Source organism: Nocardioides sp. Soil_C_8, assembly GCF_057656315.1.
In genome coordinates this window covers 443221-556608 of the sequence record NZ_JBDGKQ010000001.1, presented here as the reverse complement: position 1 = coordinate 556608, position 113388 = coordinate 443221, and the positions used below count along the sequence as shown (strand labels likewise).

General features: G+C 72.3%; 103 protein-coding genes (2 of these 103 cut by a window edge). 44 read left to right on the top strand and 59 right to left on the bottom strand.

All coding sequences use genetic code 11. The features are described from left to right. Positions 1-613, bottom strand: partial view of an HDOD domain-containing protein gene (locus AC3A3L_RS02770; RefSeq protein WP_487638511.1) — the 5' portion only. Its footprint begins 263 nt before the window's first position; only the first 613 of its 876 coding nucleotides appear in the window; its start codon is at positions 611-613; its stop codon lies off the left edge, out of view. A gap of 48 nt (positions 614-661) precedes the next feature. After that, positions 662-1309 (bottom strand): FadR/GntR family transcriptional regulator, encoded by a 648-nt coding sequence (locus AC3A3L_RS02765; protein ID WP_487638510.1) that lies wholly within the window; start codon positions 1307-1309, stop codon positions 662-664. A gap of 72 nt (positions 1310-1381) precedes the next feature. Here AC3A3L_RS02765 and AC3A3L_RS02760 point away from each other — a divergent pair, with 72 nt between their 5' ends. Further along, on the top strand, positions 1382-2629 hold the full coding sequence (locus AC3A3L_RS02760) for an MFS transporter (protein WP_487638509.1): 1248 nt from the start codon (positions 1382-1384) through the stop codon (positions 2627-2629). A gap of 47 nt (positions 2630-2676) precedes the next feature. Here the strand turns inward: AC3A3L_RS02760 and AC3A3L_RS02755 are convergent, their stop codons facing one another. The 4 genes from AC3A3L_RS02755 to AC3A3L_RS02740 form a co-directional block, all read right to left on the bottom strand. Continuing rightward, a complete protein-coding gene (locus tag AC3A3L_RS02755) occupies positions 2677-3981 on the bottom strand; it encodes an ABC transporter permease (RefSeq protein WP_487638508.1) in 1305 nt (434 codons plus the stop codon). Then, positions 3978-5273, bottom strand: coding sequence for an ABC transporter permease (locus AC3A3L_RS02750; protein WP_487638507.1), 1296 nt, complete (start codon positions 5271-5273; stop codon positions 3978-3980). The genes AC3A3L_RS02755 and AC3A3L_RS02750 overlap by 4 nt, the downstream gene beginning before the upstream one ends. Beyond that, a complete protein-coding gene (locus AC3A3L_RS02745; RefSeq protein WP_487638506.1) occupies positions 5270-6793 on the bottom strand; it encodes an ABC transporter ATP-binding protein in 1524 nt (507 codons plus the stop codon). The genes AC3A3L_RS02750 and AC3A3L_RS02745 overlap by 4 nt, the downstream gene beginning before the upstream one ends. Before the next feature lie 161 nt (positions 6794-6954). After that, a complete protein-coding gene (locus AC3A3L_RS02740) occupies positions 6955-8073 on the bottom strand; it encodes a BMP family lipoprotein (RefSeq protein ID WP_487638505.1) in 1119 nt (372 codons plus the stop codon). Between the two features lie 185 nt (positions 8074-8258). Between AC3A3L_RS02740 and AC3A3L_RS02735 the strand changes: the two genes are divergently transcribed. The 3 genes from AC3A3L_RS02735 to AC3A3L_RS02725 all read left to right on the top strand — a co-directional run bounded on the left by AC3A3L_RS02735 (position 8259) and on the right by AC3A3L_RS02725 (position 11677). Beyond that, on the top strand, positions 8259-8693 hold the full coding sequence (locus AC3A3L_RS02735; RefSeq protein WP_487638504.1) for a cytidine deaminase: 435 nt from the start codon (positions 8259-8261) through the stop codon (positions 8691-8693). Then, positions 8693-9979: a thymidine phosphorylase gene (locus AC3A3L_RS02730; RefSeq protein WP_487638503.1), complete on the top strand. Its 1287-nt coding sequence runs from the start codon at positions 8693-8695 to the stop codon at positions 9977-9979. The genes AC3A3L_RS02735 and AC3A3L_RS02730 overlap by 1 nt, the downstream gene beginning before the upstream one ends. Before the next feature lie 105 nt (positions 9980-10084). Then, complete coding sequence (locus tag AC3A3L_RS02725; protein ID WP_487638502.1) at positions 10085-11677, top strand: VWA domain-containing protein; 1593 nt, start codon at positions 10085-10087, stop codon at positions 11675-11677. A gap of 4 nt (positions 11678-11681) precedes the next feature. On the opposite strand, the gene AC3A3L_RS02720 is transcribed toward AC3A3L_RS02725, so the two are convergent. After that, positions 11682-12134, bottom strand: a complete 453-nt coding sequence (locus AC3A3L_RS02720) for a MaoC family dehydratase (RefSeq protein WP_487638501.1) — start codon at positions 12132-12134, stop codon at positions 11682-11684. Positions 12135-12183: 49 nt separating this feature from the next. Between AC3A3L_RS02720 and AC3A3L_RS02715 the strand changes: the two genes are divergently transcribed. After that, the gene (locus tag AC3A3L_RS02715; RefSeq protein ID WP_487638500.1) at positions 12184-13275 is read left to right on the top strand and encodes an adenosine deaminase; all 1092 of its coding nucleotides are present in this window, start codon (positions 12184-12186) and stop codon (positions 13273-13275) included. Here AC3A3L_RS02715 and AC3A3L_RS02710 read toward each other — a convergent pair. After that, complete coding sequence (locus AC3A3L_RS02710) at positions 13262-13876, bottom strand: ATP-binding protein (RefSeq protein WP_487638499.1); 615 nt, start codon at positions 13874-13876, stop codon at positions 13262-13264. The two genes, AC3A3L_RS02715 and AC3A3L_RS02710, sit on opposite strands and share 14 nt — an antisense overlap. Positions 13877-13974: 98 nt before the next feature. Here AC3A3L_RS02710 and AC3A3L_RS02705 point away from each other — a divergent pair, with 98 nt between their 5' ends. Next, positions 13975-15651, top strand: a complete 1677-nt coding sequence (locus AC3A3L_RS02705) for a substrate-binding domain-containing protein (RefSeq protein ID WP_487638498.1) — start codon at positions 13975-13977, stop codon at positions 15649-15651. A 78-nt stretch (positions 15652-15729) separates the two neighbouring features. On the opposite strand, the gene AC3A3L_RS02700 is transcribed toward AC3A3L_RS02705, so the two are convergent. The 3 genes from AC3A3L_RS02700 to deoC are packed head-to-tail and all read right to left on the bottom strand — an operon-like array spanning position 15730 to position 19024. After that, on the bottom strand, positions 15730-16590 hold the full coding sequence (locus tag AC3A3L_RS02700) for an aldehyde dehydrogenase family protein (protein ID WP_487638497.1): 861 nt from the start codon (positions 16588-16590) through the stop codon (positions 15730-15732). Then, positions 16587-18038 (bottom strand): aldehyde dehydrogenase family protein, encoded by a 1452-nt coding sequence (locus AC3A3L_RS02695; protein ID WP_487638496.1) that lies wholly within the window; start codon positions 18036-18038, stop codon positions 16587-16589. The genes AC3A3L_RS02700 and AC3A3L_RS02695 overlap by 4 nt, the downstream gene beginning before the upstream one ends. An 8-nt stretch (positions 18039-18046) precedes the next feature. Beyond that, a complete protein-coding gene (gene deoC, locus AC3A3L_RS02690) occupies positions 18047-19024 on the bottom strand; it encodes a deoxyribose-phosphate aldolase (RefSeq protein ID WP_487638495.1) in 978 nt (325 codons plus the stop codon). Positions 19025-19102: 78 nt separating this feature from the next. Here deoC and AC3A3L_RS02685 point away from each other — a divergent pair, with 78 nt between their 5' ends. Further along, positions 19103-19723: a hypothetical protein gene (locus tag AC3A3L_RS02685; protein WP_487638494.1), complete on the top strand. Its 621-nt coding sequence runs from the start codon at positions 19103-19105 to the stop codon at positions 19721-19723. Here the strand turns inward: AC3A3L_RS02685 and AC3A3L_RS02680 are convergent. After that, a complete protein-coding gene (locus AC3A3L_RS02680) occupies positions 19707-20363 on the bottom strand; it encodes a TetR/AcrR family transcriptional regulator C-terminal domain-containing protein (protein WP_487638493.1) in 657 nt (218 codons plus the stop codon). The genes AC3A3L_RS02685 and AC3A3L_RS02680 overlap by 17 nt on opposite strands. 81 nt (positions 20364-20444) lie before the next feature. Here AC3A3L_RS02680 and AC3A3L_RS02675 point away from each other — a divergent pair, with 81 nt between their 5' ends. Continuing rightward, positions 20445-21386 carry an NAD(P)-dependent alcohol dehydrogenase gene (locus AC3A3L_RS02675; RefSeq protein WP_487638492.1) on the top strand — a complete coding sequence of 314 codons (942 nt, stop codon included), beginning with the start codon at positions 20445-20447 and terminating at the stop codon, positions 21384-21386. Here the strand turns inward: AC3A3L_RS02675 and yidC are convergent. The 5 genes from yidC to AC3A3L_RS02650 all read right to left on the bottom strand — a co-directional run bounded on the left by yidC (position 21376) and on the right by AC3A3L_RS02650 (position 25997). Further along, positions 21376-22173: a membrane protein insertase YidC gene (gene yidC, locus AC3A3L_RS02670; protein WP_487638491.1), complete on the bottom strand. Its 798-nt coding sequence runs from the start codon at positions 22171-22173 to the stop codon at positions 21376-21378. The two genes, AC3A3L_RS02675 and yidC, sit on opposite strands and share 11 nt — an antisense overlap. A gap of 55 nt (positions 22174-22228) precedes the next feature. Further along, the gene (locus tag AC3A3L_RS02665; protein ID WP_487638490.1) at positions 22229-22504 is read right to left on the bottom strand and encodes a hypothetical protein; all 276 of its coding nucleotides are present in this window, start codon (positions 22502-22504) and stop codon (positions 22229-22231) included. Between the two features lie 86 nt (positions 22505-22590). Continuing rightward, positions 22591-23034, bottom strand: coding sequence for a hypothetical protein (locus tag AC3A3L_RS02660; protein WP_487638489.1), 444 nt, complete (start codon positions 23032-23034; stop codon positions 22591-22593). Between the two features lie 160 nt (positions 23035-23194). Then, on the bottom strand, positions 23195-24334 hold the full coding sequence (locus AC3A3L_RS02655; protein WP_487638488.1) for a right-handed parallel beta-helix repeat-containing protein: 1140 nt from the start codon (positions 24332-24334) through the stop codon (positions 23195-23197). A gap of 1 nt (position 24335) precedes the next feature. Further along, positions 24336-25997 (bottom strand): phospho-sugar mutase, encoded by a 1662-nt coding sequence (locus AC3A3L_RS02650; RefSeq protein WP_487638487.1) that lies wholly within the window; start codon positions 25995-25997, stop codon positions 24336-24338. A 59-nt stretch (positions 25998-26056) separates the two neighbouring features. Here AC3A3L_RS02650 and AC3A3L_RS02645 point away from each other — a divergent pair, with 59 nt between their 5' ends. After that, positions 26057-26428 (top strand): VOC family protein, encoded by a 372-nt coding sequence (locus AC3A3L_RS02645; RefSeq protein WP_487638486.1) that lies wholly within the window; start codon positions 26057-26059, stop codon positions 26426-26428. A 3-nt stretch (positions 26429-26431) separates the two neighbouring features. Here AC3A3L_RS02645 and AC3A3L_RS02640 read toward each other — a convergent pair whose 3' ends face one another. Continuing rightward, the gene (locus tag AC3A3L_RS02640; protein WP_487638485.1) at positions 26432-26554 is read right to left on the bottom strand and encodes a hypothetical protein; all 123 of its coding nucleotides are present in this window, start codon (positions 26552-26554) and stop codon (positions 26432-26434) included. A gap of 174 nt (positions 26555-26728) precedes the next feature. Here AC3A3L_RS02640 and AC3A3L_RS02635 point away from each other — a divergent pair, with 174 nt between their 5' ends. Beyond that, entirely contained in the window at positions 26729-27373 is a 645-nt protein-coding gene (locus tag AC3A3L_RS02635; protein WP_487638484.1) for an MOSC domain-containing protein, read from the top strand. 53 nt (positions 27374-27426) lie between these two features. Here the strand turns inward: AC3A3L_RS02635 and AC3A3L_RS02630 are convergent, their stop codons facing one another. From AC3A3L_RS02630 to AC3A3L_RS02600, 7 genes are read right to left on the bottom strand one after another with little or no spacing between them, the layout of a single operon-like run. Continuing rightward, complete coding sequence (locus AC3A3L_RS02630; RefSeq protein WP_487638483.1) at positions 27427-28104, bottom strand: biliverdin-producing heme oxygenase; 678 nt, start codon at positions 28102-28104, stop codon at positions 27427-27429. A gap of 10 nt (positions 28105-28114) precedes the next feature. Beyond that, positions 28115-30316, bottom strand: coding sequence for an Ig-like domain-containing protein (locus AC3A3L_RS02625; protein ID WP_487638482.1), 2202 nt, complete (start codon positions 30314-30316; stop codon positions 28115-28117). After that, complete coding sequence (locus AC3A3L_RS02620; RefSeq protein WP_487638481.1) at positions 30313-31656, bottom strand: hypothetical protein; 1344 nt, start codon at positions 31654-31656, stop codon at positions 30313-30315. Before AC3A3L_RS02620 ends, AC3A3L_RS02625 begins: the two co-directional genes overlap by 4 nt. Further along, positions 31653-32837: a hypothetical protein gene (locus tag AC3A3L_RS02615; protein ID WP_487638480.1), complete on the bottom strand. Its 1185-nt coding sequence runs from the start codon at positions 32835-32837 to the stop codon at positions 31653-31655. The genes AC3A3L_RS02620 and AC3A3L_RS02615 overlap by 4 nt, the downstream gene beginning before the upstream one ends. After that, on the bottom strand, positions 32831-33736 hold the full coding sequence (locus AC3A3L_RS02610; protein WP_487638479.1) for a heme ABC transporter ATP-binding protein: 906 nt from the start codon (positions 33734-33736) through the stop codon (positions 32831-32833). The genes AC3A3L_RS02615 and AC3A3L_RS02610 overlap by 7 nt, the downstream gene beginning before the upstream one ends. After that, positions 33733-34857, bottom strand: a complete 1125-nt coding sequence (locus AC3A3L_RS02605) for a FecCD family ABC transporter permease (RefSeq protein ID WP_487638478.1) — start codon at positions 34855-34857, stop codon at positions 33733-33735. Before AC3A3L_RS02605 ends, AC3A3L_RS02610 begins: the two co-directional genes overlap by 4 nt. Next, positions 34854-35954, bottom strand: a complete 1101-nt coding sequence (locus AC3A3L_RS02600) for a heme/hemin ABC transporter substrate-binding protein (protein ID WP_487638477.1) — start codon at positions 35952-35954, stop codon at positions 34854-34856. The genes AC3A3L_RS02605 and AC3A3L_RS02600 overlap by 4 nt, the downstream gene beginning before the upstream one ends. A gap of 243 nt (positions 35955-36197) precedes the next feature. Here AC3A3L_RS02600 and AC3A3L_RS02595 point away from each other — a divergent pair, with 243 nt between their 5' ends. Then, positions 36198-39383, top strand: coding sequence for an amidohydrolase family protein (locus AC3A3L_RS02595; RefSeq protein WP_487638476.1), 3186 nt, complete (start codon positions 36198-36200; stop codon positions 39381-39383). 77 nt (positions 39384-39460) lie between these two features. Here AC3A3L_RS02595 and tpx read toward each other — a convergent pair whose 3' ends face one another. Continuing rightward, a complete protein-coding gene (tpx, locus tag AC3A3L_RS02590) occupies positions 39461-39958 on the bottom strand; it encodes a thiol peroxidase (RefSeq protein WP_487638475.1) in 498 nt (165 codons plus the stop codon). A 38-nt stretch (positions 39959-39996) separates the two neighbouring features. Here tpx and AC3A3L_RS02585 point away from each other — a divergent pair, with 38 nt between their 5' ends. Beyond that, entirely contained in the window at positions 39997-41316 is a 1320-nt protein-coding gene (locus AC3A3L_RS02585) for a DUF2252 domain-containing protein (RefSeq protein ID WP_487638474.1), read from the top strand. 30 nt (positions 41317-41346) lie between these two features. On the opposite strand, the gene AC3A3L_RS02580 is transcribed toward AC3A3L_RS02585, so the two are convergent. The 5 genes from AC3A3L_RS02580 to AC3A3L_RS02560 form a co-directional block, all read right to left on the bottom strand. Next, positions 41347-42357, bottom strand: coding sequence for an aldo/keto reductase (locus tag AC3A3L_RS02580; protein ID WP_487638473.1), 1011 nt, complete (start codon positions 42355-42357; stop codon positions 41347-41349). A 44-nt stretch (positions 42358-42401) separates the two neighbouring features. Next, a complete protein-coding gene (locus tag AC3A3L_RS02575) occupies positions 42402-42776 on the bottom strand; it encodes a MerR family transcriptional regulator (RefSeq protein WP_487638472.1) in 375 nt (124 codons plus the stop codon). A gap of 325 nt (positions 42777-43101) precedes the next feature. Further along, positions 43102-43911: an NAD-dependent epimerase/dehydratase family protein gene (locus tag AC3A3L_RS02570; RefSeq protein WP_487638471.1), complete on the bottom strand. Its 810-nt coding sequence runs from the start codon at positions 43909-43911 to the stop codon at positions 43102-43104. Between the two features lie 8 nt (positions 43912-43919). Continuing rightward, positions 43920-44732 carry a purine-nucleoside phosphorylase gene (locus AC3A3L_RS02565; RefSeq protein WP_487638470.1) on the bottom strand — a complete coding sequence of 271 codons (813 nt, stop codon included), beginning with the start codon at positions 44730-44732 and terminating at the stop codon, positions 43920-43922. Between the two features lie 17 nt (positions 44733-44749). Beyond that, positions 44750-45202, bottom strand: a complete 453-nt coding sequence (locus AC3A3L_RS02560; RefSeq protein WP_487638469.1) for a gamma-glutamylcyclotransferase family protein — start codon at positions 45200-45202, stop codon at positions 44750-44752. 111 nt (positions 45203-45313) lie between these two features. Between AC3A3L_RS02560 and lpdA the strand changes: the two genes are divergently transcribed. Continuing rightward, a complete protein-coding gene (gene lpdA, locus AC3A3L_RS02555; protein WP_487638468.1) occupies positions 45314-46717 on the top strand; it encodes a dihydrolipoyl dehydrogenase in 1404 nt (467 codons plus the stop codon). Between the two features lie 14 nt (positions 46718-46731). Beyond that, positions 46732-48123: an NAD(P)H-quinone dehydrogenase gene (locus AC3A3L_RS02550; RefSeq protein ID WP_487638467.1), complete on the top strand. Its 1392-nt coding sequence runs from the start codon at positions 46732-46734 to the stop codon at positions 48121-48123. Here the strand turns inward: AC3A3L_RS02550 and AC3A3L_RS02545 are convergent. Continuing rightward, positions 48059-48967 (bottom strand): DNA-formamidopyrimidine glycosylase family protein, encoded by a 909-nt coding sequence (locus AC3A3L_RS02545; protein WP_487638466.1) that lies wholly within the window; start codon positions 48965-48967, stop codon positions 48059-48061. The genes AC3A3L_RS02550 and AC3A3L_RS02545 overlap by 65 nt on opposite strands. A 116-nt stretch (positions 48968-49083) precedes the next feature. On the opposite strand from AC3A3L_RS02545, the gene AC3A3L_RS02540 reads away from it, so the two are divergent. Both AC3A3L_RS02540 and AC3A3L_RS02535 read left to right on the top strand, forming a co-directional pair. Beyond that, a complete protein-coding gene (locus AC3A3L_RS02540; RefSeq protein ID WP_487638465.1) occupies positions 49084-50325 on the top strand; it encodes a SpoIID/LytB domain-containing protein in 1242 nt (413 codons plus the stop codon). Then, on the top strand, positions 50322-51263 hold the full coding sequence (locus tag AC3A3L_RS02535) for an SGNH/GDSL hydrolase family protein (RefSeq protein WP_487638464.1): 942 nt from the start codon (positions 50322-50324) through the stop codon (positions 51261-51263). Before AC3A3L_RS02540 ends, AC3A3L_RS02535 begins: the two co-directional genes overlap by 4 nt. Here AC3A3L_RS02535 and AC3A3L_RS02530 read toward each other — a convergent pair. Then, entirely contained in the window at positions 51250-54648 is a 3399-nt protein-coding gene (locus tag AC3A3L_RS02530) for a pyruvate carboxylase (RefSeq protein ID WP_487638463.1), read from the bottom strand. The two genes, AC3A3L_RS02535 and AC3A3L_RS02530, sit on opposite strands and share 14 nt — an antisense overlap. 35 nt (positions 54649-54683) lie before the next feature. Then, positions 54684-55625 carry an NAD-dependent epimerase/dehydratase family protein gene (locus tag AC3A3L_RS02525; protein ID WP_487638462.1) on the bottom strand — a complete coding sequence of 314 codons (942 nt, stop codon included), beginning with the start codon at positions 55623-55625 and terminating at the stop codon, positions 54684-54686. A 131-nt stretch (positions 55626-55756) separates the two neighbouring features. Here AC3A3L_RS02525 and AC3A3L_RS02520 point away from each other — a divergent pair, with 131 nt between their 5' ends. After that, the gene (locus tag AC3A3L_RS02520; RefSeq protein WP_487638461.1) at positions 55757-56461 is read left to right on the top strand and encodes a TetR/AcrR family transcriptional regulator; all 705 of its coding nucleotides are present in this window, start codon (positions 55757-55759) and stop codon (positions 56459-56461) included. 1 nt (position 56462) lies between these two features. Here AC3A3L_RS02520 and AC3A3L_RS02515 read toward each other — a convergent pair whose 3' ends face one another. The 9 genes from AC3A3L_RS02515 to AC3A3L_RS02475 form a co-directional block, all read right to left on the bottom strand. Further along, complete coding sequence (locus AC3A3L_RS02515; protein WP_487638460.1) at positions 56463-58166, bottom strand: FAD-binding dehydrogenase; 1704 nt, start codon at positions 58164-58166, stop codon at positions 56463-56465. Next, positions 58163-58795, bottom strand: coding sequence for a TetR/AcrR family transcriptional regulator (locus tag AC3A3L_RS02510; RefSeq protein WP_487638459.1), 633 nt, complete (start codon positions 58793-58795; stop codon positions 58163-58165). Before AC3A3L_RS02510 ends, AC3A3L_RS02515 begins: the two co-directional genes overlap by 4 nt. 37 nt (positions 58796-58832) lie before the next feature. Then, entirely contained in the window at positions 58833-60767 is a 1935-nt protein-coding gene (locus AC3A3L_RS02505) for a hypothetical protein (RefSeq protein WP_487638458.1), read from the bottom strand. A gap of 95 nt (positions 60768-60862) precedes the next feature. Continuing rightward, on the bottom strand, positions 60863-62644 hold the full coding sequence (locus AC3A3L_RS02500) for an acetyl/propionyl/methylcrotonyl-CoA carboxylase subunit alpha (RefSeq protein WP_487638457.1): 1782 nt from the start codon (positions 62642-62644) through the stop codon (positions 60863-60865). A 67-nt stretch (positions 62645-62711) separates the two neighbouring features. Next, positions 62712-65312 carry an AMP-binding protein gene (locus AC3A3L_RS02495; protein ID WP_487638456.1) on the bottom strand — a complete coding sequence of 867 codons (2601 nt, stop codon included), beginning with the start codon at positions 65310-65312 and terminating at the stop codon, positions 62712-62714. Beyond that, positions 65309-66388 (bottom strand): ABC transporter ATP-binding protein, encoded by a 1080-nt coding sequence (locus tag AC3A3L_RS02490; protein WP_487638455.1) that lies wholly within the window; start codon positions 66386-66388, stop codon positions 65309-65311. Before AC3A3L_RS02490 ends, AC3A3L_RS02495 begins: the two co-directional genes overlap by 4 nt. Then, positions 66385-67860 carry an ABC transporter permease gene (locus AC3A3L_RS02485; protein WP_487638454.1) on the bottom strand — a complete coding sequence of 492 codons (1476 nt, stop codon included), beginning with the start codon at positions 67858-67860 and terminating at the stop codon, positions 66385-66387. The genes AC3A3L_RS02490 and AC3A3L_RS02485 overlap by 4 nt, the downstream gene beginning before the upstream one ends. Before the next feature lie 80 nt (positions 67861-67940). Further along, a complete protein-coding gene (locus AC3A3L_RS02480) occupies positions 67941-68969 on the bottom strand; it encodes an iron ABC transporter substrate-binding protein (protein ID WP_487638453.1) in 1029 nt (342 codons plus the stop codon). Between the two features lie 73 nt (positions 68970-69042). Then, entirely contained in the window at positions 69043-70179 is a 1137-nt protein-coding gene (locus AC3A3L_RS02475; protein WP_487638452.1) for a class I SAM-dependent methyltransferase, read from the bottom strand. 81 nt (positions 70180-70260) lie between these two features. Between AC3A3L_RS02475 and AC3A3L_RS02470 the strand changes: the two genes are divergently transcribed. After that, on the top strand, positions 70261-71175 hold the full coding sequence (locus tag AC3A3L_RS02470; RefSeq protein WP_487638451.1) for a LysR family transcriptional regulator: 915 nt from the start codon (positions 70261-70263) through the stop codon (positions 71173-71175). A 50-nt stretch (positions 71176-71225) separates the two neighbouring features. Here the strand turns inward: AC3A3L_RS02470 and AC3A3L_RS02465 are convergent, their stop codons facing one another. After that, entirely contained in the window at positions 71226-72140 is a 915-nt protein-coding gene (locus AC3A3L_RS02465) for an LLM class flavin-dependent oxidoreductase (protein WP_487638450.1), read from the bottom strand. 71 nt (positions 72141-72211) lie between these two features. Here AC3A3L_RS02465 and AC3A3L_RS02460 point away from each other — a divergent pair, with 71 nt between their 5' ends. Then, positions 72212-73411, top strand: coding sequence for an acyl-CoA dehydrogenase family protein (locus AC3A3L_RS02460; protein ID WP_487638449.1), 1200 nt, complete (start codon positions 72212-72214; stop codon positions 73409-73411). A gap of 6 nt (positions 73412-73417) precedes the next feature. On the opposite strand, the gene AC3A3L_RS02455 is transcribed toward AC3A3L_RS02460, so the two are convergent. Both AC3A3L_RS02455 and AC3A3L_RS02450 read right to left on the bottom strand, forming a co-directional pair. Beyond that, positions 73418-73753 (bottom strand): YnfA family protein, encoded by a 336-nt coding sequence (locus AC3A3L_RS02455; protein WP_487638448.1) that lies wholly within the window; start codon positions 73751-73753, stop codon positions 73418-73420. 26 nt (positions 73754-73779) lie between these two features. Beyond that, a complete protein-coding gene (locus tag AC3A3L_RS02450; RefSeq protein WP_487638447.1) occupies positions 73780-75111 on the bottom strand; it encodes an HNH endonuclease in 1332 nt (443 codons plus the stop codon). Positions 75112-75265: 154 nt separating this feature from the next. Between AC3A3L_RS02450 and AC3A3L_RS02445 the strand changes: the two genes are divergently transcribed. The 4 genes from AC3A3L_RS02445 to AC3A3L_RS02430 all read left to right on the top strand — a co-directional run bounded on the left by AC3A3L_RS02445 (position 75266) and on the right by AC3A3L_RS02430 (position 79496). Next, a complete protein-coding gene (locus tag AC3A3L_RS02445; RefSeq protein WP_487638446.1) occupies positions 75266-76606 on the top strand; it encodes a sensor histidine kinase in 1341 nt (446 codons plus the stop codon). Then, positions 76606-77298 (top strand): response regulator, encoded by a 693-nt coding sequence (locus AC3A3L_RS02440; RefSeq protein ID WP_487638445.1) that lies wholly within the window; start codon positions 76606-76608, stop codon positions 77296-77298. The genes AC3A3L_RS02445 and AC3A3L_RS02440 overlap by 1 nt, the downstream gene beginning before the upstream one ends. A gap of 81 nt (positions 77299-77379) precedes the next feature. Beyond that, on the top strand, positions 77380-78261 hold the full coding sequence (locus AC3A3L_RS02435) for an ABC transporter ATP-binding protein (protein ID WP_487638444.1): 882 nt from the start codon (positions 77380-77382) through the stop codon (positions 78259-78261). Next, entirely contained in the window at positions 78258-79496 is a 1239-nt protein-coding gene (locus AC3A3L_RS02430; protein ID WP_487638443.1) for an ABC transporter permease, read from the top strand. The genes AC3A3L_RS02435 and AC3A3L_RS02430 overlap by 4 nt, the downstream gene beginning before the upstream one ends. A gap of 39 nt (positions 79497-79535) precedes the next feature. Here the strand turns inward: AC3A3L_RS02430 and AC3A3L_RS02425 are convergent, their stop codons facing one another. From AC3A3L_RS02425 to AC3A3L_RS02400, 6 genes are read right to left on the bottom strand one after another with little or no spacing between them, the layout of a single operon-like run. Continuing rightward, complete coding sequence (locus AC3A3L_RS02425; RefSeq protein WP_487638442.1) at positions 79536-79994, bottom strand: VTT domain-containing protein; 459 nt, start codon at positions 79992-79994, stop codon at positions 79536-79538. Further along, positions 79994-80632 carry a CDP-alcohol phosphatidyltransferase family protein gene (locus AC3A3L_RS02420; RefSeq protein WP_487638441.1) on the bottom strand — a complete coding sequence of 213 codons (639 nt, stop codon included), beginning with the start codon at positions 80630-80632 and terminating at the stop codon, positions 79994-79996. The genes AC3A3L_RS02425 and AC3A3L_RS02420 overlap by 1 nt, the downstream gene beginning before the upstream one ends. An 18-nt stretch (positions 80633-80650) precedes the next feature. Beyond that, positions 80651-81268 (bottom strand): Maf family protein, encoded by a 618-nt coding sequence (locus tag AC3A3L_RS02415; RefSeq protein WP_487638440.1) that lies wholly within the window; start codon positions 81266-81268, stop codon positions 80651-80653. A gap of 11 nt (positions 81269-81279) precedes the next feature. Further along, a complete protein-coding gene (locus tag AC3A3L_RS02410; RefSeq protein WP_487638439.1) occupies positions 81280-82983 on the bottom strand; it encodes a DUF885 domain-containing protein in 1704 nt (567 codons plus the stop codon). Positions 82984-83039: 56 nt separating this feature from the next. Beyond that, complete coding sequence (locus AC3A3L_RS02405; RefSeq protein WP_487638438.1) at positions 83040-83261, bottom strand: acyl-CoA carboxylase subunit epsilon; 222 nt, start codon at positions 83259-83261, stop codon at positions 83040-83042. After that, positions 83258-84883: an acyl-CoA carboxylase subunit beta gene (locus AC3A3L_RS02400; RefSeq protein ID WP_487638437.1), complete on the bottom strand. Its 1626-nt coding sequence runs from the start codon at positions 84881-84883 to the stop codon at positions 83258-83260. Before AC3A3L_RS02400 ends, AC3A3L_RS02405 begins: the two co-directional genes overlap by 4 nt. A 19-nt stretch (positions 84884-84902) precedes the next feature. Between AC3A3L_RS02400 and AC3A3L_RS02395 the strand changes: the two genes are divergently transcribed. The 6 genes from AC3A3L_RS02395 to purE all read left to right on the top strand — a co-directional run bounded on the left by AC3A3L_RS02395 (position 84903) and on the right by purE (position 89443). After that, positions 84903-85700: a biotin--[acetyl-CoA-carboxylase] ligase gene (locus tag AC3A3L_RS02395; RefSeq protein WP_487638436.1), complete on the top strand. Its 798-nt coding sequence runs from the start codon at positions 84903-84905 to the stop codon at positions 85698-85700. A 32-nt stretch (positions 85701-85732) separates the two neighbouring features. Next, complete coding sequence (locus AC3A3L_RS02390; RefSeq protein WP_487638435.1) at positions 85733-86236, top strand: PH domain-containing protein; 504 nt, start codon at positions 85733-85735, stop codon at positions 86234-86236. Then, on the top strand, positions 86226-87245 hold the full coding sequence (locus AC3A3L_RS02385) for an adenylate/guanylate cyclase domain-containing protein (protein ID WP_487638434.1): 1020 nt from the start codon (positions 86226-86228) through the stop codon (positions 87243-87245). The genes AC3A3L_RS02390 and AC3A3L_RS02385 overlap by 11 nt, the downstream gene beginning before the upstream one ends. 96 nt (positions 87246-87341) lie before the next feature. Next, complete coding sequence (locus AC3A3L_RS02380; protein ID WP_487638433.1) at positions 87342-87659, top strand: winged helix-turn-helix domain-containing protein; 318 nt, start codon at positions 87342-87344, stop codon at positions 87657-87659. Positions 87660-87733: 74 nt separating this feature from the next. Then, positions 87734-88903, top strand: a complete 1170-nt coding sequence (locus tag AC3A3L_RS02375; RefSeq protein WP_487638432.1) for a 5-(carboxyamino)imidazole ribonucleotide synthase — start codon at positions 87734-87736, stop codon at positions 88901-88903. Positions 88904-88906: 3 nt separating this feature from the next. Continuing rightward, the gene (gene purE, locus AC3A3L_RS02370; protein ID WP_487638431.1) at positions 88907-89443 is read left to right on the top strand and encodes a 5-(carboxyamino)imidazole ribonucleotide mutase; all 537 of its coding nucleotides are present in this window, start codon (positions 88907-88909) and stop codon (positions 89441-89443) included. A gap of 3 nt (positions 89444-89446) precedes the next feature. Here purE and arfB read toward each other — a convergent pair whose 3' ends face one another. After that, a complete protein-coding gene (gene arfB, locus AC3A3L_RS02365) occupies positions 89447-89875 on the bottom strand; it encodes an alternative ribosome rescue aminoacyl-tRNA hydrolase ArfB (protein WP_487638430.1) in 429 nt (142 codons plus the stop codon). 58 nt (positions 89876-89933) lie between these two features. Between arfB and AC3A3L_RS02360 the strand changes: the two genes are divergently transcribed. Next, positions 89934-90929, top strand: coding sequence for a Gfo/Idh/MocA family protein (locus AC3A3L_RS02360; RefSeq protein WP_487638429.1), 996 nt, complete (start codon positions 89934-89936; stop codon positions 90927-90929). A 15-nt stretch (positions 90930-90944) separates the two neighbouring features. On the opposite strand, the gene AC3A3L_RS02355 is transcribed toward AC3A3L_RS02360, so the two are convergent. After that, entirely contained in the window at positions 90945-91397 is a 453-nt protein-coding gene (locus tag AC3A3L_RS02355) for a CoA-binding protein (RefSeq protein WP_487638428.1), read from the bottom strand. Positions 91398-91452: 55 nt separating this feature from the next. Here AC3A3L_RS02355 and AC3A3L_RS02350 point away from each other — a divergent pair, with 55 nt between their 5' ends. The 6 genes from AC3A3L_RS02350 to AC3A3L_RS02325 all read left to right on the top strand — a co-directional run bounded on the left by AC3A3L_RS02350 (position 91453) and on the right by AC3A3L_RS02325 (position 100827). After that, positions 91453-92625: an acyl-CoA dehydrogenase family protein gene (locus AC3A3L_RS02350; RefSeq protein ID WP_487638427.1), complete on the top strand. Its 1173-nt coding sequence runs from the start codon at positions 91453-91455 to the stop codon at positions 92623-92625. A gap of 226 nt (positions 92626-92851) precedes the next feature. Further along, positions 92852-96511 (top strand): nitrate reductase subunit alpha, encoded by a 3660-nt coding sequence (locus AC3A3L_RS02345; protein WP_487638426.1) that lies wholly within the window; start codon positions 92852-92854, stop codon positions 96509-96511. Then, positions 96511-98193, top strand: coding sequence for a nitrate reductase subunit beta (gene narH, locus AC3A3L_RS02340; RefSeq protein WP_487638425.1), 1683 nt, complete (start codon positions 96511-96513; stop codon positions 98191-98193). Before AC3A3L_RS02345 ends, narH begins: the two co-directional genes overlap by 1 nt. Then, positions 98190-98867 carry a nitrate reductase molybdenum cofactor assembly chaperone gene (narJ, locus tag AC3A3L_RS02335; RefSeq protein WP_487638424.1) on the top strand — a complete coding sequence of 226 codons (678 nt, stop codon included), beginning with the start codon at positions 98190-98192 and terminating at the stop codon, positions 98865-98867. Before narH ends, narJ begins: the two co-directional genes overlap by 4 nt. Then, positions 98867-99622 carry a respiratory nitrate reductase subunit gamma gene (gene narI, locus AC3A3L_RS02330; protein WP_487638423.1) on the top strand — a complete coding sequence of 252 codons (756 nt, stop codon included), beginning with the start codon at positions 98867-98869 and terminating at the stop codon, positions 99620-99622. The genes narJ and narI overlap by 1 nt, the downstream gene beginning before the upstream one ends. Further along, entirely contained in the window at positions 99619-100827 is a 1209-nt protein-coding gene (locus AC3A3L_RS02325; protein WP_487638422.1) for an MFS transporter, read from the top strand. The genes narI and AC3A3L_RS02325 overlap by 4 nt, the downstream gene beginning before the upstream one ends. A 27-nt stretch (positions 100828-100854) precedes the next feature. Here the strand turns inward: AC3A3L_RS02325 and AC3A3L_RS02320 are convergent, their stop codons facing one another. After that, positions 100855-101430, bottom strand: coding sequence for a TetR/AcrR family transcriptional regulator (locus AC3A3L_RS02320; protein ID WP_487638421.1), 576 nt, complete (start codon positions 101428-101430; stop codon positions 100855-100857). Between the two features lie 71 nt (positions 101431-101501). Here AC3A3L_RS02320 and AC3A3L_RS02315 point away from each other — a divergent pair, with 71 nt between their 5' ends. The 5 genes from AC3A3L_RS02315 (at position 101502) to AC3A3L_RS02295 (ending at position 107259) form a co-directional block, all read left to right on the top strand. Beyond that, positions 101502-102644 (top strand): aromatic ring-hydroxylating oxygenase subunit alpha, encoded by a 1143-nt coding sequence (locus tag AC3A3L_RS02315; RefSeq protein WP_487638420.1) that lies wholly within the window; start codon positions 101502-101504, stop codon positions 102642-102644. After that, positions 102641-103570: a 3,5-dioxohexanoate:acetyl-CoA acetone transferase gene (gene kce, locus AC3A3L_RS02310; RefSeq protein WP_487638419.1), complete on the top strand. Its 930-nt coding sequence runs from the start codon at positions 102641-102643 to the stop codon at positions 103568-103570. The genes AC3A3L_RS02315 and kce overlap by 4 nt, the downstream gene beginning before the upstream one ends. After that, entirely contained in the window at positions 103557-104504 is a 948-nt protein-coding gene (locus AC3A3L_RS02305; protein WP_487638418.1) for a 3-hydroxyacyl-CoA dehydrogenase NAD-binding domain-containing protein, read from the top strand. The genes kce and AC3A3L_RS02305 overlap by 14 nt, the downstream gene beginning before the upstream one ends. Before the next feature lie 115 nt (positions 104505-104619). Continuing rightward, entirely contained in the window at positions 104620-105996 is a 1377-nt protein-coding gene (locus tag AC3A3L_RS02300) for an L-serine ammonia-lyase (RefSeq protein ID WP_487638417.1), read from the top strand. 96 nt (positions 105997-106092) lie between these two features. Beyond that, on the top strand, positions 106093-107259 hold the full coding sequence (locus AC3A3L_RS02295; RefSeq protein WP_487638416.1) for a MarP family serine protease: 1167 nt from the start codon (positions 106093-106095) through the stop codon (positions 107257-107259). A gap of 22 nt (positions 107260-107281) precedes the next feature. Here the strand turns inward: AC3A3L_RS02295 and AC3A3L_RS02290 are convergent, their stop codons facing one another. After that, complete coding sequence (locus tag AC3A3L_RS02290) at positions 107282-107719, bottom strand: pyridoxamine 5'-phosphate oxidase family protein (protein WP_487638415.1); 438 nt, start codon at positions 107717-107719, stop codon at positions 107282-107284. A gap of 108 nt (positions 107720-107827) precedes the next feature. Between AC3A3L_RS02290 and AC3A3L_RS02285 the strand changes: the two genes are divergently transcribed. Together AC3A3L_RS02285 and AC3A3L_RS02280 are read left to right on the top strand one after the other, a co-directional pair. After that, a complete protein-coding gene (locus tag AC3A3L_RS02285; RefSeq protein ID WP_487638414.1) occupies positions 107828-108661 on the top strand; it encodes a universal stress protein in 834 nt (277 codons plus the stop codon). Between the two features lie 17 nt (positions 108662-108678). Beyond that, on the top strand, positions 108679-109419 hold the full coding sequence (locus tag AC3A3L_RS02280) for a dienelactone hydrolase family protein (protein WP_487638413.1): 741 nt from the start codon (positions 108679-108681) through the stop codon (positions 109417-109419). On the opposite strand, the gene AC3A3L_RS02275 is transcribed toward AC3A3L_RS02280, so the two are convergent. Then, entirely contained in the window at positions 109416-110540 is a 1125-nt protein-coding gene (locus AC3A3L_RS02275) for a hypothetical protein (protein WP_487638412.1), read from the bottom strand. The two genes, AC3A3L_RS02280 and AC3A3L_RS02275, sit on opposite strands and share 4 nt — an antisense overlap. Position 110541: 1 nt before the next feature. Further along, positions 110542-110904, bottom strand: a complete 363-nt coding sequence (locus tag AC3A3L_RS02270; RefSeq protein ID WP_300050539.1) for a hypothetical protein — start codon at positions 110902-110904, stop codon at positions 110542-110544. A 94-nt stretch (positions 110905-110998) separates the two neighbouring features. Here AC3A3L_RS02270 and AC3A3L_RS02265 point away from each other — a divergent pair, with 94 nt between their 5' ends. Further along, complete coding sequence (locus tag AC3A3L_RS02265) at positions 110999-111850, top strand: hypothetical protein (RefSeq protein WP_487638411.1); 852 nt, start codon at positions 110999-111001, stop codon at positions 111848-111850. On the opposite strand, the gene AC3A3L_RS02260 is transcribed toward AC3A3L_RS02265, so the two are convergent. Continuing rightward, positions 111828-113388, bottom strand: partial view of a copper resistance CopC/CopD family protein gene (locus tag AC3A3L_RS02260; RefSeq protein WP_487638410.1) — the 3' portion only. The gene runs 131 nt beyond the window's last position; only the last 1561 of its 1692 coding nucleotides appear in the window; its start codon lies off the right edge, out of view; the stop codon is at positions 111828-111830. The genes AC3A3L_RS02265 and AC3A3L_RS02260 overlap by 23 nt on opposite strands.

Here is a 113388-nt window from a genome sequence, read left to right as displayed (position 1 = left end):
TCAGCGGGAGTCCCCACGACTCGGCCACCATGCCGCCGATGTCGGCGTGGGTGAGGCCGAAGACCACCCGCTCGGTCTCGAGCAGGTCCAGGCCGTCGTTGGCGGCGGCCAGGGCCAGCGTCTCCAGGATCTGCTTCCCGAAGTGGCGGGCCAGCACGATCTTGCCGAAGTCGTGCAGCAGCGCCGCGGTCCCTGCCTCCGCCGGGACCGGGACTCGGGCACGGGAGCGGATCACCTCGGCTGCGATCGACGCCGCCACGGAGCGCTCCCAGAGCGCGCCCGGCTGGAGGCCGTACGCCGGTAGCGCGTGCAACATCCTGCCGCCGACACGCGAAGCCAGGGTCAGCGAGAGCAGGGTGCTGGTGCCCAGCCGGACTGCGGCGTCACGCACCGACGTGATGTTGGCGCGGTGGCCGAGCGCGGCGGAGTTGGCCAGGCGCAGCACGTCGGCAGTCAGCGCGACGTCGAGCGACACCACCTCGCTGATCTCTCGGATGTCGGAGTCCGGGTCCGCGACCAGCGTGGCCAGCCGGGCGACGGTGTGGGGGAGGGGTTCGACGGACTCGGCGGCGGCCAGCAGGTCCGCGGGGTCGACGAGCGGCGCGGTGGTCACGTCCGGGTGATCGGCACGCCCGGGCCAGACCTGAGGAAGACCCGGGGATCAGTCCATGAAGGGCTCGAAGATGGACCTGACGAGGGCGGAGGCACGGTCCGCGTCCCCCGCGGCGATCGCCTCGACGAGGTCGTGGTGGTGGCGGTGGGCCGTGTCGTCGTCCCCCGACTCGTCGTGGCGCATGTGGCTCGCGAAGACGTCGGTCACGCTCGAGTAGAGCTGCAGGTAGAGGGGGTTGTGCGTCGCCGCCACGATCGCGTGGTGGAGCTCGAGGTCCGCGGCCGCCCTGACGTCGGGGTCGGCGGACGACCAGCTCGCCTCGCGCCGGTCCCGCAGGTCGCGCAGCCGGTCGACGTCGGCGTCCGTCCGCCGGAGCGCGGCGAGCGACGCCGCCGCGCTGTCGAGCGCCAGCCGCAGCTCGAGGTAGTGGTGGCGGCTCCCGCCGGCGAGCTGTCGGGCAAGTGACCCGCTGAGCTCGGAGGTCGAGATGACGAAGGTGCCGCGGCCCTGCTCCCGGCTGAGGAGCCCGGCGTGCACGAGGGACTGCAGCGCCTCGCGGACGGTGTTGCGCCCGACCCCGGAGGCGGCCACCAGGTCGGCCTCGACGGGGATCCGCTCACCGACCGGCCACCGGCCGGAGGCGATCTCCTCTTGGAAGCGCGCGGCGACCTGGTCGATCAGCCCCACTCGACGCACCGGTGGGGCTGTGCCAGACTCGCCGTGATTCATCCCATGATCCCATCATTCGTCGCGACCTCGGAGCAAGTGTTGACCATCCCCGCCGCCACCGCACCCGGCCCCCAGCGATCCGGCCCGACCTCACGGGCGTCCCTGGCTGTCTGGGCCGGGCTCGCAATCGCCCTGACCGCACTGAACCTGCGCACCGCGGTCACGGGCTTCACCCCGTTGCTGGAGATCATCGGGTCGGACCTGGGCTTCGGACTGGCACTCGCCGGACTGCTGGGCACGGTGCCGGCGGCGACGTTCGGCGTCTTCGGCTTCCTGGCGCCGGTCGTGACACGGAGGTACGGCCTCGAGCGCACCGCCACGGCCGCCCTCGGCCTCTCCGCGATCGCGCTCGTGCTGCGCGCGCTCTCGCCGACGCCCGCCGCGCTGGTGGGGTCGACGGTGCTGGCGCTGGCGGGCATCGGCGCCGCCAACGTGGTGCTCGTGCCGCTCATCAAGGCCTGGTTCGCCGACCGGATCGCCGTGTGGACCTCGTCGTACCTGCTGCTGATGCAGACGGGTCAGTTCGTCGCACCTCTCCTCGCCGTGCCGGTGGCCGACGCGGCGGGCTGGCGGGTCTCGGTCGGGATCTGGGCGGTGCCCGCCGCTGTGGCCGCGGTGGTCTGGTGCGTGCTCGCGGTCAGGCTGCCGGCCGACCACCACGCGCCGGTCGCGGCCGCAACGCCGACCGGGAGGCTCCGGGTCGGTCGGTCGTCGACCGTCTGGGGCCTCGTGGTCCTGTTCGCGATGATGTCGCTGTCCAACTACAGCATCATCACGTGGGTGCCGGCGGTGCTCACCGACGCCGGAGCCAGCGCGACGTACGGCGGGACGATGGTCGGCCTGTACTCGGCCTGGGGCGTCCTCGCGGCCTTGGTGGTCCCGCACCTCGCCACCCGCATGCGCAACCCCTTCGTGGTCGTCGTGGCGTGCTCGGTCGTCCTGGTGCTCGGCTACCTCGGCCTCGCCGTCTCGCCCGTGGACGGCACCGTGCTGTGGGTGTGTGCCCTGGGGGTCGGCGTCAGCACGTTCCCGCTCTGCATGACGCTCATCAACCATCGGACGCGCACGCCGCAGTCCGCCTCGACCGTGTCGGGCTTCGTGCAGGGCATCGGCTACGGGCTGGCCTGCCTCGGGCCGATCGGCCTCGGCCTGCTCCGCGAGGCGACGGGGTCGTGGACGACGCCGCTGGTCGTGCTCGCCGCCACCGCCGTCCCTGGCGTGGTCGCCGGCTGGTTCGCCTGCCGGCCGCGGTACGTCGAGGACGACGCGGCCCGCGTCGCCGGCTGAAATGGGAGAGGGCCCGGCGCATCGCGCCGGGCCCTCCTCGAGCTGACCTACTGTGGTCGGTAGGGCACACCGTCCGCGGCCGGCGGCCGGGAGCGGCCGACCAGTCCCGCCACCGCGAAGATGGTGACGAGGTAGGGAAGCATCAGCATGAACTGGCTCGGCACGGGCGATCCGATGGCCGAGAGCACGCCCTGCAGGTTGCTCGCGAAGCCGAAGAGCAGGGCCGCCAGGGTGGCGCGGATCGGGTCCCACTTGCCGAAGATGACGGCCGCCAGCGCGATGTAGCCGGCGCCGCCGGTCATCTCGCGGTTGAAGCCGGCCACGGAGACGAGGCTGAAGTAGGCGCCACCCATGCCGGCGATCGCACCCGCGAGCAGGATCGTGCGGTAGCGGGTGCGGTTGACCTTGATGCCGACGGTGTCGGCTGCCTTCGGGTGCTCACCGACCGCGCGGAGCCGCAGGCCCCACCGGGTGCGGTAGAGGGCGTAGGCCACGACCGCGACGACGATGTAGAGCAGGTAGACGAGCGGCGTCTGGCGGAAGAAGATCGGGCCGATGAGCGGGATGTCGCCCAGGACCGGGATCGGCACCGCGCGCAGGCGCTCGGGGGAGTTGAGCGACTCGGCGTTGGGCGTGAGCACCTGGCGGAAGAGGAAGTTGGTCAGGCCGACCACGAGCACGTTGAGGACGACGCCGACGATGACCTGGTCGACGAAGTAGGTGATCGCGAACAGGCCCAGGACCAGGGCGACGAGGGCGCCGGCCACCGCAGCGGCCGCGACACCGGCCCACGCCGAGCCCGTCAGCGACGCGGTGATGGCGGCGGCGAACGCGCCGAAGAGCAGCTGGCCCTCGATGGCGATGTTGACCACGCCCGCGCGCTCACCGAGCACGCCGCCCAGGGCACCGAAGACGAGCGGGATGGCGAGCGCCACGGCCCCGCCGAGCAGGCTGACCACCCGGATCCGCTCGTCGGCGGCGGCCCAGCTGAGGAAGCCGACCATCCAGACGATCGCGAAGGCGATGGGGATCCACATCGGCTGGCGCGCGTGGGTGAGCATGCGGCGCACGGCCTCGGCGGTCAGCGCGAGGCAGACCACCACCATCAGCCAGGCAGTGGGGCCGGACGGCACCACGATGTCGGGCAGGGTCACGAAGTCGGTCGCGGTCGAGAGCTGGAACGTCGTGTCGCCCGACGGCTCCGAGCGCAGCAGGATGCCGGCAAGGAGCAGGGTCAGCACGCCGAGCGCGACGGGGAGCTTGCGGGCGCCGGAGCCGCGACTGTGCGTCACGGCGCCGTCGGGGGCCAGGCCGCCGCTCTCGGGGGTGGGCAGGTCGGTGGCGATGCTCACTTGGCCTCCTGGGCGGGGAGCCGGAAGATCGCGCGCACCAGGGGCGGGGCGGCGAGGAAGAGGACGATCAGCGACTGCACCACGAGCACCAGGTCGACCGAGATGTTCTCGGAGGTCTGCATGGTGAAGCCACCGGCCTTGAAGGCGCCGAAGAGCAGCCCGGCGGCCAGGATCCCGAGCGGGCGGGAGCGGCCGAGCAACGCCACGGTGATGGCGTCGAAGCCGATCGCGGCGTCGAGGTCGAGCGAGACGCCGCTGGTCACGGTGCCGAGCACCTGGTTGACGCCGGCGAGGCCGAGCAGGGAGCCGGCGACCATCATCACGACGACGTAGGTCTTGCCGACGTTGATGCCAGAGGCGCGGGCCGCGTGCGGGTTCTCGCCGACGGCGCGGATGCGGTAGCCGAGGGTGGAGCGGTTGAGCAGCCACCACGCGACAGCGACGGCGAGGAGCGCGATCACGAAGCCGAGGTGGAGGTTGAACTGGTCACCCAGGACCTTCGGCAGGGTCGCGGACTCCTTCATCGGCGGCGACTTCGGGTTCACCGAGCCGGGCGTCTTGAGCAGCCACTCCTTGGTGAGCGCCCAGAAGACCAGGTAGTAGGCGACGTAGTTGAGCATGATCGTGACGATCACCTCGTGCGCGCCCGTGCGGGCCTTCAGCACGCCCGCGATGCCGCCCCACAGCGCGCCGAACGCCATGCCGGCGAGGATCGCGAAGGGCAGGTGGATGGCGAGCGGCAGGTCGAACTGGAAGCCGACGTAGCCGGCCGCGGCACCGGCGACGAGCATCTGGCCACGGCCACCGATGTTGAACAGCCCCGCCCGGAAGGCCAGGCCGACGCCGAGGCCGCCGAGGATGAGCGGGCCGGCGAACTTGAACGTCTCGGTCAGCGGGCGCCACTGCTGGGCCGGCTCGGTGAGGTTGTAGTTGAAGACCGCGCCGCGGAACATCGCGCTGTAGGCGCCGGAGATGGCGTCCCACACGGCGTTGAAGAAGTCGGAGGGCCGGGCGGTGACGTAGCCGGCGGTCTCGCGCACGGCGTCGTCGGTCGCGGCGATCATCACCGAGCCGACGAAGACCGCGAGGACCACGGCCAGCACCCCGGCGAGGATGTCGCCCGAGGCGATCTCGCGCAGGAGCGACCGCGAGCGGTCACCGCGCGCGTCGTGGGGGTCGGTCCCGGGCTCGTCGGTCGCCGCCGTGTCCGTGGCGGTCGTGCCCCGGGTCGCCTCGTCGTCCGTCACCGGCGCGTCGGGCTTGTCGGGCTGGGGCTTGGGGGTGTCGGTCACGCGACCACGTCCTTCAGGTCCTTCGGGCGTTCGCCGGTCATCATGAGGCCGAGGGTCTCGCGCGGGGTGTCGGCCGGGACGATGCCGACGACCTTGCCGCGGTAGAGCACCATGATGCGGTCGGCGAGCGCGACCACCTCGTCGAGCTCGGTGGAGACCACCAGGACCGGGATGCCGCTGTCGCGGGTCGCGACGATCTGCTTGTGGATGAACTCGATCGAGCCGACGTCGACACCGCGGGTGGGCTGGGCCGCGACGAGCAGCCGCAGGTCGCGGGACAGCTCACGGGCCACGACGACCTTCTGCTGGTTGCCGCCGGAGAGGTTGGCGGCCAGCGAGTCGATGTCGCGGGCGCGGACGTCGTACTCCTTGAGCTTCGTCTGGGCGAACTCGCGGAGGGCGCCGAGGCGCAGCGAGCCGTTCCTGACGAACGGCGACTTGAAGCTGCGGTTGAGCATGAGGTTCTCGGCGATCGTGAAGCCGGGCACGAGGCCGTCGACCTGACGGTCCTCGGGGATGAAGCCGACGCCGGCGTCGAGGATCTTGCGCGTCGAGCGGCCCACCAGCTCGACCCCGTCGAGCTTGATCGAGCCGCTGACGTCGTCCTGGAGGCCGAGGAGGGCCTCGGTGAGCTCGGTCTGGCCGTTGCCCTGGACACCGGCCACGGCGAGGACCTCGCCGGCGCGGATGGTGAAGCTGAGGCCGTCGCACTGCTTGTGACCGGCGGCGTCGACCACGTGGAGGTCCTTGACCACCAGCGCGTCGTCACCGAGATTCGGCTCGTCCTTGTGGACGACCAGCTCGACGGGGCGGCCGACCATCATCGAGGCGAGCTCGACGTTGCTGGCCGTGGGCTCGGCCTCGCCGACGACCTTGCCGTGACGGATGACGGTGATCCGGTCGGCGACCTCGCGCACCTCGCGGAGCTTGTGGGTGATGAAGACGATGGCCTTCCCGGCCTCCTTGAGCTGGCGCATGATGTCCATCAGCTCGTCGGTCTCCTGCGGGGTGAGCACCGCGGTGGGCTCGTCGAAGACGAGCAGCTCGGCGTCGCGGGAGAGGGCCTTGATGATCTCCACGCGCTGCTGCACGCCGACGGGGAGCTCCTCGACCACGGCGTCGGGGTCCACGTGGAAGCCGAAGCGCTCGGAGATCTCGGTGACGCGCTTGCTGGCCTCGGCGAGGTCGAGCGTGCCGGCGAAGCCCGTGGTCTCGTTGCCGAGCATGACGTTCTCGGCCACCGTGAAGACGGGGATGAGCATGAAGTGCTGGTGGACCATGCCGATGCCGGCCGCCATCGCGTCGCCGGGACCGGTGAAGTGCTGAACCTCGCCGTCGAGCTCGATCTCGCCCTCGTCGGCCTTGTAGAGGCCGTAGAGCACGTTCATCAGCGTCGACTTGCCGGCGCCGTTCTCGCCGAGGAGGCAGTGGATCTCACCGGGCTCCACCGTGAGGGAGATCGAGTCGTTGGCCACCACGCTTCCGAAGCGTTTGGTGATGCCTCGCAGGACGAGTCTCATGGCATCGCATCCTAGGGGTCGGGATGGTCCGGAGGTCTGGACCGGGGGTCTGGTACGGGGCGGCCGGAAAGCCGGCCGGGAGTCTGCCCGAAGGGCCTCGACACGGAGAAGGGAGGCCGACGACACCGTCGGCCTCCCTCCGTCGTGGAGCGTGCTGGTGATCAGCCCAGGTAGGACTGGACCTTGATCGAGCCGTCGATGATGCCGGCCTTCACCTCGTCGAGCTCACCCTGCAGCTCGGGGTTGACCTTGTCCTCGAAGTTGTGGAACGGGGCGATGCCCACGCCCTCGTTCTCGAGGGTGCCGATGTAGGGCTCGAAGTCGAACTCGTCGTTGCCCGCGGCCATGATCGCCTCGTAGGTGGAGACCTTCATGCCCTTGAGGATCGACGTCATGACGTAGTCCTGGGTGCTCGGGTCCGTCTCGAAGAGGTCGGCGTCGACGCCCACCATCGCGACGTCGTTGCCCGAGTCCTCGATCGCGGTGATCGCGCCCTGGTAGATCGGGCCGCCGACCGGCAGGATCACGTCGACGTCCTGGTCGAGGATCTGCTTGGCGGTGCTGGTCGCGGCCTCGTTGGCCTCGAAGCCACCGGTGAAGGAGCCGTTCTTGCCGTCCCAGCCGACGACCTCGACGTCCTTCTTCTTCTCCTTGGCGTAGTACTCGGCGCCCTGCTTGAAGCCGTCCATGAAGATGGTGACGGTCGGGAAGGGCATGCCGCCGTAGGTGCCGACCTTGCCGGTCTTGGTGTAGTCGGCAGCTGCGTAGCCGGCGAGGAACGCGGCCTCGGCGGTGTTGTAGAGGAGCGGCTTGATGTTCTCCACGTCGGCCTTGCCGTCGAAGGTCGCACCGTCGTCGCCGCCGTCGGCGGAGTCGTCGATCAGGACGTACTCGATGTCGGGGTTGGCCGCAGCCGACTCCTTGGTCGCCGCGGCCAGGGCGAAGCCGACGGTCACGATGACGTCGCAGCCCTCGCCGACCAGGCTCTCCAGGTTGGGGCCGTAGTCGTTCTCGCTGTTGGACTCGACGTCGATCAGCTCGACACCGAGCTCGTCGGCGGCCTGCTTGGCGCCCTCGTAGCCGAGCTGGTTGAACGACTTGTCGTCGAAACCGCCGGCGTCGGACACGATGCACGGCGTGAAGTCGCTGGCAGCCGCGCTGCTGTCGTTCCCACTCCCGGTGTTGGTGTCTTCCTCGGGCGCGTCACCACACGCAGCCAGGGTCGCGGCGGCGAGCAGCGCCACGAGGCCGCTCGAGACGACCTTCCTCGTCTTCAACACAAATGCCTCCAAGTTCGTGCACCCCGGGGTGGGGTCAGCTTTCCGGGAGCATGATGCCTGCCGTGGCGCACCCCGTCACGCGGTTCGGGACTTCTGAAATGCGTTTGAGACCTAAAAGTCGCCGGACGACTTTCGGCGGAACCTGCCAAAGACCGCGGCTTCGCCGCATGCGCCATAGTGACCGCGTGACCGACAGCTGGCAGCAGGATGACTGGGACGGGCTCCGCGAACGGGCGGTGCAGGTGATGGAACGGGCCTACGCGCCCTACTCCCGATACAAGGTCGGCGCCGCCGCGCGCACCGACGACGGCCGCACCGTGGTGGGCTGCAACGTCGAGAACGCTGCGTACGGCGTCGTGCTGTGCGCCGAGTGCGGCCTGGTCTCCCACCTGCACGCCACCGGAGGCGGTCGGCTGACGCACTTCGTCTGCGTCAACAGCGAGGGTGAGATCATCATGCCGTGCGGCCGGTGCCGCCAGCTCCTGTTCGAGCACGGCGGTCGTGACCTGCTGGTCTGGACCGTTTCGGGCGTCAAGCCCATGTCCGAGGTGCTCCCCGACGCCTTCGGACCCGACGACCTGGCCCACGTGGCCGACACCGCAGTGGAAGGAACCGAGTAGTGGCCGCCCACGACGCCGTCGAGGTGATCCTCGCCAAGCGCGACAAGCACGAGCTGTCCGACAGCCAGATCGACTGGGTGATCGACGCCTACACGCGCGGCGACGTCGCCGACGAGCAGATGTCGTCGCTCGCGATGGCGATCCTGCTCAACGGGATGAACCGCCGGGAGATCTCGCGCTGGACCGGCGCCATGATCGCCTCGGGGGAGCGGATGGACTTCTCCTCCCTGTCGCGCCCGACCGCCGACAAGCACTCCACCGGCGGCGTCGGCGACAAGATCACCCTGCCGCTGGCCCCGCTGGTCGCCGCGTGCGGCGTCGCCGTACCGCAGCTGTCGGGCCGCGGCCTGGGCCACACGGGCGGCACCCTCGACAAGCTCGAGTCGATCCCCGGGTGGCGAGCGGCGCTGAGCAACGAGGAGATGTTCGGGATCCTCGAGGACGTCGGTGCCGTGATCTGCGCCGCCGGTGACGGCCTCGCCCCGGCCGACAAGAAGCTCTACGCCCTGCGCGACGTCACGGGCACGGTGGAGGCGATCCCGCTGATCGCCAGCTCGATCATGAGCAAGAAGATCGCGGAGGGCACCGGCGCCCTGGTGCTGGACGTCAAGGTCGGCAGCGGTGCCTTCATGAAGGACCTCGACTCCGCGCGCGAGCTCGCCGAGACGATGGTCGCGCTCGGCACCGACGCCGGGGTGCACACCGTCGCGCTGCTCACCGACATGGCCACCCCGCTGGGGCTGACCGCCGGCAACGCGGTCGAGGTGCAGGAGTCCGTCGACGTCCTGGCGGGCGGCGGCCCGGCCGACGTCGTGGAGCTGACCCTCGCCCTGGCCCGCGAGATGCTCGCCGGCGCGGGGCGCGGCGACGTCGACCCGGCCGACAAGCTGGCCGACGGTTCGGCGATGGACGTGTGGAAGGCGATGATCCGCGCGCAGGGCGGCGACCCGGACGCCGCCCTCCCCGTGGCGAAGGAGTCGCACGTCGTCACGGCGCCGTCGAGCGGCACCCTCACCCGGCTCGACGCGATGGCGGTCGGGATGGCCGCCTGGCGCCTCGGTGCCGGGCGGGCCCGCAAGGAGGACCCGGTGCAGGCCGGAGCCGGCGTCGTCTGGCACGCACGCCCCGGCGACGAGGTCACCGAGGGCGAGCCGCTCTTCACGCTGCTCACCGACGAGCCCGAGCGCTTCGAGCGGGCGCTGGCCTCGCTCGAGGGCGGGTACGACATCGGCAGCAGCGATGCCGGGCGCGCCGGCACGCAGATCGTGCTCGACCGCATCGGCTGACACCGATCGGGCTCTCCCCAACTCTGGCGATGACCGGCCAGTAGCAACCGGCTCGCACGGGTCCCTTCTTAGCGTTTCTTTACCTTAGGGATCTTGGGGGACCCGATGCAGAGCAACGAGCAGCGCGGCCCCGGTCGCGCCACGATGATGACGACCGCGGTGCTGGCCGTGGTGGTGCTGGTGACTGGCCTGGCGGTCGGCGCAGGTGCGACGTGGTTCGCCCTGTCCCGCTCCGACGGCGGGACCGCCGCGTCCGACGACGGGTGCGCGGAGTTCCGCCGCGTCGACGTCGCCGTCGCCCCGGAGATGTACGGCGTCGTGGTGGCCGCGCTCGCGAAGGTGACGCCCGACTGCGTGCAGGTCGATCCCTCCATGCGGTCGGGGATCGAGGTCGCCCGGGGCGTCTCGATGGGCGGCGACCTCCCGGACGTCTGGGTGCCCGAGGCCCACTACCTCACCACCGACGCGTACCTCGGCCGCGCGACCCGACCCCGCCTGCTCGTCCAGAGCCTGGCGCGCACGCCCGTGCTCCTCGTGGGCGGCAGGGCGGCCCAGCGGTTCCCCTCCTGGGGCGACGCCGAGGCGTCCGGCCTGGTCACCGTGCCCAACCCGGAGTCGTCGGTCGCCGGCGCCCTCGCCGTCACCGCGCCGGAGGCGGAGGCGAGAGCGGTCGGTCGCACCAGGGAGGCGGCCCGACAGCTCATGGTCCCGTTCGCGCAGGCGCAGGGCGCGCGCACCGTCGAGGGGGAGGACGCCACGGTCCAGCCCGCCATGTTCCCCCGCCGCTCGCCGCGCCTCGTGGTCGTGACCGAGCAGCAGCTGCGGTCCGAGACCGGCCGCCCCGACCTCAGCGACCTGACACCGACCGTGGGGGCGCCGGTCCTCGACTTCCCGCTCCTGGTGGGCGACGACGCGGCGCAGGGCTCGCGCGCGCTGGCCCGCGCGCTCGCCGACCACCTCGCGACCCCGGAGGGACGCTCGCTCGTCACCGACGAGGGACTCCGCGCTCCCGAGGAGGGTGCCGGCCTGCGGCCGGTGTCGGCGAAGGCGATCGCCGACGCCGTTCGCTCGTGGAGCGTGCTCAGCGTGCCGTCGGCCATGCTCGCCGTCGTCGACGCCTCCGGCTCGATGGACGCCGAGACCGGCACGGGGTCGCGGATGGACCTGCTGGCCGACGCGGCCGGGATCGCGCTCGGGTTCCTCCCCGACCACGCCCGCGTGGGCCTGTGGGTGTTCTCGATCGACAAGGGCGGTCCCGGCCAGGACTGGCGCGAGCTCGAACCGATCCGCCGCCTCGACGACCTCCGCTTCGGCCGTACCCAGCGCTACGCCCTGCGTGAGCGCGCCGCCGAGATGCCGAGCCTCACCGACGGCGGGACCGGGTTGTACGACACCGCGCTGGCCGCGTACCGCACGGCATTGAAGAACTACCGACCGCACTACTCGAACTCCGTGGTCCTCATGACCGACGGCCAGAACGAGGACCCCGGCTCGATCAGCCTCGAGCAGCTGCTGCAGCGCCTCGAGGTGCTGCGCGACCCCGACAAGCCGGTGCGGCTGGTGGGCATCGCGATCAGCGGGGACGCCGACCTCGCAGCGCTGCGCAGGATGGCCCGGGTGACCGGCGGTGAGGCCTACCTCGCCGCGGAGCCCGGCGACATCCTGGGCGTGTTCGCCCAGGCCGTGCTGTCGCGGTGACGCCTCAGGCGAGGAGCAGGACCACGTGTGCGGCGACGCACGCCGGCTTGTCGTGGCCCTCGATCTCGACGGTGTGCTCCACGACGAGCTGCTTGCCGGCCGCGAGGTCGCGGACCTCGCCGAACCGCACGTGCGAGCGCAGCCGGCTGTCGACCTGGACCGGGCTCGGGAAGCGCACCTTGTCGAGCCCGTAGTTGAGCCGGGCACCCGGCGTCTCGAGCCGGAAGACCTGCGAGGCGAAGTGGGGGAGCAGGCTCAGGGTGAGGAAGCCGTGGGCGATGGTGGTGCCGAACGGCCCCGTGCGGGCCGCGTCGGTGTCGACGTGGATCCACTGGTGGTCGAGCGTGGCGTCCGCGAACGCGTCGATACGGGCCTGGTCGACGTCCAGCCACTCGCTGGTGCCGATCTCGGACCCGGACGCGGCCGCGACCTCGTCGAGCGTGGTGAAGGTGCGCATGCGCACGACGATAGTGCTCGACCGTGGGGCGCCCTGCTTGGATGTGCCGATGAGCACTCCCACCCGCGACCAGGTGCAGGCCGCCCCGAAGGTCCTGCTGCACGACCACCTCGACGGCGGGCTGCGTCCGCAGACGATCGTCGAGCTCGCCGCGGAGATCGGCCACGAGCTGCCGGCCCAGGACGCCGAGTCGCTCGGTCGCTGGTTCTCCGAGGCGGCCGACTCGGGCTCGCTCGTGCGCTACCTGGAGACCTTCGACCACACCGTCGCGGTGATGCAGAACGGTCCCGCGATCGCCCGCGTCGCCCGTGAGTGCGTCGAGGACCTCGCCGAGGACGGCGTCGTCTACGCCGAGGTGCGCTACGCGCCCGAGCAGCACGTGACCGGTGGCCTGACGCTCGACGAGGTCGTCGCAGCCGTGCAGGAGGGCTTCGACGCCGGGATGGCCGCCAGCGGCGGCAGGATCGTCGTACGACAGTTGCTGACCGCGATGCGGCACCAGGCCCGGTCGATGGAGATCGCCGAGCTGGCGATCGCGTGGCGCGACCGCGGCGTCGCGGGGTTCGACATCGCCGGCGCCGAGGCGGGATTCCCTCCCACCCGACATCTCGACGCCTTCGAGTACCTCCAGCGCGAGAACGCCCACTTCACCATCCACGCCGGCGAGGCCTTCGGGCTGCCGTCCATCTGGCAGGCGATCCAGTGGTGCGGCGCCGACCGGCTCGGCCACGGGGTGCGGATCATCGACGACATCACTGTGAGCGACGACCCCGACACCGGACGACCGGTGGTCGAGCTCGGCCGGCTCGCGGCCTACGTCCGCGACAAGCGGATCCCCTTGGAGATGTGCCCGAGCTCCAACATCCAGACCGGGGCCGCGGAGTCCTTCGCCGAGCACCCGATCGGGCTGCTGACCGACCTGCGCTTCCGCGTCACCGTCAACACCGACAACCGCCTGATGAGCGGCACGTCGATGACGCAGGAGATGTTCGGCCTGGTGGAGGCGTTCGGCTACTCGCTGGCGGACCTCCGCTGGTTCACGATCAACGCGATGAAGTCGGCGTTCCTGCCCTTCGACGAGCGGCTCGCGATCATCGACGGGGTCGTCAAGCCGGGCTACGCCGCGCTCATCGACGGCTAGCGGCGCTGCCGCCGGCCGTGAGCTCGGCGTAGGCCTGGTCGCCCGTCGCTCGCCGGCACCCCTGCCGGAGGGCGTGGGCGACGACGCGCTGCTGGTCGCGCATCAGCGCCAGCCCGCGGCGGACGAGCACGAGGGGTGGCTTGCGGTGCTCGCGCAGGTCGCGGGTGAGGCGCCGCCAGAACGTGACGAGCGGGTGCTGGGTGATGCAGTAGGCCGCGGCGAGGATGCCCTCGTCGCGGCACGTGGCGACGACCTCCGGGGCGAAGATGCCCTCGGCGACGAAGCGGCTGCTGCCGCCGAGGTCGACGACGCGGGACCCGCAGCGACCGTTCTGGGCGATCTCGTAGATCGGCACCTCGCACCGTCCGGTGGCGCAGAGCTCGCGCAGCGCGGCGAGGGCATCGGCCTCGTGCCAGGAGTCCGGGTGGTCCCAGTCGACCAGGCCGGCGTTGGCGCCGGTGGTGATACGGGGGAGCGAGGGGTCGTCGCCGTCCTTGTAGAAGTCGTCGAGGCGCAGGACGGGCAGGCCGAGGCGCTCCGCGAGCCGGGACTTGCCGGCGCCGCTGGGGCCGGCCAGGACGACCACCTGGGCAGTGCTCATTTTGTTACGGACTCATTTCGTCGTTCGGCCACGGGGGGTAAAGGCTGGACCTTAGTCTCGCCCAGACCCTCGATCGACACCCCTCTGGGAGGACCCTCATGAGTCTCGACGACTCGACCGCGCCCGAGGCCGCGCCCGACACCACGGGTGGCTCCGGCAGCGCCGGACGCCCCGCCAAGACCTTCGTGCTGGGCGGGCTCGCGCTCGCAGTCGTGGTGGGCGTCGGCGGCTTCTTCGCGGTGCGCGGCGCCAACGGCGAGCCCGAGGGTGCCGACTGCGTCTCCGAGGTGGTCACGCTGACCACGGCCCCCGTCATGGAGGACCTGGTCGCGCAGGCGGTCAAGGACGTCAACGAGGACGAGCCCTGCATCGACATCCAGGTCACCGCTGGCACCGTGAAGGACGTCGTCGCCCTGCTGAGCGACCCCAACGCCGAGCTCCCCGAGATCTGGATCCCGGACAGCCCGACCTGGAAGGGCCAGCTCACGAGTGCCGGCTGGACCGGTACGCCGATCACGGAGGTCCTCGCCCAGACGCCCGTCGGCCTCATCGGTGGCCCGGCCGCCAAGGCCCCGGCCTCCTGGTCGTCCGTGCTCGACGGCGGCAGCCTGGCGATGGCCGACCCGAGCGCCGAGGGTGCCTCCGCGCTCGCCCTGCTCGCGCCCTACGCCGAGATGAAGAAGACCGGCGAGACCGCGCTGACGATCGAGCAGAAGACCGTCCCGGTCGCCCAGACCTACGGCGAGCGTGCCGTGGCCGGCAGCGCCAACGAGACCGACCTGTCGACGATCACCGCGTCCAGCACCCAGCTGGTGCCCGCGACCGAGCAGGCCTACCTCGCCGCGCGCCGCAGCAACGACCAGCTCAGCCTCGTGGCGCCGAAGACCGGCGTGCCGATGCTGCAGTACCCCCTGATCGACGTGAACCGTGGGAGCAAGGACATCCTCGCCTCGGGTGGCGACCTCTCGGCCCGCGTCGCCCGCGCCCTGGGCCGCTGGTTCGCCTCCGGGGCCGGCGTGGAGGCCATCGCGGCCGCCGAGCTCCGCGGTCCCGACGGCGCCCCGCTGCCCAACGACATCGGTCTCGGCGGCGCCCCGGTGCTCAACAAGGTCGCCCAGAAGACCACCGACGACACGCTGCGCCAGTGGCGCGTGCTGTCGGTGCCCTCCAGCATCCTCGCGGTCGTCGACCTCTCCGGCTCGATGAAGGTGGGCATCGGCGACACCACCCGCATCGGGCTCGCGGTCACCGCCTCCCAGGTCGCGCTCGACGCGTTCCCGGCGCAGGCCCGCATCGGGATCTGGGGCTTCTCGAAGAACCGAGGCGAGAACGGCGCGTCGTACGTCGAGTACTCCCCGCTCGAGCGGCTCGACGCCCCGGCGGCCGACGGCATGACCCACGGCGACGAGGTCCGCGCCGAGGCCGACGCCCTGCCCGGCAAGGTCAAGGGCGGCACCGGCGTCATGGACACCACCCTCGCGGCCTACAAGCACGCGCAGGAGATGTGGGACCCGGCGTGGTTCAACTCCGTGGTGATCATGACCGACGGTGCCAGCGACGACTCCAGCTCGCTGTCCCTGGAGTCCCTCGTCAACCAGCTGAAGTCGCTGCGTGACCCGGCCAAGCCGGTCAAGGTGATCATCATCGGCATCTCGCAGGACGCCGACACCGGCGAGCTCGAGCAGATCGCCGCGGCGACCGGTGGCCAGAACTACCTGGTGAACAACCCGAACGAGATCCTCGGCGTGCTGGCCCAGGCCCTGCTCAACCGCTGATCGATCGTCAAGTCCGCCCCGAGCACACAGCGAAGGCCCCCGGAGGATCTCCGGGGGCCTTCGTCGTGCTGGGTCGCCTCAGACGCCGATCGGGTGCCAGACGGTCTTGGTCTCGAGGAACTGCGTCATCCGGTCGAGCCCGGGCTCGGCGAGCCAGTCGGTGTCGGGCGCGGGACGGCGTACGCGCTTGAGGTTGTCGGCAGCCGCCACCTCGAGCTCCGAGGCGAGCTGGTCGTCCTCGATGCCGGTGAGGTCGATGCCGTTGACGTCCATGTGCGAGGCCAGCCACGGGGCGAGTTCGGCCTGCGAGCCCGTCAGCACGTTGACCACGCCGCCGGGGAGGTCGCTGGTGGCCATCACCTCGCCGAGCGTGATCGCGGTCAGCGGGTTGTCCTGGCTGGCGATCACGACGACGGTGTTGCCGGTGATGATGAGCGGCGCGACGACGCTGACGAGGCCGAGGAGCGGGCCGCGTGGGGCGACCACGGCGATGACGCCGCTGGGCTCGGGGGTCGACAGGTTGAAGTAGGGGCCGGCGACCGGGTTGGCGTTGCCGACGACCTGGGTGATCTTGTCGGCCCAGCCGGCGTACCAGACGAGCCGGTCGATCGCGGCGTCGACGTAGGTGCGGGCACGGGCCGGCGTGATGCCCTCCGCGGCGCGGAGCTCGGCCTCGAACTGCTCGCGGCGACCCTCCAGCACCTCGGCGATCCGGTAGACGACCTGGGCGCGGTTGTATGCCGTCCTGCCCGACCAGCCGCCGAAGGCAGCCCGGGCGGCCACGACGGCGTCGCGGGCGTCCTTGCGGGAGGCCTGGGCGGCGTTGGCGAGCAGGCGGCCCTTGGCGTCGTTGACGACGTAGGAGCGGCCCGACTCCGAGCGCGGGAACTGGCCGCCGATGTAGAGCTTGTACGTCTTGCGTACGTCGATGCGGCTCACGCGTCCGCTCCCTTCGCGAGGCTGTCCGTGTTCTTGAGGTAGCCCTCGAGTCCGTGGCGACCGCCCTCGCGGCCGTAGCCAGACTCCTTGTAGCCGCCGAACGGCGAGGTCGGGTCGAACTTGTTGAACGTGTTGGCCCAGACCACGCCCGCGCGCAGGCGGTTGGCCATGGACAGGATGCGCGAGCCCTTGTCGGTCCACACGCCGGCAGAGAGGCCGAACGGGGTGTTGTTGGCCTTCTCGACCGCCTCGGACGGCGTGCGGAAGGTCAGCACCGACAGGACCGGGCCGAAGATCTCCTCACGGGCGATCCGGTGGGCCTGGGAGACGCCGGTGAACACGGTCGGGGCGAACCAGTAGCCGTTGGCCGGGAGGTCGCAGGGGGCCGACCAGCGCTCGGCGCCCTCGGACTCGCCGATCGCGGAGAGCTCGCGGATCTTGGCGAGCTGCTCGGCGGAGTTGATCGCGCCGACGTCGGTGTTCTTGTCGAGCGGGTCGCCGACGCGCAGGGTCGCCATGCGGCGCTTGAGGCGGCTCATCACCTCGTCGGCCACCGACTCCTGCACCAGCAGGCGCGAGCCCGCGCAGCAGACGTGGCCCTGGTTGAAGAAGATGCCGTTGACGATGCCCTCGACGGCCTGGTCGAGCGGGGCGTCGTCGAAGACGATGTTGGCGGCCTTGCCGCCGAGCTCGAGCGTGACCTTCTTGTCGCTGCCGGCGACGGCGCGGGCGATGGCCTTGCCCACCTCGGTGGATCCGGTGAAGGCCACCTTGTCGACGTCGGGGTGCGACACGATGGCGCGGCCGGTGTCGCCGGCGCCCGTGACGATGTTGACGACGCCCGGCGGCAGGTCGGCCTGCTGGCAGATCTCGGCGAAGAGAAGCGCCGTCAGCGGGGTGGTCTCGGCCGGCTTCAGCACGACGGTGTTGCCGCAGGCCAGTGCCGGGGCGATCTTCCACGCGAGCATCAGCAGCGGGAAGTTCCACGGGATGACCTGGCCGGCGACGCCGAGCGGGGTGGAGCCGTAGCCGGAGTATTTCAGCTTGTCGGCCCAGCCGGCGTAGTAGAAGAAGTGGGCGGCGACGATCGGCACGTCGACGTCGCGCGACTCCTTGATCGGCTTGCCGTTGTCGATCGACTCCAGGACGGCGAGCTCGCGGCCGCGCTCCTGGATGATCCGGGCGATCCGGTAGAGGTACTTGGCGCGCTCGGCGCCGGACATCCGCGACCACACGCGGGTGTAGGCGCGGCGGGCGGCCTTGACGGCCTCGTCGACGTCGGCGTCGCTGGCCTCGGCGACCTCGGCCAGCACCTCCTCGGTGGCGGGGTTGACCGTCTTGAACGACGTGCCGTTGCCGTCCACGAACTCGCCGTTGATGAACAGGCCGTAGGACGGCTTGATGTCGACGATCGCTCGCGACTCGGGTGCGGGGGCGTACTCGAACATGGTGTGCCTCAGTCCAGCGTGAAGTAGTCGGGACCGGAGTAGCGGCCGGTCGTCATCTTGGTGCGCTGCATGAGCAGGTCGTTGAGCAGCGTGGAGGCGCCGAAGCGGAACCAGTCGGGGTCGAGCCAGTCGTCGCCGCAGATCTCGTTGACCATGACCAGGTACTTGATGGCGTCCTTGGTGGTCTTGATGCCGCCGGCGGGCTTGACGCCGATCATCTGCCCGGTCTGCTCGCGGAAGTCGCGGACCGCCTCGAGCATGATGAGGGTGACCGGGAGGGTCGCGGCGGGCTGCACCTTGCCGGTGGAGGTCTTGATGAAGTGGCCACCGGCCATCATCGCGAGCCAGCTGGCGCGGCGGACGTTGTCGTAGGTCTGCAGCTCGCCGGTCTCGAAGATGACCTTGAGGTGGGCATCTCCGCAGGCCTCGCGGACCTGGGCGATCTCCTCGTAGACCTCGAGGTAGCGCCCGGAGAGGAACGCACCCCGGTCGATGACCATGTCGATCTCGTCGGCGCCGGCCTCGACCGCGTCGCGGGTGTCGGCGAGCTTGATGTCCATCGCCGCGCGACCGCTCGGGAACGCCGTTGCGACCGCCGCGACGTGGACGCCGCTGTCGCCGAGCGTCTGCTTGGCGGTGGCCACCATGTCGGGGTAGACGCAGACGGCCGCGGTGGGCGGGCAGGTCGGGTCGGCGGGGTCGGGACGCATCGCCTTGGACGCGAGCGCGCGGACCTTGCCGTGGGTGTCCTGGCCCTCGAGCGTGGTCAGGTCGACCATCCGGATGGCCAGGTCGATGGCGTACGCCTTCGAGGTGGTCTTGATCGACCGGGTGGCCAGACCGGCGGCGCGGGCCTCGCACCCGACCTGGTCGACGCCCGGAAGACCGTGGAGGAATCGGCGGAGCGAGGAGTCCGAGCGCACGACGTCGTCGAAGACGGCGTGCGAGGAGGTCGTGCTCGCCGTGGAGCTGGCAGTGGGTGTCACCGACCCAGCATAGAGTTGGGCCGGACGCCCCCGGCAATCCGCAGGGGGCCAATGTCTGCCCAAAACGATGAGGACAACATGGCACGCCTGCAGGACGACGGCGAGGCCGTCGTGGAGCGGTTCCAGCCCACCAGCGGGCGGGTCACCGGGTGGATGGCCGTGCTCCTGAGCGTCGCGCTCGTGGTCGCCATGGTCGCCTACCTGGACGACGGCTTCCCGGGCTGGGTGGGAGGTGTGGCACTGGTGGTCGGCGTGCTGGCGTGGGCGGCGATGCTGCGCCCGGCGCTGTGGGCCACCGAGGAGCACCTGGTGATGCGCAACCTCGGCGAGACGGTCCACATCCGGCTGGCGGCCGTCGAGGAGCTGGCCGTGCGACAGGTGCTCGCGGTCCGCGCCGGCGACCGGCGCTTCGTCAGCACCGTGCTGGGCCGCACCTGGCGCAAGTCCATGATGTCGCGCCGGGCCACGTCCGCCGCGGCCTCGTCCGAGGACGGACCGCGGGAGGGGATGCCCTACGTCGACTGGGCCGAGCACCGGCTCCGCGAGCTCGTCGACGCCGCCCGTGAGCGCGCCGGCGTGACCGCCGGCTCGCAGGAGCAGCGGGCGCTGCCCGACGCCGTACGCCGCGAGCCCGCGCTGGTGCCCCTCGGGCTCATCGCAGCGGCCGCCCTCGTGCTGGTGGTCAGCCTCTTCCTCTGAGCTCGTCAGTCGCCCACTGCTCGAGGCCGTCGAGGACGAGCGCGAGCCCGTGGTCGAACTCGTCGCCGTAGGCGTAGTCCCGGCCGGACACACGCTCGGTGACCATCTCGGCGAGGTGCGGATAGGCCTCGAGCACGCCTCCGAGCGAGCTCACGAAGTCCTCGGTGGACTCCCCGGGCTCGAAGGGCAGGTTCACCTCGGTGAGGACGAACCCGTAGGTGTAGGCGTCGAGCACCGAGAAGGCGTGCGCGGCGAGCGCGACGGAGAAGCCCGCCGATCGCAGGCAGCCGAGCACCGCGTCGTGGTGGCCCAGGGTGGCCGGGCCGGGGGAGCGTCGCGACTCGAGGAGCCCGAGTCCCCACGGGTGGGCGGCCAGCACCTGGCGCGCCGAGTGCGCGCGGGCCTCCATCTCGGTCCGCCACGGGGCGCCTGCCACCGGCAGTGCCACCTGCTCGAAGACCCAGTCGGCGAGGCCGTCGAGGAGGGCCTCCTTCCCGGCCACGTGGTGGTAGAGCGACATCGCCTCGACGCCGACCTCGCGCCCGACGGTGCGCATGCTCACCCCGGCCAGGCCCGAGATGTCGGCGACACGGGCGGCGGCCTCGACGACGCGCTGCCGCGACAGCGGTGGTCTGGACAAGTGGCCTCCTCGGGTGCCGGTCTTACGGGTGTAAGGCTACTCTCGACGCATCAGGCTTACAGCCGTAAGGCAGGAGTGGTCGTGAAGGCAGCAGTCGTGGAGCGGTACGGACCGCCGGAGGTCGTCTCGGTGCAGGACCTCCCCGATCCGACCGCCGGGAAGGGCCAGGTCGTCGTGCGCGTCCGGGCGACGACCGTCAACTCCGGCGACGCCCGGATCCGCGGGTGCCGGTTCCCGCGCGGCTTCGCGGTGCCGGGCAGGCTGGCCCTCGGGTGGCGCGGCCCGCGCCGGCAGGTGCTCGGCGTCGCCTACTCCGGGACGGTCGAGTCGCTGGGCCCCGGCGTCACGGGCGTGACGATCGGCGACGAGGTGGCGGGCATGACCGGCATGGCGATGGGTGCGCACGCCGAGCTCGCGGCCGTCCGCGCCGACCGGCTCACGTCCGTGCCCGCCGGCGTCTCGCACGACGACGCGGCAGCGGTCCTCTTCGGCGGCAGCACGGCGCGCCACTTCCTGGGCGACGTGGTGGCGCCCGGCCGGCGCGTCCTGGTCAACGGTGCGTCCGGCGCGGTCGGAACGGCTGCCGTGCAGGTCGCGCACCTGGCCGGCGCGCGCGTGACCGCGGTCTGCAGCGGGCGCAATGCCGAGCTCGTGCGCTCGCTCGGGGCGGACGAGGTGGTCGACCACACCGGGACGTCGGTCCACGACCTGTCGACGACGTACGACGTCGTGCTCGACGCTGTCGGCAACCTCGACCGGCGCTCGGGCCGTCGCCTGCTCACGCCGTCAGGTGTGCTGGTGCTCGCCGTCGCGGGCCTCGTCGACACCGTCCTCGCCCGTGGGAACGTCCGCGCCGGGGGTTCCCCGGAGGACCCCGCCCACTTCGCCTGGCTGCTCGAACGCCTCGCGGTGGGGGAGCTGCGACCGGTGGTCGGGCAGACGTTGCCGCTGGCCGACATCGTCGAGGCTCACCGTGTCGTCGACTCCGGGCGCAAGGTCGGCAACCTCGTCGTCACGCCATGACGCGGCGCGCGGCGGCGGCCGTCCCCGGCGTGGGCCACCAGCGCGCGATCACCGCGGACTGGCCGAGCGTCCACGTCGAGCTGCACACCCAGTAGACGAGCAGTGCGACCGGCACCACCCCTCCTGCCAGCAGCATCCCGCCGGCGGACATCGCGGGCATGATCCGCTGCGCGGCGACCATCGCCTCCGGCATGCCCTCGACGGAGGTGTTGGGCGCGACCACGAAGCGCTGGGTGACGTACGACACCACGGCCGCGGTCATCGCCAGTCCGGCCACGACGGCGAGGTGGACGCCACCGGAGCCGAGGTAGCCGTGGCCGGCGAGCGAGACCCCGACGACCGAGGCGGCGCCGAACGACGACACCAGCTCCGGTCCCATCGCACCGACGGCCGTGCCGTGGGCCACCTCGGAGACGAGGTGGTAGAGCGCGAGCCACACCGGCAGCTGCACCAGCACCGGCAGGCAGCCCAGCCGGCTCACGCCGTGCTCCGCCGACACGGCTCGGCGCTCGTCCATCAGGGCGCGCAGGCTCTCGGCGTCGGTGCGCCCGCGGTAGCGCTCCGAGATGCCCTTGAGATGAGGACGGGCCCGGGCGCCGGCGTGGGCCTGGCGCACGCCGTGGACGACGAACGGCAGCAGCAGGAGCCGCACGAGGACGACCAGCGAGGCGATGCCGACCACCCAGGTGACGGCGGAGTCGGGGGAGGCGCCGAGGGCGGTGAGGGCGTCGTGGGTGGTGGCGAGGACGGCGGACAGGGCGTGCTTGAGCGGGGCGAGCGGTGACATGGGTGTCTCCTGGATCGAGTGGTCGGGTCTGTACGACGTCGCGCGGGGCGACGGGTCAGACGCGTCCAGGAGCGCGCGGGCGCACCGGGTGGACCACGTCGGTGGTCCGTCCGGCGAGCACGAGCGGGATGTCGACGGCGCGGCGGCGTGGCAGGAGCAGGCGCAGCGTCGCGTCGGGGACCACGGCGGGGCCGTGGACCCCCATGACGGTGGTGGCGGCGGCGACCGTGGCCAGCACGACGAGCGCCTCGGCCGACATGGTCGACACCGTCGGCGCGAGCGCGACGGCGGCGACGAAGGACGCCAGCGCGACGACCACGGACCGGACCATGGTCACCAGCGTAGCCGGGTCAGGATGAGCGCGTGCCGGAGTGCGGCCCCTGGTCGCGGTGCAGCGAGAGCAGATCCAGGAGGCGGTCAGGGGTGGAGACCGAAGACCGCACGCTCGATGATGTCGAACGCGTCGGCTGCCGAGACGTCGTCGTCGTCCTCGGGGTATCCCGCGATCCGGAGGCCCTCGAGCACCGAGCGGGCGGCAGCAGCCGGACCGAGACCGTGGGACTCGACCAGGATTGCCACCATCTCGGACGTCCGCACCGGACCGATCGTCGGCATGGGGTCGTCGCGCGGCAGTTGGGCGGCTATCTCGAGGGTCGCACACCTCGAGACCTCGTCCCACGACCGGCGCAGCTCTGCGGTCTGGAGCCGCCGGGCCCGGGCGTTGCGTCGCGTGCTCTGGCTCCAGCCCCGGAGCCCGGCCGACCAGGCGCGCAGCGATCGACTCGCCCGCAGCACGTCGCCCGCCAGTCGGCGGCGGGGGCCGTTGCCGCCGTTCGTGCCTGATCCTGTGCTTGCGTCCATCGCTCCGCTCACCACTGTCCTGCTCCGCGTCGTCGCCAGCGCCTACTCGTACCCGAGCCTCCGTCCATCATGCGCCTCCTCCCCGCAAGTCCGACAGCGGTCCCGGCACCGGCCAGAGGCTGCGCACGCGCCCACGCTGGGGCACGGCCCGCGGCCGGGATCAGGGGAGCTCGTAGGCGCCGAGGTCGGTGCGACCGACCACCGGCCGGCGGCCGTCGCGTGCCGGGTGCACGTAGTGCAGGCGCGCCCGCCAGCGAGGCGGCACGCGGGTCCCGCGGTCGACGGCCGGTGACGATGCCGTGAGCCGGAAGTCCTCCCTCGAGGGGTCCACGAAGCCGCCGAGCCCGACGCGACGGTTGGCGCGGGCGTCGGCCGTGCTCGACGTGAGGTCGCCCGGTCCGACGAGCAGGTTGTTGCGCAGGTGGGCGCGGCTCCCCTCGGCGAGCGCGACGAAGGTGCCGGAGGTGCGTCGGTTGACGAAGGTGTTGTTGACCACCCAGAGCGTGCGGCTGCGGTTGGTGAGCCCCTCGGCGCCGTACGACACGAGGGCAGGGTTCTCCGAGCGCGGGCCCTGGACGACGACGTTGCCGGCGACGAGCGACAGCCCGCCGTCGGGCAGGTCGATCGAGTAGCTCGCAGTCGCGTCTCCGTCACTGATGAGGTTGGCGACGATCGTGTTGCGGGCCGCGCGGGACTTGAGCTCGTGACCGGTGTCGGCGCGCGAGAGCCAGCTGCCGGTGACGGTCAGCGAGCGGACGGTGCCCACGTAGAGGTTGTGGGAGTACCCGTCACCGAAGCCGTTGCGGAAGAAGCGCGACCGTCGGACCACGATGTCGCTGTCCGGATCGGCGCCGGTGAGGATGCCGTTCTCGTTGTCGTGGAACCAGCTGCGGGTCACGGTGAGGTCGGTGCCCTCCTGCCGGATGCCCGCGCCGTTGCGGTCGGCCACGGCAGCGCCGCTGAGCTCGATGCGGTCGACCCGCGTGCGGTCGCCGGCGATCACCCAGATCGCCTTGTTTTGGGCGTCGGCGCCGTCCGCGCGCAGGTGGGCGCGCCCACCGTCACCGGCCAGGGTGAGGTCGTCCTGCGTCCAGGTCGCGACGTCACCCGAGTACGTGCCCGGGTCGATCAGCACCGTGTCGCCGTCGCGGGCGACCGCCGCGGCCGCGCTGGGCGTCGTCAGCTCGCGATCGGGCCCGACGCGCCAGGTGCGCGGAGCCGTGTCGGCGTACGACGTCGTGGCGGGCGCAGCGCTGAGCAGGCCGGCGGCGAGGGCGAGGACAAGCGCGGTCGAGCGCACGTCAACCCCCGAAGGCGGCGCCCCGCAGGTCGGCCTTGATCGCGTCGAGCCGGCCAGCGGCGGAGATGCGCGCCGCGTCGGCCCCACCGCCGTCCCCGGTCTCGACCGGGATGACGACCTCGAGGTAGCACTTGACCTTGGGCTCGGTGCCGCTGGGCCGCACGATCACCCGGGCGCCCTCGGCCAGCGTGTAGCGCAGCCCGTCGGTGGGCGGCAGGGCGGCCGAGCCCTGGGAGAGGTCTTCCACCTGCTCGACCGCGAGGCCGCCGAGCGTCGTGGGCGGAGTGGCACGCAGCCGGTCCATGGTGGCCGGGATGGCGGCGAGGTCGTCGAAGCGCACCGACAGCTGGTCGGTCGCGTGCAGGCCGTGCTCGTGGGCGATGTCGTCGAGGATGTCGGTCAGGCCGCGTCCCTCCGCCTTGGCCTGCGCCGCGAGCTCGCACACGAGCAGCAGCGCCGAGACGCCGTCCTTGTCCTTGACGTGCTCGGGGTCGCAGCAGTAGCCCAGCGCCTCCTCGTAGCCGAACGCGAGGCCCTCGACGCGGCCGATCCACTTGAACCCGGTGAGCGTCTCCTCGTGCGGCTGCCCGGCCGCGGCGGCCATCTTGCCGAGCAGGCTGGAGGAGACGATGGAGTTGGCGTAGGTGCCCTGTCGCCCGCGGGCGATCAGGTGGTGGGCCAGCAGGGCGCCCACCTCGTCGCCGCGCAGCATCCGCCACCCGTGGACGTCCGGGACCGCGACGGCGCACCGGTCGGCGTCGGGGTCGTTGGCGACCACGAGGTCGGCCCTCTGCTCCGCGGCGAGCGCCATCGCGAGGTCCATCGCGCCCGGCTCCTCCGGGTTGGGGAACGACACGGTCGGGAAGTCCGGGTCGGGGTGCTCCTGCTGCTCGACGACGTGCGGGGCGTCGAAGCCTGCGGTCTCCAGCACCTGCGCGACGGTCGTGCCGCCGACGCCGTGGAGCGGGGTGTAGACGATCCGCAGGTCGCGCGGGCCGTCCTCGGCCAGGCCGGCGACCGTGTCGAGGTAGCGGTCGACGATCTCCTCGCCGACGACCCGGCCGGCGTCGCCACGGGGGAGGTCCGCCAGCGGGCCGACGGCGGCGATCCGGGCGGCGATCTCGACGTCGGCGGGCGGGACGATCTGGCTGCCGTCGCCGAGGTAGACCTTGTAGCCGTTGTCCTGCGGCGGGTTGTGGCTGGCGGTGACCATCACGCCGGCGGCGCAGCCGAGCTCGCGGATCGCGAACGCGAGCACGGGGGTGGGCAGGGTGCGGGGCATGACGAGGGCCTTCAACCCGGCACCGGTCATCACCTCCGCGGTGTCGCGGGCGAAGACGTCGGAGTTGTAGCGGGCGTCGAAGCCGATCACGACCGTCCCACCGCTGTGCCCGGTGTCCTTCAGGTACGCCGCCAGGCCGGCCGCCGCGCGCGTGACCACGACCCGGTTCATCCGGTTGGGGCCGGCGCCCAGCGCGCCGCGCAGGCCCGCGGTGCCGAACTCGAGGGTGCCGGCGAACCGGTCGGCGAGGTCCGTCTCCTCGCCCCGCTCGGCCGCGGCGACGAGCGCCTCGAGCTCGGCGCGGGTCTGCTCGTCCGGGTCCTCGGCGGCCCAGGCGCGGGCCGCGTCGAGCAGTGTGGTCTGGTCGGTCGGCGCGGTCATGGACGCACGCTATCCCCACGGGAGGTGACGGCGTCGGTGGGCGGTGCCACGATCGGCGCATGATCGATCACCTGGGCATCAACTGCACCGACCTGACGCGCGCGGCGGCGTTCTACGACCGCGTCCTCGGGGTCCTCGGCCACCGACGGGTCATGGACTTCGACGTGGCCATCGGCTACGGCACGGAGGGGCCCGACTTCTGGCTCAGCACCTTCGAGGGCGTCGGTCCGAACCGCGAGGTCCACGTGGCCTTCCGGGCCCCCGACGCCGCCACCGTGCGCGCCTTCCACGCCGAGGCGCTGGCCGCCGGTGCCGAGTCGCTCCACGAGCCGCGCCTGTGGCCGGAGTACCACGAGGCCTACTACGGCGCCTTCGTCCGCGACACCGAGGGCAACAACATCGAGGCCGTCTGCCACACCGGCGACTCCTGAGGGTCAGGCCAAGCGGAGCAGTTGGCCGTTGCCGTCCGCCTTGGACTCGACGTAGGCGGACCTCGACTCGACGAACGTCTTGAATGACGGGAAGCCGAGTAGCTTCTCCGTGAAGGCCGGGTTCATCCCTGATGGCGCCTGAGGTTCTCAACGGCGTCCTCAACGGCGTCCACCAGGAGATCGTGGAACATCGAGGTCGCCCAGTGACATCGATCTTCCAGGATCCTTGCGCGCCCGAGCCCCGCGAACCTCGACCCCCGCGGTTCGGGTCCAACGATTCCTGACGGCTAGCCTCTCCGCGTGCCTGCCGTCGTCCGCTCCGTCAACTCCGGCACGGCGGAGCCGGTCCCGGGGCTGAAGCGGCCCAGCGGCATCCACAAGCGCCCGGTCGACGTGATCGAGGTGCGCGACCCGGGGCCCAAGCGCGGTGGGCTCGGCAGCGGAGTCGTCGGCGACGCCGTCATCAGCCGCAAGCACCACGGCGGGACGACCCAGGCGGTCTACGCCGTCGCTCGCGAGGAGCTCGACTGGTGGGGCGAGCACCTGGGCCGCGACCTGCCCGACGGCATGTTCGGGGAGAACCTCACGACCGTCGGGGTCGAGGTCGACACGGCCGAGGTGGGGGAGCAGTGGCGGGTCGGCGACACCCTCCTCGAGGTGACCGGACCGCGCATCCCGTGCGCCACGTTCGCCAAGCACATGGCCGAGCGGGCGTGGGTACGCCGCTTCGCCGAGCGCGGCCTGACCGGCGCCTACCTCGCCGTGCTCGAGCCCGGGGCGGTCCGGGCGGGCGACCCGGTCGAGGTGGTCCACCGGCCGGGCCACGGGCTCACCCTGCCGATGTACTTCCGCGCCCTGATGGGCGACAGGGACCTCGCCGCGACCTTCCTGGCCTCGGGGCTGCTGCCGCAGGTCGAGCACGACTGGCTCGCGCGACGCCAGTGAGCCCGGCCGGCGCTCGAGGCGCCGACCGGACCCCGGCCGATCCACCGGAATGCTCAGCGGCGATAGCGCGCCAGGTCGTCACCGAGCTCGGTGAAGATCGCCTGGTTCAGCTCGAAGGCGACGCTCACCTCGTCGACCACCCGCGCCCGTTCCGCGGCCGACAGGTCGAGCCCGTCGAGGCGGGAACGGTAGCCGTCCTTGTAGGGCTTGGGCTTCGGGATGCCCGGGAACGCGTAGAACGCCGTACCGCGGCCGTGCAGCCCGAGCTCGCGGTCGAGCACCCGGCCGATGACCTGACCGCCCGAGAGGTCACCGAGGTAGCGCGTGTAGTGGTGCGCCACGAAGAGCGGCGCCCATCCACGGACCTCCAGCAGGCGGGCGACGTAGGCGTCGGTCGCCGGGCTGTCGAACACCGCCGGCGCCGGAGCGCCTGCCACGTCGGCCCAGTAGGCGAGGTCCTCCTCGATCGCGGGCAACCGGTCGAGCGCCGGGTCGACGACCGCGGCCACTGCCGGCGAGGAGGCGAGCTCGGCGCCCAGCACCTCCATCGTGCGGTAGACCTCGCGGAACCTGAGGAGGTAGTCCCGCACCCCGAGCGCGTTGACGCGAGCCGAGGTGAGCTCGGACATGAACGCCGAGCCCTCCGCGCGGGTGTGGGCCTCCTGGGAGCCCTCCCGCATCGCGGTGGACAGCGGCGCCGCGACGGGTGCGGCGTGGTCGAGCATCGTCATGGCGGTGTCCTCACTTGACCCGGAAGGTGCGGGTCACCTTCGCGCTGCGGACGGCGTCGTTTCCCGGGACCTTCACGACGAGCGTGTAGCGGCCCCTCACGAGCCTGGGCAGCCTGACCGTGACCCTGCCGCCCGCGATCCGCTTGCTGATCGCCTTCACCTTCTTGCCCGAGGCGGTGCGCACGACGACCTCGGCCTTGCCGGACGCGAGCTCGCTCGCCTTCACGACGACCGTGCCGCGCTTGCCGGCGGTGGGCTTCGTGCCCCATGTGGCCTTGGCGACGCCCTTCACCGGCTCGTGGACCGCGGGTGCGGTGGTGACGGTGGTCCGGACGGTGCCCGAGGCCGCCTCGTGGTTCTCGTCGCCGGCGTACGACGCCACCAGGGCGTGCTCGCCTGCGGGCAGGCCGGGGACGGAGAACACGGCGGTCCCTCCGGCGACAGCGGCGGTCCCGAGGGTGCTCGTGCCTTCCTTGAGCGCCACGGTGCCGGTCGCGTCGGCCGGGACGGTGACCCGGACGCTGACGGCCGCGCCGCCCTGACCGCCCGCCGCGGTCACGCCGACGCTCGGGACGACCTTGGCGACGGAGAGGGACCTCGTGGTCCCGCCCGCCTCCGTGTTGGCGTCACCGGCGTAGGCGACCCCGAGCTCGTGCGTGCCAGCGGTGGGCCTGGTCAGGGTGAAGGAGGCCTTGCCGTCGACGAGGGTGGCGGTGCCGACGGTGGCAGGTCCGTCGGTCAGCGTGACGGCACCGGTCGGGCTCGAGTCGCCGGTCACGGACACGCTCACCGGCACGTCGGCGCCGTACGTCGCGTTGCCGGCGGTGATGGACACCGTCGGGGAGACCTTGGCGAAGGTGATCGGCGTGTAGGTCTCGTAGGCGGCCTGGACGGCGCCGGACCCGGGGTAGGTGTAGATGCCGTAGTTGCCGGTGCTCGTCTTCGCGTCGACCACGGCCTTGTCGACGGTCAGCGTCGCTGTGAACGTGCCGTCCGGACGCAGCTCGACGGCCCCCGCAGCTGCACCACCGACCGTCTCCATCTCGGCGGCAGGCACCGCCCACCTGAGGCCGGCTCCACCGGCGTTGACCCGTGCCGAGGACGGGGCCCCGACGGACTGCTTCCACACGTCGGCATAGCGGCCGAAGGCGATGTAGGCGCCGCTGGGCCGACCGGCGAGCGGCGGGCGGACGCCGGTGGCCAGGGCGGGGTCGAACCCGGTGCCCTCGACCGTGACCTGCTGGGCGCCGTTCGGCAGTAGGGTGGTGTCGGAGACGGACACGCTGGCCGCGCCGGGCTCGCTCCACGAGACGGTGAGCGGGGTGGTCGGCTTCCGGGAGTCGGCCCCGCCACCGCTCGAGTACCAGTACGACGCCGTGCCGACCCGGCCCTGGAAGTCGACGAACGACTGCGGGAACGAGCCGGCGGTCGGGGTGCCGGTCGCCTGCGCCGGGCTGCCGGCCGGCGGCGTGACGGTGACGCCGAGGTAGGTCGGGGTCACCGTGAGGCCGGTGGGGGTGAGGTCGACGCCGGTGAGGTCGCCGAGCGTCACCTCGGTCGCGGGCAGCTCGACCCACTGGGACGGGTCGTCCATGTCGGAGCCGTAGCCGCTCAGGGTCGCGGTGAGCTCCCCGGTGCCGTTCGTGACGCTCAGCTCCGGGTCGGAGACGTGGAAGAACGACATCCCGGAGTAGTAGACGACCGTGAAGTCGCCGTCCCACTGCACGGTGCCGGTGTCGGTGACGGGGTCGACCGAACCGGTCCCGTTGCGCAGGGACAGCAGGTTTTCCGAGGTGGTGCCGGCGGTGTTGGAGCTCTGGCCGGCGGCGTTCTGGCGGGCGCCCGCCCACGTGGTGGGCGCGTAGCTGCCGTCGGCCTGCTTGTCCAGCACCGTGACGTTGCCCTCGGTGTTGCGCCAGCCGGCGGCCGCGCCGTTGGACCACGTGGCGCCTTGGTCGCTGCTGGTGAGGGTCTGCGATCCCGCTCCCGGGTTGCCGAGCCTGCCCGCGGAGAACAGGTTCCAGGTGCCCGGCGCGTAGGCGCCGGAGATGCTCTCCTTGTTGAGCTCCCAGCGGAGCTCGGCGTTCGTCACCGTGGTGACGGCTGCCCGGGCGGGCGCCGGGCTCGTGAGGACGGCGGTCGTCCCGGCCATCAGGGCCAGTGTGGCGACGGTGCCCACCGAGCGGCGTGTGCCGCTGTGCGCGTGCTTCATCTCTTTCCTTCCAACGAGGTGCTGACCAGGGAGGTGCTGATCAGGGTGGTCGCGAGCGCTCCGAGCAGCAGCACGCAGCCGAGCCACCACAGGGCGTGGGACCCGGTGTCGGCGGCCGCGGGCGCGGCCGTCGTGGGGGGACTGGTGGTGGCCGAGACCAGCACGGGCTGGACGGCCGGGGCGACGGACGCCGCGGGGTCGGTGCCGTCCGGGGACTCGCCCGCGCCCGTCGGGACCGAGCCGTCCGAGCCGTCGAGGTCGGTCGACGTGCTCGCGCCCGGCGCCTGCGTGGATCCCGCGGAGGGACTCCCGTCGGACGTCGAGGACGGCGTCGGTGACGTCGAGGGTGCGGGGGACGGCTTCGGGGTCGGCTTCGTCGTCGGCTTCGTGGTGGGCCTGGTGGTCGCCGTCGGTCGCACCGGTGCGGACGCGGTCGGGGTGGCGACGGGAGCGCCGGCCCAGCTGACGGTCAACGGCAGGGGCGGCTTGTAGGGGTCGGTGGCGCCGCCCGTGGAGTACCAGTAGCCCGCGGTCCCGGCGCTGGAGACGAAGTCGAGGAAGCTCGCGGGGAAGGCCCCCTTCCACTGGCCGCCGACCTGCGCGGCCTCGTCGGTGGGCGGCTGCCAGCCGACGCCGAGGTACGCCGGGGTGCTGGCGAAGCCGTCGGCCGAGGCCAGGTCGACCTGGCCGCGCGGCAGGTCGGCGAGCACGACCTGGGTGGGCGGCAGTGGGTTCCACTGGGTCTGGTCGTCCATGTCGGAGGCGAAGCCACTGAGCGTCGCGGTGAGCTGGGCCCGCTCGGGCGTGACGGCGAGCGTCGGATCGGTGACCGTGAGATAGCTCATCCCGGAGTAGTAGAGGACCGTGAACGAGCCCTGCCACGTGATGTCGGCGAAGCCGGTGACCGGGTCGACCGAGCCGGTGCCGTTGCCCACCTCGACCTGGTGGTTCGTGAAGCGGCCGCTGGTGGGGGACGCGATCCCTGTGCCGTCGGGGGCGGTGGTCAGCCCGGCCCAGGTGGCGGTGGCGTAGGTGCCGTCCGCCTGCTGCTTCTCGATGCGGACGTTGCCGGACTCGGCGAGCCAGTCCTTCTGGGCGAGCGTGGTGCCGCCCTTGCCCGGGTCTGGCACGACGCCGGCGGAGAAGAAGTTGTAGGTGCCAGGGGCGAAGGCGCGGTTGTTGGACTCGTTGTTGATGCCCCAGCGGAGCTGGGCACCGGTCACGGTGAACGGCTCGGTGCCGGCCTGCGCCGGTCCGGCGAGCAGGACGAACGGGGCGACCGCGGCGAGGAGCACGACCAGCACCCCGGTGAGGGCGCCGGCGGCGAAGCGTGCCCTCATGCCGTCACCTCCCGCCGGGTCGCTGCCGGGGCGGTACGCCGGGCCCGCCGCCGCAGGCGCAGCAGCAGGTGTGCGACCGCGGCCACCAGCGCGAGCGAAGCCACGCCGACGAACGCCATCGCCGCGACGTCGCGCTCCTGGGTCGCGGCGGACGGCTCGGTGTCGAGGGCCGCGGTCGTCCCCGCGGCTCGGACCGGGAACCGTTCGCTCGGGCGGGCGCCCGAGGCCGCGCCGATGAGCCGCAGCTGGTGGGTGCCCGTCCCGAGCTCGACGGGGAGTGCCATCACGCCCGCGACCTCCCCGGCGCTGCCGGCGACGAGCGGGCCGAGGGCGACCTCGCCGTCGTCGAGGAGGGCGAGCACCTGCTCGCCGGGCTCGAAGCCGCTGCCGGTGAAGGCGAGCGCGCGCCCGGCCCGGGCCGTGGTCCGCTCGGTCCTGACCGACGGCTTGCCCCGCCGGACGGTCGTGCTGCCCTTCGTGGTGGTGCCGGACGAGCCCGTCGGGGGCGCCTGCGTCGTGGTGCTCGCGCCGCCGTCGGACGGCTTCTCCCCGGTCGTCGCACCCTCGTCGGAGCCGCCGGTCGAGCTGTCGTCGTACGGCTCCTCGAAGCGGATGGGGGTGAACGTCTCGTTGCTGGCGTTCTTCACCCCGTGGGCGCCGAAGGTGATCACGCCGCAGGTGACCCTGCGGCAGTCGACCTCGAGGGCGGCGCCGTTGCGGTCGACCGCGCTGAAGGTCGGCCCCGGCACCGTGAGCGAGACCGAGAACGAGCCGCTGCCCGACATCACGGCCTGCGCCTCCCCGGCTGTGGAGCTGCCCGGGAACGCGACGAAGCGGAGGTAGCCGGCGTTGTCCTCGCTCTCGGAGTCGGGGACGTAGCGGTAGTCGCGGCCGGTGATGCCGCCCTTCGAGGGCCGCCAGCCGCCGCCCGCAGGGTCGCGGACCCAGCCGAAGGCGACGTAGACGCCACCGAAGCCGCCCTTGATCGACTGGAACCCCGAGCCGCGCAGGGTGAACGTCGTCGCGCGACCGGTGGCGGCCACCGAGGTTCCCTCGTCGTTGGTCGCGCTGACGCGCGCCGCGGCCGTCGCGGGCGGGGCGACCGCCACGGCCGCGGTGAGGACGAGGGCGGCGGCCAGGGTGGCGGAGAGGGTGGCGGCGAGGCGGGAAAGGGTCAGCACGGGGCCTCCTGGTTCGGTACGTCGACGGGTCGGGCGACCGCGCTGCGGTCGGCCAGGACGACCGGGTCGCCGGTGCGCGGGTGGGCGACCACCTCGACCGGGTGGCGGTAGACGCGGCTGAGCAGTGCAGCGTCGAGCACCTCGCCGGGAGTGCCGCGGGCGGCGACCCGGCCCTCCTCCAGCAGCACCATCCGGTCGGCGTGGGCGGCCGCCAGGGTCAGGTCGTGGAGCACGACGAGGACCGCCGCACCCGCGTCGGCGCGCCGGCGGGCAGTGGTCAGCAGCGTCTCCTGGTGGCCGATGTCGAGCGCGGCCGTCGGCTCGTCGAGCAGCAGCACACCGGTCTGCTGGGCGAGGACGCGGGCGAAGGCCGCGCGGCCCTTCTCACCACCGGACAGCGAGCCGAAGGCCCGCAGGGCGAGGTGCCCCACCTCGGCGGTCTCCATGGCTGCGGTGACCTCGAGGTCGTCGAGGTCCTCCTCGGGACGACCCCGCCACGGCGCACGGCCCATCTCGACCACGTCTCGCACCGGGAGGGGGAAGGAGACCCGCTGCTCCTGGGTCAGCACCGCGCGCTCGCGAGCCAGCGCCTGCAGCCGCCACTCCCGGACCGGGCGGCCCTGCACCGTCACCGTGCCTGCCTCAGGCTCGACGTCGCCGGCGACGACCGCCAGCAGGGTCGACTTGCCCGTGCCGTTGGGCCCCACCAGGGCGAGCACCTCTCCGGCATGCAGCTCGAGGTCGACGCCGTCGAGCACGCGACGCGAACCGAAGGAGACGGTGATGCCCCTGGCCTGCACGGTGGGCAGGTGGCTCGCGGCGGACTCGGGGTCCCCGCGGCGTTGTTCGACGGAGGAGCGAAGCGGGGGAGGAGAAGAACGTCGTGGGGTGAGTTTCATGCCCAGCCCCCGGAGGTGCGACGGGTGCGCCAGATGAGCCAGAAGAAGAAGGGGCCCCCGACGAGCGAGGTGAGCATGCCGAGCGGCAGGTCGGAGTAGGCGACGAGCGTGCGCGCGGCGAGGTCGGCGACGACGAGCACGAGGCTGCCGGTGACCAGGCAGGCCGGGAGCACCAGCCGGTGGCTGGGCCCGGTGACCATCCGGACGAGGTGGGGGACGACGAGGCCGACGAAGGCGACGATCCCGCAGAACGACACCGCGGCGGCGGTGAGGAGCGCCACGACCACGATGAGCCCGATCCGCAGCCGCTCGACGTGTACGCCGAGGTGGCGGGCTGGGCGCTCGCCGAGGGCCAGCAGGTCGAGGCTGCGGGCGCTGGCCAGGGCAAGCACGACGCCCACTGCGACGAACGGGGCGACGACGGCGACGTAGGGCCAGCGGCTGCCGTTGAGGCTGCCGAGCTGCCAGAACACGATCTGCTCGCGTGCCTGGGTGTCGCCGAGGAACATCAGCATGGCCAGCAGTGCGCCCGCCACCGCGTTGACCGCGATGCCGGTGAGGACGAGGGTGACGACCTCGGTGCGGCCGTCGGAGCGGGCGAGTGCGTAGACCAGCAGCGTGGTGAGGAGGCCGCCCGCGAACGCGGCCACCGCGACGGTCCAGCTGCCCGCGAAGGTCAGGCCGTGGACGATGACCGCGGCTGCGGCGACCGCCGCGCCGGAGGAGACGCCCACGATGCTCGGCTCGGCCAACGGGTTGCCGAACACGCCCTGCATGAGCGCGCCGGCGACGGCGAGCGAGGCGCCGACCAGCGCGGCCATCGCGACGCGCGGGAAGCGGACCGTCCAGAGGGTGTCGTCGCCGCGCGGGTGGGTGGGCATCGGCAGCCAGTCGAGGCCGAGGCGGTGCAGGACGGAGCCGGCGACCTCGTGGACCGGGATCGGCAGCTGTCCCGACCCCGCGGAGACCGCGAGCGCCACGACGAGCGCGGCGGTGAGGACGACCAGGAAGGCAGTGAGGCCGACCGAGCGGCGACGCACACGTGGGAGACGGGCGGCACCGTCGCGAGCAGGGGGCCTGCTCGCGCTCGCCTGCGCGGCCGGCACGACCGGGGCGGTCACAGCGAGTCCGGCGCGTAGAGCGCCACGGCGAGGGCGTTGAGCACCTCGTCGGTCCGCGGGCCGTAGCTGAGGACCTGGTCGTCGTCCATCGCGACGACCCGCTCGTTCTCGCCGGCCGGGGTCTGGGCGAGCGCGGGGAACCGCTCGAGGAGGCCGTCGACTCCGCCCACGGACTCCAGGCCCTTGCTCATCATCAGCACGACCTCTGGCTGCGCCGCGACGAGGCCCTCGTCGGTGAGCGGCCGCATGCCCTTCCAGCCGATCTCGCGGCTCACGTCGTAGCCGCCGACCGCCTCGATGAGGGAGTCGGCGCCGGAGTCCTGGCCGAACATGTAGTAGACGCCCGAGCTGCCGCGGACGTAGAGGAAGACCGTTCGCAGACGGTCGTCGATGTCCTTCGGCACCACTCCGGAGATCGCGTCCTCCATCGCCTCGGCGTCACCGGTGATCCGCTTGCCCAACCTCCTGCCGTCCGCCGGCACGCCGAGGGCGTCGGCGACCTGGCTGGTCAGGGAGGCGAGGTTGTCGAGGCCGCGGTGCGAGTCGGTGACGACGACGGGGATGCCGGCGTCGCGGAGCTGGAGCACCACGTCCCACGGGCCGAGCGAGGTGTCGGTGAGCACGACGGTCGGGTCGAGCGCGAGGATCGACTCGGCGTTGAGCTCGTGACCGTCGGAGGTCACCAGCGGCCGGTCGGCGATCTCGTCGAACTGCGAGGAGATGTCGCGACCGACGACCCGGTCGCCGAGGCCGAGCTCGAAGACGGTCTGCGACAACGTGCCGTAGATGTCCAGCGCGAGGATCCGCGAGGCGTCCTCGACGGTCACCTCGGTGCCCTGCGCGTCGGTGACCGTGACGGGGAGCTGCGGCTGCGGGTCGTCGGCGACCGGCTCGATCTCGATGTCGGGCAGCGCGATGTCGACCACGCCGTGCCAGGAGCGGGGGTCGGCCAGTGGTTCGACGTCGGAGACGGGAGGCACGTCGCCGGCGATGCCGCGATCGGACGACGCCGGGGACCCGACGGGGGCGCACCCGGCGAGCAGCACGACGGTGCCGACGCACGTCGCGAGCACGGTGCGACAGGAGGAGCGGAGCACGACAACCTCTTTACCTTTGGTTAGGCTTACCTAAGTAAGCGAAGCCTAACCTTGGTCGTCGAGGCATGCATCGCCGGGTGTCGGGCTGTGAGACGTCGTGTCGCTGGGAGGTGCGCCGGACCGCTCGACGCAGATCTCCGACCGTTGGGCCCCTCGCGCGCCTGACGGCTGGCGCGCCCTCGCAGCCGGTGCGCACAGTGACGGGAGTCACACCTGTGACCACCACTCACTCTCGGGAGCACCATGACAACCACATCTGCGACCCTGCGTCGCCGCGTCCGCCGGGTGACGGCGACCGGCACCACCGTGGTCCTCGCCGCTGCGGCGATGGCATCAGCACCACCGTCGGGGGCGGCCCCCGACGGCGCGACCCAGCCCCGTGCGGTCACCGTGACCCTCACCGAGGGCACGAACATCGCGGCCGCGCTCGCACCGGACGGGTCGGTGGTGATGGACCTCCACGGACTCCTCCACCGCGTCCCGGCCGGGGGCGGGACGACCCGACGGCTCACCACTGCCGCCGACGAGGCGGCTCGCCCGGACGTCGGTCCGGACGGGCGCATCGTCTTCCAGGCCTACCGCGACGGTGGGTTCCACATCTGGACGGCAGCCCCCGACGGCAGCGACCTGACCCGGTTGACCAGCGGCGGCTTCGACGACCGCGAGCCACGGTGGTCCCCGGACGGCGCCCACGTGGCGTTCTCCTCCGACCGTGGTGGCAGCTACGACATCTGGAGCATCGAGATCGCCACCGGCGCACTCACGCAGTGGACCAAGGACCCCGGCCAGGAGTTCACCCCCTCCTGGTCGCCCGACGGCACCCGGGTGGTGCACATCGCCGACAACCAGGTGGTCGCCACCGACCGCGCCGGCACCTCGACGGTGCTGGTGCCCCGGCCGGCGGTAGGGGTGACCCTCAACGTCCCGGTGATGGCCCCCGACGGCCAGCGGGTGGCGTACGTCGAGCAGCAGGGGACGCGCGCCGACCTGAAGGTCGACGGTCGTGCCGTCACCACGGGACAGGACGTCTTCCTCTTCACCCCGGAGTGGACCGGCCCGGACGGCATCCTCTACACCGCCGACGGCGGCATCCGCACGGTCGTGCCGTCCACCGGCGCGACCTCGGAGGTGCCGTTCCGTGCGGACGTCCGGCTGACCGGACGCACCTACCCCAAGAAGGAGCACGACTTCGACGCACGCTCGCAGCGCCGCCTGTCGGGGGTGCTCACCCCGCAGCTCTCGCCCGACGGCAGGCGCGTCCTCTTCGTCGCCCTCAACGACCTCTGGGTGATGCGCATCGGCGGCGAGCCGCGGCGGCTGACGCGTGACTCCTACCAGGAGGTCAATCCCGTCTGGTCGCCGGACGGCAAGCAGGTCGCCTACAGCTCCGACCGCGCCGGCACCGAGGACATCTACGTCCGCGACCTGCGCTCGGGGAAGCAGCGGCGGGTGACCGCGCTGCCCTCCGCCGAGGTCTCGGCCTCCTTCTCGCCCGACGGGGCCTCGATGGCCTTCCAGGACGAGAAGGGTGCGACGTACGTCCTCGACCTCGCGAGCGGCGACGTGCGCGAGCTGGTCACCCCGTTGTTCGGGCCCGGCCGCCCCACGTGGTCGAAGGACTCGAGGACGCTGGCGTTCGCCTCCGTGCGGCCCTACTCCCAGCGGTTCCGCGAGGGTGTCAGCCAGATCCTCGTGGTCGACGTCGCCACCGGCGCCCAGCGCTACGTGGAGCCGGGGGACCGTCACGCGTCGCTGTCGACCCGCGGAGACGACGGCCCGGTCTGGTCGCCCGACGGCAAGGCGCTGGCGTTCGTGATGGGCTCCCAGCTGCACGTGATGCCCGTCGACGCGACCGGTACGCCGACCGGCTCCCCGCGACGGGTCAACAGCGAGGTCGCCGACGCTCCGTCGTGGAGCGGCGACTCACGCAAGCTGCTCTACCTGTCGCAGGGCCGTCTCCGGCTCGCGAACGCCCGCACCGGCAGGGCCCGGACCGTGGACGTCCCGCTGCGCTACCGGCCGGAGGTCCACTCCGGACGCCAGGTCGTCCACGCCGGGCGGTTCTGGGACGGCCAGGCGAAGGAGCTGCGCCGCAACGTCGACATCACCGTGGTCGACAACCGGATCCGGAGCATCACCCCGCACCGTCCGCACCGTTCCGGCAAGGTCGTCGACGCCTCAGGGCTGACGGTCATGCCGGGCCTGATGGACTCCCACGTGCACCAGGCCTACGAGTCGCGCTTCTTCGGAGACCGCCAGGGCCGCGTCAGCCTGGCCTGGGGCATCACGTCGACGTTGTCGGTCGGCGACCAGGTCTACCGGGCGATGGAGGACCGCGACTCGCTGCGCGCCGGCGCCCGCGTGGGACCCCGCTTCTACGCCACCGGCGAGCCGGTCGACGGTTCGCGGGTCTACTACAACTTCATGCGTCCGACGACGAGCGACGCCCAGGTCCGGCGCGAGCTGACCCGCGCCCGGCGGCTCGACTACGACTTCGTGAAGTCCTACGTGCGGCTGCAGGCGACGCGGATGGCGATGGTGGTCTCGGCCGCCCACGCCCTCGGCGTCCCTTCCTCGTCGCACTACCTCACCCCGGGTGCGCTCGTCGGGCAGGACGGCACCACGCACCTCGCCGCGACCCAGCGCCTCGGCTACGCCCACACGCTGACGCCGACTGGGCACAGCTACGACGACGTGCCGGCGCTCTACGGCCGGGGCAACCGCACGGTGACCACGACGCTGTTCACCACCGACTTCCTCACCTCCGGGGAGCTGGAGGGTGACCGCCGCCTGCGGCTGCTGCCGCCGTGGAAGCGGGAGTCGCTGCTCGCGTCGACCGCCGACAACGCCTCGGAGCCGGAGGACCCGGACTGCACGAGCGCCGAGTGCATGGAGGTGCGGAGCCTGCTGCGCATCCACCGTGCGGGCGGCCAGGTGCTGGTCGGCACCGACAGCCCGCTCGACAACGTCGCCATCGGGGTACACGCCAACCTGCAGGAGATGGTCGGCTACGGATGGACGCCGCGTGCTGCCCTGCGGGCCGCGATCGTCACGCCGGCGCGCTACCTCGGCGTCAGCGACGACGTCGGCACGTTGCGGCCCGGCAAGGTGGCCGACCTGATCGCCGTCGAGGGCAATCCGCTGCGTGACATCGATGCGGCGGCCCGCGTGCGGATGACGATGGTCGGTGGGAAGCGCTACACCCCGCGCCAGCTGCTGAAGCCCTTCCGCACGGTCCGCAACTCCGGCCGCGGAGCCGTGCTGCCCGGGCCGGAGCCGGCGACCTCGGTGCGTGGTCGCGTCCCGGCGTCGGCCGGCAGCAGGTTCTGGTGGCACGACCCCGAGGTCGTCGCCGAGCAGTACGCCCACGCCTGCGACGCCTACGAGGCGCTCGTGCACCAGGGAAGGGCCGGGCACGACGAGCACTGAGGACGGCAGCAACGACCGTGGCCGCGGACCCGACGAGGGGTCCGCGGCCACGGTCGCTCAGCGGGAGGCGGCTCGGCTCAGCCGAGCGCGGCCACCGCGGCGTCGTAGTCGGGCTCGACGCCGATCGCGTCGGTGAGCTGGGTGTGGAGGACCGTGCCGTCGGCGTCGAGGACGACGACCGCCCGGGCAAGCAGGCCCTTCCAGCCGCCGTCGGCCATCGCGACGCCGTAGTCCTCACCGAAGGACGACCGGAACGCCGAGCCGACCAGGACGTCCTCGATGCCCTCGGCGCCGCAGAAGCGGGCCTGCGCGAGCGGCAGGTCGACCGACACGTTGACGACGGCGGTGTTGTCGAGGCCGGCCGCGAGCTCGTTGAACTTCTTGACGCTCGCCTGGCACACGCCGGTGTCGATGCTCGGGAAGATGTTGAGCACGACCCGCTTGCCGGAGACGTCGGCGTCGGTGAGCGCCTGGAACTTCGAGTCGACGAGGTCGAAGCCGGGAGCCTTCGAGCCGACCGCGGGGAGCTCGCCCACGGTGCTGACGGTGTTGGGGCCGAGTTGTGTGGTTGCCATGGCCCCAACCTACTGGCCGCCGGTCCTAGAGTGCCCGCATGGCCACTGCGCGAACCGCTGCTCGCACCGACGTGATCGTCGAGGTGCTGCGCGACGCGTTCGCGCCGCTCATGCGGGCCGACCCGGCAGCGTTCCGCGCCAAGTACCGCAAGATGGCCAAGGACCCGCACGCGTTCTACCGCGGCAGCGCGTGCCTGTTCTTCAACGACGTGACGGGTGAGCCCGACGAGTGGGCGGCGCACGGCGCGGAGCGCATCTGGATCCACGGCGACCTGCACGTGGAGAACTTCGGCACCTACCTCAATTCCGACGGCCGGCTGGTCTTCGACATCAACGACTTCGACGAGGCCTACGTCGGCCGCTTCACGTGGGACCTCCAGCGGTTCGCGGCCAGCCTCGCGCTCATCGGCTGGCAGAAGGCGCTGCCCGACGACGCGATCCGCAAGCTGATCGGCCGCTACGCCCGGTCGTACCTCTCCCAGGTGAACCACTACGTCGCCTCCGACACCGACGACGACTTCGAGATCCGGCTGGACAAGGCCGAGGGGCCGGTGCTGACCGCGCTGGTGGCGGCGCGGGCGATGCGGCGGGCCGACCTCCTCGACGAGATGACGTACCTGACGCAGGGGCGCCGGCGCTTCACCGAGGACGGCAGCACCCGACGGCTCAAGCGCGACGAGCGGGCCAAGGTGGTCGCGGCGTTCCGTGCCTACCTCGACACGATCCCGGAGTCGAAGCGGTTCGACCGCACGCTCTTCTACGAGCTGCGCGACGTCGTGGGCAAGTCGGGCTTCGGCATCGGCAGCGCCGGCCTGCCGGCGTACAACGTGCTCGTCGAGGGCTACAGCCAAGCGCTCGACAACGACGTCGTGCTGAGCATGAAGCAGGCCAACGTCCCGGCGCTGAGCCGGTTCGTCGACACCAGCGAGGTCGACGCCTACTTCGAGCACGAGGGCCACCGCACCGTGGTCAGCCAGCGCGCGCTGCAGGTGCACACCGACCCGCTGCTCGGGCACACCAGCGTCGACGGCGTCGGCTACGTCGTCTCCGAGGTCTCGCCCTACGAGGTCGACCTCGACTGGTCGGAGATCAACGAGCCCGAGGACATGCGCTCCGTGGTCGACCTGCTCGGCCGCGCCACCGCCAAGATCCACTGCGCCTCCGACGAGGACAGCCAGCAGGACCTGGTCGACTTCCAGGTCGAGGCGGCCATCGCCCGGTCGCTCGAGGGTCGGCGCAACGAGTTCGTCGAGTGGCTGTGCGACTGGGGGATCGCGTACGCCGTCCGCGTGCGCGAGGACCATGCGATGTTCGTCGACGCCTTCCGCGAGGGCCGGGTGGGCATTGCGGCAACCTGAGCCGCGACCTGACCCCCGCGGGGGCACCGGTCAGGCGTCGATCGACGCCATGTTGCCGTAGCGGTCTCCCTGGACGGCGTCGCGCGGCACGGCCTGCTCGAGGGTGGCGAGGTCGTCGGCGGTGAGCTCGACGTCGGCAGCGCCGACGTTCTCCTCGAGGTACTTCACGCGCTTGGTGCCGGGGATCGGCGCGACCCCGAGCTGGTCGTCGCCCTGCGCGAGCACCCACGCCAGCGCGAGCTGGCCGGGCGTGCAGCCCTTCTCCTCGGCGATCTCGCGGACCTTGTCGACGAGCACGAGGTTGGCGTCCAGCGCCTCGCCCTGGAAGCGCGGGAAGTACTCGGACCGGCGCCGGTCGGCCTCGCCGTCGGCACCGCCGGTGGCGCTGATCGCGCCGGTCAGCAGTCCGCGGCCGAGCGGCGAGTAGGGCACCAGCCCGATGCCGAGCTCGCGCAGGACGGGGAGGATCTCGTCCTCGAGGTCGCGGGTGAAGAGGGAGTACTCGGTCTGGAGCGCGGTGATCGGGTGGACGGCGTGGGCCCGGCGGATGGTGGACGCCGAGGCCTCGGAGAGCCCGAGGTGGCGGACCTTGCCGGCCTCCACGAGCTCGGCCATCGCGCCGACGGTGTCCTCGATCGGGACGGTCTTGTCGACGCGGTGCTGGTAGTAGAGGTCGATGTGGTCGACGCCGAGCCGCTGGAGCGAGGCGTCGCAGGCCGCCCGGACGTAGTCCGGGGATCCGTTGATGCCGACCATGGTGCCGTCCGGGAGCCGCTCGTTGCCGAACTTCGTGGCGAGCTGGACCTCGTCGCGCCGGCCGGCGATCGCCTTGCCGACGAGCAGCTCGTTGGTGAACGGGCCGTACATGTCGGCGGTGTCGAGGAAGGTCACGCCGAGGTCGAGGGCCCGGTGGATGGTGTCGGTGCCGCCCTGCTCATCGGGGGTGCCGTAGAACTCCGACATCCCCATGCAGCCGAGGCCGAGTGCGGAGACGGTGAGGGAGGAGGTGGTGCCGAGCGTGCGGTGCTGGATCTGTGTCATGTCGTCCACCAAACTCCTTGGAGTGCGCTCGAAGTCAACCCTCGTCACTCGGCAGGCGCGACCTTGCCCTCGTAGAGCGCGATCTTGTGGTCGATCGCCCGCAGGTGGCCCGTCACCTCGGCCAGCTGCCGCTCGACGACCTCGCGGTGCGCGAGCAGCAGGCCCAAGCGCTCGGCCTCGTTGCCGTCGCCCTCGCGCACCAGGGCGGCATAGCGGCGTACGTCGCGGATGGGCATGCCCGTGGCACGCAGCCGGGTGACCATCTGGATCCACCGCAGGTCCTCGGCGGTGTAGCGGCGGTGGCCGGACGGCGCGCGGTCGACCGAGTGCAGGAGCAGGCCGTCACGCTCGTAGTAGCGCAGCGTGTGGGCGGTGAGCCCGGTCCGCTCGGCCGCCTCGGCGATGCTCAGGCTGGTCATCGGCCCAGTGTCCGACTTGGAGCGTGCTCGAAGTCAAGGGCTGGCCGACACCATGAATGCAGTTCGGTTGTCCGGGTGTGCCAGCCACGCTCGCAAGGGTCAGTCCGCCGGCGAACTGCCTTCATGGTGCATGCCGATCGTCCCGTGACAGGCCGAGTGGCGAGAAGCTCAGCTCGACACCGCCGTGTTCTGGCATGCAGCCAGCCGCCATCGACCCCCGTTCTTGGTCACGTGCTAGAGGTCAAGATCAGGAGCAGTCGTCTTCGTAGCGGGATGTCGATCCCTGACGGGGCGCCACGACACGCTTCGTCCGTGCTGACGACGGTCAGCTGCCCAGGGCGGGGCGGTGGAACTGCGCCGTCGCGAACGGGCCGCCGACGAACTCGGCCTCCGCGTCGTCATGGGGGCCGGGCTCGACCCGGTCGGCGTACGCCTCGGCGTCGTCCTGCGGCTCGTAGCCCAGGCGGCGGCCCGGCTCGAGGTCCCACCACGCGCGGGTGTTGGCGCTGATGCCGTAGAGGACGGCGTAGCCGGGGGCCGGGGTGGTCAGCGCCGCCTCGACCATCCGGACGCAGTCGTCGTGGGAGAGCCACGTGGAGAGGCCGCGCACGCTGGCCGGCTCCTCGAGGAACGAGCCGATCCGACACGCCACGGCATCGATGCCGTGGCGGTCGGCGAAGAGGTGGAGCAGCGCCTCCGCGGCGACCTTGGCGACGCCGTAGTAGGTGTCGGCCCGGGGCAGGGCGTCCTCGGTCAGTGCGCCGTCGGCGCGGGGCGTGCGGCCCACCGCGTGGTTGGAGGAGGCGTAGACGATGCGCGGGACGTCGTGGGCGACCATCGCGTCGAGCAGGGCGGCCGTCGTCACGACGTGGGAGGTGAGCTCGTCGGGCAGCGACGCCTCGTCGGGAATGCCCGCGAGGTGCACGACGGCGTCGAGCCTGCCCCCGGTCGACAGGGCGGCGAGGACCGCCTCGACGGCGTCGCCGTCGGCGCAGTCGGCCTCGTGCCAGGCGAAGGGCGTGCCGTCGGGCGGCGGGACGAGGTCGAGGCCGACGACCTCGTGGCCCAGGGCGTCGAGCCCGGTGGTGACCACCCGGCCGATGCTGCCGGCGGCGCCGGTGACCAGCACGCGCATCGCGGGCCTCAGATCCTCGCCACGACCTGGCTCAGCAGGCCGCCCATCCGGCTGGCCGCGGAACGCCCCGCCTCCAGGACCTCCTCGTGGTTGAGCGGCTCGCCGCTCAGGCCGGCGGCGAGGTTGGTGACCAGGCTGATGCCGAGCACCTCCATGCCGGCCTCACGGGCGGCGATCGCCTCCAGGGTGGTGCTCATGCCGACGAGGTGACCGCCCATGATGCCGGCCATCCGGACCTCCGCGGGCGTCTCGTAGTGGGGGCCGGGGAACTGCACGTAGACGCCCTCGTCGAGGGAGTCGTCGACCTCCTTGCACATCGCGCGCAGGCGCGGGCTGTAGAGGTCGGTCAGGTCCACGAAGTTCGCGCCGACGATCGGGCTCGTGCCGGTGAGGTTGATGTGGTCGGAGATCAGCACCGGCTGGCCGGGCTGCCACCCCTCCTTGAGGCCGCCGCACCCGTTGGTGAGGACGATGGCCGAGCAGCCGGCCGCGGCCGCCGTACGCACCGGGTGCACGACCGCGGCGACGCCCTTGCCCTCGTAGAAGTGGGTGCGGGAGAGGAAGACGAGCAGGTTCTTGTCGCCGCTGCGGATCGAGCGGATCTTGCCGCTGTGACCGGCCACCGCGGCGGCGCTGAAGCCGGGGAGGTCGGTGGTGTCGATCTCGGCGGTCGCCTCGCCGAGCGCGTCGACGGCCGGCAGCCAGCCCGAGCCCAGCACCAGGGCGATGTCGTGGCGCTCGACGCCGGTCAGCTCGGCGAGCCGGGCGGCTGCCTCGGCGGCGCTCTCGTAGGGCGTGGGGACGGCGGCTGCGTGGGTCACGCCGGGAACTCTAGTGCTCAGAGGCCGGTGGACCGGCAGGCCCGGCGACGCAGCGCCGCGACGTAGTCCTCCGGGGCGCCGGCTGCCTCGGCCGAGTCGGCCAGGACCCCGAGGTACGACGCCGACGGCAGGCCGCCCTCGTAGGCGTCGAGGACGTAGGCCCACACCACGAGCTCCCCGGTGAGCGTCTGCACCCGCACCTTGGTCTTGCGGTAGAGGCCGGTGTCGGCGGCCTCCCACCCGTCGAGGGAGCGCTCGTCCTCCGGGGTGACGTCGTAGACCGCGACGAAGACCTGCTCGAACGGGTCCTGGACGATCGTCGAGAGCGAGCCGTCCCAGCCGTGCTCCTCACCGCCGAACGTCAGCCGCCAGCCGGTGAGCCAGCCGGTGGAGTGGAGGATCGAGTGGGGGCAGCGCTCGCTCATGCGGGCGGGATCGAGGTTCGTCCCGTAGGCGGCGTACAGCGTCACGGGTCACACGATATCGAGCCGCGACCCTTCGTGACGCACGCCAGGGCGTGCTCCTCAGGACAAGCCTCGGGCGGGTGTTCCCCCTCTGTGGCGGACAACTAGGGTGGAGGCGTGACCGACACGCACTTCGACACCCTCGTCCTCGGCGCCGGCCCCGGTGGCTACGTCGCCGCGATCCGCGCCTCCCAGCTCGGCCAGAAGGTGGCCGTGGTGGAGGAGAAGTACTGGGGAGGTGTCTGCCTCAACGTCGGCTGCATCCCGTCGAAGGCCCTGCTCAAGAACGCCGAGCTGGCGCACACGCTCCAGCACGAGAAGGCGAAGTTCGGCATCGAGGGTGACGTCACGATGTCCTTCGGCCCGACCCACAAGCGCAGCCGCGACGTGAGCGCCGGCATCGTCAAGGGCGTCCACTTCCTGATGAAGAAGAACAAGATCACCGAGATCGACGGGTGGGGCACCCTCACCAGCGCGACCGGGATCGACGTCAAGGACAATGACGGCCAGACCACCGGCTACACCTTCGACAACCTGATCCTCGCCACCGGCGCCACCGTGCGCCTGGTGCCCGGCGTCGAGCTGAGCGACAACGTCGTCACCTACGAGGAGCAGATCCTCACCGACCAGCTGCCGGGCTCGATCGTCATCGGTGGCTCCGGCGCGATCGGCGTCGAGTTCGCCTACGTGATGGCCAACTTCGGCGTGGACGTCACGATCGTGGAGTTCCTCGACCGGATGGTCCCCACCGAGGACGCCGACATCTCGAAGGAGCTCCTCAAGCACTACAAGAAGCTCGGCGTGAAGGTCCTCACCTCGACCGCGGTGAAGAAGGTCGAGGACACCGGCTCGGGCGTCAAGGTCACCATCGCCCCCGCCGCGGGCGGCGACGATCAGGTCATCGAGGCCGACAAGTTCCTCGCCGCGTTCGGCTTCGCCCCGCGGGTCGAGGGCTTCGGCCTCGAGAACATCGGCGTCGCGGTCTCCGAGCGCGGCGCGATCGAGATCGACGACTACTGCCGCACCAACGTCGACAACGTCTACGCCATCGGCGACTGCACCGGGAAGATGATGCTCGCCCACGTCGCCGAGGCGATGGGCATCGTGGCCGCCGAGACGATCAACGGCGCCGAGACGATGCCGGTCGAGTACGACTTCGTGCCCCGCGCCACCTACTGCATGCCCCAGATCGGGTCGTTCGGCTACAGCGAGGCCCAGGCGAAGGAGAAGGGCTACGACGTCAAGACCGCGACGTTCCCCTTCACGGCCAACGGCAAGGCGATGGGCCTCGGCGAGGCCGTCGGCTTCGTCAAGGTCGTCGCCGACGCGGAGCACAACGAGATCATCGGCACCCACATGATCGGCCCCGACGTCACCGAGCTGCTGCCGGTGATGACGCTGGCCCAGAAGTGGGACCTGACCGCCGACGAGGTGGCCCGCAACGTCTTCGCGCACCCGACGCTCGGCGAGGCCGTCAAGGAGGCCGTCCACGGCATCGCCGGTCACATGATCAACCTGTGACGGGCCGGTCCCACATGCCTGATCACATCGTCATCATCGGCGGCGGCCCCGGCGGCTACGAGGCCGCCCACGTGGCGGCGCAGCTCGGGGCGCAGGTCACCATCGTCGACACCGACGGCGTCGGCGGCTCGGCGGTGCTCACCGACTGCGTGCCGAGCAAGACGCTGATCGCGACCGCCGAGCTGATGACCGACATGGCCACGGCGCGAGAGCTCGGGGTCAACTTCCACGACCACCAGGGCGACGCGGCGACGACGATCAGCGTCGACCTGGCGCGGGTCAACACCCGCGTCAAGCAGCTCGCGGCCGACCAGTCGACCGACATCGCGGCCCGCCTCGACCGCGACGGCGTACGCGTCCTCACCGGCCGCGGCCGCCTCGGGCCCGACCTCACCGTCGTCGCCACCACCGCCGAGGGCGAGGAGACCCTGCAGGCCGACGCGATCATCGTCGCGACGGGCGCGGCGCCCCGCACGCTGCCGAGCGCCCAGCCCGACGGCGAGCGGATCCTCACCTGGGAGCAGGTCTACGACCTCACCGAGGTGCCGGAGAAGCTCATCGTCGTCGGCTCGGGCGTCACCGGCGCGGAGTTCGCCAGCGCCTACCTCGCGCTCGGCATCGACGTGACGCTGGTCAGCAGCCGCGACCGGGTGCTGCCCGGCGAGGACGCCGACGCGTCGGCGGTGCTGGAGGACGTGGCCACCCGTCGCGGCATGAAGGTGCTCAGCCGGTCGCGCATGCAGTCGGTCACCCGCGAGGGCGACGAGGTGACGGTGACCCTCACCGACGGGCGCACCGTCACCGGCAGCCACTGCATCCTGGCGCTCGGTTCGGTGCCCAACACCACCGACCTCGGCCTCGAGGAGGCGGGCGTGGCCGTCGACGACGGCGGCTTCATCGCCGTCGACCGCGTCTCGCGCACCTCGGCCCGCGGGATCTACGCCGCGGGCGACTGCACGGGCGTGCTGATGCTGGCGTCGGTGGCCGCGATGCAGGGTCGGATCGCCATGTGGCACTTCCTCGGTGACGCGGTCGCCCCGCTGGACCTGAAGAAGGTCTCGTCCAACGTCTTCACCTCGCCCGAGATCGCCACCGTCGGGTGGTCGCAGCAGGCGGTCGACGCGGGCGACATCGTGGCCGAGGTCGTCACCCTCCCGCTGGCGGGCAACGCGCGCGCCAAGATGCAGGGCGTGCGTGACGGCTTCGTGAAGCTCTTCTGCCGCCCGGGCACCGGCATCGTGGTCGGGGGAGTGGTCGTCGGACCGCGCGCCTCCGAGCTGATCCACCCGGTGTCGGTCGCGGTCGCGGAGTCACTGACCGCGGACCAGCTCGCCCACGCGTTCACCGTCTACCCGTCGATGAGCGGCTCGGTCGCCGAGGCCGCGCGCCGCCTGCACCACGTCTGACCCCGGGTCCGCTGCCCACCCGCGCCTCGGGGCCCGGGCCGGGCTGGCACGCCCGGCACCACCACGTGCGGCGGTTGGCGGCGTCGCCCGCAACCTCCGCCTGGACGCTCACCGGTCCGCCGCAGCGGCGGCAGCCCTGCCGCTGGCGGCCGGTGACCCAGTGGTCGTCGCCCCTGGCCGGCGAGCCGGTGGTCACCTGGTAGGCGCCGGGCACGGTCGCCGAGTGCCGCAGCATCGTGGCGGCGCGCTCGACGAGGTGGGGCACGTCGACCTCGCCGATCGGCGTCCAGGGGCTCACACCGGTGAGGAAGGCGATCTCGTTGGCCCAGAGGTTGCCCAGGCCGGCCATCGACCGCTGGTCGAGCAGGGCGGTCACCAGCGGAACCGTCGGCGCTGCCAGCAGCCGGCGCACCGCCTCGTCGGCGTCCCAGTCGTCGCGGAGCGGGTCGGGACCGAGGTGGCCGACCAGGTCGGCCTCGCGGTCGGTGGGCACGAGGGCGAGGTCGTGCAGCCGGATGCCGTGGACCGTGCGGCCGTCGTCGAGCGCCCAGACGAGCCGCACGTGGGCCTGCAGGTGGGCGGGCAGCCGCTTGCCCGGCGCGAGGGTCGACCACGACCCGTCCATCCGCAGGTGGCTGTGGAGCGTGGCCGGCGGGGACTCCGTCGTGCCGGACAGCCGGGTGAGCAGGTGCTTGCCGTGGGTGTCGTGCCCGACGACCTCGCGGCCGGAGACGTCGCGGGTCGCCAACGTCGGCGTGCGGAAGTCGGAGCGCTCGACCGTGTGGCCGACGAGCTGGCGGTCCAGCCGGCGGGCGAGCTTCCACACGCTGTCTCCCTCGGGCACCCCTCCAGTGTCACAGGCGGGTGCGACAGTCCACCGGATCCGGCGGTCCGTGCCCGGGACGCCCGGGACGCCTGTAACCTCGTGAGCTCGTCGTTCGTTCTCGGGGGAGAGACCACATGATGACCCGTTCCCGCCTGCTGCCGGTCGCGCTCGCCGCGAGCGCGCTGCTGCTTCCTGTGCTGCCGACGTCCGCGGACGCCGCGTCGGCGGCCGAGCCGCGCCTGAAGGTAGAGACGTGGGCCGTCGCCGGCAGCAGCGCGATCACCATCACCGGTCACGGCTTCGGGCACGGGCACGGGATGTCCCAGTACGGCGCCCTGGGTGCCGCCCAGCAGGGCCTCACCTGGCAGCAGATCAACGAGTTCTACTACCCCGGCACCACCTGGGGAGCGGTCCGCGGCAAGGTCCGCGTGCTCATCACCGCCGACACCGGTCGCGACGTCCAGGTCAGGGCCGAGCGCGGCCTCAAGGTCAACCGGGTGGGACGCTCGCGCACCTGGCGGCTGCCGCTCAACGCGGCGCGGAAGTGGCGCCTCGTCGCCAAGGGCCGCGACACCGCCGTCCAGTGGACGCGGGGCGGCTCGTGGCGCACCTGGAAGAAGGTCACGGGCGAGGCCGAGCTCAGTGCTGCCGACGGCCGCCTGACCCTGGTGCTCCCCGGTGCCCGCCGCGACTACCGCGGCACCCTGCAGTCCGTCGCCGCGCGCCCGGGCGGCAAGCGCGAGACGGTCAACAAGGTCAGCATGGAGGCCTACCTGCGCGGAGTGGTGCCCCAGGAGGTCCCCGCGTTGTGGACCCCCGCGGCGGTCAGTGCCCAGTCCGTGGCGGCGCGCACCTACGCGGCGTTCGAGCGCTCACAGCCCGCTGCCGCGCACTACGACCTGTGCGACACCACGCAGTGCCAGGTCTACGGCGGTGCGGACGTCGAGCACCCCGCGGCCACGGCAGCCATCCGGGCCACCGCCGGGCAGGGCCTCTACTACGACGGGCGCCCGGCGTTCACCCAGTTCTCCGCCAGCAACGGCGGCTGGTCCTCGGCCGGGTCCATGCCCTACCTCGTCGCTCAGGCCGACCCCTACGACGGCCTGGCCAACCCGAGCTACTCCACCTGGACCACCACCATCGACGACACCCAGGTCGAGAAGCAGTGGCCCGGCATGGGCGACCTCACCGGCATCGAGGTCGTCACGCGCGACGGCAACGGCGAGTGGGGCGGACGCGTCACCGACATGGCGTTCGTGTTCACCGGTGGCCGGGTGCCCGTGAGCGGTGACGACGTCCGCTCCTTCCTCGGCCTCCGCTCCGACTGGTTCACGTTCAGCGTCATCCCGCGACAGAAGGGCCCCGCACGCCTGTGACCCGACGACTCCGGCTGGCGGCAGTGGTCGCCGCCCTCGTGCTCGCCGCGTCCGCGTGCGACTCCGGCCAGGCGGCCGGCGACCGCGACGTCGACCTGCCCGACCCCGTGGTCGACACCGAGGTGACCAGCCAGGTCGACTACGTCGCGATGGGCGACTCGTTCTCGGCGGGGCCGTTCATCGGCACCATGCGCACCGACCCGCAGGGCTGCGCGCGGTCCAAGGACAACTACCCGGCCTTCCTGGCCGACTGGCTCGACGTCGCCAGCTACACCGACGTGACCTGCTCGGCCGCCACGACGCGAGACCTCTACGCGCCCATGGTGATGTTCGACGGCAACACCACCGGGCCGCAGGTCGACGCGCTGTCCCGCGAGACCGACCTCGTCACCCTCGGCATCGGCGGCAACGACTTCGGCATCTACGACTCGCTCATCCAGTGCCAGCGCGGGCCGACGGCCGTCTGCCCGGTCGACCAGCTGCGCGCCGACACCGGCAAGGTCGCCGGCCGGGTCGAGGAAGCCGTGCGGCGCATCGCGAGGGCCGCGCCAGACGCCGACGTCTACGTCGTCGGCTACCCCGACATCCTCCCCACCGAGGGCACCTGCCGTGCCGTGGGCGTGCCCGCCGAGGTGCTCGCCCCGGTGGCCGATGTCGCCGGCCTGCTCAACGCCTCGATCCGCCGCGGCGCGCGGGCGGCAGGGGCGTCGTACGTCGACATGGCGGCGGTCTCCGATGGCCACGACGTCTGCGCCAAGGGCCGGGCGTGGGTCAACGGCCCGCGGTTCCGCGCGGGTGTCGCGGCGCCGTTCCACCCGAAGATCAACGGCATGCGAGCCGTGGCCACCGAGGTGTTCCGGCAGGTGACGGGGGAGGACCCCGACGTCACGGAGTACGCCGAGCCCGACCCGGACGTGGTCGTGCTCAACGAGGGCTGATCACCAGCACCAGGTCGCCACCCTCGACGGCCTGCGTGGCGGGCACCGCGAGCCGGTCGACCGTTCCCGCGACCGGCGCGGTGATGGAGGCCTCCATCTTCATCGCCTCGATCGTCGCGACGGTCTGGCCGGCCTCGACGCTGTCGCCGGCGGCGACGGTGACCGTCACCGCGCCGTCGTACGGCGCCGCGACGTGGCCGTTGTTGGCCGGGTCGGCCTTCTCGGCCGACGCCACCTCGGCGGAGACGTTGCGGTCGCGCACCTGCACGGGTCGCAGCTGGCCGTCGACGGTGGCCATCACGGTCCGGATGCCGCGCTCGTCGGGGTCGCTGATCGCCTCGAGGCCGAAGAGCATCTCCCTGCCCTCGCGGACGCGGACGCGGTGCTCCTCACCACGGCGGAGGCCGTAGAGGTAGTCGATCGTCGAGACGCCCGCGAGGTCGCCGTACGTGTCGCGCGACTCGTGGAAGGCCTTGGTCGGGCCGGGGAAGAGCAGCTCGTTGAGCGTCGCCCTGCGGTCGGTCTCGAGCGCGGACTGCTGGTCGGTGGTGAGGGTCTCGACCGGTCGCTTCCAGGTGCGGCCGGCCAGCGCCTTGGTGCGGAACGGCTCGGGCCAGCCGCCCGGAGGGTCGCCGAGCTCGCCGTTGAGGAAGCCGATGACGGAGTCCGGGACGTCGTACGACGCCGGGTCGGCCTCGAAGTCGGCCGGGTCGGCGCCGGCCGCGACCAGCGCGAGGGCGAGGTCGCCGACGACCTTGGACGACGGGGTCACCTTGACGACGTTGCCGAGGATGTCGTTGGCGGCGGCGTACATGTCCTCGACCTGCTCGAACTTCTCGCCGAGGCCGAGCGCGATCGCCTGCTGGCGCAGGTTGGAGAGCTGGCCGCCGGGGATCTCGTGGCGGTAGACGCGGCCGGTCGGCGCGGGCAGGCCGGACTCGAACGGCGCGTAGACGCGGCGCACGGCCTCCCAGTAGGGCTCCATGGCGTTGACCGCGGCCAGCGAGAGCCCGGTCTCGCGCTCGGAGTGGTCGGTCGCCGACACGAGCGCGGACAGCGCCGGCTGCGAGGTGCCGCCGGCCATCGAGGCCGAGGCGGCGTCGACGGCGTCGACGCCTGCGTCGATGGCCGCGAGCAGCGTGGCGAGCTGGCCGCCCGGGGTGTCGTGGGTGTGGAGGTGGACGGGCACGTCGAAGCGCTCGCGCAGCGCCGTCACGAGCGTGCGTGCGGCCGGGGCGCGGAGCAGGCCGGCCATGTCCTTGATCGCCAGCACGTGGGCGCCGGCCTCGACGATCTGGTCCGCGAGGCGCAGGTAGTAGTCGAGGGTGTAGAGCCGCTCCTCCGGCGAGGACAGGTCGCCGGTGTAGCAGAGCGCGACCTCGGCGACCGAGCTGCCCGTGGCGCGGACGGCATCGATCGCGGGACGCATCTGCGAGACGTCGTTGAGGGCGTCGAAGATGCGGAAGACGTCGATGCCGGTCTCGGCCGCCTCCTGGACGAAGGCCTCGGTGACCTCGGTCGGGTACGGCGTGTAGCCCACCGTGTTGCGCCCGCGCAGCAGCATCTGCAGCCCGATGTTGGGGATCGCCTCGCGCAGGGCGGCGAGCCGCTCCCACGGGTCCTCGTTGAGGAAGCGGAGCGCGACGTCGTACGTCGCCCCGCCCCAGCACTCGACCGACCACAGCTGCGGCGTGGTGCGGGCGACGTGGTCGGCCACCGCGAGGAGGTCACGGGTGCGGACCCGGGTGGCGAGCAGTGACTGGTGGGCGTCGCGGAACGTCGTGTCGGTGACGGCGACGTCCTTCTGGGCGCGCAGGCGGCGGGCGAACTCCTCGGGGCCGACCTGGCGCAGCAGCTGGCGGGTGCCGGCGGGCACGGGCTGCGCGCGGTCGAGCTGGGGGAGCTTGCTGACCGGGGCGACGGTGACCGGGGCGGCACCGTGGGGCTGGTTGACGGTCACGTCGGCGAGGAACTCGAGCAGGCGGGTGGCGCGGTCGCCGCCGACCTGGGCCTTGAGCAGCTGCGGGTGGTCCTCGATGAAGGACGTCGTGACGCCGCCCGCGACGAAGTCGGGGTCGGCCAGCACGGCCTGCAGGAAGCCGACGTTGGTCGAGAGGCCGCGGATGCGGAACTCCAGCAGCGCGCGGCGGGCCTTCTGCACGGCGGCCTCGAAGGTGCGGCCGCGACAGGTGAGCTTGGCGAGCATCGAGTCGAAGTGGGGGCTGATCTCGGCGCCGGTGTAGGTGGTGCCGCCGTCGAGGCGTACGCCGGGACCACCGGGCGAGCGGTACATCGTGATCTTGCCGGTGTCGGGCCGGAAGCCGTTGGCCGGGTCTTCGGTGGTGATCCGGCACTGGAGCGCGAAGCCGCGCGGACGCACCGCGTCCTGGGTGAGCTCGAGGTCGGCCAGCGTGGCGCCGGCCGCGATGAGCATCTGCGACTGCACGAGGTCGACGCCGGTGACCTCCTCGGTCACGGTGTGCTCGACCTGGATGCGGGGGTTCATCTCGATGAACACGTACTTGCCGCTCGGGTCGAGGAGGAACTCGACCGTGCCGGCGTTCTTGTAGCCGATCTCGCGGGCGAAGCGGACGGCGTCCGCGCAGATGCGGTCGCGCAGCTCGGGGTCGAGGTTCGGCGCGGGGGCGATCTCGACGACCTTCTGGTGGCGGCGCTGGACCGAGCAGTCGCGCTCGTAGAGGTGGATCACGCCGGCATCGGGCCCACCGGCTGTGCCGTCGGAGAGGATCTGCACCTCGATGTGGCGCGGGTCGACGACGGCCTGCTCGATGAAGACGGTCGGGTCGCCGAAGGCGCCCTCGGCCTCGCGCATGCAGGTCTCGATCGCCTCGCGGAGGTCCGCACGGTCGTCGACGCGGCGCATGCCGCGGCCGCCGCCGCCGGCGACCGCTTTCACGAACAGCGGTGCCTCGATCTCCTCGGCGGCCGCGAGGAGCTCCTCCACGTCGGTCGAGGGAGGCACGGACTCCAGCACGGGCACGCCGGCTGCCTTGGCCGCCGCGATCGCGCGCGCCTTGTTGCCGGTGAGGGTGAGCACCTCGGCGCTCGGGCCGATGAAGGTGATGCCGTTGGCGGCGCACGCCTCGGCGAGCGCGGGGTTCTCCGAGAGGAAGCCGTAGCCGGGGTAGATCGCGTCGGCGCCGCACTCGACCGCGACCTTCACGATCGCCTCCGGGTCGAGGTAGGCGCGGACCGGGTGGCCCTCCTCGCCGATCTGGTAGGCCTCCTCGGCCTTCATCCGGTGCTCGGACCCGCGGTCCTCGTGGGGGAACACGGCGACCGTGCGCGCGCCGATCTCACGCGCGGCACGGAAGGCCCGGACTGCGATCTCGCCACGGTTGGCGACGAGCACCTTGGAGAACATGGGCGCACGCTATCGAGTGACGGGTGTGACCTGGGTTACCCGTCCGTACCCCGGGCGGTCCGCCACCACGCCACCGTCCGGGCCAGGCCGTCGACGAGGTGGGTCGCCGCGAGGCCCAGCCGCTCCTCGCTGGCGGCCGAGTCCATCACGAAGGGCTCCGCGAACATGTAGCCGGTCTCGGCCATCTCCTTCACCTGCCGGGAGACCAGGCCGAGCGCGCTGAGCACGGGCACCGGGATCGACGACACCTTCGGTGCAGGTACGCCGCCCGCGTCCGCGACCATCGCGACGAGCTGGCGCTGGGTGACCGGCGGCGCGGTGGGCGCGTGCAGGAACGAGTTCCACAGCTCCGGGCGGCCCGCGGCCGTGACCATCGCGGCCGCCAGGTCGGGGACGTAGGTGAAGGAGTGCGGCTGGTCGGGGCTGCCGACCACGCGCATGGTGCGCCCGGCCAGGACCGTCGGCACCATCCGCTCGCCGGCGTGGGCGTTGCGCACCAGCGGGCCGTAGAAGTCAGAGGCGGCCACGCTGACCGTCGGCGTGGGCGAGGCGTCGCGCTGGGCGAGGAGCTCGGTGCGGACGCCCAGCTTGCCGGTGCTCGCGGTCCGCGGCGTCGACTCGGTCATCACGCCGTCGACCGGGCCGTAGGAGTACAGGCTCTCGGGGAAGACGACGACGGCGCCGACCCGGCCGGCGGCCTCGAGCACCACGCGCTCGGCCTGCGGCAGCTCGGCGCGCCAGGCGCGGACGTCGTACGCCGACCCGTGGACGCAGTGGTGGACGGCGACGGCGCCGTCGAGGGCGGCCTCGAGCGCGTCCGGGCGGGAGACGTCGACGCGACGGCGGTCGATGAGCGGGTGCTCCGGGCCGCTGCCCGAGCGGGTCAGCAGGCGGACCTGCCCGCCCGACTCGGCGAGCTGCTGGGCGACGGTCGTGCCGACGGGACCGGCTCCGGTGACGACGTGGACGGTGCTCATGGTGGCGCTCCTGGCTTCCGTAAAGAGAGAGCGGTGCTCTCGTTTCGACCATCATGGCTCGCGCGCGACCTCAATGCAAGAGCACTGCTCTCTTTCGCCACACATGCTCGCCGACGTGGCATGCTGGGCGGATGCCGAAGACCTCTCCCCGTGCCCGGGCCCGCGAGCAGACGATGCGAGACATCGTCCGGATCGGCCGCGAGCACCTCGCGTCGGAGGGTGCGGCGGCCCTGTCGTTGCGCGCGGTGGCGCGCGAGCTCGGCCTGGTCTCGTCGGCGGTCTACCGCTACGTCGCCAGTCGCGACGAGCTGCTCACCCTGCTGGTGGTCGACGGCTACGACGAGCTCGGCGACGCCGTGGACGCGGCGCTGGCGAAGGTGGACCGGTCCGACCACGTCGGGCGGATGGTGGCCATCGGCCGCGCCGTCCGGGCCTGGGGACTCGCCGAGCCGGCGACGTACGCCCTGCTCTTCGGCAGCCCCGTCCCCGGCTACGAGGCGCCTGCCGAGCAGACCACCGGGCCGGGCACCCGCGTCGTCGTACGCCTCGTCGAGGTCTGGGAGGACGCGTGGCAGGCGGGGGAGATCACGGTCGCCGAGGAGTCCGTCTCCCCGCGACGGCTGTCCCGCGACCTGGCCCGGATCCGCAAGCAGATGGGGCTCGCCGTGCCCGAGCGGCTGGTCGCCCGAGGGCTGTTCGCCTGGGCCGCGCTCTTCGGGTGCGTCACGTGGGAGGTCTTCGGGCAGTACGGCTCGGCGACCTTCGCCGACCCCGGTGACCTCTTCGAGCACCACCTCGACGCGTTGGTCGAGGCGGTCGGGCTCGCGCCGTCCTGAGTCAGCGCGCGAGCGCCCGACCGACGGCGCGGCCGGAGAAGATGCAGCCGCCGAGGAACGTCCCTTCCAGCGCGTTGTAGCCGTGCACCCCGCCGCCGCCGAAGCCGGCGACCTCACCAGCGGCGTAGAGGCCCGGGACCCGGGTGCCGTCGGCGGCCACGCACTGGCCGTCGAGGTCGGTCTCGAGGCCGCCGAGCGTCTTGCGGGAGAGGATGTTGAGGCGTACGGCGATCAGCGGGCCGTTCGCGGGGTCGAGGATCTTGTGCGGCTTCGCGACGCGGATCAGCTTGTCGGTGCGGCTGCGGCGGGCGTTGTGGATCGCCATCACCTGGACGTCCTTGGAGAACGTGTTGTCCATCTCGCGGTCGCGGGCGGCGATCTGGCGCTCGAGGTCGTCGACGTCGAGCTGCGGGCCGCGGGCGAGTCCGTTCATCCCCTCGACCAGCGCGGCCAGGTCGTCGGCCACGACGAAGTCGACGCCGTGCTCCTTGAACGCCTCGACGGGTCCCGGCGCGCCCTTCGCGAGGCGGCTCTGGGCGAGGAACCTGAGGTCCTTGCCGGTGATGTCGGGGTTCTGCTCCGAGCCGGAGAGGGCGAACTCCTTCTCGATGATCGACTGGGTGAGGACGAACCACGAGTAGTCGTGGCCCGCGGCGAGGATCTGCTTCATCGCGCCGATCGAGTCGGCGCCGGGCACGCCCGACATGCCCTCGAGCCGCCTGCCGGTCGCGTCGAACCACATCGACGACGGGCCGGGCAGGATCCGGATGGCGTGGTCGGGCCAGACCGGGTCCCAGTTGTGGATCCCCTCGACGTAGGCCCACATCCGGTCCTTGTTGACCATCGTGGCGCCGGCGGTCTCGGCGATGCCCTGCATCCGTCCGTCGACGTGGGCTGGCACGCCCGAGATGAGGTGCTCGGGCGCCGCGCCGACGCGCTCGGTGGGCCAGTTGCGTCGCATCAGCTCGTGGTTGTGGCCGATGCCGCCGGAGGTGACGACGACGGCGGCGGCCCGGTGCTCGAAGGTCCCCGCCGCGTCGCGGCTGGACCGCACGCCGCGCGCGCTGTCGTCGTCGACGAGCACGGTGCCGCGCACGCCCACGACGGCGCCGTCCTCGACGACGAGCTCGTCCACCTGGTGACGGAACGCGAGGCGTACGCGCCCGTCCGCCTCCGCACGCTCCACCGGCTCGGCGAAGATCCGCACCACCTCGGGGCCGGTGCCCCACGTCAGGTGGAAGCGCGGCACCGAGTTGCCGTGACCGGTGGCGCGGCCGTCGCCACGCTCGGCCCACCCGACGAAGGGGAGCGAGCGGAGGCCGAGGGCGCGCAGGTAGTCGCGCTTCTCGCGGTGCGCGAAGTCGACGTACGCCCGGGCCCACTGCTGCGGCCAGTGGTCCTCGCCGCGTCCGGGGCCGTCGGTGCCGTCGCCGAGGCGGTCGAACTGGGCCGAGCCCTGCCAGTCCTGCCACGCCAGCTCGGGGGAGTCCTTGATGCCCATCCGCCGCTGCTCGGGGCTGTCGACGAACAGCAGGCCACCGAGCGACCACCAGGCCTGGCCGCCCAGGTTGTGGCGGTTCTCCTGGTCGAGCACGAGCACGCGCTTGCCGGCGAGGGCCAGCTCGTGGGTCGCGACCAGTCCGGCGAGGCCGGCGCCGACCACGATGACGTCGGGGATGAAGTCGGTGCTCGACTCGGTGCTCATGGTGATTCCTCGGGGTAGTGGCTGACGATCATCCCGGCGAGCAGGCGCAGGGCGCGCTCGACGGTGCGGCCGGGGGCGGCGGCGGGGTCGGGGTCGAGGGCCGAGAAGGCGAGGCCGTCGAGCATGTTGACCACGATGCTGAGCACGGCCGGGAGGTCGTCGGGCGAGAGCCGGTCGCGCCACAGGTCGGCGGCGACGTCGAGCATCTGCGCGTGCAGCAGCTCGCGCGCCGGCAGCAGGGCCTCGCGCAGGCCGGCGTCGGCGCGGGCGGCGACGAGGAGCTCGCGCCAGGTCTGGTTGGTGGGGGAGAGCACCGCCGCGCGCAGGTGGGTCAGCACGTCGGCGACGTCGTCGACGGTGCCGACCGCTGCCCCGTCGGTCGTGTCGCGGAACGCCGCGACGTTGCGCGTCGCGACGAGCTCTGCTGTCGCGACCAGCAGCGCCTGCCGGGTCGGGAAGTGACGGAAGAGCGCGCCCTGGCTGACGCCTGCCTCCGCGCAGACCGCGGCGGTCGAGGTGGCGGCGTACCCCCGCTCGGTCAGGCACGTCACCGTCGCCTCGAGCAGCGCGCCGATGGTGCCCTCACGGCGCTGCGCCTGCGTACGGCGCTGGACGGGGGTGGCGGTCATGACCGCCAGTGTGACATAAAAAGTGGGTGCTTGCTATCTAACTACGTGGCCGCACCCGGATAGCCGGGGACACCACGGCAGGTCCGTCGGTCCGCGCGACCAGGCGGTAGCGGACCGGCGCCCGCTGGGGGGCGTCGACGAGGAAACGCACCCGGCCCGACGGCGAGAAGCGTTTGGTGGCCACGGTGCGCCACCCACGGTCGGTACGCCGCTGGAGGAGCGCCCGCGCACCCGCCGCCCACGCCCCGGAGCGGCCCGACAGTCGGACGTCGCGCCGGTCGACAGGCGTCGCCTGCAGCGAGACAGCGCGCGCGGTCGTGGACGACGTCGGGCCGGGCTGTGTCGTGGGACCGGGTGTCGGAGCGGGAGCGGTCGGCGTGGCCGTCGGCGAGGGGGTGGTGGTCGGGCTCGTCGTCGGCGGGGGCGTGGTCGGCGGCGGTGCTGGCGTGGTGGCCGGGATGGTGACCGTCCGGACGGGGCTGAGGTTGCCCGACGTGTCCTCGCTGAAGACCGTCAGCGTGTAGGGCAACCACGTCGGGAAGCCGGTCACGACGGTCGAGGTGCGCCGGCCGTCGTACACGAGCCGGCCCTCGGTCACAGCGGAGGTGCCGCTGGCGCCCAGGATGACGGTGTCGACCCAGTCGGCATCGGTGGGGTTGGTCCACGACAGCGCCACGGAGGCACCCGCCGGTCCGGCGGTCAGGTTCGTCACCGGGCCGGGCGCGGTGGTGTCCGGGACGGGAGCGTTCGGGTCCACGGCGCGCCACGACAGCTCCCCGCGAAGCGCGGGTGTCGCGAACTCGCAGTGCTGCTCGAAAGAGATCCGGAACGACGTGAGCGAACCGTTGTCGTACGCCGCCTCGTGGACGGTGAACTGCCCCCCGAGCTCGTTGCACCCGCGTCCGTTGCCGCTGATGTCGAGACCGGCGTTGCCGGAGTTGAAGGGGTACCGCGTGGCGCCGGTGTACGTCTTGCCGGGAAGCAGGATCTGCCCCTGCGGTGCCTGGAAGTTGGCGTACCACCAGTCACCTGCGTGGGTGACGCGCATGAACGCGTAGGTCTCCGTCCCGTACCCGCTGAGGCGGGCGCCGGACTGCGGGGTGTAGTCGTAGCTGCGGTTGCCCCCGACCCAGTCGCCGGTCTCGCCCTTCATGTGCCACTCGGTCCGTCCGCTGGTGCCGATCGCGGACAGGCTGATCTCGCGGAAGCTCCCCCGGCTGTCGGAGATCTCGATCAGGCCGAGGCGCATGCCGGGCCTGCTGGCCGTCCACCCGACGTGGACCGTGCAGCTCGCGCCGGGCGCGAGCGAGGCCGAGCAGCCGTTGCTGATGATGCTGTAGTCGGCGGCACCCGCCTTGATCGTGCTGGTGACCGTGGTGGCCGCGACGCCGTTGTTGGTCACGCGGATCGGGACGGGACGCACAGGGACGCCCGGGTACTCGGACGGGAAGGCGAGGATGCCGGCCTCGACGCCGAGCGGCTCGGAGGCCTCTCCGTAACCGAGCCGGATCTCCCCGAAGACCGCCGGGTCGCCGCCCTCGCAGTGCTGCTCGTAGACGAGCCAGAGCCGGCCGGGCGCGAGGTCGAGGAGGGTGAAGAAGCCCGTCGACGTGTTGCAGCCGCGGCCGTCGCCGGACACGTCGATCCCCGGCTCGCCGGGATCCTGGAACGGGTACCGGGTGGCGCCCGGGTAGCGGGCAGGCGTGAGGGCGTGTCCGGCGGGGGCCGCGAAGTCGAAGGTGAAGGGGCCGGCCGAGACGTGCGCGGTGGTCTCGCTGACCCAGTACGAGATGTTGCTGCGGTAGGTGCGCGCGATGCCCTGCCCGATGTAGTCGCCGGACTCGCTGACCATCGTGACGTAGCCGCTGGCCGTGTCGGCGGCCGCGGGGGTGGAGCCGCCGGTGACCAGCACCGGGAGCGCTGCCCCCACGAGCGCGAGGATGGCCAGCTGGATGCTGCGACGTACCGACATGGTGGCCCCACCCGTCTGTCGGCGCCGGCCGCCGACCGTGGCGTCAGGCTAGGCCTGACGCGAGGGCGTGTCACCAGTCCCCAGGGGTGGGGCGATCAGTCCTTGATCTCGCAGATCACGGCGCCGTTGGTGACGGTGGCGCCGACCTCGGCCTGGAGGCCGGTGACGGTGCCCGCGCGGTGGGCCTTGAGGGGCTGCTCCATCTTCATCGCCTCCATGACGACGATGGTGTCGCCCTCGGCGACCTGCTGCCCCTCCTCGACGACGACCTTGACGATCGTGCCCTGCATGGGGGAGGTGACGGCGTCGCCGGAGGCGGCCGCGCCGGCCTTCTTCGCCGAGCGCTTGGCCTTCTTCGCGCCACCTGCGCCACCCGCGCCGCCTGCGGACAGCCCGCCGAGCCCGGCGGGCAGCACAACCTCGAGCCGGCGGCCGCCGACCTCGACGGTGACCTTCTGGCGCTCGCCCTGCTCCTCGGCCTCGCCGGCCTCACCGGCGTACGGCTGGATCTGGTTGTCGAACTCGGTCTCGATCCACTGCGTGTAGACGGTGAACTCGCCCTCGCCGGACGGCGTGGAGGAGCCGACGTAGGCCGGGTCGGAGACGACCGCGCGGTGGAACGGGATGACGGTGGGCATGCCGTCGACGACGAACTCGTCGAGGGCACGCCGCGAGCGCTCGAGCGCCTGGGTGCGGTCGCGGCCGGTGACGATGAGCTTGGCGATGAGGGAGTCGAACGAGCCGGGGATCGTCTCGCCCTGGTCGTAGCCGCCATCCACGCGCACACCGGGGCCGGCCGGCGGGTGCCAGCGGGTGAGGGTGCCGGGAGCGGGCATGAAGTTGCGGCCGCCGTCCTCGGCGTTGATGCGGTACTCGATGGAGTGGCCGCGGATCTCGGGGTCGTCGTAGCCGAGCTCCTCGCCGGCGGCGATGCGGAACATCTCGCGGACGAGATCGATGCCGGTGACTTCCTCGGAGACGCAGTGCTCGACCTGCAGGCGGGTGTTGACCTCGAGGAACGAGATGGTGCCGTCCTGGGCGACGAGGAACTCGCAGGTGCCGGCACCGTAGTAGCCGGCCTCCTTGAGGATCCGCTTGGACGACTCGTAGAGCTCGTCGAGCTGCTCCTGGCTCAGGAACGGTGCGGGGGCCTCCTCGACGAGCTTCTGGTTGCGGCGCTGCAGCGAGCAGTCGCGCGTCGAGACGACGACGACGTTGCCGTGCTGGTCGGCGAGGCACTGGGTCTCGACGTGGCGCGGCTTGTCGAGGAACTTCTCGACCAGGCACTCGCCGCGACCGAAGGCGGTGACCGCCTCGCGGACCGCGGAGTCGTAGGCGTCGGGGATCTCCTCGAGGGTGCGGGCGACCTTGAGGCCGCGGCCGCCGCCGCCGAAGACGGCCTTGATCGCGACCGGCAGGCCGTTGGCCTTGGCGAACTCGACGACCTCGTCGGCGTCGGCGACCGGGTCCTTGGTGCCGGGCGCGAGCGGGGCGTTGGCACGGTCGGCGATGTGCTTGGCCTTGGCCTTGTCGCCGAGGGCCTCGATCGCGGCGGGCGGGGGGCCGATCCAGATCAGCCCGGCGTCGATGACGGCCTGGGCGAAGTCGGCGTTCTCGGCGAGGAAGCCGTAGCCGGGGTGGACCGAGTCCGCGCCGGTCTTCTCGGCGACCGCGATGATCTTGGCGATGTCGAGGTACGACTCGGCCGGGGTGGCGCCGCCCAGGGAGTGGGCCTCGTCGGCGAGGCGGACGAAGAGCGCGTCGCGGTCCGGGTCGGCGTACACCGCGACCGACCCGATGCCGGCGTCCTTGCAGGCGCGGATGACGCGGACGGCGATCTCGCCGCGGTTGGCGATGAGGACCTTCTTCAAGCTCACGCGAGGACTCCTGACGGTGACTCTGGTCGGGGCGGTACGGCGGCCGGGCGGCGTACCGCTCGGCAGGCTACCGCGACCCGAGCACCGCGCGACCGACCGCTTGGTGCACGGGTCGCACGACGTGCGCGTAGGCGATGCCCACTGTGAGCGACGCCACAAGCGCGAGCCACTGGTGACCTGCGTCCTCGAGCGCCGGGTAGACCTGCCAGTGCGTCAGGTAGATGAACAGGCTCGCCGTCGCCAGCACCCCCGCGACGCGCGCGACGAGTGGCGGGAGCGGCACGTGCGGACGCCACAGGAGCAGGAGGAAGCCGCTCACGACGATGACCTCCCGGTGCACCTCGCCGAAGAAGCCGACGACCAGCAGGAGGGCCAGGGCGGAGACGAGCAGGCGCTGCCGGGTGGTCGTGGCGCCGGCGCCGGCCCAGCCGAGGGCGAAGAAGAACGCCACCACGAGCGTGGTGTAGCGCTCGGTCGGTCCCGCGCGCAGGCCGACCTCGGCGACGCGGGCCACGGTCGCCAGGGCCAGCACGCCGAGCGCGAAGCGGAACGGCGTACGACGCTCGAGCCGGTGCAGCACCGGCAGCGTGGTCGCGGCGAGCGCGGCGGCTGTGAGCCACACGAGCGACTCGAGGAACCACAGCTGCCACTGGTCGTCCCACTCCGAGCCGTTGACCACCTCGCGGACGAACAGGACGGTGGTGAGGTCGTAGCTGCCAAGCACGAGCGCGACACCGCCGACCCACAGCACCGCCGGGACGGCGAGCTGCGCCAGGCCGGCGAGGCCGTGCCGCAGCCGGTCGCGGGCGCCGCCGGGTGCGGAGAGCTGGAAGCGGGCGAAGTTGAAGCCGGCCACCGCCAGGAGCAGGTGGGCGCCACCCTCGAGGGCGACGAGGTCCACGTGACTGGCGACGATGAAGACGATCGCGAGCGCCCGCAGTGCGACGGACGTGTCGAGGTACGTCGTGCGGCGCGGCGGGCGGCCGGACCTCGCGGCGTCGGCCGACCCACCTGGGACCGGCTCGGCGCCGGCGGCTGCCGCGAGGCGCTCGAGGTCGCCGATGCTGCGCACGTGCCACCCGGTGGGCAGCCCCTGCGGGAAGTGGTCGGCGAGCCGGGTCGCGAGCTCGACGTAGGACAGCGAGTCGCCGCCGAGCGAGACGAACGAGTCGGTGTCGGTGGCGTCGGGGCGGCCGAGCACGCGGACGACGTCGGTGCGGACGGTGCGGGCGCGGCGGTCGGACGGGGCTGTCGTGCCCTCTTCCTGCTCGACCTGCTTGGCCAGCTCGCCGAGTGCGGCGTAGTCGGGCTTGCCGCTGCTCGTGAGCGGCACCTGCGGCACGACGGTGACCCGCACCGCGTGCGGGGGTACGCCGCAGCGGTCGGCGAGGAGGGTGCGCGCAGCGGCGCTGCGGCGCCCGTTGGTGACGAAGGCGTGGACGGCGCGGCCGGTGGCGACGACCCGGGCGTGGCGGTCGACGTCGGCGCGCAGGCTCCGCTCGACAGTATCGAGGTCGATGCGCAGGCCGAAGACCTTGCCCCAGCGGTTGCGTCGCCCGACCACCTCGAAGAGACCGTCGCGCTCGCGGGCGAGGTCGCCGGTGCGCAGCTCGGTCGTCACGCGCGGGAGGGCGAGGTCGGCCGGTTCCTCGGCATAGCCGAGCATGACGTTGGGGCCGCTGTAGACGAGCTCGCCTACGCCGGGGCGCTCGTCCACCGACTCGTCGAGGCGGAGGTGGCCGCCGGGGATCGCGAGGCCGATGGTGTCGGGGTGCTGCTCGGCGAGGCCCGGCGGCAGCCACGCCATCCGGGCCGTGGCCTCGGTGGCGCCGTACATCACCACGAGGTCCCAGCCGCGGCTCCGGCCGAAGCGGCTCCAGCGACGTACGTCCTCGGGCGCGAGCCGGCCGCCGGCCTGGGTGACCGTCCGCAGCGTCGGCAGGTCGCGGTCCTCGAAGCCGCTCGCGGCGAGCAGGTCGAAGGTGTGCGGCACGCCGGCGAGGCCCGTGACGCCGGTGCGCTCGAAGAGGTCCCAGAAGCACGTGTCGACGACGCTCAGGTCGGTCAGCACCACGCTCGCCCCCGCCGCGAGGTGGGAGTGCAGCACGGACAGGCCGTAGCAGTAGTGCAGCGGCAGGGTCGTCACCGCGCGGTCGGTGGGGGTGAGCGCGAGGTAGTCGGCGATGGCCGCCGCGTTGCTGGCGACGTTGTCGCGCGAGAGCCGGACGAGCTTGGGCGAGCCGGTGGTGCCGGACGTGCTGAGGAGGAGCGCGAGGTCGGGGTGCAGGTCGTGCGCGCTCGTGCGGCGGCGTACGACGTCGCCGGCTCCGGCCGTGCAGACCAGGTCCGGGTCGTAGGCGGCGATGGTCGCGTCGCGCTGGGCGGGCCGGCCGTCCGGGACGACGAGGGCGACGTGGCCGTGCTGGAGGGCGGCGAGGTAGGCGACGAGCGAGTCGAGGTCGTTGGCGCCCTCGACCAGCACGAGGCGGCGGGCGGGTCCCCAGGTGGCCGCACGGTCCGCGACCCTCCTGGCCAGGTCGGCGTGGGTGAGGACCTCGTCGCCGGCCAGCACGGCGGGCGCGGCGCCGAAGCGGGCGTGGTCGAGGACCGGGCCCGGCGCCCGCTGCAGGCCCGGGTCGAGCGCGGGCTGGGGCGAGATGAGGGTCACGGCGTGCCCGCCGGGTGGTAGGCCCGGACCAGTCCGGTGACGCGCAGGTGGACCGTGTCACCGGCGACGGGGTGCCGCACGCCGGCCATCCGCGCGAGCACCGACGTGCCGTCGTCGAGGCTGACCTGCACGGCGCAGTCGTGGCCGTAGTAGCTGACCTCCTCGACGGTGCCCCGGACCCCGATGACGTTGTCGCCCTCGTCGTGGGCGAGGTCGACGAACACCTGCTCGGGGCGGATCATCAGCGCGACCGGGCCGGTGGCCGGCTCGGTCAGCACGACCTCGCCCAGCGCGCACGTCGCGCGGGCGTTGGTGGCGGTGCCGGGCAGCACGACGGCGCGGCCGACGAACTCGGCGACCTGCGGGTCGGTGGGGGAGAGGTAGACCTCGCTCGGCGTCGCCGACTGCACGAGCCGGCCGGCGCGCATCACGGCGACCTGGTCGGCGAGCGAGAGCGCCTCGTTCTGGTCGTGCGTGACGAGCAGGGCGGTGGTGTTCGTCGCCTCGAGCGCGCGGCGCACGGCCCGCGCCGTGCTGCCGCGCAGGCTGGCGTCGAGGGAGGAGAACGGCTCGTCGAGGAGCACGACCGCGGGCTGGGGCGCGAGCGAGCGGGCCAGCGCGACGCGCTGCTGCTGGCCGCCCGACAGCTCGTCGGGACGGCGCTCGCGGAAGTCGGCAGGCAGCTCGACGAGGTCGAGCATCTCGGCCACGCGGTCGCGACCCTCCTGGCTCCCGCGGGCGTCGCGCGGCAGGCCGAACGAGATGTTGGCGGCGACGTCGAGGTGGGGGAAGAGCGCGCCCTCCTGGGGGACGTAGCCGACCCGCCGCGCCTGCGGGGCCACGGGTCGTACGCCCTCGCCCGCGACGGTGGTGTCGCCGAAGGCGATGCGGCCCGCCTCGGGGACCAGGAAGCCGGCGATGAGCCGCAGCAGGGTCGTCTTGCCGCAGCCAGACGGGCCGAGGACGGTGGTGAACGAGCCGTGCGGCACGTGGAGGGTCACGTCGTCGACGGCGCGGGTCGCGGTCGGTCCGGAGCCGAAGGACTTCGTGACGCCGGTGATGGTGAGCGAGCTCATGCCGGGACCCTCTCTGTCCGGGTGGCGGGGCTGTCGGAGCGCATCAGCAGCACGGTGGCGGGGATCGAGACGAGCACCAGCAGCAGCGCGTAGGGGGCGGCGGCGCCGTAGCGGAGCTCGGAGGAGGCGGACCAGAACTCGGTGGCCAGCGTGTGGGTGCCGATGGGGGAGAGCATGAGGGTCGCGGTGAGCTCGGTGGAGATCGCGAGGAAGACCAGGGCGGCGCCCGCGCCGAGGCTCGGCGCGATGAGCGGCAGGGTCACCCGGCGCGCGGTCTCGAGCGGGCCGGTGCCGAGGCTGTGGGCGACGTCGTCGAGGACGGTGGGCGCCTGCTCCAGCCCCGCGCGGACGGTGACCACGGCCCGCGGCAGGAAGAGGATGACGTACGCCGCCACGAGCAGCGCGGCGGTCTGGTAGATCGCGGGCACGAGGCGCAGCGACGCGACGACGAGGGCGAGGCCGACGACGATGCCGGGCAGCGCGTTGGCGATGTAGGTGCTGCGCTCGATGACGGTGCTCGCCCAGCCGCGGTGGCGAACGGCCAGCCACACGACCGGGATCGCGGCGAGCGTCGTGGCGACGGCGCCGGCGACGGCGAGGGCGACCGTCGCGACGAGCGCCTCGACCAGCTCGGCCACCGGGAACTCGGTCGACGTGCCGACAGCCAGCCAGCGCACCAGCGAGAACGCGGGGATGCCGAGCGCGAGCACCACCACGGTGCCGACGACGCCGAGGAGCGGCCAGCGCCACCGCCCGAGGGCGAGGGGTACGGCGCTGCGGGCGGCGCCGCGGCCCAGCCGGGCGTACCTCCGGTTGCCCCGCAGCCGCAGCTCGGCGAGCAGCAGCACCAGGCAGAGCATCACCAGCACGACGGCCATCGCGGTGGCGGCGGCGCCGTTGAAGGTGGAGCCGTACTGGTCGTAGATGGCGGTCGTGAAGGTCGGGAAGCGCAGCAGCGACAGCGCGCCGAACTCGGCCAGCAGGTGCAGCCCGACGAGCAGCGCACCGCCGAGGAGGGCGGGGCGCAGCTGCGGGAGGACGACCGTGCGAAAGGTGCGCGCGCGGGAGTGGCCGAGCGACCAGGCCGACTCCTCCAGTGCCGGGTCGAGGCGGCGCAGCATCGCGACGACCGGGAGGTAGACCAGCGGGTAGTAGGACAGCGTGACGACGGTGAAGGCGCCGGTGAACCCGTGGATGCTGCGGTCGAGCGAGACCCAGGCGTAGCCGTTGACGAACGCGGGGACGGCGAGCGGCGCGACGAGCAGGCCGTGCCACAGCCGACGTCCCGGCAGGTCCGTGCGCTCGACGAGGAAGCCGAGCGAGACGCCGAGCGCGGCGGTCGCGACCATGCACGCGATCGCCAGCGTGACGGTGTTGCTCAGCAGCTCGGCGATGCGCGGGCGGGCCAGCAGGTGCCACAGGTCGACGGGGCCGATGATGACGACGTACGACGCCACGTAGACGAGCGGCACCAGCGCGAGGAGCGCGACCGCCGCCCCCGCGACGAGCAGCGGCCGCGGTGCACGACGCCCGGTCCGGGCGGCGTACGTGGTCAGAGGAGGCCTGCCGCGGTCATCAGCTCGGTCACCTTCGGGCCGTTGAGGTTGGCGACGTCGACGGTGGGCGGCTCGAGCTCGTCGAACGGCTTGACGTCCGGGTTGAGCTCGGCGTCGGGGTTGAGCGGGTACTCCAGGGCGTACGACTCGGCCATCGCCTGCTGCGCGTCGGTGCTGGTCAGCCAGGTGACGAACTCCTCGGCGGCGTCCTGGTGCTCGCTGCTGGCGAGGATGCCGGCGCCGGAGATGCTGAGGAACGCGCCCGGGTCCTGGTTGCCGAAGAAGTGGAGTGCCGAGTTGTCGGAGTCGGTGCCGTTCTCCTGGCGGTCGCGGTACCAGTAGTAGTGGTAGGCGATGCCGGCGTCGACCTCGCCCGAGTCGACGGACTGCATCACGACGAGGTTGTTCTGCACGATCACGCCGTTCTCCTCGAGCCCGGCGAGCCAGTCGGCGGTGGCCTGCTCACCCTCGAGCTCGAGGACGGCCGAGACGATCGCCTGGAAGTCGGCGCCCGTCGGGGAGAAGGCCACGCGGCCCTTCCACTCCGGGTCGGCGAAGTCGAGGATCGAGGCGGGCATGTCGGCCTCGGTCATCGTGTCGGTGTTGTACATCGCGACGGTGGAACGGGCCAGGAAACCGGTCCACATGCGGTCGGCCGGGACGTACTCGTCGGGGATCGACGCCGTCGCGGCCTCGGGCAGCTCGGCGAACAGGCCGGCGTTGTCGACGATGCTCATCGCGGGGGAGTTCTCGGTGAGGAACACGTCGGCGGGCGAGTCCTCGCCCTCCTCGACGATCTGGTTGGCCATCTCGAGGTCCTTGCCGCTGCGCAGCTCGACGTCGAGGCCGGACTGCTCCTCGAACATCGGCACGATCTCGTCGAGCAGCTCCTCGTGCTGGGCGTTGTAGACGACCAGGTCGGGCGACCCGAAGACGCCGCACCCGGACAGGGTGGAGGCGGTCAGGAGGGTCGCGGCCAGGGCCACACTGGCGCGCGCGGTCGCGCGGCGCGGGGAAGTCGTCACGGGGGGCGTCCTTACTTTGCTTAGGCTGCCCTAACACTAGACCCGGACGACGGGGGTCGCGGAATTGCGTCCGTCACACCGCCGCGCGCACCTCCATCACCCGGTGGAACGGCGTCTCGGCGGCGCTGCGCAGCGAGCCGAACCCCGCCTCCTCGACCACTGCCCGGATCCGCGCCGGCCCGGCCTGCGTGCCGAGCGCCAGTCCGACGTCCTGGGAGAGCGACGCGGGTGTGCACAGCAGGGTCGAGAAGCCGTAGTAGGCGCGGCCCACCGGCGTGAGGTTGTCCTCGACGTGGTCGCCCGCCATCGGCTCGACGACCATCCACACACCGTCGTCGGCGAGCGCCGAGCGCACGTGTCGCGCGGCGCCGACCGGGTCGCCCATGTCGTGGAGCGCGTCGAACGTCGTCACCAGGTCGAAGCCGGTGCCGCTGAACTCGGCCGCGCCGGCGACCTCGAAGCTCACGCGGTCGGCGACGCCGGCTTCCTCGGCCCTCCTGCGCGCGACGTCGATCGACGGGGCGTGCGGGTCCGAGCCGACGAAGCGCGACGCGGGGAAGGCGGTCGCCATCAGGACGGTCGACGCGCCGTGCCCGCAGCCGACGTCGGCGATCCGGGCGCCCGCCTGCAGCCGGTCCGCGACCCCTGCGGCCGGGAGCCACGAGTCGACGAGGTGGGCACGGTAGGACGGCCGGAAGAACCGTTCGCAGCCCTCGTGCACGTCGGTGGTGTGCTCCGGCCAGCCGACCCCGCCCCCGCGGCGTACGACGTCGACGAGGCGCTGGCTGTCGGCCACGGTGCCGAGGGCGATCTGGAAGAGGCCCGGCAGGTACGCCGGGCTGTCGGGCTCGGTGAGGGCGACGGCGTGCTCGGCCGGGAGGGTGTAGCGGCCAGTGGCGGGGTCGTAGTCGACGAACGCTCCGGCGGCCTGCGCATTGAGCCACTCGCGCGTGTAGGGGAGGGCGGTGCCGGCGGCCTCGGCGAGCGCGTCGGCCGTCATCGGGCCGTGCTCGGCGAGGGCGTCGTACCAGCCGAGCTTGTCGCCCAGCACGACGAGCGCCGCGTTGAGGGTCGCGCCGACCTCGTCGACGGCGCGGAGGACGAAGGACATCAGGCGCTCCTCGTCGAGCGGCTCCTCGAGCGGTCGCTGGTCTGTCTGGTCTGTCTGGCCTTGCTGGCCTTGCTGGCCGGCCCGGTCGGTGGTGGTCATGGCTGCCTCCTCGGTCGATGTGGACCCCACGCTCGCGTGTATGGGGTATCAGCGGACAGCCGAGTTGCTACGGTGCGATAAGTGACACTGATAGCCGCGGTACCCCGCCTGCACGCCCTGGTCGCCCTGGAGGCAGCCGGGTCGTTCTCGGGCGCCGCCGCGGCGCTCGGTGTCAGCCAGTCGGCCGTGAGCCAGCACGTCTCCGCGCTGGAGCGCCAGGTCGGCGCGACCCTCGTGGACCGCGGGGCGCGGCCGGTGCAGCTGACCCCCGCCGGTCACGTCCTCGCCGAGCACGCCCGGGCAGTCGTCGCGCGACTCGACGCCGCCGAGCGCGACCTCCTCGACGTGCTCGGCCGGCAGGAACGACGGCTCCGCCTCGGCAGCGTGCCGACCGCGCTGGCGTCGTTCGTGCCGGGGGCGATCGCCCGACTGAGGACCGAGCTCCCGGACGTCGTGCTGACCGTCGTCGACGACCACGTGCAGGGCCTGCTTCCGCGGCTGCGCGAGCGCGAGCTCGACCTGGCCGTCGTCTTCACCTCGCCGTCCGCGCCTGACCAGACGCAAGACCTCGAGGTCGTCCCCCTCTTCGACGACGCCTACCGGGTGCTGGTCCCCAACGGCCACCGGCTCGCGAGGGCCGACCGCGACCCGAGCCTGCGCGACCTGCGCGACGAGTCCTGGGTGGGCGGCGCCGGTGGCAGTACGTGGTTCCGCGTGGTTCGCGACTCCTGCCGACGTCAGGGCTTCGAGCCCCGGGTGGGGGTGGTGTCGGACGACCACGTTGCCGTGCAGGCGCTGGTGGCCGCCGGACTGGGCGTGGCCGTCGTACCCGGCCTCGCGGCCGCGGCGCGGGTGCGCGGGGTGACGGCGCGCGACCTCCGGGGGCCGGGGCCGGTTCGGCAGCTCGCGGTCGCCCTGCCGTCGGGCGACTACCGCACGCACGCGACGACCCGGATGACCGAGCTGCTGCTGCGCGCGACGCGCGGGCGACGCTGAGGGCTCGGGGGCCTAAGGCTCCGACCCTCCTGCGCGGCTGACAGGCCGGCTCAGGCGTGCACGTGCGGGAGGACGTCCTCGACGAGGCGCTCGAGCTGGGCCACCTCGTCGCCGAGTGGCCAGACGTGGACCCGCGTGCAGCCCGCGGCGGCGTACTGCCCCAGCAGCTCGGCGCACTGCTCGGGGGGCCCGACGCACACGCGGTCGCGGAGCTCGGCGGGATCGCGCCTGACCAGTGGGGCCAGCACGTCGACGAGCACGCGCTCGGCGTCGGCGGGGTCGTCGGTGACCCACGTCCACATCGTCGCCACGGCCGCTGGGAGGTCCGGACGGCCGAGCCGGGCACACTCCTGCGCGAGTCGCCGGCGTCCCTCCGTGAACGCCTCCGGCGTGGTGTTGTACGCCGACGCGAGCCAGCCGTCGCCCCAGCGGGCGACCCGCCGCAGCCCGGCCGCCGAACCCCAGCTGGCGACCCAGAGCGGCACCGGTTCTTGCGGCCGGACCGCGTCAGCGTCGCCGAGGATCTCGACCCACCTGGCCGGGATCCGTCCGTCGCCGATGAGCCCGCGCAGGACGCCGAGGGACTCCTCGAACTGCCGCCAGCGGTCGTCGAACGGCACCCCGGCGACGGCGTGGTCCGCCGCCGACGAGCCGGCCCCGACGCCCGCGACCACCCGGCCCGGAGCCAGCGTGGCCAGCGTGGCGAGCGCGGCGGCGAGCTGGGCGGGGCCGCGCAGGGTGGGTAGCGCGACCGTCGTGGCGAGGTCCATCCCGCCGGCGCGGTCCGCGACCGCGGCGAGGAGGGTCGGGCCGTCCAGCCACGGGCGGTGGAAGACCAGGTGGTCGTTGGCGCAGACAGCCGCCAGGCCGAGGTCGCGCGCGGTGTCGACCACGTCCCGTGCACGTCCCGCGTCGGGACCATCGCCGCTCGTCGCGACCTGCGGCAGGTGCGCTGCCACCTCCATCCCGCGAGCGTCCCACAGGAGGCGCTCGCGGGGGTTAGCGATCGCTAACCTCCGGCGCTAGGGTGCGAGGCATGACCTTCGAGCTGTCCACCGAGCACGAGCAGTTCCGCCGCAGCGTCCGTGACTTCGCCGAGGCCGAGATCGCGCCGCACGCGGCGCAGTGGGACCGCGAGCACCACTTCCCGACCGACGTGGTCCAGAAGATGGGCGCGCTCGGTCTGATGGGGCTGACGGCCCCGGAGGAGTTCGGCGGCGCGGGGATGGCCGGCGAGGACGGCGGGTTCACGTCGCTGTGCCTGGCGATCGAGGAGATCGGCCGCGTCGACCAGTCGATGGGCATCACGCTCGAGGCGGCGGTCGGCCTGGGGATCAACCCGATCCTGACCTACGGCACGGACGAGCAGAAGAAGACCTGGCTGCCCGAGCTGGTGGCCGGCGAGAAGATCGCGGGCTTCGGGCTCACCGAGCCCGGTGCGGGCTCCGACGCCGGGGCGACGAAGACCAAGGCGGTGCTCGACGGCGGCGAGTGGGTCGTCAACGGCTCGAAGCAGTTCATCACCAACTCCGGCTCGGACATCACCTCGCTGGTCACGGTCACCGCACGGACCGGGGAGCGGGCCGACGGGCGTCCGGAGATCTCCACGATCATCATCCCGTCCGACACCCCTGGCTTCACCGCGGAGAAGGCATACGACAAGCTCGGCTGGCACGCCTCCGACACCCACCCGCTGTCGTTCAGCGACGCGCGGGTGCCCGAGGCCAACCTGCTCGGCGAGCGCGGCCGCGGCTACGCGCAGTTCCTCGCGACGCTGGACGACGGTCGCGTCGCGATCGCCGCGCTGGCGGTGGGATGCATCCAGGCGTGCCTGGACATGTCGCTGCAGTACGCCGGCGAGCGACAGACCTTCGGCGGTCCGATCGGGCGCAAGCAGGGCCTGGCGTTCCAGGTCTCGGACCTGCAGGTGATGCTCGACGCCTCGCGGCTGCTGACCTACAAGGCGGCGGCGATGAAGGACGCGATGGACGCCGGCTCGTCGTCGGTCACCACCGCGTCGTTCAAGCAGGCGGCCGCGGTGGCCAAGCTCTACGCCACCGAGTCGGCGGTCACCGCGACCCGGATCGCGACCCAGGTGTTCGGCGGCTACGGCTTCATGGAGGAGTACCCGGTCGTCCGGTTCTACCGCGACGCGAAGGTGCTCGAGATCGGCGAGGGCACCTCCGAGGTGCAGCGGATGCTCATCGCCCGCGGCCTCGGCCTCCCGGTCGAGTAGCCGTCGTCAGGTGGGTCGCGGGGCGTACATGATCACCGCGACCCCGACCAGGCACACGAGCGCGCCCACCACGTCGTACCGGTCGGGCCGGAAGCCGTCGACGACCATCCCCCAGGCCAGGGAGCCGGCGACGAACACGCCGCCGTACGCCGCCAGGATGCGTCCGAAGTTGGCGTCGGGCTGGAGCGTCGCCACCAGGCCGTAGAGGCCGAGCGCGATGAAACCGGCGCCGGCCCAGACCCATCCGCGGCCCTCGCGGACGCCCTGCCAGACCAGCCAGGCGCCGCCGATCTCGGCGAGCGCGGCGAGGACGAAGAGGACGAGCGAGGCGACGACCGACATGGCCGGAGTCTGTCAGTCGGCCGGGATCACCCCGTGAGGACGTAGTCGATGTGCAGCGGCGGCAGCGCCCGGCGGTGGATCGTCGCGACCGGCGGAGGCCTGGTGGTGAGGCGGTGGCCGGTCGGGAGGGTGGTGGTCACGCTGCCGTCCGGCTCGACCCTGGATCGCCATCGGTGGGCGGTCTTGGCGTAGTTGCATGCCTCGCACAGGCCCTGCCCGTTGACGCCCGACGTGGGGCCGCCGTCCTCGGCGGACTCGACGTGGTCGACGTGCCGCACCGGCGCGTCGCACCACGGCGTGCGGCAGGTCCTGTCACGCAGGCGGATGAACCGGGCGAGGCTGCCACGGAAGGTGCGCGTGCGTGCGTCCATGCTCACCAGCTCGCCGGTGGTGGGGGAGGTGTAGAGACGGCGGATGGACACCTCCTCCTGCGCGGTCACGGCGCCGCACACGATCTCGCGCGCCAGCTCGGCCGGGATCGGGCCGAACCCGTCGAGATGCGCCTCGTCGTCGGCCCCGCCGAACAAAGCGGCATCAGTCATCACGACCCCCAGGGCGACGGGTGTGGCGGGAGCGGCCGGGACGGCGTCGGACGCGGGGACCCCGAGCATCGTGGCCACCAACGCGTCGGCCATCACCTGGCCGCGTCCGCGCTCCTCGCCGGATGCACGGGCCCGGTCGGCCACTCGCGTGAGCGTGGAGTAGACCGCCACACCGTCCTTGACGGGCAGCAGCGCGGTCAGCCAGGTCATCGCATCGGGTGCCGGGCGCAGGGTCACGCGGCGCTCGGACTCGGCGTGGCGTCGGCGTGCGACGCAGGCCGCCGGGTCGAGCCGCTCGGCCTCCGTGCGCAGCCGGGCGAGCAGCCGGCGGGGGCTGAGCTGCTCGAGCGCGTCGGGGTCGCTCGCGACGATCTCGTCCACGGCCAGGCGGTGGGCGAGCGGCAGGCAGGCGGTCTCCCGTGCGATCACGGTCGTGGTCCACTCGTCGATGCGCCCGTCCTGCCAGGCCGCCCACGTGTGGGGGAGCTCGGTCTGGACGACCCTGGCCAGGCCGAGGTGCCGCCGGCCGCGGTGCGGCGACTCCCGACGAGCCGCGGCGACGACGTTGGCCACGCCCTTGCCGAGCTCGTCGGGCCTTGCTCCGGCATCGGCCTGCTCCTGCGTGAGCAGCGCGTCGAGGCGAGCCGTCAGCTCGGCCTGGGCGGCAGACACGGCGCGGCCGAGCGTCTCGAGCTCGGCGACGAGGTCGACCAGGACGGGGGCATCCAGCTCGAGCGCGGCGACGACGATGCCCCGCAGCTCCGCGCGCGTCGACGCGACGGCGGCGGGGGCGCTGGGCAGCGGGCTCGTGGTCATCGCACCACGGAAGCATCGGGGGCGGACAGCCGCGGCGACGACGGCGTACGCCTGTGGACGACGAGGCCGTGGAGCGACCTGTGGACGGTTGGTGGTCCGCGATCTCCGTCGCCCGGCGGAGCCGGACGTGGCAGCAGCCCCCTACGCTCGCCCCATGCCCAGCACGAGCCAGCGCGCCCTCACGTGGTTCGGCGTGGACGACGAGTGGGAGCGCCCGCGGCCGCGGGTCGGGCGCCAGGACGTCGTCCTGGCCGCCAGCGTCGAGGCCGTCAGCCTGCTGGCGCTCGAGCTGGTGCGCAGCGCGGGCGGCCTGGAGCACACCGACGTACCGCTCTGGACCCAGTGGCTCGCCGTGTCGACGGGAGCGGCCCTCCTCCTGGGCCGCCGACGCTGGCCGCTCGTGGTCGCGAGCCTCGCCGCGCTGCACATGTTCGTCGCCGGCGTGACCATGCCGGAGGTGATGGGGCAGGTGTCGCTGCAGATCGTGTACTTCGTCGCCCTGCTGTCCGGCGTCGCGTACGCCCGCGACCGGCGCGCCATGGTGATCGTGATCGGGACGATCGTGCTCTTCATGTTCGCGTGGATCACGTGGCAGTTCGCCGTGGGCTCGGCCGCGCAGGACATGATCGACCAGCTGGACGAGGCCGACCGTGTGGGGATCTTCCCGCCCATCCCGTCGGCCGTGGCGATGACGCTCCTGATCAACGTCATCTACTTCGGCGGGGCGATCGTCGGCGGTGGCGTGTCGTGGCGCGCCGCTCGACAGCGGATGCGGCTGCAGGAGCAGGCGGCGACCATCGCCGCCCAGGCGGGTCGCCTGCGCGAGCAGGCCGTGCTCGACGAGCGGTTGCGCATCGCCCGCGAGCTGCACGACGTGGTCGCCCACGGTGTGTCCGCCATGGGCATCCAGGCCGGAGCCGCCCGACGCGTCCTCGACCGCGACCCCGACGCGGCACGGACGGCCCTGTCGCACGTAGAGGACGCGTCCCGGGACGCGCTCGCGCAGATGCGGCGCCTGCTCGGCACGCTGCGGGAGGGGCCCGCCGACGGAGGTGACGACGGGACCGACCCGGGCGGCGCGACGCGTACGTCCGAGGCGGGCGTCGGTGACCTGCCCGCGCTGGTCGCCCAGGCGACCCAGGAGGGTCTCGCGGTCCGCCTCGACGTCGTCGAGGATCCGGCCTGCGCTGCGACCCGGGTGCCTCGTGGAATCGGGCTCGCGATCTACCGCACGGTGCAGGAGGCGCTGACCAACGTGCGTCGCCACAGCACCGCCGACACCGTCTCGGTCGTGGTGCGCGTCGACGAGTCCTCGTCGTACGCCGAGGTCGAGGTCGTCGACAACGGGCGCCCGCGGCACGGCACGTCCGGCAGCGGTCTCGGCCAGCTCGGCATCCGCGAGCGGGCGGCCACCCACGACGGCCAGGTCGACATCGGGCCGCGCGTGACGGGTGGCTACCGGGTCCGCGTGCGCTACCCCCTCGGGGCGTCGTGATGGAGCGTCCGCTGACCGTCCTGCTGGTGGACGACCACGCCATGGTGCGCTCGGGCTTCGCCATGGTCCTCTCGGTCGAGGACGACATCGAGGTCGTGGGCGAGGCCGCCGACGGCCTCGAGGCGATCGACCGGGCCCGCGCGACGCGTCCCGACGTGGTGCTCATGGACGTCCAGATGCCCCGGATGGACGGCATCGAGGCCACCCGCCACCTCGTCGCCGACGACCTCGGGCGGGTCGTCATCGTGACGACCTTCGACCGCGACGACTACCTCTTCGACGCCCTCCAGGCCGGGGCGAGCGGCTTCCTGCTGAAGAACGCTGGCCCGGAGCAGCTCCTCGACGCCGTACGCGCCGCAGGTCGCGGGCACGCGCTGCTCGCTCCGGAGGTGACCCGCCGCGTCATCGGCAAGATGGCAGGGTCAGCGAACGGGGATCCCGGGGCGGGGGCCGCGGCGTCCGAGCGAGCCGAGCCGAAGGAGCTGGCGCTGCTCACCGCCCGCGAGCGGGAGGTGCTGGTGCTGCTCGGCCGCGGCCTGTCGAACGGCGAGATCGCCGGCACGCTCGTCCTCGGCGAGGCGACGGTCAAGACCCACGTGTCCAACGTGCTGGCCAAGCTGCACCTGCGCGACCGCGTGCAGGCGGTCATCTACGCCTACGAGGCCGGCCTCATCCTCCCGACGGAGGAGTGACGCAGGAGGGTCGCGCGTCCACCCCGTAGATCCGTCCGGTGGGGGATCCCGGACCGGCCGCGCGTCACTAGCGTCGTCGGCATGCTGGAGATCAAGGAGCTGACCAGACGGTTCGGTGAGAACACCGCCGTGGACCACGTGTCGTTCGACGTGCCGGCCGGGCTGATGACCGGCTTCGTCGGCGGCAACGGCGCGGGCAAGACCACGACCATGCGGATGGTCATGGGGGTGCTCGGCATCGACGAGGGGGAGGTGCTGTGGCAGGGCCGGCCGATCACCCGGCTGGACCGCCGCCGGATCGGCTACATGCCCGAGGAGCGCGGGCTCTACCCCAAGCAGCCGATCCTCGACCAGCTCGTCTACATCGCCCAGCTCAAGGGCATGGACCGGGTCGCGGCGCGCACCCAGGTGACCGAGCTGCTGGAGCGGTTCGGGCTGGGGGAGCGGACCAAGGACCACCTGGAGAAGCTCTCGCTGGGCAACCAGCAGCGCGTGCAGATCATCGCCTCGGTGCTGCCCCGCCCGGCTGCGCTGGTCCTCGACGAGCCGTTCTCGGGCCTCGACCCGCGGGCCGTCGACTCGATGGTCGACCTGCTGCGCGAGTACACCCGCGACGGCGTACCGGTCCTCTTCTCCAGCCACCAGCTCGACCTCGTCGAGCGACTGTGCGACCGGCTGGTCGTGCTGTCCCAAGGACGCCGGGTCGCCGCCGGGACGGTTGCGGAGCTGCGCGACGCGGGGGTGCCGCGCTTCCGCCTCGTCCTCGGCGGCGACGCCGGTTGGGTCCGTGACCTCCGCGGCCTCGAGGTCCTCGACCTCGAGGGGGCGAGCGCCCTCGTCGAGGTGCGCGAGTCCGGCGCCGAGCAGCACCTCGTCGCCGAGGCCACCAGGCGCGGCGACGTCCACGAGTTCGTCCGGGTCCGCCCGGCCCTCAGCGAGATCTACCGGGAGGCCACCGCATGAGCACCGACAACCTGCGCACCGACGGCCCGCGCACCGACGACCCGCGCACGGACACGAGCCTGGACAGGCGCGACGAGCCCGCCTGGCTGCTCGTCACCCGTCGCGAGGTCGTCTCGCGGATCACCGACAAGTCGTTCCTCCTCGGTACGGCGTTCATGGTCGTGCTGATCGCGGGATTCATCGGCTTCAACGCCTGGCAGGAGGAGCGGACCGACGCGGTCACCCTGGCCGCCACGCCCGACTCCGCCGCCATGGCCACGGCGATCGCCGACGCGGCCCCGGGAGTCGACGAGAACGTCGAGGTCACCGTCGTCGAGGTCGACGACCGGGCCGCTGCGGAGACCGCGCTGCGCGACGACGAGGTCGACGCCTGGCTGCACCCCGCCGACGACGGGTGGGAGCTGACCTCGGAGTCGAGCGAGCAGGGCTCCCTGACCGACGTCGTCCGGGCGGTCGTGCAGCAGCAGGTGCTGGCCGACAACGCCGCGGACGTCGGCAGCACCGTCGAGGAGCTCCAGGCCGGCAGCACGGTGACCACCGCCTTCCTGCGCGGTGACGCCGAGAAGGCGGGCGTGGCCGAGGCCGTCGGCTTCGTGTTCGTCTTCCTGTTCTACTTCGCCGCCCTCGTCTTCGGCATGCAGCTCGCGTCGTCGGTGATCGAGGAGAAGCAGAGCCGCATCGTCGAGATCATCGCGGCCGCCATCCCGGTACGACACCTCCTCGCCGGCAAGGTGCTGGGCAACACGGCCCTGGCGGTGATCCAGCTGCTGGTCTACCTGGTGGTCGGCCTCGTGGGACTGTCGTTCACGTCGTACAAGTCGTACGTCCCGGCTCTGTCCGGCCCCACGGCGTGGTTCATCGCCTTCTTCCTCGCGGGCTTCGTCGCCCTGGCCTGCCTGTGGGCGGTCGCGGGGTCCCTCGCCTCGCGCACCGAGGACCTCCAGGCGACCTCGACGCCGCTGACGATGCTGATGCTGGTGATGTTCTTCGGCGGGCTGTCCCTCGACGGCCGCGGCCAGGTCATCGCGTCGTTCGTCCCGCCGGTCTCGGCGGTGGTGATGCCCAAGCGCATCCTGGCCGGCGGCGTGGAGTGGTGGGAGCCGCTGCTCGCCCTGGGCCTGCTGGCCGTGTTCGCCGCGGTGACCGTGTGGGTCGGGGAGCGCCTCTACCGCCGTGCGCTGCTGCAGACCGGCGGCCGGGTCAGCCTCCGCCAGGCGTGGTCGGCCGCAGAGTGACGCGGACGTAGACCCGAGGCAGGTGGGTCGGCGGGGACCTCAGAAGAGGTGGACCAGCGACGAGGTCCCCGTCACCACCGCCCAGAACCGCAGCCCGCGCCCCAGCAGGCCGGTGACCATGAAGATCCAGAACGGGACCCGCAGTGTCCCGGCGAGCACGGCCGTGACGGCGTACGGCGGGATGCCGGAGGCAGCGGAGACGAAGAGCAGGCCGGCCGTGAACCACGGCCGGCCCTCGGCGCGCTCGTGCCACTTGTCGAGCGACGCCCGCGCCTTGGGCTTCTGGAGCTGGCGGTGCACCCACGGGGCGCGCTCGACGTGCATGCCGCCCCAGTACCAGAGGATCTTGCCGAGCATCTGCCCGATCGTGGCCGAGACGAGGAGCGCCCACGTCTGCTCGGGGGCCTGGCTCACCGAGACGACCAGGATGGCCTCGATGTTGATGAGCGGCAGCAGCGCAGACGCGATCGAGGCGCCCATGACGCTCCAGAACAGCATCAGCGTGCGGCGCCCGGGACCGGCAGGCCGATCTGCGCCAGACGGCGCAGCGACACGCACTTGAGCACCAGCAACGCGGTCGCGATCACCAGGCCCACCCACATCCAGCCCGTGACGAGCAGGAGCACGGCGAAGAGCGCGCTGTTGACCGCCTTGGCGGGCTTGGACCAGTTCCACAGCCAGATCGTGCGGTCGACGACGAAGAAGTAGTTGGGGCTGCGGATGGGCCACGCGAGGAACGCGATCGACAGGAAGCAGTCGATGACCATGAACTCCGCCAGGTACACGAAGATCGCCGGTGACAGGTCGGGCTGGAGCCACGCGAGGCCGATGTAGAAGGCGGCGGCGTTGAGCCGGTCGCACATGATGTCGAGGACGGCCCCGATGCGGGTCTCGCAGTCGCGCACGCGGGCGTAGAACCCGTCGAGCATGTCGCCGACCCAGTAGACGCCGAGGGCGACGACGAGCAGCGTCAGGCTCTGCTGGTGCGCGGCCGTGGCCGCGAGCACGACCGAGGCGATCGTCCGGACCGCCGTGATGACCGTCGCGCCGGTCAGCAGCCGTTCGTCGCGTACGCCGTAGCGGTCGACAGGATCCGCCTCAGGCCCTCCCGCCGTGCCCTGCACCCCGCTCCCCACGCCCGGGATGGTATCGGGTCACGTCCACAGATCAGGCCACGCATGGCCGAGCTCGAGGACCAGCTCGCGCAGCAGCGGCAGGCTCACGCCCACGACGTTGTGGTGGTCGCCCTCGATGCCGCGCACGAACGCACCCCCGAGGCCGTCGATCGTGAAGGCGCCGGCGACGTGCAGCGGCTCTCCGGTCGCGACGTAGGCCTCGACCTCGTCGTCGCTCACGTCGGCGAAGTGCACGAGGGTCGAACCGGTCGCCGCGACCACCCGCCCCGACGCCACCTCGCGCAGGCTGTGCCCGCTGTGCAGGACGGCGCTGCGCCCGCGCATCGCGCGCCACCGCTCACCCGCCTCGGCCGCGTCGCGGGGCTTGCCGAGCGCCTCGCCGTGCCCGCCGGAACCGGGGGACGGCTGGAGCTCGAGCACCGAGTCGCACCCCAGGACGAGCGCGTCGGGAGGTACGTCGTCGCGCCCGGCGACGGCGGAGCACTTGAGCTCGGCGAGCTGGAGCGCCAGCTCGGCCGGCGGCAGCCCGCTCACCTGCGTCTCGTCGACGCCGCTCACGATGACCAGCGGCTCGATGCCGGCGGACCGCAGCGTGGCCAGCCGCGCGGGGGAGGCCGAGGCCAGGACCAGCGGCACGCGCGCGGTCGTCACAGGCGTCCCAGCGCCGTGCGCAGCGGGTCGAGCCCGAGCGAGCCCAGGTCGAGGGCCGCCCGGTGGAAGGCCTTGAGGTCGAACGCGTCGCCGTGGCGCTGCCGGACCTCGGCACGCGCGTCCAGCCAGATCCGCTCGCCCACCTTGTAGGACGGCGCCTGGCCGGGGAGGCCGAGGTAGCGCTTGACCTCGAACTGGATGAACTCGTCGTCCATGCGGCAGTGCAGCCGCATGAACTCCAGCCCCAGCTCGGGCGTCCACGTCTCTCCGGGGTGGAACGCGGTGCCACCGGGGCCGAGGCGGTTGTCCTCGGGGATGGTGAGCTCGAGGTGCATGCCGATGTCGACGATCACGCGGGCGGCGCGCAGCGACTGCCCGTCCAGCATCCCGAGGAGGTCGGCGGGGTCGTCGAGGAAGCCGAGCTCTTCCATCAGCCGCTCGGCGTAGAGCGCCCAGCCCTCACCGTGGCCGCTGCACCAGCACATCAGCCGCTGCCAGCGGTTGAGCGTGTCGCTGCGGTAGGCCGTCTGGGCGACCTGCAGGTGGTGCCCGGGCACCCCCTCGTGGAAGACGGTGGTCACCTCGCGCCACGGGTGGAAGTCGTCGATCCCGTCGGGCACGGACCACCACATGCGTCCCGGGCGCTCGAAGTCCTCGGAGGGGCCGGTGTAGTAGATGCCGCCGTCGTTGGTCGGGGCGAGCATGCACTCGATGCGTCGGATCGGGGCGGGGATGTCGAAGTGCACGTCGGCCATCGCGGTGATGGTGCGGTCGGCGAGGTGCTGCATCCAGTCGCGGAACGCCTCGCGGCCGTGGACCACGCGGGTCGGATCGGCATCGAGGTGCGCGACCGCCGCGTCGACGTCGGCCCCGGGCAGGATGCGCTCGGCGGTGGCGTCCATCAGGTCGGACAGGCGCTGCAGCTCGGCCCAGCCCCAGGCGTAGGTCTCGTCGAGGTCGACCTCGGCGCCGAGGAAGTAGCGGCTGGCGAGCGCGTAGACCTCCCGCCCGACGCCCTCGCGCTCCGCTCTCTGCGGCTCGAGCTCGTCGCTGAGGAACAGCCCGAACGCGGCGGTGGCGGCGCTCGCGGCACCGGCGAGGGCGCGCAGCTCCGCGTGGTCGCCGCCCTGCAGCCGCTCGACGAGGCCGAGGTAGAAGTCACCCGCCTCGCCGACCTGCCCGGTCCAGCGGCGCACCTGCTCGGCCACCTCGGCGTACTGCCGCGACGCCACGACGTTGCCCTTGCGCGCCTCGTCGGAGAGCGTCACGCGCAGGCCCTCGAGGGCCGCGGGCACGCCGGCGAGGCGCGATGCGATCGCCGCGACGGCCTCCTCGCCCTCGGTCGGCATCAGGTCGAAGACCCCGCGGATCTCGTGCAGGGGGCTCCAGAGCACCGACATGCGGGAGCGGTTGACGCCCGCCTCCTCCAGCTCGATCTCCAGGCGGGTCCGCTCGAGGAACGCGTCGCGCGCCGCGGCCTCGCGGTCGTCGACGGGCGTCGCGGCCTCGACCGCCGCGACCGCGCGCCGGGCCAGCGCCTCGCGGGCGTCGAAGCCGGCGGGGGAGAAGTCGGTCAGCTCGTGCTCGTGCCCGGCGACGCCGATCGACGTGGCGGTCAGCGGGTCGAGGGCGCAGTAGTCCTCGACGTAGGCGTCGCAGAGGGCGTCGATGGTGCGTTCGGTCACGCGCGGCTGAGTCACGCCCGCGACCCTAGACCCCGGCTCCGACGCCGCGGTGGGCCCGTCCTCGGGGCGGCCTACTGCGGCAGGCCGCTGGCCCGCCAGGCGCCCGGGCCGTGGCGGTGCGTGCGTCGTAGGCCGCGGGCGGGACTGCTCCACGCCGGGCGGGGCCGCTTGGGGGCCTCGCCGCCGCCCGACCCGAGCGCGGAGAACACCGCCACCAGCGCGGCGACCTCCTCGGGCGTCGCGTCGGCGTCGACCACCCGGAGGAGCGGCGCCGGCTCGCTCTCGCCGCTCACAACGGGATGTTCCCGTGCTTCTTGGGCGGGAGGGTCTCCCGCTTGGTGCGCAGCAGCCGGAGCGCCCGGACGACCTCCACGCGCGTCTCGTGCGGCGAGATGACCGCGTCGACGTAGCCGCGCTCGGCGGCGATGTAGGGGTTGGCGAGGGTGGTCTCGTACTCGTCGATGAGCTCGGCGCGCCGGGCCTCGACGTCCCCGCCCTCGTCGGCCACCTTCTTGAGCGTCTTGCGGTGCAGGATGTTGGCCGCGCCCTGCGCGCCCATCACCGCGATCTGGGCGGTGGGCCAGGCGACGTTGATGTCGGCGCCGAGGTGCTTGGAGCCCATCACGTCGTAGGCGCCGCCGTAGGCCTTGCGGGTGATCACCGTGATCAGCGGGACGGTCGCCTCGGCGTAGGCGTAGATGAGCTTGGCGCCACGCCGGATGATGCCGTCCCACTCCTGGTCGGTGCCGGGCAGGAAGCCCGGGACGTCGACGAACGTCAGGACCGGGATGTTGAAGGCGTCGCAGAACCGCACGAACCGCGCGGCCTTCTCGGACGCGTCGATGTCGAGGGTGCCGGCGAACTGCATCGGCTGGTTGGCCACGACGCCGACCGACCGGCCCTCCACGCGGCCGAAGCCGACGAGGATGTTGGGCGCGAACAGCTCCTGGACCTCGAGGAACTCCTCGTCGTCGAGCACGGCGGTGATGACGTCGTGCATGTCGTAGGGCTGGTTCGGGGAGTCCGGGATGATCGTGTCGAGCGTGCGGTCGAGGTCGGTGAAGTCCATGTCCGGCGCCTCGTCGAACTCCGGGGCCGGGTCGAGGTTGTTCTGCGGGAGGAAGGACAGCATCGACTTCACGTACTCGATCGCGTCCTCCTCGTCGGACGCCATGTAGTGGGCGTTGCCCGACTTGGTGTTGTGGGTACGCGCACCGCCGAGGTCCTCCATCGTCACGTCCTCGCCGGTGACGGTCTTGATCACGTCGGGACCGGTGATGAACATGGCGGAGGTCTGGTCGACCATCACCGTGAAGTCGGTGACGGCGGGGGAGTAGACGTGCCCGCCGGCGCAGTTGCCCATGATCAGGCTGATCTGCGGGATCACGCCCGACGCGTGCACGTTGCGGCGGAAGATCTCGCCGTAGAGGCCGAGGGAGACCACGCCCTCCTGGATCCGCGCGCCGGCGCCCTCGTTGATGCCGATGATCGGGCAGCCGGTCTTGATGGCGAGGTCCATTACCTTGGTGATCTTCTCGCCGTAGACCTCGCCCAGCGACCCGCCGAAGACGGTGAAGTCCTGGCTGAAGACGCACACCATGCGGCCGTTGACCTCGCCGTAGCCGGTGACGACGCCGTCGCCGTAGGGCCGGTTCTTCTCCAGCCCGAACGCCGTCGAGCGGTGCCGCGCGAGCTCGTCGAGCTCGACGAAGGTGCCCTCGTCGAAGAGCATCTCGATGCGCTCGCGCGCGGTCTTGCGGCCCTTCGCGTGCTGCTTCTCCACCGCCTTCGCCGAGCCGGCGTGCACCGCCTCGTCCAGGCGCCGCTCCAGGTCCGCGAGCTTGCCCGCGGTCGTGTGGACGTCGATCTCCGACTCGGACGGCACGTCGGTGCCCTCACCCGGCTGTGCGCTCATGTGGGGCAATCTAGACCCCATGACGCCCAGTCCGGCACCTCGCCCACCCATCGACCTCGACCGGCTGGTGGCGCCCGCGGGCTGGCGGGTGGAGCTCGTCGAGTCGGCGCCCTCCACCAACGCCGCGGTCGCCGAGCGCGCCCGCTCGGGCGAGGAGCCCGGTCTCGTCCTGGTCACCGAGCACCAGACCGCGGGGCGCGGTCGGCTCGACCGGGCGTGGGAGACGCCGGCCCGCTCGTCGCTGACGTTCTCGGTGCTGCTGCGCCCCGACGTGCCCGCGGCGTCGTGGCCGTGGCTGCCGCTGCTGACGGGGTACGCCGTCCAGGCCGCGCTCGGCGACCGGCTGCCCGACGTCGCCCTCAAGTGGCCCAACGACGTCCTCGTCGACGACGGCTCGGGCACCGGACGCAAGGTCTGCGGGATCCTCGTCGAGCGGGTCGAGACCCCCGACGGTCCCGTGGCAGTCGTCGGCATCGGCATCAACGTCGACCAGACGCTCGACGAGCTCCCCGTCGCGCTCGCCACGTCGGTCTCGCTGGAGACCGGGGAGCCCGTCGAGCGCACCGGCCTCCTCGGCCAGGTGCTCGGCTCGCTGCACGGGCTCATGGGTCTGCTCGACGACGTCGAGTCGCTGCGCCGGGCGTACGCCGACGTGTGCGTGACGCTCGGCCGCACCGTCGACGTCCACCTGCCCGGCGGCGACGTACGCCGCGGCGAGGCCCTCGACATCGACGCGACCGGGGCCCTGGTCGTCGGCACCGACGACGGCACGTTCACCGTGGCGGCCGGCGACGTCGTGCACGTCCGGCCCGCCTAGCAGCCCGCAGCACCGGGTGACATGATCGGCGCGTGGCGTTCCCGAGCAGGCTCCTCAACCCCGGTGAGCGCGTCGTCGTGTCCACCCGGTCGCACCCCAAGGCGCTGATCGGCCCCGTCCTGGTGCTGGTGCTGCTCGTCGCTGTCGTGGTGGCGCTCAGCACGCTCACCGACTCCACCCTGGCCGGCGGCGTCGCGGGAGCCGTGGCCGCCCTGGTGGCCCTCTGGTTCGTGGTGCGGCCCGTGGTGGCGTGGCTGACGACGACCTACACCTTCACCAACCGCCGCTTCATCAAGCGCTCCGGCTTCATCGCCAAGGAGGGCCGCACGATCCCGCTCAACCGGATCAGCGGTGTCGACTTCGAGATCGGCGTGGTCGACCGGGTCTTCGGCTGCGGCACGCTGGTCGTCTCCGACGCCAGCACCGACGGCAGCGTGCTGCTCCACGACATCCCCGACGTCGAGAAGGTCCAGCTGCAGGTCTCCGACGAGCTCCACCGCCTCTCGAGCGGCGACCACCGCGACGATGGCTCCTGACCGCAAGCGCCGCGGCGGCCTCCCCGACACCGGCCCGCAGGGGGCGCCGGGGGAGCAGCTCGACCACGCGATCCTGCGCAGTGAGCCGGCCTACAACGCCCTCGAGGTCTCGGCCGAGACCGGCGTCACGATCGAGCAGACCCGCCGCCTCTGGCGGGCGCTGGGCTTCCCGGAGTTCAGCGGCGAGAAGGCCTACACGGCCGCCGACATCGAGGCCGTCTCGACGCTCATGGGCTTCGTCGACTCCGGCGCCGTGGACTTCGACATGGCCGTCAACCTCACCCGCGGCGTCGGCCAGACCATGGCCCGGCTCGCCGACTGGGAGGTCTCCACGCTGGTCAGCCGGGTCGAGGAGATGGAGGCGGGCGAGGAGGCCACCGGCTCGCGCATCGGGTCGGCGCTGCGGCTGATCGACGAGGTCAACCCGCCCTTCGAGCGGCTCCTCGTCTACGCCTGGCGCCGCCACCTCGCGGCAGCAGTGGGGCGGATCGAGGCGATGGGCGCCAACGACGAGGACCTCCACACGATCGACGTCAGCGTCGGGTTCGCTGACCTGGTCTCCTTCACCGCGCTGTCCAACACGCTCGACCGCGACGAGATCGGCGACCTCGTCGAGGTCTTCGAGAGCCGGTGCCAGGACGTCGTCGCGCGCTACGGCGGCCGGATCATCAAGAGCCTGGGCGACTCGGTCCTGTTCGTCACCAACACCGCCGAGGAGGCAGTGGGCGTCGCCGAGGGCATCATCAACGTGATCGGCCGGGACCCGAAGATGCCCGACGTCCGCCTCGGTCTGGCCAGCGGTCCGGTCATCCAGCGGCTGGGCGACATCTTCGGCCCGCCGGTCAACATGGCCGCGCGGCTGACGCAGGTCGCCCGCCGCAACCGGCTCATCGTGGACCAGAACACCGCCGACCTGCTCCCCGACGAGGAGTGGGAGGACCGGCGGCTCCCGGCCCGCCCGGTGCGCGGCTTCGGCCTCGTGGAGCCGGTCGCCGTACGCCGCCGCTGACGCGCCGCGACGATCGCGCGAGGTGGTCTGGACCAGTCGTCCACAATTCACCCATAAGGACCACCTCGTGGACGAGCGGTCCCTAGTTTCAGCCGCGTGTTGGCTGTGCAGGACGTACGACTCGACCCCACCTCGCGACAGGTGTGGCGTGGCGACCGTGAGATCAGGCTCTCCCGCAAGGAGTTCCAGCTCCTGCACGCCCTGATGGCGCGACCGGGCGACATCGTCACCCGCGGCGAGCTGATGGCCGACGTGTGGCAGACGTCGTTCTACACGAACTCCAAGACCATCGACGTGCACCTCGGCTGGCTGCGCCGCAAGCTCGGCGACGACCCGCGCAACCCCACGCTGATCACCACCCACCGCGGTCGCGGCCTGCGCTTCGAGCCGGCCGCGGACACGGTCGCCAGCTGAGCAGCCGACCTCCGTCGGGTCCCGGAGGCGAGACCGCGCCCGGGACCGCAGGGCGCGTCAACTAGGCTCCCGTCGTGTCCTCGACCGGCTCGCACCGCGCTCCCACGCTCGCCGTCATCGGGGGCGGCCAGCTGGCCCGGATGATGGCGCAGCCCGCCATCGCGCTCGGCCTCCCGCTGCGCCTGCTCGCCGAGGCCGAAGGCGTCTCAGCCGCGCAGGTCATCCCCGACCACATGGTCGGCGACTACACCGACCTGCCGACGCTCCAGAAGGTCACCGGCGGAGCGGCCGTGGTCACCTTCGACCACGAGCACGTCCCGACGGCCCACCTGCACGCCCTCGCCGACGACGGCGTCGCCGTGCGCCCCGGCCCGGAGGCGCTCGTCCACGCCCAGGACAAGGCGGTGATGCGGCGCCGGCTCGCCGAGCTCGACGTGCCGTGCCCGCGCAACGCGGTCGTCACCTCGACCGCCGACGTGGAGGCCTTCGGCCTGCCGTGCGTGCTCAAGACCACCCGCGGCGGCTACGACGGCAAGGGCGTCTGGGTCGTGCGTGCGCTCGACGAGGCCCAGGTCGCCTTCGACGCCGCCGCGGCCGCCGGGGTCGAGGTGCTGGCCGAGGAGCTCGTCGACTTCCGGCGGGAGCTGTCCGCCCTCGTCGCCCGCTCGCCCAGCGGGCAGGCAGCGGCGTACCCCGTCGTCGCCTCCACCCAGCTCGACGGCATCTGCCACGAGGTGATCGCCCCCGCGCCGGACCTCGCGCCCGCCCTGGCCGGTCAGGCGCAGGAGATCGCCCTGCGGATCGCCGGTGCGCTCGACGTCACCGGCATCCTCGCCGTCGAGCTCTTCGAGACGACCGACGGCCGGATCCTGGTCAACGAGCTGGCGATGCGCCCCCACAACACCGGCCACTGGAGCCAGGACGGCGCCGTGACGTCCCAGTTCGAGAATCACCTCCGCGCCGTCATGGACCTCCCGCTGGGTTCGCCGGCCCCACGCGTGCGCTGGACCGTGATGGTCAACATCCTCGGCGGACCCACCGACAGCGGCCGGCTCTACGACGGCCTGCCGCACGCGATGGCGCGCGACCCGCGGCTGCGGGTGCACTTCTACGGCAAGGACCTGCGTCCCGGGCGCAAGGTCGGCCACGTCAACGCCTACGGCGACGACCTCGACGACTGCCTCGAGCGGGCGCGGCACGCCGCTGCCTGGTTCCGCGGCGACCTGGGCAACGAGAGCGGGTGAGCGATGAGTGAGGACGTGACCGCCGCCGTGAAGGTCGGCATCGTGATGGGCTCGGACTCCGACTGGCCGGTCATGCAGGCCGCCGGCGAGATCCTCACCGAGCTCGGGGTCGCGTGGGAGGCCGACGTGGTCTCCGCGCACCGGATGCCCACCGAGATGATCGAGTGGGGCCGCCAGGCCCACACCCGCGGGCTGTCGGTCGTCATCGCCGGCGCCGGGGGAGCGGCCCACCTGCCGGGCATGCTCGCCTCGGTCACCCCGCTGCCGGTCATCGGGGTGCCGGTGCCGCTGAAGTACCTCGACGGCATGGACTCGCTGCTGTCGATCGTGCAGATGCCGGGCGGCATCCCCGTCGCCACGGTCGCGATCGGCAATGCCAAGAACGCCGGCATCCTCGCCGCGCGCATCCTCGCCACCAGCGACCCCGTCCTGCAGCAGCGCCTCGTCGACTACCAGGCGGAGCTCGCCGAGACCGCCCACGCGAAGGGCGACGTCGTCCGCCGTGCCGCCGCCGGCGACACCCGCCGCGTCGGCTTCTGAGCGCTACTCGGTGACCCGGCCGCGCAGCGACTTGGTCTGACCCCGCTCCTTCTTCGCCTTCAGCCGGCGCTCCTTCGCGCCGCGGCTGGGGCGCGTCGGCCGGCGCGGCGGCGGGGGCGGTGCCAGCGCCTGGCGCAGGAGGTCGGCGAGACGCTCGCGCGCGGCGACTCGGTTGCGGTGCTGGGAGCGGTGCTCGGACGCCGCGATCGAGACGGTGCCCGACGGCCACGTGCGAAGGGCCCGCGCCCGCTGGGTGTCGCTGAGGGCGGTCGAGGACGCGACGTCGTACTCCAGCTCCACCCGCGAGTCGGTGGTGTTCACCGACTGACCTCCCGGACCGGGCGACTTCGAGAAGCGCTCGACCAGCTCCGCGGCAGGCACGACCAGGCCCTCGGGCAGGCCCGGACCGGCGGGGACGTGGAGGTCGCGCATCCCCCCATTGTGGACGGATGCCGGTGCCACGTGACGGCGAGTGTCTAGGGTCGTCGCCATGACGACTCGCTGGGGAATCGCCGCGACCGGTGGGATGGCCGCCGCCTTCGCCTCCGACCTGGCGGTGACCGACGGCGCGGAGATCGCGTTCGTCGGCAGCCGCTCACCGGAGTCGGGCCGGTCCTTCGCCGAGCGCTTCGGCGCGCCTGCGTCCGGCAGCTATCGCGACCTGGTCGAGGCAGGCCGGCGCGGGGACGTCGACGTCGTCTACCTCGCGACCCCGCACCCGCAGCACCACGACCTCGCGCTCGCCGCCATCGAGGCCGGCACCCCGCTGCTGGTCGAGAAGGCGTTCACCGCCACGCTCGCCGGGGCCGAGGAGGTGGTCGGCGCCGCCCGCGCCGCCGAGGTGTTCTGCATGGAGGCGATGTGGACCCGCTTCCAGCCGGCCGTCGCCCACGTCCGCGAGCTCGTCGCCGCCGGCGACATCGGGGAGGTGCTGCTGGTCCAGGCCGACTTCGGGGCGCAGCGTGACTTCGACCCGACCAGCCGGCTCTTCGACCTCGCGCTCGGCGGCGGCTCGATCCTCGACCTCGGGGTCTACCCGGTCTCGCTTGCCCAGCACCTCCTCGGACGCCCCGACCGCGTCACCACGACCGGCACGACCTACCCCAACGGCGCCGACCGGTCGGCGGCCATCCAGCTGTCGTACGACGACGGGCGGGCCGCGTCGCTGACCTGCTCGCTCGCCAGCCAGACGCCGGGCCGGGCGATCATCGTGGGCACCGAGGGCTCCATCGAGGTGGTCCCGCCGTTCTACCACCCCAGCGCGCTCGTCGTACGGCGCAACGGGGCGGAGCTCACGGAGGTCGAGCGCCTGCCCACCGGCCGCGGCTACGTCCACCAGGCGGAGGAGGTGCAGCGCTGCCTCGCGGCCGGGCTCACCGAGAGCCCGCTCATGCCGCTGCAGGACACCCTCGACGTGATGTGGGTGCTCGAGGAGGCCCTCGGGCAGCTCGGCATCACGATGGCCGAGGCGTCCATCGAGCTGTAGCAGCGACGGCGGCCGTCAGCGGCCGCGCTTGCGCCACTCGATCGCGGGGCAGGTGTCCATCACCATCGGCACGCCGGCGGCGGTCGTCCGCTCGAAGGCGTCGACGTCGACCACCCCGAGCTGGAACCACACGCCCTTCGCGCCGACGGCGACCGCCTGGTCGGCGAACTCGCCCGCTGCCTCGGAGCGGCGGAAGACGTCGACGACGTCGATCGGCACCGGCACGTCGGCGAGCGTGGCGTAGCCCTGCTCGCCGAGCACGGCTGGCGCGCCGGGGTCGGCGAAGACCGGGTGCACCGGGACGATGCGCTTGCCGCGCTCCTGCAGCAGTGCGGCGATGGAGTACGCCGTCCGGCCGGGGTCGCCGGAGAGGCCGACGACCGCCCACGTCTGCGCCTCGTCGAGCATGTGGTCGACGGTCGCGGGGTCCTGCCAGTCACTGCTCACCGAGCGCTGCGAAGTGGTCATGGCCACACGGTAGACCGCTGCCCCAGAAAGCATGGACGTCCTACAATTCGGAGTCATGAGCGAGTTTCCCCTCTACGCCCTCTCCGAGGAGCACCAGGCCATCCGCGAGGCCGTCCGGGCCGTCGCCGACGCCAAGATCGCGCCCCACGCCGCCGAGGTCGACGAGGAGGCCCGCTACCCGCACGAGGCGGCTGCGGCGCTGCTCGCCTCCGACTTCCACGCCCCCCACGTGCCCGAGCAGTACGGCGGCGCCGGCGCCGACGCGCTCGCGACCGTTCTGGTCATCGAGGAGGTCGCCCGGGCGTGCGTGTCGTCCTCGCTGATCCCGGCGGTCAACAAGCTCGGGTCGCTCCCGGTGCAGATCGCCGGCTCCGAGGAGCTGAAGGAGAAGTACCTCGGTGCGCTCGCGCGCGGCGAGGGCGGCTTCTCCTACTGCCTCTCCGAGCCCGACGCCGGCTCCGACGCCGGCGGCATGAAGACCCGGGCCGTGCGCGACGGCGACGAGTGGGTGCTCGACGGCGTCAAGCGCTGGATCACCAACGCCGGTGAGTCGGAGTTCTACACGGTCATGGCCGTCACCGACCCCGAGAAGAAGACCCGTGGCGGCATCTCGGCGTTCGTCGTGGAGAAGTCCGACGAGGGCGTCACCTTCGGTGCGCCGGAGAAGAAGCTGGGCATCAAGGGCAGCCCCACCCGCGAGGTCTACCTCGACAAGGTCCGCATCCCCGCATCGCGGATGATCGGCGAGGAGGGCACCGGGTTCACGACCGCGATGAAGACACTCGACCACACCCGGGTCACCATCGCCGCCCAGGCCGTCGGCGTCGCGCAGGGGGCGCTCGACTACGCGCTCGACTACGCCAAGGAGCGCCAGCAGTTCGGCAAGGCGATCGCCGACTTCCAGGGCCTGCAGTTCATGCTCGCGGACATGGGCATGAAGGTCGAGGCGGCCCGCCAGATGACCTACGCCGCCGCCGGCCGCTCCGAGCGCGGCGACGACGACCTCACCTTCTTCGGCGCCGCGGCCAAGTGCTTCGCCTCCGACGTCGCGATGGAGGTCACCGTCAACGCGGTGCAGGTGCTCGGCGGCTACGGCTTCACCCGCGACTACCCGGTCGAGCGGATGATGCGCGACGCCAAGATCACCCAGATCTACGAGGGCACCAACCAGGTCCAGCGGATCGTGATGGCGCGCCAGCTCCTGGCCGGGGTGCAGTCCGAGCTCTGACGCGCTGACGGCGGAGGGACCTCCGGGCCGGGGGCCCGGGACCTTCGGCCCTGCTGGGCGGTCCCGGGCGCAGACCAGCATGTGGGTGGTCGCGAGCACCGAGCTCGCGTCGGCACGATCTCGTGCCCACCCACCGGAGGGACCGCCTGTGCGAACTGCGCAAGACGTCGGAAGTCGTGCCCTCCCACCCCTGCGGGTGGGACGGATTTTGCTCTAGCGTGTCGACATGGTGACGGGGGAGCGGCACTACGTGGATGGTCCCGGGAGCGACGCCCTGCTACGTGCGGGGCGGTTCTTCACCCGGTGGGACGAGACCGACGACGGACGCGCGGTGTTCCGGGAGGGCGGGCGCGCGGGCGACGTCTTCTACCGGGACCGGTGGAGCCACGACAAGGTGGTGCGCTCGACCCACGGGGTGAACTGCACCGGCTCGTGCTCGTGGAAGGTCTACGTCAAGGACGGGATCATCACCTGGGAGAGCCAGCAGACGGACTACCCGTCGGTCGGCCCCGACCGTCCTGAGTACGAGCCCCGCGGATGTCCGCGGGGCGCTGCTTTCTCCTGGTACACCTACTCGCCGACCCGGGTGCGCTACCCCTACGCCCGCGGGGTGCTGGTCGAGATGTTCCGCGAGGCGCGCGAGCGCCTCGGCGACCCGGTGCTGGCGTGGGGAGAGATCGTCGGCGACCCCGAGAAGCGCCGCCGCTACCAGCGTGCCCGCGGCAAGGGCGGCCTGGTGCGGGTCAGCTGGACCGACGCGATCGACATGGTGGCCGCGGCGCACGTGCACACGATCAAGCACCACGGCCCCGACCGCTGCACCGGCTTCTCGCCGATCCCGGCGATGTCGATGGTGTCGCACTGCGTCGGCACGCGCTTCGTCCAGCTCATCGGCGGCGTGATGACGTCGTTCTACGACTGGTACGCCGACCTGCCGGTCGCGAGCCCGCAGGTCTTCGGCGACCAGACCGACGTCCCGGAGTCGGGCGACTGGTGGGACGCGACGTACCTGATGATGTGGGGCTCCAACGTCCCCGTCACCCGCACCCCGGACGCGCACTGGATGGCCGAGGTCCGCTACCGCGGCACCAAGGTGGTCACGGTCAGCCCGGACTACGCCGACAACACCAAGTTCGCCGACGAGTGGATGCCCGCCCAGGCCGGGACCGACGCGGCCCTCGCGATGGCGATGGGACACGTGCTCCTCACGGAGTTCTTCGTGGAGCGGCGCACGCCGTTCTTCGTCGACTACGTGCAGCAGTACACCGACCTGCCCTTCCTGGTCCGGCTCGAGGAGCACGAGCAGGGCGGGCTCGTCCCCGGCAGGTTCCTCACCGCCCGGGACCTCGGCGGGACCACCGACGAGGACCGGTGGAAGACCGTCCTGGTGGACGGGCGGACTGGGGAGCCGGTGGTGCCCAACGGGTCGATGGGCTTCCGCTACGCCGAGTCCGGCGTCGGGCGCTGGAACCTCGACCTCGAGGGCGTCTCACCCGCGCTGACGCTGGCCGGCGAGGGCAGCGATGCGGTCGAGGTGCTGCTGCCGGCCTTCGTCGACGCCGACGGCTCCGGCTCGGTGCTCCGCCGCGGCGTGCCCGCCCGCCGGGTGGGCGGCCACCTCGTGACGACCGTCTTCGACCTGATGCTGGCGCAGTACGGCGTCGCGCGCGACGGGCTGCCGGGGGAGTGGCCGTCCGGCTACGACGACGCGGAGACGCCGTACACGCCGGCCTGGCAGGCCGAGCGGACGAAGGTGCCCGCCGAGCAGTGCATCCGCATCGCCCGCGAGTTCGCCCGCAACGCCGAGGAGTCGGGTGGCCGGTCGATGATCATCATGGGCGCCGGCATCTGCCAGTGGTTCCACGGCGACGCGACCTACCGGGCGATCCTGTCGCTGCTCGTCCTCACCGGCTCGATGGGTCGCAACGGCGGCGGCTGGGCCCACTACGTGGGCCAGGAGAAGTGCCGCCCGATCACCGGGTGGATCTCGCTGGCCAACGGCCTCGACTGGGGCCGCCCGCCGCGGACCATGACCGGTACGTCGTTCTGGTACATGCACACCGGCCAGTGGCGCACCGACGGGTACTCCGCCGACTCGCTGGGCTCGCCGCTGGCCAAGGGCCACCTGAGGGGCATGCACACCGCCGACACGATCGCCGAGTCCGCGGCGCGTGGGTGGATGCCGTTCTACCCGCAGTTCGACCGGAACCCGATGGACGTCGCCGACGCCGCGACCGCGGCGGTGGAGGCGGGCGAGGCCGCCACCCCGGCGGCGTACGTCGCCGACGCGCTGGACCGCGGCGACCTCAGGCCGGCCATCGCGGACATCGACGCGCCGGAGTCGTGGCCGCGCACGCTCGTGCTGTGGCGCTCCAACCTCTTCGGCTCGAGCGCCAAGGGCAACGAGTACTTCCTGAGGAACCTCCTCGGCACCCACTCCAACGTCCTCGGCAGCGAGAACCCGGCGACGCCACGACCGCAGACGGTCGCCTGGCACGAGGACCCGCCCGAGGGGAAGCTCGACCTGCTGGTGAGCGCCGACTTCCGGATGACGTCGACGACGCTGCTCTCCGACGTCGTGCTGCCTGCGGCGACCTGGTACGAGAAGCACGACCTGTCCTCGACCGACATGCACCCGTTCGTGCACGCGTTCAGTCCCGCGATCGACCCGCCGTGGGAGGCACGCACCGACTTCGAGGCGTTCCATGCGCTCGCCCGGCGGCTGTCCGAGCTGGCCGAGGACCACCTCGGCACCCGCAAGGACCTGGTGAGCGTCCCGCTCCAGCACGACACCCCGGGCGAGACACCGCGCGACCCCGACCACACCCGCCCGGTGTTCCAGGTGGTCGAGCGCGACTACACCGCGATCGCCGAGAAGCTCGCCAGCATCGGTCCGCTCGCGGACTCGCTCGGCTTCACGGTCAAGAACGTCACCTACGACGTCGCCGAGCAGGTGGAGGCGCTGGGCCACGGCAACGGCGTCATGTCCCACGGCGCCGGCGCCGGCCGGCCGGCGATCGACACCGACAAGAAGATGGCCGAGGCGATCCTGCGTCTCTCCGGCACGACCAACGGCGCCCTCGCCGTGCAGGGCTTCAGGACGCTCGAGGCGCGGGTCGGGAAGAAGCTGCACGACCTGGCCGAGGGGTCGGAGGAGAAGCGGATCAGCTTCGCCGACACCCAGGCGGCGCCGGTTCCGGTGATCACCTCACCCGAGTGGTCCGGCTCCGAGACCGGCGGGCGTCGCTACGCCCCGTTCACCGTCAACATCGAACGGCTCAAGCCGTTCCACACGCTGACCGGGCGCATGCACTTCTACCTCGACCACGACTGGATGACCGACCTCGGCGAGGCCCTCCCGACCTACCGACCACCGCTCGACATGCAACGCCTCTTCGGCGAGCCGGCGCTGGGCCCGGACGGAGCCCTGCAGGTCACGGTGCGCTACCTGACCCCGCACTCGAAGTGGTCCATCCACTCCGAGTACCAGGACAACCTGTTCATGCTGTCGCTGAGCCGTGGCGGCCCCACGGTCTGGATGAGCCCGCAGGACGCGGGTGCGATCGACGTGCACGACAACGACTGGGTGGAGGCCACCAACGCCAACGGCGTGCTCGTCGCGCGGGCCATCGTCAGCCACCGGATGCCGCAGGGCGTGGTCTACGTCCACCACGCGCAGGAGCGCACCATCGACGTCCCGAAGTCCGAGGCCACCGGCCGTCGCGGCGGCATCCACAACTCCGTCACCCGGCTGCTGGTGAAGCCGACGCACCTCATCGGCGGCTACGCGCAGCTGTCCTACACGTTCAACTACCTCGGCCCCACCGGCAACCAGCGCGACATGGTCTCGACCATCCGCAAGCGGTCCCAGGAGGTGACGTACTGATGCGCGTCATGGCCCAGATGGGCATGGTGATGAACCTCGACAAGTGCATCGGCTGCCAGACCTGCTCGGTGACCTGCAAGCAGGCGTGGACCAACCGCGCCGGCACCGAGTACGTCTGGTTCAACAACGTCGAGACCCGGCCCGGCCAGGGCTACCCGCGCCGCCACGAGGACCAGGAGCAGTGGAAGGGCGGCTGGGAGCTCGACGGCCGCGGCCGCCTCCGGCTGAAGACCGGCGGCCGGTTCAAGCGCCTGCTGTCCATCTTCGCGAGCCCCGTCCAGCCCGAGCTCGACGACTACTACGAGCCGTGGACCTACGACTACAAGACCCTCGTCGAGGCACCGCTGGGTGACGACTTCCCGGTCGCCCGCCCGAAGTCGCTCATCACCGGCGAGGACACGAAGGTCACCTGGTCGGCCAACTGGGACGACAACCTCGCCGGCGCCCCCGAGCTGGCGCACCTCGACCCGATCGTCCAGCGGATCCGCCGGGAGTCCGAGGACAAGATCAAGTTCGAGCTCGAGCAGACCTTCATGTTCTACCTGCCCCGGATCTGTGAGCACTGCCTCAACCCGGCCTGCATGGCGTCGTGCCCGTCCGGCGCGATCTACAAGCGTTCCGAGGACGGCATCGTGCTGGTCGACCAGGACCGCTGCCGCGGCTGGCGCCAGTGCATCACCGGATGCCCGTACAAGAAGATCTACTTCAACCACAAGTCCGGCAAGGCCGAGAAGTGCACGTTCTGCTACCCCCGCGTCGAGGTCGGCATCCCGACCGTGTGCTCGGAGACGTGCGTGGGCCGGCTGCGCTACCTCGGGCTCTTCCTGTACGACGCCGACGCGGTGACCGCGGCTGCGTCGGTGGCCGACGACCGCGACCTCTACGAGGCCCAGATGGACCTCATCCTCGACCCCGAGGACCCAGCCGTCGTCGCCGCCGCCCGGGAGCAGGGCATCCCGGAGGACTGGCTGGACGCTGCACGACGCTCCCCGGTCTACGCGCTGGCCAAGAAGTACCGGGTCGCGCTGCCCCTGCACCCGGAGTACCGCACGATGCCGATGGTCTGGTACGTCCCGCCGCTGTCACCGGTCGTCGACCTGCTCACCGAGCAGGGCCACGACGCGGAGGACAGCGACGTCCTGTTCGGTGCCATCGAGGCGCTGCGGATCCCGGTCGAGTACCTCGCCGAGCTCTTCACCGCCGGGGACACCGACGTCATCGACGGCGTGCTGCGCAAGCTCGCCGCCATGCGCTCCTACATGCGGGGCATCAACCTCGGTCGCGAGCCCGACGCCTCCATCCCCGCCGCAGTGGGGATGAGCGAGGAGTCGCTCTACGAGATGTACCGCCTGATGGCCATCGCCAAGTACGACGAGCGCTACGTCATCCCGAAGGCCCACGTCGAGCAGGCCCACGACCTCGAGGAGATGGGCTGCTCCCTGGACTTCGACGACGGCCCCGGCATGTACGACTCCGGCCCGTTCGGCGAGGCCAGCGGCCGGCCGGTGCCGGTGGCGGTCGAGAACTTCCACGCCCTCAAGCAGCGCCAGACCACCGACGCCCCGGCCGGCGACGAGGAGCTGCGGGGCCGGGTCAACCTGCTCAACTGGGACGGCAACGGCACCCCGTCCGGCCTGTTCCCACCCAGGCGTGAGGACCGGCGCGAGGACGAGCCGCGATGAGGCTCCGACGGGGGAGGACCGACCGGGCGGCCCAGCAGCGGGCGCGCGTCGTACGGCAGGCCGCGTCGTGGTGCCTGTCGTACCCCGACGAGGACCTCGTCGAGCGGGTCCCGGTGCTCAGGACGGCCCTGGCCGAGCACGACGTGACGCACCTCGACGCGCTGCTCGACGAGCTCGAGACGCTCCCGCTCGGGGAGCTGCAGCGCCGCTACGTCGACGTCTTCGACATCTCGCGCCGCCACGCGCTCTACCTGTCGTACTGGACCGACGGCGACACCCGGCGCCGCGGCGAGGTGCTGGGCAGCTTCAAGGCTGCCTACCGGGCCAGCGGGTTCCTCGTCGACACGGCGGGCGAGCTGCCCGACTTCCTGCCGATGGTGCTGGAGTTCGCGGCGGTCGCCGACCCGGAGGCGGGGGAGGCCCTGCTCCGGGACTACCGCCCCAGCCTCGAGCTGCTCCGCATCGGCCTCGAGGAGGAGCCGGACGGGTGGGCCCACGCGTACGCCGCCGTGGTGGCCGCGGTGTGCGCGACCCTGCCGGGCGAGTCGCCCGCCGACCGTGCCGCCGTCCAGGCGATGGTCGGCCCGCCGCCGGTCGAGACGGTCGGCCTCGAGCCCTACCTCGGACAGGACGACCCGCGGCTGCTGCCGCTCTCGGAGATCGGAGGCCGTTGATGGACGTGCTGCTGTGGGGAGTCCTTCCCTACCTCGTCATCGCCACGCTGGTGCTCGGCACGATCTGGCGCTACCGCTACGACAAGTTCGGGTGGACGACCCGCTCCTCCCAGCTCTACGAGTCGCGGCTGCTGCGGATCGGGTCGCCGCTGTTCCACTTCGGCATCCTCGTCGTCCTCGTCGGGCACATCGGCGGCCTGGTGATCCCGGAGTCCTGGACCGAGGCGGTCGGGGTCACTGAGGGCATCTACCATTTCAACGCCCTCCTCCTCGGCGGCGTCGCCGGCTTCTGCACCCTGGCCGGCGTCCTTATCCTGGTCGTCCGACGTCGTCGCACGGGTCCGGTCTTCATGGCGACCACCGTCAACGACAAGGTCATGTACGTCCTGCTGGTCGGGGCCATCACGCTCGGGCTGTGGACCACCCTGGTCGCCGTCGGCGCCGGTCATGAGGCCCACAACTACCGCGAGACCGTGTCGCCGTGGTTCCGCTCCATCTGGGTGCTCCAGCCCGACGTCGACGCCATGGCCGCGGCGCCGATCCAGTTCCACGCCCACGTGCTCGTCGCGATGCTGCTGTTCGCGGCGTGGCCCTTCACCCGGCTCGTGCACGCCTTCACGGCGCCGGTGCACTACTTGTTCCGGCCGTACATCGTCTACCGCAGTCGCGATGCCCGGGTGCCAACACCCACGGGCCGTCCGCGCGCGGGTTGGAGCCCGGTCGGCACCGCCGACCGTGACAGGAGGACGAGATGACACACGCCGCCGGTGTCGTGCAGGACATCGAGCAGGGCCAGGCGAAGAACCTCGCGCTGGCCACCCTCGCCTTCACGATCAGCTTCTGGGCCTGGAACATGATCGCGCCGCTCGGTGTGCGCTACACGGAGGAGCTGGGACTCACCTCCGGCCAGAAGTCGCTGCTCGTCGCGACGCCGGTGCTGGTGGGCTCCCTCGGCCGGATCCTCGCGGGCGCCCTCACCGACCGCTTCGGCGGCCGGCTGATGTTCACCGTGCTGCTCGTCGCGACGGCGCCGTTCGTGCTGCTGGTCGCGTTCGCGGGCGACCAGGAGTCCTACGGCCTGCTGCTGCTCTTCGGCTTCTTCCTGGGCATCGGCGGCACGACGTTCGCGGTCGGCATCCCCTTCGTCAACGCGTGGTTCGGTGCCGACCGGCGCGGTTTCGCCACCGGCGTCTTCGGCGCCGGCATGGGTGGCACGGCGCTGTCGTCGTTCTTCACGCCCCGGTTCGTGAGCTGGTTCGGCTACAACACCACCCACGTGATCATCGCGGTCGCCCTGGTGGTCGTCGCCCTCATCGTGTGGTCGGCGATGCGCGACTCCCCGCAGTGGGCGCCCAACACCGATCCGGTGGTCCCCAAGCTCGTCGCGGCGGCGAAGCTGCCCGTGACGTGGCAGATGTCCTTCCTGTACGCCGTGGCCTTCGGCGGGTTCGTCGCCTTCTCGACCTACCTGCCGACCTACCTCAAGGACGTGTACTCCTTCGACCTCACCCAGGCCGGCACCCGCACCGCCGGGTTCGCCGTCGCCGCCGTGATCGCCAGGCCCGTCGGCGGCATCCTGGCCGACAAGGTCGGTCCTCGCACCGTCGCCATCACCTCCTTCGCGGGCGCGGCCGTGATGGCGATCGTGGTCGCCCTCCAGCCCCCGCCCGAGGTGCCGGCCGGCCTGGCCTTCGTGGTGCTCGCTGCCTTCCTGGGTCTCGGCACGGGCGGGGTGTTCGCCTGGGTCGCCGCGCTCGCCCCGCGCGAACGCGTCGGCAGCGTGTCCGGGCTGGTCGGGGCCGCCGGTGGTCTCGGCGGGTTCTTCCCGCCGCTGGTCATGGGTGCGACGTACGACGAGGCCGACCACAGCTACACGGTCGGGCTGACCCTCCTGTGCGTGACCGCAGTGGTGGCGCTCTTGTTCACCGCGTTCGGCATCCGGAAACGGACGGCCGACTGAGGTCTGGCGTCGGCGTGCGGACCGTGGTCATCCGAGGGCGATCTCCTCGCACCTGCGGAGGTTGCGGGCGACAGAGGCGCGGTCCAGCCCGAGCAGGACGGTGAGCCACACGCCGTTCTGCAGGACGTCGATGTCGGCGGCCCGGCGGCGGCACTCGTCGCGGGCGAGGTCGGGGCGGGCGGCGGCGATGAGCCCGGTGAGGCGGCGGCGGTACTTCCTCTGGGCGTCGGCGTTGATCTCCGCGAACTCCGCGTCAGCGCGTGCCAGTGCCCAGAGCTGCAGGCGCAGCGAGAGGTAGTCGGTGGTGAGGTACGCCGGCTCGACCACGCGGCGCAACGCCGTGCGCAGCTGCTCCTCGGGCGACCGGTCGGGGTCGGCTGCCAGGAGGGCGAGGTCCTGCTCCTCGACCCGGAGCAGGGTCGCCCTCAGCAGGCTCGTCTTGTCGGAGTAGTGGTAGTTGACCAGTCCGAGCGAGACCCCGGCCTCCCGCGCCACGGCGCGCATGCTGACGCCGGCGATGCCATCGCGGCCGAGCAGGTCGGTCGCGGCCTCGAGGATCCGCGCGTGCCGGTCCAGTGTGTCGGAGGAGCTGTCAGCGGCCACGGGCGCAGCGTACTGATCAAACGTCCAGCCAACTATTGAACGATCGTTCAGTCTGGTCCTACAGTCGATGCATGGAGCTGGTCACCGCGGAGGACGTCACGGCCATCGCCTCCGGCTACGACACCGACCCGGCCGAGTCCTGGTCGCTGCGTGCGCCCGCCTACACGGAGGCCAAGTGGGCCGAGGTCGACGTCCGCGCGATCTTTGCCCGCACGTGGCAGTGGGTCTGCCATGTCGAGCGGCTGCGCGAGCCGGGGGCGTACGTCTCGGCGAGCGTCGCCGGCATGCCGGTCGCGGTCGTCCGCGACCGCACAGGCTGCCTGCGGGCGTTCTACAACGTCTGCAAGCACCGGGCCCACGAGCTGCTGTCGGGCTCGGGCACCACGAGCAACATCGTCTGCCCGTACCACGCGTGGACCTACGGCCTGGACGGCCGGTTGCAGGGGGCGCGACGGGCCGACCGGATGGCGAGCTTCGACAAGAGCGAGGTCTGCCTGGACCCGGTGCAGGTCGAGGAGCTCGGCGGGATGGTCTACGTCAACCTCGACCCGGGCGCCACGCCACTCGGCGAGCAGGCCGGCGACCTGGCTGCCGAGATCGCCCACTGGGCACCCGACGTCGCCGGGCTGACCCACGCCAGGCGGTTGACGTACGACGTGGCGACGAACTGGAAGAACGTCATCGACAACTTCCTCGAGTGCTACCACTGCCACATCGCGCACAAGGAGTTCGTCGACCTGGTCGACATGAGCACCTACGAGGTGCGCACGCACGGCATCTGGTCGTCGCACTTCGCCGCGGCCGGCACGCACGCCAACGCGGCGTACGACGTCAGTGGCGCGTCGGTCACCGACCACGCGGTGTGGTGGCTGTGGCCCAACACGTGCCTGCTGCGCTACCCCGGGCGCGGCAACTTCATGGTCTTCCAGGTGCTGCCCGACGGTCCCGAGCGCACGCTCGAGACCTGGGACTTCTTCCTCGAGACCACCGAGCTCGTGCCGGCCGAGGAGGAGTCCGTGAGGTACATCGACGAGGTGCTGCAGGTGCAGGACATCGGGCTGGTCGAGAGCGTGCAGCGCGGGATGCGCACGCCGGCCTTCGACCAGGGCCGCATCGTCTACGACCCGGCGGGCTCGGGGTTGTCCGAGCACGGGGTGCACCACTTCCACGGGCTGGTGCTGGACGCCTACCGGTCCTGGGTGGAGGCGCGATGAGCCGCCCGGTGATCATCACCTGCGCGCCGACCGGTGGGATCCACACGCCCACCATGTCGCCCCACCTGCCGATCACGCCCGAGGAGATCGCCCAGGCGTCGATCGAGGCGGCGCAGGCCGGCGCCGCGATCATCCATCTCCACGCGCGCGACCCGGAGACGGGCCGCCCGGACCCGGACCCGGAGCTCTTCCAGAACTTCATGGGCCGGATCGCCGCCGGGTGCGACGCCGTCATGAACGTCTCCACCGGTGGGGGCCTCGGCATGACCCGGGAGGAGCGCCTGCGCGCCGCCGTCTCGGTGTCGCCCGAGATGGCCTCCCTCAACGTCGGCTCGCTGAACTTCGGCATCTTCGCGATGCTCGAGAAGCACGACCAGTGGAAGCACGACTGGGAGCCGGAGTTCCTGGAGATGACACGCGACTTCATCTTCAAGAACACCTTCGCCGACCTCGAGTTCGTGGTGAAGGAGCTCGGCCAGGGCCACGGCACGAGGTTCGAGTTCGAGTGCTACGACCTCGGCCACCTCTACAACCTCGCCTGGCTCATCGACCAGGGCTGGCTCGAGCCGCCGTTCTTCGTGCAGATGGTCTTCGGCGTGCTCGGGGGAGTGGGCGCCGACCTCGACAACCTGGTCCACATGCACACGATCGCCGAGAAGCTGTTCGGTGACAGCTACGAGTGGTCGGTGCTCGCTGCGGGCCGCCACCAGATGTCGTTCGCCACACAGGCCGCGATGCTGGGCGGCAACCTGCGGGTCGGGATGGAGGACAGCCTGTTCATCGGGCCGGGCGAGCTCACGCCGTCCAACGCCCACCAGGTGGCCAAGATCCGCGGGATCATCGAGCAGCTCGGCCACACCGTCGCGACACCGAACGAGGCCCGGGCGCGGCTCGGGCTGAAGGGGGCGGACCGTGTCTTCGTCTGAGTCCGGGTCCGAGGTCACGCGGGTGGCGGTCCTGGGCGGCGGGCTGATCGGCCGGAGCTGGGCGGCGTTGTTCCTCGCCGCCGGCAAGGACGTCACGGTGCACGACCCCGCCGACGGCGTCGACGCCCACGTCCGGGCGTCCGTCGAGGAGGCGTGGCCGACCCTCCGCTCGATCGGTCTCGCGACCACGGACGCCTTCGAGGGCGAGCTGACCTTCCACGCCGACCCGCGCGCTGCGGTGGAGGGCGCGCAGTTCGTCCAGGAGAGCGTCCCGGAGCGTGTCGAGCTGAAGCACCAGCTGTACGCCGCCATCGAGGAGGCGCTCTCCGCCGACGCGGTGGTCGCGAGCTCTGCCTCGGGCCTCACGCTCACCGAGCTGCAGGCCGGGTGGGCCGACCCGGGCCGCCTGGTCCTCGGTCACCCGTTCAACCCGCCGCACCTGATCCCGTTGGTGGAGGTGATGGGCAACGACCGCACCGCACCCCGCGTCGTCGACCGGGCTCGCGCGTTCTACGAGTCGGTCGGCAAGGTGACCATCGAGGTCCGCAAAGAGGTGCCGGGCCACGTCGCCAACCGGCTCCAGGCCGCGCTCTGGCGCGAGGCGATCCACCTCGCCAACGAGGGCGTCGCCAGCGTCGTCGACATCGACCGGGCAGTCTCGGCCGGGCCGGGACTGCGCTGGGCGACCCTCGGCCCGACCCAGCTCTTCCACCTCGGCGCCGACGACGGCCTCGCCCAGTTCTGCGAGCACTACGGGGCCAGCTTCAACCGCTGGTGGGACGACCTCGGTGCGCCGCACCTGGACGACGCCACCACCGCCCGGCTCGTCGACGGGCTGCGGGAGGTCACCGACGCGACGTCGTACGACGACCTCGCCGCGCGGCGTACGGCGCTGCTCACCGCCGTCGTTGCGGCGACCCACCCGCGCCGGTAGTTGCGCTGTGCGCAACCCGAATCGTTCTACGCAACAAGGGTCTTGTCCGGAGCCCATCGCTGGATCATCATCGAGGGTGCGGCCGCCGACGTCGACGGCGGCGGAGGGAACGGCCATGACCGTCAGCGTCTTCGACCTGTTCAAGGTGGGCATCGGTCCCTCCAGCTCGCACACGGTCGGGCCGATGAAGGCGGCGCACCTGTTCGCCGAGGGGCTGCGGGCGGACGGCCTGCTGCCCGGCGCGGCCCGCGTCCACGTCGAGCTCTTCGGCTCGCTCGGCGCGACCGGCCACGGCCACGGCAGCGTCAAGGCGGTCGTCCTGGGCCTCGCCGGCGAGCAGCCGCACCTCGTCGACCCGGTGGCGGCCGACCCGATGGTCCAGGAGGTGCTGTCCTCGGGGAGCATCGCGCTCGCCGGCACCCACCGGGTCCCCTTCTCGGTCGACGACGTCGTGCTCCACCGGCGCAAGCGGCTGGAGTTCCACATCAACGGCATGGTGTTCCAGGCCTTCAACGCCGCCGGCGCCGAGCTGAGGCGGCGCGAGTACTACTCGGTCGGCGGCGGGTTCGTGCTCGACGAGGACGACGTCGGGAACCGGGTGCTCGTGGCCGACGAGACGCCGGTGCCGTACCCCTTCACCACCGCCGACGAGCTCCTCGGCATCACGCGTGCGACCGGACTGCGCATCAGCGACGTGATGCTGGCCAACGAGCTGGAGACGCGGACCGAGGACGAGGTGCGTCGCGAGCTGCTGTCGATCTGGCAGGTGATGCAGGAGTGCGTGGAGCGCGGCAGCCGGACGACCGGGGTGCTGCCGGGTGGGCTGAAGGTACGCCGGCGCGCGGCCGAGCTGCGGGCCCGGCTCGAGACCGAGGCGGCCTCCGGTGTCCCCGACCCGCTCGGTGCGATGGAGTGGGTCACCCTCTACGCGCTGGCGGTCAACGAGGAGAACGCTGCCGGTGGACGGATCGTGACGGCGCCGACCAACGGTGCTGCGGGCATCGTGCCGGCGGTGCTGCACTACTACCACCACTTCGTCCCGGGGGCCGACGACGACGGCGTCGTCCGCTTCCTGCTCACCGCGGCGGCCATCGGCCTGCTCTTCAAGGAGAACGCATCCATCTCGGGAGCCGAGGTCGGCTGCCAGGGCGAGGTCGGCTCGGCCTGCTCGATGGCGGCCGGCGGCCTGGCCGAGGTCCTCGGCGGCACCCCCGAGCAGGTCGAGAACGCCGCCGAGATCGGCATCGAGCACAACCTCGGGCTCACCTGCGACCCGGTCGGCGGGCTCGTCCAGATCCCCTGCATCGAGCGGAACGCCGTGGCGTCGATCAAGGCGATCACGGCGGCCCGGATGGCCGTGCGCGGTGACGGCTCGCACTTCGTCTCCCTCGACAAGGCGATCAAGACGATGCGCGAGACCGGCCGCGACATGAAGGACAAGTACAAGGAGACCGCCCGCGGGGGCCTGGCCCTCAACGTCGTGGAGTGCTGAGACCGGGGGGCTCGTCGTCGGTCTGGTCCGGGTTGACGGTCGGACGACCGGTGCCAGAGGCTGCTTGGCACTGCGGAGGAGCAGGAGGGCGATCCTGTGGTCGTTGACGTGGCCGTCGTCGCCGTCATCGTGTGCGGCGTGCTGCTCGGACGATCCGAAGGGCTGGCCCGAGGCCTCTGGGGCTTCACCGGAGTACTCGTCGGCACCGGGGTCGGGCTCGTCGTGGTCCCGCTGGTGCTCGGCGACCTCGAGCTCTCCGTCTGGGTCTCGATGGCCGCGCTCGTGATGGTCGTCGTCTCCGCGGTCGTCTTCCGGACCCTCTTCCTCATCGCCGAGCGACGGGTGCGCGAGAGGTTCGGGTACGGCATCCGCCAGCCGTACGACCGCGTCCTGGGCGCCTTCTTCGGAGGCGCGGTCGCCGTGGGGGTCACCTGGATGGTCGGCCTCGCCCTCGCCGGGTCGGTGCTCCCGAGGGTGGCGCCCGCCGTGAGCTCGTCGGCGGCCATCAAGCTCCTCAACGACGCCCGGCTCCCGCTCAGCCACCGGCTGCTCACGCGGTTCTCCCACATCGGCGAGCGGCACGACTTCCCCCGCTACACCGACGTGTTCAGCACCGAGAAGATCCAGCCAGTCGCCGCGCCGCCGGAGGACGTGGTGGACGAGCCCGCCATCGTCGAGGCCTCCCGCTCGGTGTGGAAGATCGTCAACCGTGAGAGCGCCCTGACCGGCGACGAGGGCACCGGCTTCCTCGTCGCGCCCGAGCGGCTGATGACCGCGGCGCACGTGGTCGACAACAGCCGCGGGATCACGGTCGACTTCCGCGACGCCACCCTCGCCGCAACAGTCGTGTACTGCGACCCGCAGCACGACGTCGCCGTCCTGGCCGTCCCGGGCGTCCACGGCAAGCGCCTGACGTTCGCGCAGGCGGAGGACGGCCAGGCCGCGGCCTCCGTCGGCTACCCGAACGACCAGCCCCTCACGCTCCGGCCCGCCCGCGTGCGCGACCGCCAGACCTGGCAGTCCTCCGACATCTGGGGCGACGGCCGCTACGAGCACGACGCGCTCGTGGTGCGGGGAGTCGTCCGCGGCGGCAACTCCGGTGGGCCCCTCGTCGACGTCGGGGGACAGGTCCTCGGCGTCATCGTGGCGTCCTCCCGAGCCGACGACGACACCGGCTACGCCCTCACCGCCGACCAGGTCGCCGCCGCCTACGCCGCGGCCAGGTCCGGCACCAGCACCCCGGTCACCACCTGCCAGCGCTGACCGCCCGGCTCGCCCGTCCCGGTCAGTCGGGGGTGATCTGGTGCCACGGACGTGAGAGCTCGAAGCGCCGTCCGCTGATCTCGGTGACCTCGACCTCGACGACGTTCCACTTCTCCGTCCCGACCCAGGGGCGGAGCGGGAGGTTCTCGGCGCGGTGCTCCTCGTCCTCCTCGAGCCGGCGCGCACGGCCGCGCAGGACGATGCTGGTGGCCTGCTCACCGTCGACCTCGTCGACCTCGAAGGCGACGTCGGGGTTCATCACGACGCCGAGGAGCTTGGAGCCCTCGGCGGTCCGGAACAGCAGCGACCGGCGGCCCGTGGCAGGGTCGTGGTCCACGGCGTAGTTGACGGGCGCGATGTGCACCTCGTCGCCGAGGTGGTGGGCCAGCCTGCCGAGCTCGTGGCGGCGCAGGAACTCCCAGCACTCCTCGGTGCCCAGGAAGGTGAACGGCTCGTCCATACCGGGACCGTACGGCGGGTGGGTGGGCGTCGGGCAGGGTCCTTGGACCCCTCCGGGACGGGCCATCCTCACCTGTCGACCAGCAGTCGGACGGAGCACGCTGGAGGCATGGAGAGCACGCGCACGCCCACCCGCCGGATCCTGGTCGCCTACGACGGCTCGGAGGACGCCGCGCTCGCCCTCCGGTGGGCCGCCGAGGAGGCTCGCGGCACCGGCCGTGGGCTCCACGTCGTCGCCGTGGACGACGCGGTCACCTCGCCCTGGGGCGCGGCGGCCGTGCACCGCGGCGAGGAGGTCCTCGCAGGCGTCGAGGAGACGCTCGGCGACCTCGACCTCGAGGTGGAGACCCGCGTCGGCCACGTGACCGGCGAGTTGCTGCGCGCCGCGGTGTCCGCCGACCTCGTGGTCCTCGGCAGCCGCGGGCACGGCCGGGCCGAGGACCTGCTCATCGGCTCGGTCAGCCAGCACGTCGTCCGGCACGCGCCGTGTCCCGTGGTCGTCGTACGCCCCACCCGCCGGGCCGATGCCCACCGCATCGTGGTCGGAGTCGACGGCTCGGTGACCAGCTCGGCCGCCCTCGAGCACGCGTGCCGGCGTGCCGAGCGGACCGGCGAGACGGTGGTGGCGCTCCACGCCTGGCGCACCCACGCCCCGTCCACCGACGTGTGGAGCGCCGACGCTCGCGCGCTCGAGGGACTCAGGGAGCGCCAGGTCCTCCTGGCCGAGAGCGTCGCCGGCATGCGGGTCGACCACCCGGACGTGGTGATCGAGCAGGAGGCGGTCCCGGTCGCGCCGGTCCCGTGCCTGGTGGACGCGTCGCGGAGCGCCTCGCTGCTGGTCGTCGGCTCCCACGGGCTGGGCTTCTTCGGCGGCCTGCTGCTGGGCTCGGTCAGCCAGGCGGTGCTTCAGCGCGCGGAGTGCCCGGTCGCGGTGGTGCGCTGAGGGCTAGCCTCGAGAGCGTGCCGACCATCACGCTGACCATGCCCGACGGCGAGGCCGAGGCCTACCTCGCCACCGCTCCGGACGGGTCGCCCGCTCCGGGCGTCCTGTTCGTCATCGACGCGATCGGCCTGCGGCCGCGGATCGAGGAGATGGCCGACCGGATCGCGTCGTGGGGCTACACGGTGCTGGCCCCCAACGTCTTCCACCGCGACGGCACGGTGGCCGAGCTGGCGCCGAGCGCGGACCTGCGGGAGCCCGGCGCACGGGAGGCGTTCATGCCCGGCGCCATGGAACGGGTCAAGGGGCTCACGACCGACCTGCTCGCACGTGACCTCCCGGCCTACCTCGCGGCGCTGCGCGCGCGGCCGGAGACGGCAGGGGAGGGCGTCGGGGTCACCGGCTACTGCATGGGTGCCCGCATCGCGGTGCGCGCGGCCGGCATGGACCCGGCCGTGGTCGCCGTGGGCGGCTGGCACGGTGGCGGGCTGGTGACGGACGAGCCCGACAGCCCGCACCGCGCAGTGGCCACGTCCCGCGCCGCGTTCGCCTTCGGGCACGCCTCGAACGACCGGTCGATGCCGCCCGAGGCCGTCACGGCCCTCGGCGCCGCGGTCGCCGAAGCGGGCCTGCCCGTGGTCAACGAGGTGTTCCCGGGCCCCCACGGCTACTCGATGGCCGACACCTCGATGTACGACGGGGAGTCCACCGAACGGCACTTCGCGAGCCTGCGGACCCTCCTCGACTCGACCCTCGTCTAGATGTGCACCGTCGGCGGCGTCCAGTCGCGCCGGTTGGCGACCACGTCGTTGGCGTAGGACTCCAGCCCCTGGTGCGCGAAGGTGCCGCCGTCCGCCGGGGGCTCGGTGCGGAGGCCGTCGAGCGCCTTGCCCATCTCGTCGGTGATCCGCTTGAGGTCGTTGAGGAACCCGTTGTGGATCTCGGAGGCGGTCGCGGCGCTGAGCACCTCCATCTCGATGCTCTTGTCCGGGATGATGTACGTGACCAGGCCGGTGACCAGGCTGACGCCGCCGCTCACCGCCGCCGCCGGCGGGAACAGGGCGACCAGGCCGGTGACGGTGCTGACGTGGCCGAGGATGTCCTTGGCGCCGCTGTTGTCCGTCATGGCGCCCGTCGGCCAGGCGCCGCTGCGGTCCTTCCAGGCCTGCCACTGCTGGAGCGCCTCGGTGACCCGGTCACGGCACTTCTCGGTCGCCTCCAGCAGGTTCGTCTGGTAGTCGGAGAGGGCCGCGCCGACCTGGGCGCTGGACGACGCGAGACGTGCGGCGGCGTGGAGGTAGAGGCTGCACTTGTCGTTGACGTCGTTCCAGAAGTCGTAGAACGACTCCGAGCTCTGGGACGTCGCCGGCCAGTGCGTGCGGAGGTCGGCGAGCCACTGCGGCGCCTCGGGGTCGTCGGGGCTGGTCCATCCGGCGCCCGGCTCGAGCTGGTCCGCGAGCCACCGGGTCAGGTCGCTCAGCGCTCGCACCGGTGCCTCCATGGCCGAGGGGTCGGGCTCCCACACGTCCTGGCTCGCGCTGCGGTAGACGGTGGGCACCGCGCTGTTCACCCAGCTGTCGTGGTTCTGGTTCCAGGTCGTCGTGAGCGCCTCCTGCATGAGGCGCTCGCGGTCGGCGTTGGTCACCGTCTGCTCGTACCAGTCGGGGTGGGTGGGGTGCATGGCGACGTAGAGCGCCTGCGTCTCCCACGGGTGCGAACCGGGGATCGTGAAGTAGCCCGGCTCGTGGCACCAGCCGTCCTCGACGGTGCGGTTCTGCTCGCTGTCGAACAGGTCGGCGCAGGCCTCGTTGCCCGCTAGCTCGCCGATGCCGTCGACGATCTCGGTGAAGAGCGGGTCCAGCCGCTCGATGAGACCGCTCACCTCACACCTCCGGGGCGGTCGGCTCGGGAGCGAGCTCCGGGTCGCCGACGTACTGCTGGTGCTGGGCGAACCACGCCTCGGCATCGGCGTCGACGGCCACGAAGTCGTCGGCGATCGCGTCGAGCGCCGTCGCGCTGTCGTTGAAGGTCCGGACCATCGACCGCAGGTGGACGAAGAGCTCGACCGACAGGTCCGCGAGGTCGCCCGCCACGGGGTGGTTGCCGGCGAGCGCGAGCTGGGCGACGATCGGGTCGATCGCCCCCGACGTGGCGTCCGCGCGTGCGGAGAAGTCCGCGGCCTTGGCGGGCAGGACGTCGTGTGCGGCCTGGTAGATCGCGCCCATCTTCATCTCGATCACGGTCATGTGGTCCCCTTCGAACGTCCCCGGTTGGTACGCCACTGCTACCCCGCGACGCCCGGGCGAAACCCGCTGGGTGGCGTAGGAGAGGATCGGGGCCGTGAAGTCCGCGCTCCCGTACGCCCTCCCGCTCGCGCTGGCCGGCGCCCTGCTGGCCGGGTGCAGCTCGGGCGAGAGCAACGACGACGGGCAGGTCGAGGCGGGCCACACCCACGCGCCGGGCCAGGGCCACACGTCGCTGGCCGTCGGCGACGGCACCCGGGTCAGCGAGGTCGGCTACTCGCTCGCCGGGCTGCAGGTCCGGGAGCGGCCCGATGGCATCGGCGAGCTGCGCTTCCGCATCGACGACTACGACGGCGAGCCGGTCACCGACTACGTCGAGGAGCTGACCAAGGAGCTGCACCTCTACGTCGTCAACGACGACCTGACCGTCTTCCGCCACCTGCACCCGACCCGCGACGAGGACGGCAGCTGGACCGCTCCCTTCGACGTGCCGGACGCCGGCGGCTACCGCGTCGTCACCGAGTTCATCGCCGTTGACGAGGGCGGCAACGGCGACCACGTCGTGCTGGGTCGCCCGCTCGCCCTCCCGCCCGGCGACCCGGGCGACACCGTCGCGGAGGACCGGGCGGTGTCGGTGTCGGTCTCCGAGGCGCCGACGACCGGTCCCAACGGCGAGCTCCGCCTCGTGGTGCGCGACGCGGCAGGCCGGCCCGTCGAGCTCGGCACCTACCTCGGGGCCTACGCCCACGTCACCGGCTTCCACCGCGAGACGGGCGCGATGGTGCACCTGCACCCGCTCGGCCCGCCGGAGGTCAGCGAGGACGGCTCCGAGCTGACCTTCCACGCCGAGATCCCCGACCCCGGCGACTACCGCCTCTTCGCGCAGGTGCGCGTCGACGGCTTCCTCCACACGGTGCCGGTGGAGCTCACGGTCGAACAGTCAGCCTGACCGTCGTGACCGGGTTGTCGAAGCGGCTCAGTGCCAGGCCGACCTGCACCTCCCACTCGCCGGCCCGCGGCACCACGACTGCGCCCTGGTAGGTGCCGGCGGCGACCGGCCGCACCACGACCGTGCCGAGGTCGAGGCCCTCGGTGCGCAGCGAGACGACCGGGTTCGCAGGAGGGTCGTACGGCTCGCCCGCGGAGTCCTGCACCTGCACCAGGAGCGTGTTCGACCCCGTGTGCCGGGGGTCCATCACCGCCAGCACGCGGAGGTCCCCGATGGTGGCGGTGCCGACCCCGGTCGTCCCGGACTCGGCCGTGACCGGAGCCGGGCGGGGCGACTGGTTGACCAGGACCCCGGTGACCCCGAGCAGGACGACGAGGAGCACCGCCTCGACCCGTACGGTGCGCGTGACGGCCGCGGCCGCGCGCTCGCGATCGCCGAAGCCGGCCGCGCGCTCGACGGCAGGCAGGGTGCGCCAGCGGTTCCAGCCGCCGAGGGCCGCGACCAGCAGCGCGATGGCCGCCTTGGTGAGCAGCAGCCAGCCGTAACGGGTCTCGACCAGCCCGGACCACGAGCCGACGATGCGCCAGGCCAGGAAGGTGCCGGTGACGGCGACCGCCAGCAGCAGCCCGCCGGCGAGGGTGGAGAAGCGGGCGAGCGTGGTGGCCGCGAGGACCTCTCGGCCGGCAAGCGCGCGCAGCGAGACCACCAACCCGACGAGCCCGCCGAGCCAGGTCGCCCCGGCCAGCAGGTGCAGGACGTCGGCCGCCACGAGCAGGGCCGCCGGGGAGAAGGCGCGGGTGTGCCCGACCAGGGACGGGCCGGCGAGCGCCAGCACCGCGCCGCCGGTCAGCAGCCAGCCGCGCGTGCGGTCCGGTGGCACCGCGGTGGACGACCACGCCGCGACGCCCAGCCCGACCAGCACCAGCACGGCGCTGAGCAGGTCGTTGCGCACCAGGCCGGGGTCGAACGCCGAGACGACGTCCGTGAGCTCGAGTCCCTGGCCGTAGACCGACGCGACCGGGACCAGCAGGACGATGCCGGTCGCCCCCGCCGCTGCGGCGTACAGCAGCACGCGGCGCAGCCGGGCCCGCGTGGCGGCACCGTCCCAGGCGCGGGGGAGGACGAGCGCGAGGAAGAGCGCCAGTCCGGCGGCGAGCAGCAGCCCGACGTAGGTCACGACCGTGACGACGTCACGGACCGCCGTCACCGCGGTCGAGGAGCTCTGCGGCTCCGGCGCCGACGTCACCGACGCCGAGGGAGCACCGACCGAGAAGGTCAGCGCCCCCGAGATCGGGTGCCCGTCGCCGGAGAGCACGTTCCACGACACGACGTAGGTGCCGTCCGCGAGGTCGGGCGCCCCGTCGACGTCGACGGTCACCTCGGTGCCGCTGGAGGCTGCCGACGAGCCGACCTCGTCACCCGAGGCGTCGTAGACGACGATCTCCTGCGACGTCAGCTGCACCGGCTCGTTGAACGTGAGCGTAACGGTCTCGGGCGCCGTCTCCACGACCGATCCTTCAGGCGGGTCGGTGTCGATC

Bases quoted from the DNA above. Each gene is read 5' to 3' on its own strand.
- AC3A3L_RS02465 (WP_487638450.1), bottom strand. From the start codon at position 72,140: ATGGAGGTGGCAGCGCACCTGCCGCAGGTCGCGACGAGCGGCGATGGT.
- AC3A3L_RS02640 (WP_487638485.1), bottom strand. From the start codon at position 26,554: ATGAACCCGGCCTTCACGGAGAAGCTACTCGGCTTCCCGTCATTCAAG.
- AC3A3L_RS02475 (WP_487638452.1), bottom strand. From the start codon at position 70,179: ATGACCACCACCGACCGGGCCGGCCAGCAAGGCCAGCAAGGCCAGACA.
- AC3A3L_RS02660 (WP_487638489.1), bottom strand. From the start codon at position 23,034: ATGGACGCAAGCACAGGATCAGGCACGAACGGCGGCAACGGCCCCCGC.
- AC3A3L_RS02705 (WP_487638498.1), top strand. From the start codon at position 13,975: ATGAGTCTCGACGACTCGACCGCGCCCGAGGCCGCGCCCGACACCACG.
- AC3A3L_RS02625 (WP_487638482.1), bottom strand. From the start codon at position 30,316: ATGAAGCACGCGCACAGCGGCACACGCCGCTCGGTGGGCACCGTCGCC.
- AC3A3L_RS02315 (WP_487638420.1), top strand. From the start codon at position 101,502: ATGGAGCTGGTCACCGCGGAGGACGTCACGGCCATCGCCTCCGGCTAC.
- AC3A3L_RS02695 (WP_487638496.1), bottom strand. From the start codon at position 18,038: ATGTTCGAGTACGCCCCCGCACCCGAGTCGCGAGCGATCGTCGACATC.
- yidC (WP_487638491.1), bottom strand. From the start codon at position 22,173: ATGTCACCGCTCGCCCCGCTCAAGCACGCCCTGTCCGCCGTCCTCGCC.
- arfB (WP_487638430.1), bottom strand. From the start codon at position 89,875: ATGCGCGACCTCCACGTCCCCGCCGGTCCGGGCCTGCCCGAGGGCCTG.
- AC3A3L_RS02720 (WP_487638501.1), bottom strand. From the start codon at position 12,134: ATGCGCACCTTCACCACGCTCGACGAGGTCGCGGCCGCGTCCGGGTCC.
- AC3A3L_RS02650 (WP_487638487.1), bottom strand. From the start codon at position 25,997: ATGACCGCGCCGACCGACCAGACCACACTGCTCGACGCGGCCCGCGCC.
- tpx (WP_487638475.1), bottom strand. From the start codon at position 39,958: ATGGCAACCACACAACTCGGCCCCAACACCGTCAGCACCGTGGGCGAG.
- AC3A3L_RS02385 (WP_487638434.1), top strand. From the start codon at position 86,226: ATGGCTCCTGACCGCAAGCGCCGCGGCGGCCTCCCCGACACCGGCCCG.
- AC3A3L_RS02505 (WP_487638458.1), bottom strand. From the start codon at position 60,767: ATGTCGGTACGTCGCAGCATCCAGCTGGCCATCCTCGCGCTCGTGGGG.
- AC3A3L_RS02715 (WP_487638500.1), top strand. From the start codon at position 12,184: ATGAGCACTCCCACCCGCGACCAGGTGCAGGCCGCCCCGAAGGTCCTG.
- purE (WP_487638431.1), top strand. From the start codon at position 88,907: ATGAGTGAGGACGTGACCGCCGCCGTGAAGGTCGGCATCGTGATGGGC.
- AC3A3L_RS02450 (WP_487638447.1), bottom strand. From the start codon at position 75,111: ATGACCACGAGCCCGCTGCCCAGCGCCCCCGCCGCCGTCGCGTCGACG.
- AC3A3L_RS02550 (WP_487638467.1), top strand. From the start codon at position 46,732: ATGCCTGATCACATCGTCATCATCGGCGGCGGCCCCGGCGGCTACGAG.
- AC3A3L_RS02530 (WP_487638463.1), bottom strand. From the start codon at position 54,648: ATGTTCTCCAAGGTGCTCGTCGCCAACCGTGGCGAGATCGCAGTCCGG.
- AC3A3L_RS02285 (WP_487638414.1), top strand. From the start codon at position 107,828: ATGGAGAGCACGCGCACGCCCACCCGCCGGATCCTGGTCGCCTACGAC.
- narI (WP_487638423.1), top strand. From the start codon at position 98,867: ATGGACGTGCTGCTGTGGGGAGTCCTTCCCTACCTCGTCATCGCCACG.
- AC3A3L_RS02520 (WP_487638461.1), top strand. From the start codon at position 55,757: ATGCCGAAGACCTCTCCCCGTGCCCGGGCCCGCGAGCAGACGATGCGA.
- AC3A3L_RS02345 (WP_487638426.1), top strand. From the start codon at position 92,852: ATGGTGACGGGGGAGCGGCACTACGTGGATGGTCCCGGGAGCGACGCC.
- AC3A3L_RS02270 (WP_300050539.1), bottom strand. From the start codon at position 110,904: ATGACCGTGATCGAGATGAAGATGGGCGCGATCTACCAGGCCGCACAC.
- AC3A3L_RS02665 (WP_487638490.1), bottom strand. From the start codon at position 22,504: ATGGTCCGGTCCGTGGTCGTCGCGCTGGCGTCCTTCGTCGCCGCCGTC.
- AC3A3L_RS02610 (WP_487638479.1), bottom strand. From the start codon at position 33,736: ATGAAACTCACCCCACGACGTTCTTCTCCTCCCCCGCTTCGCTCCTCC.
- AC3A3L_RS02540 (WP_487638465.1), top strand. From the start codon at position 49,084: ATGATGACCCGTTCCCGCCTGCTGCCGGTCGCGCTCGCCGCGAGCGCG.
- AC3A3L_RS02525 (WP_487638462.1), bottom strand. From the start codon at position 55,625: ATGAGCACCGTCCACGTCGTCACCGGAGCCGGTCCCGTCGGCACGACC.
- AC3A3L_RS02685 (WP_487638494.1), top strand. From the start codon at position 19,103: ATGGCACGCCTGCAGGACGACGGCGAGGCCGTCGTGGAGCGGTTCCAG.
- AC3A3L_RS02620 (WP_487638481.1), bottom strand. From the start codon at position 31,656: ATGAGGGCACGCTTCGCCGCCGGCGCCCTCACCGGGGTGCTGGTCGTG.
- AC3A3L_RS02585 (WP_487638474.1), top strand. From the start codon at position 39,997: ATGGCCACTGCGCGAACCGCTGCTCGCACCGACGTGATCGTCGAGGTG.
- narH (WP_487638425.1), top strand. From the start codon at position 96,511: ATGCGCGTCATGGCCCAGATGGGCATGGTGATGAACCTCGACAAGTGC.
- AC3A3L_RS02300 (WP_487638417.1), top strand. From the start codon at position 104,620: ATGACCGTCAGCGTCTTCGACCTGTTCAAGGTGGGCATCGGTCCCTCC.
- AC3A3L_RS02325 (WP_487638422.1), top strand. From the start codon at position 99,619: ATGACACACGCCGCCGGTGTCGTGCAGGACATCGAGCAGGGCCAGGCG.
- AC3A3L_RS02595 (WP_487638476.1), top strand. From the start codon at position 36,198: ATGACAACCACATCTGCGACCCTGCGTCGCCGCGTCCGCCGGGTGACG.
- narJ (WP_487638424.1), top strand. From the start codon at position 98,190: ATGAGGCTCCGACGGGGGAGGACCGACCGGGCGGCCCAGCAGCGGGCG.
- AC3A3L_RS02350 (WP_487638427.1), top strand. From the start codon at position 91,453: ATGAGCGAGTTTCCCCTCTACGCCCTCTCCGAGGAGCACCAGGCCATC.
- AC3A3L_RS02395 (WP_487638436.1), top strand. From the start codon at position 84,903: ATGACGCCCAGTCCGGCACCTCGCCCACCCATCGACCTCGACCGGCTG.
- AC3A3L_RS02425 (WP_487638442.1), bottom strand. From the start codon at position 79,994: ATGCTGTTCTGGAGCGTCATGGGCGCCTCGATCGCGTCTGCGCTGCTG.
- AC3A3L_RS02435 (WP_487638444.1), top strand. From the start codon at position 77,380: ATGCTGGAGATCAAGGAGCTGACCAGACGGTTCGGTGAGAACACCGCC.
- AC3A3L_RS02355 (WP_487638428.1), bottom strand. From the start codon at position 91,397: ATGACCACTTCGCAGCGCTCGGTGAGCAGTGACTGGCAGGACCCCGCG.
- AC3A3L_RS02630 (WP_487638483.1), bottom strand. From the start codon at position 28,104: ATGACGATGCTCGACCACGCCGCACCCGTCGCGGCGCCGCTGTCCACC.
- AC3A3L_RS02400 (WP_487638437.1), bottom strand. From the start codon at position 84,883: ATGAGCGCACAGCCGGGTGAGGGCACCGACGTGCCGTCCGAGTCGGAG.
- AC3A3L_RS02440 (WP_487638445.1), top strand. From the start codon at position 76,606: ATGGAGCGTCCGCTGACCGTCCTGCTGGTGGACGACCACGCCATGGTG.
- AC3A3L_RS02430 (WP_487638443.1), top strand. From the start codon at position 78,258: ATGAGCACCGACAACCTGCGCACCGACGGCCCGCGCACCGACGACCCG.
- AC3A3L_RS02570 (WP_487638471.1), bottom strand. From the start codon at position 43,911: ATGCGCGTGCTGGTCACCGGCGCCGCCGGCAGCATCGGCCGGGTGGTC.
- AC3A3L_RS02745 (WP_487638506.1), bottom strand. From the start codon at position 6,793: ATGAGACTCGTCCTGCGAGGCATCACCAAACGCTTCGGAAGCGTGGTG.
- AC3A3L_RS02580 (WP_487638473.1), bottom strand. From the start codon at position 42,357: ATGACACAGATCCAGCACCGCACGCTCGGCACCACCTCCTCCCTCACC.
- AC3A3L_RS02490 (WP_487638455.1), bottom strand. From the start codon at position 66,388: ATGAGCTCGCTCACCATCACCGGCGTCACGAAGTCCTTCGGCTCCGGA.
- AC3A3L_RS02575 (WP_487638472.1), bottom strand. From the start codon at position 42,776: ATGACCAGCCTGAGCATCGCCGAGGCGGCCGAGCGGACCGGGCTCACC.
- AC3A3L_RS02515 (WP_487638460.1), bottom strand. From the start codon at position 58,166: ATGAGCACCGAGTCGAGCACCGACTTCATCCCCGACGTCATCGTGGTC.
- AC3A3L_RS02710 (WP_487638499.1), bottom strand. From the start codon at position 13,876: ATGAGCACTGCCCAGGTGGTCGTCCTGGCCGGCCCCAGCGGCGCCGGC.
- AC3A3L_RS02645 (WP_487638486.1), top strand. From the start codon at position 26,057: ATGATCGATCACCTGGGCATCAACTGCACCGACCTGACGCGCGCGGCG.
- kce (WP_487638419.1), top strand. From the start codon at position 102,641: ATGAGCCGCCCGGTGATCATCACCTGCGCGCCGACCGGTGGGATCCAC.
- AC3A3L_RS02725 (WP_487638502.1), top strand. From the start codon at position 10,085: ATGCAGAGCAACGAGCAGCGCGGCCCCGGTCGCGCCACGATGATGACG.
- AC3A3L_RS02460 (WP_487638449.1), top strand. From the start codon at position 72,212: ATGACCTTCGAGCTGTCCACCGAGCACGAGCAGTTCCGCCGCAGCGTC.
- AC3A3L_RS02360 (WP_487638429.1), top strand. From the start codon at position 89,934: ATGACGACTCGCTGGGGAATCGCCGCGACCGGTGGGATGGCCGCCGCC.
- AC3A3L_RS02290 (WP_487638415.1), bottom strand. From the start codon at position 107,719: ATGGACGAGCCGTTCACCTTCCTGGGCACCGAGGAGTGCTGGGAGTTC.
- AC3A3L_RS02455 (WP_487638448.1), bottom strand. From the start codon at position 73,753: ATGTCGGTCGTCGCCTCGCTCGTCCTCTTCGTCCTCGCCGCGCTCGCC.
- AC3A3L_RS02445 (WP_487638446.1), top strand. From the start codon at position 75,266: ATGCCCAGCACGAGCCAGCGCGCCCTCACGTGGTTCGGCGTGGACGAC.
- AC3A3L_RS02510 (WP_487638459.1), bottom strand. From the start codon at position 58,795: ATGACCGCCACCCCCGTCCAGCGCCGTACGCAGGCGCAGCGCCGTGAG.